Below are 115343 nucleotides of genomic sequence, written 5' to 3'. Positions count from 1 at the left end.
TCACACCTCCTGATCATGCTGTTCCACTGGATGATGTATCTCAGTGGTGGTCCTTTGTACAGGGAGCCAACTGGCGTCATCCTGACGGGCCGGGAAGTGATCTGAAAGGTAAATCACAATATCCTGTAGTGCATATCTCCTGGCTGGATGCACAGGCATATGCCAAATGGGCCGGTAAACGCCTGCCTACTGAAGCGGAATGGGAATATGCTGCCCGTGGCGGATTAAAAGACCAGCTTTTCCCCTGGGGAAATGAAGCCCTTACTACGGGTAAGGTTAAAGCCAATACCTGGAACGGGCATTTCCCTTATCAGAATACTAAAACAGATGGCTTCCCGGGCGCTGCCCCTGTAAAGTCTTTTGCACCTAACGGATACGGACTGTATGATATGTCCGGCAATGTATGGGAATGGTGCGAAGACCTGTACAACAATACTTACTATAAGCAGTCTGTAGATGCACATAATCCACGGGGACCTGAAACAGGTTATGACCCTGAAGATCCCGCCTCTCCTAAAAGAGTGATCAGGGGAGGGTCTTATATGTGTACGGATGAATATTGTTCGGGATATCGTGTAACGGCAAGGATGAAAACAACAGCAGAATCAGGATTGCAGAATTTAGGATTCCGTTGTGTAAAAAGTATTAAATAAAAATCCCGGGGAATACCCCGGGATTTTTTATATCAGGTTATTTTGATTTGAGTTTTATTTCTATAACGCCATTGGCGCCGTCCTTACCATATTTGCTGGTGGCTGCATCATCTTTCAGAACAGACATAGATTCTATCTCGTTGGCAGAATATTTTTTAAGCTCTTTATTATCGCTGATAATTTTTCCATCAACAACATATAACGGATTACCGTTAGGAACTATAACGCTATTGGTACCCACATTGATCTTACGCACCTGATTATTAGTCATGGATTCTTTGGTATCGATAAAAACCATACCGTGTTTACCTTCCTCTCCATATGGTGCAGCATCCGGACCGTTCAATACAGTGACCGTCCGAATATCCTCACTCTTAATACCCGGGTTATTATACCCAACTGATACACCATTCACATAATATACCGGAGTACCCGGGCCAGGAGATGCGCTGATGGCCGCTGTACGATAACCTGTTACAGTTATTGTTTCTGGCTGTGGAGATGGCGTTCCGGCCGGATCAGGAACTATAGTAATTGTTCTTACTCCCGGCGCTGGTGGTGGTGGCGGAACCGGAGCTACTGGCGGTACTGATGGTACCGGAGCTGGTGGTGGCGGTGGTGGAACTGGCGGCACAGGAGGAACAACGTTCTTTCCTTTCTTCTTAGATGAAGGATGAGTTGTATCTGCATTGGCTAATCTGTCAGAAAATATTACAGAATGTCTTACAGAACTTTTTGCAGACATAAAATAAACAGTGTCCTTTTTGAGAGTGTCCCTAGAGAGAACAGTAATAGTATCCGCTGTGAGAACCAGTTCATCTGTAGGATTAACGCCTGTTGTATCAGTTGTTGATTTACTTTTATTACCCGCCCTGCTGATATTCAGTGAAAGCAATGCAATACCTACCAGGCTACCCAATACTAAATAACGCAGCAAATGATACTGAGATGATTTCTTTTTGTTCATCATCATGATCCGATTTTTTAAATGTGAGAAATTGAAATTATTTGCGATGGCCGTCGCATATGGGATCCCACTTACTTTTATAAGACTGTATTGATATGTTTTTGCATCCATTCCCTGTTGCAGGATACACCTGTCGGTAATGAATTCCAGGTTTTCACGGATGGCTGTACTCATTAACCAGGCACCGGGATTAAACCAGTAAAAGATCTTGTTTAATTCTCCCAGCATCACGTCCAGTGTATGCCATTGTTTTACATGCACTTTCTCATGACGTACTATAGCGAGTAACTCCACAGGCGTATGCAGGGAAGGATTTATATAGATATTATTGATGAAAGAAAAAGGTGTGATCTTTTTTGCAGATACTCTTATATCTCCTTCTCTGACAGTGCTTCTGTGCAGTTTCCAGAGAGATAATAATTGTATGATCAAACGTATTCCCATTACCACAACACCCGTCCAGAAAATATACAACAGCACTATATTTATCAGTGGTGTGGACGGACGCGCATTCAAGGTTGTAAGGTCTGGTACGTAGGTCAGCGCAACATTATTTACTGGCTTCTTTTCACTGATCATAATAAGCGGGAATACCGCTGAAAACACGATCCCTGCCAGCAGGAAAAAACGGTTGAGAATGTAGAATGTCAGTCTACGTAATCCAAAACGGTATGCCAGGTAAAATAAGGTAAGCGCGATGTTGGCTTTTAACAGATAGATAAGCATAAGGCTATCAGTTTTTTTCGATCATCTTTAATATTTCCTTTAATTCATCCGGTGTGATCTTCTTCTCCTTTGCGAAGAAAGTCACCAGACTTTTATAGGAATCGTCGAAATAATCTTTTACAAATCCGTTCATGAATTTCTGCTTGTACTCATTTTCCGCTATGATAGGTGTATACTCATATACATTGCCCATTTTACGGCTTTGCAGATATCCTTTCTTTTCCAGATTCTTGATGGTTGAAGCCAGCGTTGTATAAGGCGGTTGCGGAGCTGTATGTGCTTCCAGAAAATCTTTCACAAAACCAGACCCGGTTTTCCATACCGCCAGCATTGCTATCTCTTCCTGCTGTGTAAGCTTTTCCATGTTAATTACGATTGTTTCGTAAATCTACGAATAGTTCGTAGTAAAACAAATTTATTTTAGGATTTTAACAATTAAATAGGGGGGGATGCATGGTCATGCATCATTCATATAGGGTTCATGCTTAAACCATGAAGGAGGTACGACGCAGACATGAAGGAGACATGAAGGAGGTATGGATGAAGAAAGGCCCCTTTCGGAGCCTTCTATATATAAACGTAGTTAGGAGTCGGGTTATTTAATCATCTCTTCCAGCTTCTTCTCTAATGCATCTCCGCGTAAATTCCTGGCTATTATCATCCCCTGCGGATCTACCAGCAGGTTCTGAGGAATTGCCCGGATACCATACAATTCAGCCGCCGCATTTTTCCAGCCTTTGAGATCAGATACGTTGGTCCAGGGGAGGTTATCTGCCTGCACAGCTGCCTGCCATTTCTCTTTTTTATCATCCAAAGAAACAGCTAAAACATCAAACCCCTTATCTTTAAACTTACTATATGCCCTGATCACGTTCGGGTTCTCTGCTCGACAAGGCCCGCACCAGCTGGCCCAGAAATCTACCAGCACATATTTACCATTGAAAGAAGTCAGGCTTATATTTTTACCTTCAGCATCCGGCTGGATAAAATCCATCACTGGTTTACCCACCGCTGTTTTCCAGGCAACAGTCAGCCAGTTGGCAAATTCTTTTCCTGTAGGTGTATTACGAAGGCTCTTACTGAGCTTGTTATAAATAGGTTCAATTTCAACAGGATTGATATCATAACCGGCATACTGACCTAATACAAATAAAGCAATGGGAGAACCTGTGTTATTTTTAAGATAATCCCCCATGATCTTACTCTTAGCAGCTTCCAGCTCATCAAAGCGGGGTTCCAGCTTCTTTATCCCCTCTTCATCCTTGGCCATGTATAACTGACGATTCAGCTGTTGCAACTCATTTAACTGACTGGTTACATCCTTTAAAAGTTCATTCAGCTTTATATAGTCATCATTGGCAACAGAACCTGTTACGGTTGCTTTACTGATAGAATCCTGTGTAGTAACGGTTAATGTCCCTTTTTCTATAAAAACAGCCAGCAAATCACGTTTCTTAGGGCCTGTATTCTCCGTGTTAGGGTCCTGTACCTTCAACATCAGGTAGGCCATAGTTGGCTCATCTACTGTGCCATTCAGCACAAATTTCCCTTCCTTCACCTCCGCACTATCAACTTTATTAGAGCCGTGGCTCTTCATACATATATATACTTTCGCCGGCTTTTGAAGCTGCTCCACCGCCCCTTTTATTGTAAAAGGCTTATCCTGCGCAAACAAGACCGCATGCCCGAACAATGCCGCGATCATCAATACTGACTTCATTGACTCTAATTTAAACTACAAAAATCCCACATCCGGAGAGGAAAGTCAAACTGATTGTGATAAACGGTGTAACAACCTAATCAGGTCCAATGAGATATTTGACCAAAGAGCAATTTTTTTGCGATGGTGTTTCGCAGCATCGCAAAAAATTAAAGAGATTTTGCAGGGCTTCGCCCTGCACCCAAAAAAAAGGGGCTGACCTCTTGGTCAGCCCCGGATTATAAAGAATAATATGTAATCCTTACTTCAATACCTCTTTCAGTTTCGCTTCCAATGCCGCTCCACGTAAATTGTGGCCGATAATCCGGCCCTTTGGATCTATCAGAAAGTTGGCAGGGATAGAATTAACACGGTACAGCTGTGCTACCTGGTTGCTCCACCCTTTCAGGTCGGATACATGTGTCCAGGAAAGCCCGTCCTGTTTAACCGCTCCTACCCAGCGTTCTTTATTATTATCAAGGGAAACACCCAGGATCGTAAAGTTCTTGTCTTTATAACGTTCAAAAGCCTTTACCACATTCGGGTTTTCTGCACGACACGGACCGCACCAGCTGGCCCAGAAGTCTACCAGTACATACTTACCACGGAAAGAAGACAGTTTCACCGCTACCCCGTTCATATCCTCCTGTGTAAAATCAGGCGCTAAACCAGATGCTCCTGCCTCTTCCCCCTGCGTACTGGCCAGGTATTTAGCTGCCGCATTACCATACTTGGTGTCTTTCAGCGATTTATCCAGTGAATTATAGATCTGTGCAAACTCCTGCTGATCCAGGCGGTTGCGCAGCTCATTCTGCAATACCCACATACTGGCTAATTGCTTAGGATGTTCTTTGATAAACTTCTTACCTGCAGTTAACACATCCTGGTTAAAAACACCAGCCTTCGTCCTGAAAGCAGTTTTAGCTGCTTCATCATCTTCAGCAATGCCGGCCGCTTCTGCGTTCAACCCCTGTGCACGCTGTATCAGCGGACGAAAAGCCTGCTGGTAAGCCTGCATAGCAGCATTCTCTTCCCCACCTTTTATAGATTCCGCTACAGGGAAGTCACTCACATTAAACACCACCTTTACCGGCTCTTTAGCTGGTACAAACAGGTAAGGATAATCCTTCCCCTGCAGGATAAGGGCATGAATAGACGGAGTGGCAGCCGTCGTTACATTAAAGGAGAATTTACCGTCTTTGAGGACAGCTGAATCCTTTGGGTTATTGTCTTCATCACTGTACAGGAACAAGGTTTTACCATCAGCACCCTTAAGGGTACCTGATATCATCTGCTGTGCAGAGACTGTCCATGAGAAAAGCGCACCAATAGTGCATAAAGCAAGTTGTTTCACACCTCTAATATAAGAAATAAGTACTATTTATTGTGCCTTTGCTGTAGTATGGTAAGTACATCGGCCAGTTGGTAGCCTTTGGCACTCAGCAGTACGAGATAATGGAAAAGCAGGTCAGCAGACTCATTGAGGAACAGCTCCTCATTATCATCTTTTGCCTCTATCACCACTTCCACTGCCTCTTCTCCTACTTTCTGGGCTATCTTATTAATCCCTTTGGCAAAAAGTGTTGATGTATACGAGTTATCGGAAGGGTTATTCTTACGGTCGTTGATAATGCTTTCCAGTTTGCAAAGGAAGTCATTGCTCACATTGGCTTCTTCCCAGCAGGTATCAGCACCGGTATGGCATACCACCCCGACCGGATTCACCTTAATCAGCAGTGTATCGCTGTCGCAATCCACCCTGATATCCTGTAAGTGAAGGAAATTACCGCTTTCTTCGCCTTTGGTCCACAGTCTTTGTTTAGAACGGCTGAAAAACGTCACTTTCCCTTCTGCCAGTGTTTTATCCAGGGATTCCTGGTTCATATACCCCAGCATCAGCACCTTTAAAGTAGCCGCATCCTGTACGATGGCAGGCACCAGGCCGTCTGCTGATTTCTGAAAGTCTACCTGTTTATTATTGTACATGCGGTTTAAAGATTTTGCTCAAAATTAGTGTTTTATCAGAACCGGATATTAACCCCGTCCTGATATAAATAAGTTTTTAATGCCTGAATTTCAATTTCTTTATAATGGAAGATGGTAGCAGCCAGTGCCGCATCTGCCTGGGCAATCTCAAATACATCCTTGAAATGTGCCATGGTACCGGCTCCGCCAGAGGCAATCACCGGAACATTCAGGTTTTGGGACAGTAAAGCAGTGATATCCAGGGCAAAACCCTGTTTAGTACCGTCATTATTCATGGAAGTGAGCAGAATTTCCCCTGCACCACGATTTACCGCTTCTTTGGCCCAGTCGTATGCCCTGATCTCCGTTTTTACCCGGCCACCATTCAGGTACACGTACCAGTCGCCATTCTCAAAACGGGTATCGATGGCCAGCACCACACACTGGCTTCCAAATTCACGCGACAACTCATCTACCAGTTCCGGTCTTTTGAAAGCAGACGTGTTTACAGAGATCTTATCAGCTCCTGAGTTTAACAGCACACTTACATCATCCACAGAAGAAATTCCTCCACCTACAGTAAAAGGAATGTTTACATTCCTGGCGATACGGGTCACCAGTTCTGATAATGTTTTGCGCCGCTCATTGGTTGCTGTGATGTCCAGGAATACCAGTTCATCCGCTCCCTGTTCTGCGTAAAAGGCACCTAATTCAATAGGATCACCGGCATCGCGTATATTTTCAAAGTTCACACCCTTTACCGTACGACCATCTTTAATGTCCAGGCATGGAATGATACGTTTTGTTAACATGATCCTTATTTTTTTAAGTATGCTTCCAGTTCTTTCATGGTAATCTTATCTTCATAGATCGCCTTACCTACTATAACTCCACTACATCCGGCTTCTTCCAGTGCATGCACATCTGCCATTTCACTTACGCCGCCACTTGCTATAAATGTGATCTGCGGAAAACGTTCCAGGATCTTTTTATAGAGAGGGATAGATGGTCCCTGCAACAGGCCGTCTTTGGCGATATCTGTACAGAAAATGTTCTGTACACCCTGCTGAATATTCGATTCCAGGAAATCAAACACAGAAAGTTCTGTTGTTTCCAGCCATCCGCCAACGGCGATCTTTTCTTCTTTTACATCTGCACCCAGGAAAATCTTCTCTGCACCATATTTCTTTACCCAGCCAAAGAACAACTCAGGGTCTTTCACCGCAATACTGCCGATAGTAGCCAGTGCTGCACCATTCTCATATACAATTTTCAGGTCCTCTTCTTTCTTGATGCCACCGCCAAAATCTACTACCAGGTTCGTTTTCCCGGCAATCGCTTCCAGCACTTTCCAGTTCACGACCTCTCCCTTTTTAGCTCCATCCAGATCTACCAGGTGAAGGCGGGTTACCCCAATGCTTTCAAAGGCTTTCGCCACTTCCAGCGGATGTTCGTTGTATACTTTTTTCTGTGCGTAATCGCCCTGTGTAAGGCGCACACATTTACCATCTATGATATCTATCGCGGGGATGATCGAGAATCCCGTTGTATTATTTTTATCCAGTTGTAATTCCATCCTGCAAAAACTAATATTCCCTTTTGTAAAATATTCGCCTACTTGTGTGAAGCCGAACTGTGTGTAAAAAGTAGCTGCTGTATCGCGCGCATGACACCATAACAGTGACACATGATCTTTACGGCATAATTCAATCAGATGATTGATGAGCATACGGCCGTACCCTTTACCCTGACAGGCAGGATGTACTGCCAGCTTGCGAAACTGTGCATCCTTACGACGCAGGAATAAGGATACTACTCCTACCAGTTGTGCTTCCTCAAACAAACCGAAATGTAATCCGTCTTCGTCTCCCGGTACTTTTACTGCTTCCAGTGTTTCCCCCGGATACAGCACATCCCGGCGTAATTCCAATGTATCTTCCGTCGCTATTTTTCTGATATTCATTGCTTATAACTTCAGGAAATTTTCCAGGATTTTCGCGCCTTCTGTAGCGGATTTTTCCGGGTGAAACTGCACTGCATAAAAATTATCTTTCTGCAGGGCAGCACTGTAGTTAATCACGTAATTGGTAGTCGCTACCGTGTCAGCGCCAAGCGCTACATAGTAACTATGTACAAAGTACATGTAGGAATTCTCAGGTACATGCTCGAACATGGTGCTGTACAAACCTGTAATATTGTTCCAGCCAATCTGCGGAATTTTCAGCAGGTTATCTACCGGTGAAGTAAACTTCTTTACATCTACATCAAAAATACCCATACATGGAGTATCATTTTCTTCGGAATACTTACACATCAGCTGCATACCCAGGCAAATACCCAGGACCGGTTGTTCCAGACTGGTAATCAGCTGATCCAGTTTCCTTTCTTTCAGGTAACGCATGGCAGTGCTTGCCTCACCTACTCCGGGAAAGATCACCTTATCTGCTCCGCGGATCTCTTCAGGATCATCTGTAACTACTCCTTCCACACCGAGGCGGTCCAGCGCAAATAATACAGAGCGGATATTACCGGCATTGTATTTTATGATGACTGTTTTCATATACTTTTATTTCACACCTGCTATAAAACTCTTGATAGCAGCGTCGAGGTTAGTGGTATTTTCAATAGCGCGGATAAAGGCAGTACCTATGATAGCTCCGTTGCTATATGCGCAGGCAGCCTCAAAGGTAGCTTTATCTTTGATACCAAAGCCTATCAGCACAGGGTTCTTCAGCTGCAGTTGTTTCAGCTTTTCAAAGTAGGCCTGCTGATTACCCATATCTTTATCCTTACCAGTGGTAGAAGAAGAAGACACAGCATATACAAATCCTTTACTCAGACTATCGATCTTTCTTATTCTTTCTTCACTTGTTTCCGGTGTTACCAGGAATATCAAATGCAGTCCGTATTGTTCAAAGATGGATTTGTAATCTGATTCGTATTCATCCATTGGCAGATCCGGCAAGATCACGCCATCTACGCCTACTTCCGCACATTTCTTACAAAAGTTCTCAATACCGTATAGTAATACGGGATTCAGATATCCCATCAGGATAACGGGTACGTGTATAGTTTTACGGAAATCTTTCAGTTGTTCAAACAGCTGACGGATACTCATTCCGTTTTTGATAGCACGGGTGCTGCTTTCCTGGATCACAGGACCATCGGCCAGCGGATCAGAGAAAGGCATACCTAATTCGATAAGGTCTGCCCCATATTGCTGCAGGCTGGTCATCACCGGCAGGGTATCATTCAGTTCAGGAAACCCTGCGGTGCAGTATATGTTGAGGATGCCCGTTTTCTTCGTGGCAAATAACTGATCTATACGGTTGCTCATGATAATTTATTGGGCAGATTACGAATGTATGTTTCCATATCCTTATCTCCACGGCCGCTGAGGCAGAGTACCACTACATCACTGGGATTGAAAGACATGTCTTTTAATTTGGCCAGTGCATGGGATGATTCCAGGGCGGGGATGATACCTTCCAGGCGTGTCAGCTCATAGGCTGCCTGTAAGGCTTCATCATCGGTGGCGTTCAGGAAAGTAGCACGGCCGGTTTCAAACAGATGTGCATGTAAAGGGCCGATACCAGGGTAATCAAGTCCTGCTGAAATAGAGTGCGGTTCGGTAATCTGACCGTCTTCTGTTTGCATCAGCAGTGTTTTACTGGCATGGATGATACCCAGTTTACCCAACTGCGTCGTTGCAGCGGAGAACCCGGAATTCACCCCCTTACCACCTGCTTCTACAGCCACCAGCTTTACATCCGGTTCATTCAGGAAATGGTAGTAAGCACCGGCGGCATTGCTGCCTCCGCCTATACAAGCCATTACGTAATCAGGATTTGCCTTGCCTGTTTTTTCCAATAATTGTGCTTTAATCTCTTCACTGATCACTGACTGGAAACGGGCTACCATATCAGGATAAGGATGTGGCCCTGCTGCTGTACCCAGGATATAATGCGTATCTACAGGATTGTTGATCCAGTCGCGGATGGCTTCATTGGTGGCATCTTTCAATGTCTGACTACCACTGGTGGCAGCTACCACGGTAGCGCCCAGCATCTTCATACGCGCTACGTTTGGCGCCTGCCGCTGAATATCTATGCTACCCATGTAGATCACACATTCCATATTCATCAGGGCGCATACGGTGGCGGTGGCTACACCATGCTGTCCGGCACCGGTTTCTGCAATGATGCGGCTTTTGCCGAGTCGCTGTGCCAGCAGGATTTGTCCTACGGTATTGTTCACTTTATGTGCACCGGTATGGTTCAGGTCTTCCCTTTTCAGGTAGATGTTTGCTCCATATTTCTCAGACAGGCGTTTTGCGAGGTACAGAGGAGAAGGACGGCCTACATAATCGCGCAGCAGTTGATCGAACTGTTGTTGAAAAGCAGGGTCACGGAGGATTTGCAGGTAATTATCCTGCAGTTCTTTTACGTTGGGATACAACATCTCTGGTACGTAAGCACCGCCAAACCTGCCATAAAAGCCTTTCTCATCTACATGATACTTAGAGCCGAACGTATTTTCCGCAATCTTCATGCTATGACTATTTTAAAAAAGTTGATTGAATCTGTTCTGTAAAGGGCTTTACCTTTTCCATGTCTTTTACACCCGGATGTGTTTCGAATTTGCTGTTTACATCTACTGCGAATAAAGCAGGATGTTTGAATTCCAGTAATTCATTTAACTGTTCCGGACCAATTCCACCACTGAGGAAAAAGGGATGTTCGTAAGGATAATTGTTCAGCAGTTCCCAGTTGAATTTAATGCCTGTACCACCATAAGCATTACCGGCATCGGTATCAAACAGGAAATAATCTGTGACAGCGATATATGGCTGTATGGAATCCCAACTGATATTTGTTCTTACACGGAATGCCTTGACTACGGGAATATCTATGGATGCACAATAACCTGGTGTTTCATCACCATGTAACTGTACCATATCCAGACCATAATCTGTGATGGTGCGTCTTACCTGTTCCAGTGGAGCGTCAACGAACACACCTACTTTTTTGATCTCTTTTGTTTCCCGTATGGTACGCGGGTCCAGTTTACTGCCTGCGAAACGGGGAGATTTCTCATAGAAGATAAAGCCGGCATAGTCCACCTGGTATTCTACCAGCTTGAGCAGGTCTTCTCTCCTGGTGATACCGCATACTTTTATTTTCATTTCGCTAGTTTATCTGCCAGTTCCGTCACAAAGTTTTCAAATGCCCTGGGCGGATTTTCCTGTTTCATAAAAAGCTCCCCTATCAGGAAGCCGTTAAAGCCAGCCTGCTTTAGAGTAACGATAGCGTCGGTATTGCTGATACCGCTTTCTGCTACTTTACACTTGCCGTCCGGTATATGGGCCGCCAGCTCGCAGGAGCGGTTAAAATCCACCTTGAAGGTGGTCAGGTCCCTGTTGTTCACCCCTACCAGTTGAATATGATCTGTGACCTTATCGAGCTGATCACCGCTATGTACTTCCAGCAGGACTTCCAGTCCCTGGTTATTTGCAAAAGCGGCCAGGTGTTTCACTTCTTCTTTGCTGAGGCATTCTGCTATCAGCAGGATAACGTCTGCACCGATGGCTTTTGCTTCCAGGATCTGGTATTCGTCAATAATAAAATCCTTTCTGAGGATAGGTGTGTTATTATTCACGGCACGTGCCTGTTGCAGATCGTCGGAAGAGCCGCCGAAGAATTTTTCATCTGTGAGTACGGACAGTCCGGAAGCGCCATAGCGGGTATAAGCCATGGTTACATCCTGTACTGTTACGTCTCCGTTGATGATACCCTTAGAAGGAGAGCGTCGTTTAAACTCTGCAATGATCCCTGTTTTAACCGGGTCCTGCAGGAAGTGGGCAAGCGAAAGGGGCGTACGTTTGAACCAGGAAACCTGTTCCAGTTCTGCCACACTCCGCTGTTGTTTGCGGGCCGCCACTTCCGTGTGTTTATGAGCGACAATTTCTGTGAGTATATTTTTCATTTGTTCTTGTTTCCTGTACTATTGCAAACTTATCAACTTCTTAAAAGAATTGTAAGCTGCTCCTGATTCCAGGGAAGCGACTGCTGCCTGGAAACAATCTGCGTAATTACTATATTTTCCCATACAATGCAAGCCCATCGCTGCATTTGCCATTACCACAGAGTTCTGGGCCCAGCTACCTTCTCCTTTCAATATCTTGATAAATATTTTAGAAGCGGCTTCTACAGAGTTTCCTCCGGAGATATCTTCAGGATACACTTTACGTTTACCCAGTTGTTCCGGAGTCCAGTCTTTTTCTCCCTGGTTGGTGATAACACGGGTGTCTGCTGTCAGGGAGATTTCATCATATCCATCCAGGCTGTGAACGATCACATATTTCTTATCAGTCTGCTGGAACAGGTAGTTGTAAACCCTTGCCAGTTCCAGGCTATACACGCCTATCAGCTGATGTTGTGCAAATGCCGGGTTCACTAAGGGGCCCAACATGTTAAAGAATGTACGGATCCCCAGCTGTCTGCGGATGCCTGCTACATTTTTTAATGCGGGGTGGAACAGCGGTGCGTGCAGGAAACAAACGCCTGCTTCTTCCAGTTCCTGGCGCAGTTTAGCATCGTCGTTTTTGAACTTGTAGCCTGCTGATTCCATCAGATTGGATGCTCCGCTGATGGAAGATACGCCGTAGTTACCATGTTTGGCCACTTTTCCACCTGCGCCCGCTACAATAAAGCAGGATAGGGTAGAAATGTTGAACGTATTCTTTTCATCGCCGCCGGTGCCAACGATATCCAGTACATCATAACCATTCAGGTTTACTGGTATACAGAGCTCCAGCAGGGCATCGCGGAAGCCCAGCAGTTCATCTACGGTGATGCTGCGCATGAGGAATACTGTCATAAAAGCAGCGAGTTCGCTCTCGTTGTACATTCCTTTGGAAATGCTGATCAGTATATCTTTTGCCGCGTTGCGGGTAAAGGTTTTATGTTCGAAGAGGTAGTTTAGTATCTTTTTCATAGTTTATGCATTCAACCAGTTACGCATGATCTTTTCTCCTTCCGGCGTTAATACGCTTTCCGGGTGGAATTGTACACCGCTCACATCATATTGCTGATGTTGCAGTGCCATGATATATCCATTATCATCTCTGGCAGTGATAGTCAGGGATGACGGTAATGTTTTTTCATCAACTACCCATGAGTGGTAACGGCCCACTTCCAGCTGATCTGGTAAGCCGTTAAAGATCCTCCCCTCTCTTGAGATTATATTTACGTTAGTGGCTACGCCATGGTATACATCTTTGAGATTTGTAAGGCTTGCTCCGAATGCTTCGCCTATTGCCTGCTGACCAAGACACACGCCGAATATAGATTTGGTAGCGGCATATTCTTTTATCAGCGGCAGTAATAAACCTGCTTCTTCCGGAATACCCGGCCCTGGTGAAAGGATGATCTTATCATATGCCTTTACTTTTTCCAGGGGAATTTCATCATTACGGACTACTGTCACTTTTCCGTGAATAATCTTTTCTACCAGGTGTACCAGGTTATAGGTAAAAGAGTCGTAATTATCAAACACCAGAATGTTCATGTCAGATATTTTGTGCCAGCACAATGGCTTGCTTTAATGCGTTCAGTTTATTGTTCACTTCTTCCAGTTCTGAGGAGGCCACTGATTTAGCAACTACTCCGGCACCTGCCTGGTAGTACAGCGTATTTGATTTACTCAGGATAGAGCGGATCATAATAGCATGATTGAAATCTCCGTTGAAGCTTACGGCGCCTATACATCCGCCGTAGAATCCCCTTGCAGTAGGTTCGTACTGATCGATGATCTGCATGGCCCTGTACTTCGGTGCACCGGATAATGTTCCTGCGGGGAAAGTAGCTGCCAATAGTGAGAAAGGATTTAACCCTGACTGAATTTTACCAGTTACTTCGCTCACTAAATGAATGACATGTGAGTAGTACTGTATCTTTCTGTAAGACTCCACTTCCACATCTGTTGCCAACCTGCTAAGATCGTTCCTGGCAAGGTCTACCAGCATTACGTGTTCTGCGTTTTCTTTGGGATCTTCCAGTAGCTGTGCTGCCAGTTGTCTGTCCTGTTCATCGTTGCCGGTACGGCGGAAAGTGCCTGCTATCGGGTGGATGGTAGCCTTTCCTTCTTTGATAATAAGCTGTGCTTCAGGGGAAGAACCCATCAGTTTATAATCGCCATAATCGAAGAAGAAAAGATAAGGGGAAGGGTTGATGGAGCGGAGGGCACGATATACATTGAATTCATCACCTTTAAACTGCTGGTGGAAAGCTCTTGATAACACTACCTGGAAGACATCTCCGCGGAAGCAGTGTTGCTTTCCTTTTTCGACCATTTCGATATATTGTTCGTTGGTCATATTGCTTTGTTCCTCTCCTTCGGCGCTGAACTTATAGTTCGGTACATCTTTTTGCCGGATGAGGGATTCTATCAGTTCAAACTCGCTATCAAGGCCTTCTACCTGGTTTTCACAGAGATAGAGTTCATCTTTGAAGTGATTGATAGCGATCACGTATTGGTAGAAACGGTAACGCATCAGCGGGATGGTGTTACCATTTTGTTTATTCTGATTAAACTCAATCGTTTCGAAGAACTGTACGGAATCGAAAGTACTGTATCCGAAGAGGCTTTGTACAACGGGCAATACCGGCTTATTGACAAAGTTGAAGTGACTCAGGAACTTCTGTAGTTCATCCAGTACGTTCTGGGGGCTTTTCAGCTGTTTCCTTTCTGGCGGAAGGTTCGGATATTTAAATTCGAAGTCCTTGGTACTGGTAACTTCCATGCCGGCGATCGGCTTGATACAAATAAAAGAAAAGCTGTTTTCACTGGCGCGATAATCAGTACTTTCCAGCAATACGGAACCGGGGAACCGGTCGCGGAGCCGCAGGTAGATGCCGACAGGGGTGAATATGTCTGCCAGCATTTGCTTTGATCTTGATTTTACTTGAATACTACCCATTGGTTTGTTAATTGATTTGATTGGGTGACCGTCAAAAACGAAGAAGGCCCGCTGTGTAACAGCGAGCCTTCCAATTATATTTCACTACGAAACATGGCACTGTAACACGTTATCAGGAACTGATAGTATGCCAACGCCAATGTTTGTATGTCATGTTTATATTCATTGCGGAACAAATATCTGGTGTTTTTTGAAAAAATGCAAATTTTTGTTTTATAAATTTATTTTTTTTTGGGGGTAGGGTTATAATCAATGTTATGCTACAGTAAATCTTTCATCTGTTAAAGCAAGTCTTCTGAGCATCTCATTTGCTCTTGCTACCTGTTCCGGGAAAAGTTCCCTATCTCCTAATTTCTCAGCAATTGCCCGAAGTCTTTTCCTGGAAGCTGCTTCTTTACAAGCTTTCGCTTCTGTTTTAAATCTTGTTATGAAAGTTAAATTTTTCATGTTCTGGAAATATTATGCGGCAACATACTCGTTATCCGCTGGAAAATACTCATCAATACTTCTATAAAAAGCATCTACATAATAATCTTTCAATTGATTATCAGATCTTATAAAGAAGGATGCATATAGTCCTTCTTTAGCTTGTGCTTCTCTGCAATCGAATTTCTCGATTGGAACATCTACTTCTTTGTACCATTTATTAAATGTTATCCTTCTATGACGGCCATAGCCATCACTGGTGCTACAAATATATATGGTACTCATTTCTTTGTTATTTTCAAAGAAATCAGTGATTATTTGAAGAATGGTATTTTTCACCTTCGGATCATATTTTCTATTCTCAACAATAAGAGGTTCGTGGTAAAATCCTAATGACATTACCACAACATCTTCACCATTACTATTTTTCAAATAGTAACCAGTAAAGTATAGAAAATATGTTAGTCCGAAATCTGTAGTGAAAGAATTATAACCTTCTTCAGTAGTGCTAATACTGTACTGGTTTAACAAAATTTATACCTTTAAGAGAGGATAGTGGAACTCCTTTTTCAATAGCTTCCTGAATCCGTTTTTTATCCTCCAATATATGGCGGATCAGATTATATGGCTTTTCTGAATTTGGAGCAATATGTATCTTTTCGTTTTTCATATCTCTACAAATCTATTGAAAAAATACACAAGTAGAAAAATATTTTTAAATCTTCACAGAACCCTCACCATAGCAGTTATAACGTCAATATCATTATGAAAAATTTGCTAAGTAAAAAGTAATATATATTACTAAAAAAGCGGAATGTGCAACACATTCCGCTCTCAAAAACTATTAAAAAAATATTATAGAACCCCTTTAGTACTTGGCAATTGCATATTAGAAGGATTGCGTTTTACTGCCATCTTAATTGCTTTTGCAAATACTTTGAAGATCGCTTCTATTTTATGATGTTCGTTTTCGCCTTCTGCTTTGATGTTGAGATTACATTTAGCAGCATCGGAGAATGATTTGAAGAAGTGGAAGAACATCTCTGTTGGCATCTCTCCTATCTTCTCGCGGTTAAACTTCGCATCCCACACAATCCAGTTACGGCCACCGAAGTCTATGGCCGCCTGCGCCAGGCAGTCATCCATCGGTAAGCAGAAGCCGTAGCGCTCTATACCACGCTTGTCTGCAAGACCCATCGCCATCGCTTCACCGAGTGCAAGACCAACGTCTTCTATGGTATGGTGTTCATCTATGTGAAGGTCCCCTTTGGCTTTGACAGTGAGGTCTATGCTGCCATGACGCGCTATCTGATCGAGCATATGGTCGAAGAAACCTAGGCCGGTGTGGATGTCTGCTTTACCGGTACCATCCAGGTTGAGAGAGATAGTGATATCCGTTTCTTTGGTAGTACGGGTATGTGTAACTGTGCGTAAGCCGAGTTTTAAAAACTCGTAGATCTTCTCCCAGTCAGTAGATTCGAGGGCGATAGTAGATTGTAATGCCTGGAGATCATCACTTATTTCCGCACTACCCAGGCCAGTACCTTCGTTTAAAAAGATAGCCTTAGCGCCAAGGTTTTTTGCCAGTTGAACATCTGTAATACGGTCGCCAATAACAAAAGAATTAACAAGGTCGTAGTCAGCAGAGAAGAATTTGGTAAGCATGCCGGTACCCGGTTTCCTCGTAGGCGCATTTTCATGCGGGAAAGAGCGGTCTATGAATGCTTCCTTAAAGATGACACCTTCATTGGCAAAAGCACGCGTAATGAAGTTCTGAGCGGGCCAGAAATCGGTTTCCGGGAAACTGGCCGTACCCAGGCCATCCTGGTTCGTTACCATCACCAATTCGAAATCAAGTTCCGCAGCAATCTTAGCCAGGTAAGTAAATACCTTTGGATAAAATTCTACTTTATCCAGACTATCTATTTGATACGTAGGAGGAACTTCTTTGATGATAGTGCCATCCCTGTCTATGAAGAGTACTCTTTTCATAATTGAACTGATTTAATCGCGTTTACCACGGTGATGTTTTCTTCAGGCGTACCTACAGTGATACGCAGACAACCATTACACAGCTCTACTTTAGAACGGTCGCGGACGATGATCCCCTGTTCTACCAGGTAATTATAAATACCTTTCGCATCTGTTGTTTTCGCCAGTACGAAGTTGGAATCACTTGGATATACTTCCAGTACTTGCGGTAATGATTCCAGTGCTGCAGATAATTTATCCCTCTCAATCACCGTATCCCTGATCCACTCATTCACCTGTTCAATATTATCCAATGCCTGCAAAACGAGATCCTGCGCTGCCTGATTGATATTATAAGGAGGTTTTACCTTGTTGAGAACATTGATGATCTCTTCACCTGCAAAAGCCATTCCCACACGCAAAGCTGCCAGTCCCCATGCTTTAGACAACGTCTGCATGATAACGAGATTAGGATACTCTGTTAACTCAGGAATAAATGTTTTCTGACGGGCAAAGTTGATATACGCTTCGTCTATCACGACAATACCATCAAAGTTATTCAGGATCATTTCTATATCCGTACGATTGATAGAATTACCTGTAGGATTATTGGGAGAGCAGATAAAAATGAGCTTCGTATTCTCATCCACCGCCTGCTGCAATGCGGCCATATCTATCTGATAGGTATCAGGAGTCAACGATACTTTACGCACGATTACATCGTTGATATTAGCACTCACTTCGTACATCCCATAAGTAGGCGGAAACAATACCACATTGTCTATCCCCGGGCGGCAAAAAGAACGGTACAACACATCAATCACTTCATCACTGCCATTTCCCAGGAAAATATTCTGAGGAGGAACACCTTTGATATCCGCCAGTTTGTACTTTACTTTCCACTGCATCGGATCTGGATAACGGTTGTATTTCACCGGTAACGGAGAACCATAACTATTCTCGTTTGCATCGAGGAAGATAGCCGCTTCTCCCTTGAACTCATCCCTTGCTGTTGAGTAAGGTACCAGTCTTTTAATATTATCGCGTAATAAGCTAGTAAGATCAAACATAACTTTGTTATTTGTATTTTAACCTGATTGTCACCGCATTCTTATGCGCATCCAATCCTTCTGCTGCTGCCATTATTTCGATGGTAGCACCTATCTGCTGTAAGCCTTCTCTGGTCAGCCGCTGGAAGGTGATCTTCTTCACAAAGCTGTCTAAAGACACCCCGCTGTAAGCAGTCGCATACCCATTGGTAGGCAATGTATGATTAGTACCGGAAGCATAATCACCTGCACTCTCCGGAGAATAGTTACCCAGGAAGACAGAACCCGCATTGATCACTGCATCTGCAATACCAATATCATCTTTACAAGCTACGATCAGATGCTCAGGTGCATATGCATTCAACAACTCCATCGCTTCTTCCGTATCCTTTACTAAAATGATACGACTGTTTTCCAGTGCCAATGCTGCGATATCTTTACGTGGTAACAACGCCAGCTGCGCAGTTACTTCCTTCTGCACTTCTTCAATAATCTCCTCAGCAGTGGTGACTAACAACACCTGGCTATCAGGACCATGTTCCGCCTGAGACAACAAGTCTGCTGCCACAAAAGCAGGGATACATGTTTCATCCGCCAGCACAGCCACTTCAGAAGGACCAGCAGGCATATCTATCGCCACACCGCTCTTATTAACAAGCTGCTTGGCACAGGTGACATACTGGTTACCCGGACCAAAGATCTTATGCACTTTAGGTACACTCTCCGTTCCATACGCCATCGCCGCAATAGCCTGCACACCGCCTATTTTGAATACACGTTCTATTCCTACCTGTTCAGCAGCATATAAAACGGCAGGATGCATAGAAGGCGTACAAAGAACGATCTCCTTACAACCCGCTATCATTGCCGGTATACCCAACATTAATATGGTGGAAAACAAAGGCGCAGAACCACCAGGAATATACAATCCCACCTTTTCGATGGCTACCGGCTTGCGCCAGCATTGTACACCAGGCATAGTTTCGATAATCTTACCGGCTTCCTGTTGTGCTTTATGAAAGAGTTCTATGTTCTGCTTTGCCTGTAAAATGGCTTTTTTCAGATCTGCATCCAGCACAGCAGAAGCATGTATAAATTCAGCAGACGTTACTTCCAGCGTTTGCAGCTCTACCTTATCAAACTGCTGCGCATATTTGCGTACAGCGGCATCCCCATTTTGCTTTACATCTGCCAGGATATTCCCGACATTCGTTTCCAGCGCTGCCGTATCCATTACAGGACGTTGCAGTAATGATGGCCAGGAAGTTCTCTCAGGGTATTTATATACTAACATATTAAATGATCATCTTTTCTATGGGAACTACCAGGATACCTTGTGCACCGGCAGCTTTCAGGCTTTCGATGATATCCCAGAAATCATTTTCATTCAGAACGGAATGTACAGAACTCCATCCTGCTTCTGCCAGCGGCAATACGGTAGGACTCTTCATACCCGGTAACAGGCTGATGATCTTTTGCAGATTATCATTCGGGGCATTCAGCAATACGTACTTATTGTTTTTGGCTTTCTTCACAGCCTGGATACGGAATAACAGCTTTTCAAGTAATTGCTGCTGTTCAGCATTCAGGTTATTATTAGTGATAAGCACTGATTCTGATTTCAGGATCACCTCTACTTCTTTCAGACCATTCATGAACAGGGTGGAACCACTGCTTACAAGGTCACAGATAGCATCTGCCAAACCAATACCAGGAGCGATCTCCACAGATCCGCTGATCTCATGGATATCTGCTGTGATACCATTTTCTTTCAGGAACTTTTCAAGAATTACCGGATAACTGGTAGCAATACGCAGTTTGTCCATATCCTTTACACCATTGTATTCTACGGACCTTGGTACGGCCAGAGACAAACGGCATTTACCAAAACCCAGTTTGGTAGCCACCTTTACAGAGCGGTTCTTTTCCAGCACCACATTCTCTCCCACCATTCCGATGTCCGCTACGCCGTCTTCAACGTACTGTGGAATATCATCGTCGCGCAGGAAAAACACTTCCAGGGGAAAGTTACTGGCTTCTGTCTTCAACTTGTTTACGCCGTTGTTAATATCGATTCCACACTCTTTTAAGAGCTTGATAGAATCTTCGTGTAAACGTCCTGATTTCTGAATGGCAATTCTCAGTTTCATATTGTTACTAATGTTCCGTGAAAAACAAAAAAGGGGCTTACCGTTTGGTAAGCCCCTGATGATGTTCTAATATCTTATATAGTACATAATCATCCCAGCCTACCTGTTTGGTAAGAAATGATGGTGATGATGTGTATGTACGTTTATGTTCATAATTTGAATAACGGTGCGAAGTTAATAACTATTTTTAAAAACAAAAGGAATTTTTTTGTTACTAAATATTAAAAAAGCCTTTAATGCACCACCGTCAACTCCGTCCTTCTATTCTCCTGATGCTGGCTTTCCGTACAAGGAACACCATCACTACAAGGATTTATAGGGTCTTTTTCTCCCATATTCTGATAGGAGAAGCGCTTAGGAGAAATGCCTTTATTAGTCAGATAGGCGATGACTGCATAACAACGCTGGGCGGTAAGATTCAGGTTGTAACTGTCAGAACCACGGCTATCAGCATAAGATTTGATGATCAGCCTCCAGTTGGGACGTTCCTTTAATACAGCAGCTACGTTATCCAGCACTCTTTTCGACTCATCCAGCAGCACCGCACTATTGTAGTCGTAGAGGAAGCGGAGCTTCTCCAGGCGACCTACAACCGCTTTATCCGGGTTGGTAAGGGTATCAGGCGCCGGTGGCTTAACGGCGACAATTTCCGGTTTGATGGTAGGTTTAGTCACAGTCTCCGGTGTAACAACCGCCAGTTTAGCAGTATCCGGTTGCTTCAGCTTCTCCGTAAGATGTGCATCCATAAAATGATAGACATCATCTCCTCCCATCCCACCAAGGCGGTTAGAAGAGAAAAAACCTTCAAGGTCATTCCCCCTTAGAATAAAGCCCATATCATCCCCTCCGGAATTTACCGGAGAACGCAAGTTTTGTAATCCATCCCAGGTAGCCCGGTCACCTGCCACACGGAAAATATCATATCCGCCCATTCCAGGATGCCCCTTACTGGAAAAATATAAATATCCGTACTCATTGATAGTAGGACAAGCCTCATCCTCAGACGTATTGATCACTGGTCCGCAGTTCTTAGGGGTACCCCAGCTATGGTCTGCCTGACGCTCACTATACCAGATATCCGATTTTCCTGATCCACCTGGTCTGTCGGAAACAAAATATAACACATTGCCTTCCCGGTTGATCACTGCATGACTGGATGAACTTCCTTTATAATTTAACTCCCGCACAAACTCCAGTTTCTTCCATTTATATCCATCTTTATCCTTTACAGTACGGAATATTAATAAATTAAATGTCTGCTTCAGTCCACGCGTTTCCACCAGCTGGTTAATGGTAACATATGCTGTATCCTCCCTGGCATTAAAACATACCGGACCAATGTTATAAGGCAGTCTCCCAAGCACTGATGGTATTACTTCATCCAGCACATTATTGGCATTACCACGTATATACTGTTTCAGCATATACGATTTAAAATAAGGCTGACCAATACGTTCATCAACATTGGGATGCGACTCTGACTTCCCGCTTATACCCATTTTACGATAACCATTCCCTTCTATCAGCAAGCCCTGTTTGGTAACTCCACTAATCCATTCATCATTCTGTGTACACAGGTCTTTAATGTTTTCCAGTGCATAATCCGGTAGTAATGATTTCCAGGCAACAGCGCTATCACAACCAGCTAATAACATAGCCTTCCTTTTATCTGATAAAAGTGCAATCTGCTCTTTCGCCTTCTTATAATCCTCTGTGCGTTTCAGCATCTCGATAAAGATAAGACGGATACTATCTCCACTTTCAGGACGTTTCAGCATATTCTCATACCAGTAAGTGGCAGCAGGAATAGTTCCCATTTTAAGATAGGAGTTAGCCAGTTTACCCATTATCTCTAATGGAGGGTTTTTAGATTTGGAAACGAGATCATTGTAAAGATTAACAGCCCTTGGATATTGTTGAAATTCATAGGCCTCATCCGCAAGCTCCCGGGTACTCTTTTGCTCCTGAGCCTGTACGATATGCGGAAATAAAAACATTACACATAACACTAAAACAAAAAAACGTATCATCATATTTAAAAGTATCGGGGATTAATTACCTGTGATTTTTTAGATGGAAAAGACAGACCAATAGAGATCTCATGAGAGCCTCCCTGGTAGCCTGCCAGTTTGTTAATATTTAAATCATACGAATAACCAATCCTTAATTTTTCAGAGGCATAGTATTCTACAATCGCACTGGCCGCATTGCTTATCTGCAGGTCATTGGGTAACTGATTCTTCCATAATCTCGGATTCATACGGTAAGACCCTCCTATCCATATCAGGTTATCAATCTGCAAAAAAGTATTGATATCTATTCCTGTTGGCCCTTTAAAATCTTCTTTAACCAATATGGAAGGTTTTAACCGGAGATGCTCAGACAAATACAACATGCAACCCGTAGTGAGGTATACATGCTGGGTTTTTCGTATGGTCCCGAAATTATATCCTTTCCAAAAATATCCTTTTTCTGTATATAACGAAAAAAGATCCATTACTGATACACCCAGATAAAAAGAGGATGTATAATAATAAATCCCGAACCGCGCATCAGGCGCTAATGTATTCACTTTACCCGTAGGTACGGTAGGGTCATCATTCTCCCTTGGCACCAGCGCCTTCCCATCCAGGGAATATTGTGTAACACCAATGCCTAAACCAAGGCATAAGCGTTTGGTGCCTTCTTCATCCAGAGGGATACGGTATGCATAAGAGCCGTATAAAGAAAACGCCTGTTGCGGTCCCATAAAATCTGCCATCAGTTGCACCCCCAGTCCTACCCTGTTCTCCCTCGTAGGACCATCAACAGAGATCCCCCCGGTACGTGGGGCACCAGGAATGCCCGTCCACTGATGCCGGTAAGTGGCGCTCACATACATCTGTTCTTTATAACCCGCATAAGCAGGGTTCACACTCAGCCCATTAAATACATACTGACTGAATTGTACCGTCTGCTGTGCTTGTGCTTGTCCCACCGTCATGAACAGGAGAAGGATCACCTTGCGCATGCTTGCATATTTTAAGCTCATTTATCTTAGTATTTCCACCCACCCTTTGTAAATCCTTACGCCATCGGCTTTATGTACTTCCAGTGTGTAGAAGTAACTGCCGGCATTTAGTCCCGAGCCGTTCCAGTTATTCTTATAATCTTTAGATTGATATACCATTGCCCCCCATCTGTTATATACATACAAACTGGAAGAAGGATATTTATCCAGTCCGCCAATATCAAATTTCTCATTCTTCCCATCACCGTTAGGTGTAAATACATTAGGAATGATGAGCGCATCTCCATCTACCGTAATCGTAGATGTACCTCTGCCACCGGTAGGATCGTCCTTTGTTTCTTTAGAGATAGCGCTGGCGGCATTGGTAATGGTACCACCATCTGTGGCCTTACATACCAGCAGCATTTCTGCTGTTTCCTCAAGGGCCAGATCACCAACGGCCCAGGATATGATCCTGCCATTCTGAGATACCGTACCTTTTGCTGTAGTGGCAATAGGGTTGATGTCCAGCGTGAGTGGCAGAGAATCTGTCACTACCACTTCAGTAGCTGTTATATTTCCTTTATTCGTGACTGTTATACGGTAAGTAATATCCTGCCCTATACTATAAGGGCCTGGCTGAACAACTGTTTTAGTCACTACCAGGTCTACCTTTGGTATATCATCATCTATAATATCCAGAGAACCAGTGTTCCCTATACCTGTAAAAGGCAATGTGCTACTCACACCAGTGATGGTGATGACCACGTTTTCAGTTCCTTCTATCAGCTTATCGTCTATTACATTGATGGGCACATTTGCAATGTCACCACCAGCAGGAATAACTACCTGCAACGACGGTATTTCATAATCATCACCACCGGTAGCTGTACCGGAAAGCGTATAAGTAATTGTAATTGGTACACTGGTTTTCTTACCCGGAGCAACAGTAATCGTAAACCCGCCATTCGTAGCCGGTTCAGCGGCATTAATACCATTAATGCCATTGGTGGCATCTCCATCATTATCCCCTACACCTACATTCATATCATCGTCATCATCTCCGATAATGATCCCTGCATTATCCTGTGGCCCTTTTATAAACGGTAATGTACTGGTGATACTGGTAATGGTAATAGTCACGGTTTCATCTCCTTCAATCAGGTTATCATCAATCACATTAACAGGGATATTCATCCCATTGCTAAGCGCAGGAATAATCACTGTTCCGGAAACAGGAGCATAATCAGTACCATTGATAGCGGTACCGGCAATAGTATAAGCCACTGTAATTGGTACACTGGTTCTCTTACCCGGAGCAACGCTCACCGTAAACCCGCCATTGGTAGAAGGTTCTGCGGCATTTACACCATTGATACCATTCGTAGGATCTCCGTCATTATCACCGATACCCACATTCATATCATTGTCATCATCTTTTATGATTAGAGTGGCTGATCTCTGTGTGCCGATGGTAACAGGTAATGTAGTAGTGATATTAGTGATTGTCAGAACAACTGTCTCATCTCCTTCTATCAGATCATCGTCAATAACGTTAACAAAAACATCTGCGGTGTTACCGTTAGCAGGGATAGTAGCTGTTAATGGCAATGAAGTATAATCAGTACCACCAGCCGCCGTTCCGGTGATAGTATAGGTAATAATTATTGGAGAAGATGTTACCTTACCTGTTCCGATGCTTAATGTAAAATGACCATTCGTAGAAGGCTCTGCTGCATCCACTCCATTGATACCGTTAGAAGCATTCCCATCATTATCGCTGATGTCTACTGTAATAATATCATCGTCTTTTATAATAACAGTACCTGTATTAGCAATACCTACATACGGTAGTGTTGTATTAAAACCGGTAAATGTAAGGATCACCGTTTCATCTCCTTCTATCAGGTTATCATCCAGTACAGGAACAGTTAATTTTACACTATTACTTCCCGCAGGAATGGTATCCGTTAATTGTATAGTAGTGTAGTCTGTTCCATTAGTAGCAGTACCGGTGATGGTATAATTAACTATAACAGGTACGCTGGTAACTTTCCCCGGAGCTACACTGAAAGTGAACTCCCCGTTGTCGGCAGGTTCCGCCGCTGTTGCATCACTGACGGTCACTGTTACATTCATGTCTGCATTATCATCATCAGTGATGTTGATAATGGTTGTTTTAGTCGCCGCATCAAATGTAAAAGGCGCAGGGGTAAGGATGGGGGATGAACTAACACCTGTAACCGTTAACGCCACTGTCTCCGTCCCTTCAATTATATTATCATCAATAACAGATACAGGCATTGTATAACGGTTACTATCGGCAGGGATAACAGCTGTTAAAGGCAGAGAAGTATAATCAGTACCATCAGATGCTGTTCCGGAGATAGTATATGTAATAGTAACGGGCACGCCTGTCAGTTTACCGGGCGCCACGCTGAAAGTAAATGATCCGTTAGTGGCAGGTTCTGCCCCATCAGTGCCGATTACCTGTACATTCATATCACTATTGTCATCATCAGCAATAATGATCCCTGCATTATCCTGTGGCCCTTTTATAAATGGTAATGTACTGGTGATACTGGTAATGGTAATAGTCACAGTCTCATCTCCTTCGATCAGGATATCATCAATCACATTAACAGGAATAGCCTGCCCATTAGCAAGCGCAGGAATAGTCACTGTTCCGGAAACAGTGGCATAATCTGTACCATTGATAGCAGTCCCTGAAATGGTATAAGCCACCGTAATTGGTACGCTGGTCCTCTTTCCAGGAGCAACGCTCACCGTAAATGCACCATTGGTAGAAGGTTCCGCTGCATTTACACCGTTGATACCATTGGTAGGATCTCCATCATTATCCCCTATACCTACATTCATATCATCGTCATCATCTTTTATGATTACAGTCGCTGATCTCTGTGTGCCGATGGTAACAGGTAATGTAGCATTGATGTTAGTGATCGTCAGAATAACTGTTTCATCGCCTTCTATCAGATCATCGTCGATAACAGTAACCGGAACATCTGCATGGTCCCCGTTAACAGGGATAGTAGCAGTCAATGGACCCGTAGTATAATCAGTACCATTGGCAGCCGTTCCGCTAATAGTATAAGTAATAACTATTGGAACAGTAGTTGTTTTACCCGCTCCTATACCTAATGTAAAGCTACCATTCGTAGAAGGTTCTGCGGCATTTACGCCGTTGATTCCATTGGAAGGATCCCCATCATTATCTCCGATATCTACTGTAATAATATCATCATCTTTTATAATAACAGTACCGGTATTAGCAATACCTACATACGGCAACGTTGTATTAAAACCGGTAAATGTAAGGATCACCGTTTCATCTCCTTCTATCAGGTTGTCATCCAGTACAGGAACAGTTAATTTGACACTATTACTTCCCGCAGGAATGGTGTCCGTTAATTGTATAGTAGTATAATCTGTTCCATTAATAGCAGTACCGGTGATGGTATAATTAACTATAACAGGTACGCTGGTGACCTTCCCTGGCGCTACACTGAAAGTGAACTCCCCATTGTCGCCAGGTTCCGCCGCTGTTGCATCACTGACGGTTACCGTTACATTCATGTCTGCATTATCATCATCAGTAATGTTGATACTGGTTGTTTTGGTCGCATCAAATGTAAAAGGTGCAGGTGTAAGCACAGGTGATGAACTAACACCTGTAACCGTTAACACCACTGTCTCCGTCCCTTCAATAATATTATCATCAATAACAGATACAGGCATTGTATAACCGTTACTGTTAGCAGGGATAATAGCTGTTAAAGGGAGAGAAGTATAATCAATACCACCAGATGCTGTTCCGGAGATAGTATACGTAATAGTAACCGGTACACCGGTCTTTTTACCGGGCGCTACACTGAAAGTGAATGATCCGTTAGTGGCGGGTTCTGCCCCATCAGTGCCGGTCACCCGTACATTCATATCACTATTGTCATCATCACTGATAATGATCCCTGCATTATCCTGTGGCCCTTTTATAAATGGTAATGTACTGGTGATACTGGTAATGGTAATAGTCACGGTTTCATCACCCTCGATCAGGTTATCATCAATTACATTAACAGGAATACTTTGCCCATTAGCAAGCGCAGGAATAGTTACTGTTCCGGAAACAGTGGCATAATCAGTACCGTTGATAGCGGTACCGGTAATAGTATAAGCCACTGTAATTGGTACACTGGTTCTCTTACCAGGAGCAACACTCACTGTAAATGCACCATTGGTAGAAGGTTCTGCTGCATTTACACCGTTGATACCATTGGAAGGGTCTCCGTCATTATCACCTATACCTACATTCATATCCAAATCATCATCCTTTATTAATACAGTGGCTGATTTCTGTGTACCAATGGTAACAGGTAATGTAGTACTGATGTTAGTGATCGTCAGAACAACTGTTTCATCTCCTTCTATCAGATCATCGTCGATAACAGTAACCGGAACATCTGCATGGTCGCCGTTAGCAGGGATAGTAGCAGTCAATGGACCCGTAGTATAATCAGTACCATTGGCAGCCGTTCCGCTAATAGTATAAGTAATAACTATTGGAACAGTAGTTGTTTTGCCAGTCCCGAGACTTAGTGTAAAACTTCCATTTGTAGAAGGCTCTGCGGCATTTACACCATTGATACCATTAGTAGGGTCTCCATCATTATCCCTAATATCTATTGTAGTATTATCATCGTCTTTTATAATAACAGTACCAGTATTAGCAATACCTACATAGGGCAGTGTTGTATTAAAACCGCTAAATGTAAGGGTCACCGTTTCATCTCCTTCTATCAGGTTATCATCAATTACAGGAACCGTAAGTTTGACACTATTACTTCCCGCAGGAATGGTGTCCGTTAATTGTATAGTAGTGTAGTCTGTTCCATTAGTAGCAGTACCGGTGATGGTATAATTAACTATAACAGGTACGCTGGTAACTTTCCCCGGAGCTACACTGAAAGTGAACTCCCCATTGTCGCCAGGTTCCGCCGCAGTTGCATCACTGACGATTACCGTTACATTCATGTCTGCATTATCATCATCAGTAATGTTGATACTGGTTGTTTTAGTCGCATCAAATGTAAAAGGCGCAGGTGTAAGCACAGGTGATGAACTAACACCTGTAACCGTTAACACCACTGTTTCTGTACCTTCAATAATATTATCATCAATAACAGATACAGGCATTGTATAACCGTTACTGTTAGCAGGGATAATAGCTGTTAAAGGCAGGGTAGTATAATCAATTCCACCAGATGCTGTTCCGGAGATAGTATACGTAACAGTAATCGGTACAGCGGTCTTTTTGCCAGGTGCCACACTGAAAGTGAATGATCCGTTAGTGGCGGGTTCTGCCCCATCAGTGCCGGTTACCCGTACATTCATATCAGTATTGTCATCATCAGCAATAGTAACAGTAGCAACATTGCTCGTACCGGGTATAAATCCCGAAGGACTTGTAATCGTTGAAACAGCACCCGTAACTGTTAAGATCACCGTTTCATCTCCTTCTATCAGGTTATCATCAATCACATTAACAGGAATAGTCTGCCCATTAGCAAGCGCAGGAATAGTCACTGTTCCGGAAATAGTGGCATAATCTGTACCATTGATTGCTGTTCCCGTAATGGTATAGTTAACTGTAACAGGTACGCTGGCGGTCAATCCATTCGAAAACCCAACAGTAAATAACCCATTAACAGCAGGTTCTGCGGCATTAGGAGTAGTAGCTGTGACGTTAATACCCATATCCGCATTATCATTATCCGCAATAGTTACAGTATTAAAGGCAGGAGTACCGGCAGTAAATATAGCACCGGAAGGAGATGCTGTTCCGGATGTAACGGTGATGACCACCGTTTCATCTCCTTCAATAATCAGATCATCCAATACTTTTACCGGTATCGGTGCAGTGGTATGTTCTCCTGCTACTAATACCGTATTACCGGTTAACTTTGTATAATCTACATTGGCCGTAGCCGAACCGGAAATAGTATAACGAACGATCATTGTTTCCGAGCATGTATAGTTGCCCGGTAAACTAAACACAAAGCTGCCGTTTACATTAGGCTCTGCAGCATTCACAATGGAAGTGACCGTCAGCACACGATTGGCAGCCGTATTATCGTTATCTGTAATGGTAGCAATATTTGCTGATGAGATGATTGTAAAATCTATACCACTGGATACACCCTCACCGCTGGCCAGCCCAAGGATCACATCTTCCGTAGTTTCTATCACCTCATCATCTGTTACCAGCACGTCCAGTAATATTCCCGGTTGTCCGGCAGGTATTACAATTGTTCCGGTTAAAGTAGTATAATCAGCTCCGTTCGTAGCAGCGCCAGTAAGTGTATAGTTAACGCTAATAGCTTCGGTACTGGTGATACCCGCAGGCAGACTAATATAAAAACCCGCATTAGCGCCACCCTCTGTACCATTGGTAACATTGGAAATAGTAAGCTGGCTATCGTTATCGATAATGGATATAGTAGTGCCAAGACTACCATATCCGGCAGTAGAACCAACGTTATAAGCAAGCGTACCGGTAGCGCTGGTCAACTCTACATTTATTGTTTCTTCATTTTCTATTTCTGTATCATCAACAATACTTATAGATACCGGAACACTATTCCAACCTGCCTTAATAACAGCAGTGAGCGGGAAAGCAATATAGTCCGACGTACTTGCCGTACTGGCCCCCATAAGGCTGTAATGTACTGTGATATCCTCTCCTGCAATATATCCTGCCGGAAGGGCTATCGTCATGCTACCACTGCTTCCCCCCTCTTCTCCATTCACCGTCAGGGCATCTACAAAAACCAGGGTACGGTTAGTGGGAGTATAATCATCATCTGTGATAATCAGCGAAGAACTGCCTGACACTACAAGGTTACCCCCGGAAGCAGTCGTAGCTCCTGTTAAGGTAACCGTCACCGTTTCTCCAGATTCCAGGATCATATCATCCAGCACATGTACCGGCAGCGGCCCGGTCGTTGCCCCCGCAGGGATCACCACATTTACCGGTATGGTAAAATCCGTTCCGTTTGCAGCTGTACCGGATACAGAATAGGTAACGGTAACATTTTCTGCTTCCACACTACTAAGAGAAATAGTGAAAGAGCCATCGGCAGGAGTTGTACTTTCCGCACCGTTAACCGGCGATCCGATAGTGACAGTAGCGGCTCCGGCAAATTGCATCAACTCCTGCAGGAAATTACAGGACGCAAAGTTCCAGTGGAAAAGTGTGTTTGCCGACAATGGCAGGTATGATAATAACATTCCTGCAAGCAGGGTAATTTTGAGAATCGATTTCATAGGGAACAGGACTACATAAACTTATGAAAGACTGTCTCAACAACAAGAATTAAGGTCATTTTACGAGCATAGGGACTTAGTTATCAGCTTGTATCATAGCTAATTTATGGGTTCTTGCTGAAAAATAAATAGCTCTACTCAGTGAGTAGACGGTCAAATCTTCAGCCGGATTACATAACTTATTAAAAATGATTTGAATACGTTTCAGGTAATACTCAATCACGTTAAGGAGAAGGAGGCTGATTGAGGGTTTTTAAACGAATGTTGGGTAAACATAAAAAAGCTCCGGAGCAATCCCCGGAGCTATTATCTTACATCGTTGGCAAATTCATCGTTATACGGGCAAAGTAAAAGGAACCCAGTGTTCCCATCTGTACGGAAGCGTATTTAAACACGCCAAAATAACTGTTGCCATATACCTGTTTATCGGGAAATACATCCAGCAGGTTATTGGCACCAATGGTAAATGTAAATGGCTTCACGTTATAACTGAGAGAAAGGTCAGTCACCACTTTTCCTTTGTGTACCTGTACTTCTCCATAAGGGAAGCTGTTACGTGCTACTTCTCCGAAGTATACATTACGCAGTAATACACTGAATTTTTTGAAGGTATAAGTAAGGGAGAGATTTGCTTTCACCCTGGGTGTACCTTCTGTAATCAGGGTACTGTCGTTCGGAGAAAAGAAGATCTGTTCCTGTCCTTTCAGCGACGCAGGTACATGAGTACCGGTGATCTTGTTCTTATTGATGTTTAATCCCAGTGAAGCAGTAAATGCTTTCAACGTATAATCAGCTACTACATCTATTCCCATCGTCCTGGTATCTACCCCGTTACTGAAGAATCGGGCAGAGCTGGCTCCCAGCGGATTGATAATATTCTGTATAGACTCTACCGCATCTCCGTTAGGATCAAATCCGAAACTACCGGTTAATACAATCCTGTTTTTAATCTCTGTTAAATATCCATCTACAGAAACATTAAAATTGCTGACAGGCTGTGCGGTGAAACCCAGGCTATAGTTCAAAGAAGTTTCCTGTTTCAGCGTTGGTATACCTAATGCTTTTGCAACCGGACTTTCATTCGTAAAGAATCCGGATTGTCCCAGCGTATTATTGGGTAATATATCTGTACTGATATAACTGAAATACTGCTGATGCAGCGAAGGTGCTCTGAAACCATTACTGAAAGCACCTCTTACATTAAATACAGAAGAGAGCTTGTAACGGGTAGCCAGTTTACCACTGAAAGCAGTTCCGAAATCGCTGTAGTGTTCCAGGCGGGCAGCACCGCTGAGTAACCATTTGGAAGTAACATCATATTCAGCATCTGCATATACACCTGTGTTACTTCTGCTTTTATGAATCGCATTATCAGGAGAAAAACCAGGGAACGACTGTGAACCACCTGCTAAACCAGAAGGATTAGAGACGGTACCATCAGGATTAGTTACCAGTGCATAGTTCTTCCAGGAAGCCTCTTCACCTGCGCGGATACGATAATCATCTACTCTGAATTCTGCGCCAAAAGCCAGGTTTAAGTTCCTGAAACGGCGGCTGATATCGAAGTTGGTCGTGTTCTGCAAAAACTCATGACCACCTGCTTTAAAGCTGGTAGGAGAAGCATCCTGCAAAGAAGCGTTGACGGTATGGTCTACTTCATAATCGAAACGGTTATCACCTAAGGTATTGCTCAAATCTGCATGCCATTGGCCCAGCTGCTGTCTTAATCCTACAGCAACAGATCTGTCCTGGATCTTCGAATCTGTTGTAGGCTGGAAGCCATCAGGATAAATGCTATACACATTTACAGTAGCATCGCTGGGCAAACGGCGGAAACCGAATCCTTGCCCTCTCCTGTAGTTATATCCGCCAAAAGCATAAAATTCACTTTTACCAAAAGGTAAAGACAGGTTAAAGAAAGCACCCCCGTTTTTGATTTTCGCATCTCCTATCTGGAAATTAAAATCATCCCTTTTCAACCCTTTTGATTTTAACATGTCATCATCATACTTCCTTGAAGCTGCCGGATCATCTGTAAAATCATAGGCGAAATAGTTATTCAGAGAAGACTGATCGAAGATGATCAGGTTATTGTTCTGCGCCCGGGTAGTCTTATCACGATAAGATCCTTCTGCGGTAAGATTGATAAATCCACCGTTCTTACCCAGACCAGTACCATAATTCAGGTTCAGTTGCCCCAGTCCTCCATCTCCACGGGAAGTAATACCCCCTGTGGCAGAAGCGAACAACTGATGCGTGTTTTGTTTCAGCACGATATTCACCACACCTGCAATGGCATCAGAGCCATATTGTGCGGAAGCGCCATCTCTCAATACTTCTATCCTTTCTATGGCAGATGCAGGAATGGCGTTCAGGTCGGTCCCCACAGAACCGTTACCCACGGTACCCTGGTTATTGACCAGTGAAGTGGTATGCCGGCGTTTCCCATTGATCAGTACCAATAACTGATCAGGGCCTAAGCCCCTGATACTGGCCGGGTCTATATGCTCACTTCCATCGGAAGAAGACTGCCTGTTAGAGTTGAACGAAGGAGAGACATATTGCAATATCTGATTAAGGTCGTTTTGAGGCGATTGTGTCTGCAATTTTGAAATATTGAACACATCTACCGGCGCTACGGTATTCAGCCTTGTACGGCCGCTGCTACGCGTTCCTACCAGCACCACTTCGTTGAGGTTATGAAGGGATGACTGAAGGATGATAGTGTAATTACCCGCTGTTGTCAGCACCTGTGTATAGGTATCATAACCTACAGAGCTAACGGTAAAGTGTTTATCCTTACTGGTAAGCGTAATGGCAAAAGAACCATCCTCTTTGGTGGTAGTACCACTGCTGAATCCAATGATACTGGCACCTGCTATGGGTTTGTTATTTGTATCCAGCACTTTACCGGTAATGCTCTGGGCATTCACGGCACCTGCTATCAATAAAAAAACGGGGATTAAATATTTTATCATCGATGATTATTTTTTAGGTTTCAGGGTTACTTCTACACTCCATTCACTGCCACTGCCAATATGGTAAGTATTGGCGAAACTACCCTGGTTTAAGGCAAAGGACAACTGTAACAGGCTATTCAGGTAGCTGAGAGGTTTACCCTTTGCTACAGCTCCGAAAGTCTGACTGTAAGGGGCATCCCCTTCATAGACTTTTTTCCCGCTATGGAAGATAGAGACATGCAAGATATCCCCGTACTGAGGGTGCAGCTGGTTCACCAGGTCTCCGCTGATGTTGGTCCAGATATTGCCGTATTGCACGTCCAGAATGGAGATATTCCCTTTCAGCTTACCTGCCGACAGGGTAGCCTGCTGATAAGGGATTTTTACCACCTCTTTTGGCAGTACAGGGCCTACCTGTTCGTAAGTGATAGCACCCGCTGCCAGTCTTGCGCCGGTATAGGCATATACATCCCTGCCATGGAAAGTGTAGGACTTCTGGGAGTCTTTACGCCTGTTCACAGCTTCGTCTATTTCCCGCACTTCTGCTATACCCAGGGATTCCGCTATCAGGGTCAATGTGCCATTATCCGGGGTAACGATGAACTGCCCGGTGTTTGTTTTCAGCACTACCGATTTACGGGTGGTACCTACTCCGGGGTCTACTACGGATACGAATACCGTTCCGGCAGGCCAGTAGGGAACTGTTTGCTGCAGGCGATAAGCTGCTTCCCAGATGTTATAAGCCGGGATCTCGTGGGTAAGGTCGTATAGTTTAAGATCAGGGGAAACACCGGATGCCACGCCTTTCATGGCCGAAACGGCACCGTCTTTTAATCCGAAATCTGATTGGAACACGACAATCTTGTTCTGAGAGAAGGAATGGCTGGATACCAGCAGGAATAAAATAATACCTAGAACTCTTTGCATCTTCTTTAAATATTAGTCTACAAATTTAGTGGGATTGAAGCAATTATATGCAAAATTATAACAAAACAAGGCAGATAAGGTTGTATAAACCCTAGTAAAACAGGGCTAAAACACCGACTGGTACCGACATTCTACCATCATTCCTATATCGATCCTATAGCACTCCTATATCATTCTACCGGCATTCCTATATCCAAACGATATAGGAATGATGTAAGAGTGCCGAAGGAATGAGCTTTCCATGACGAAGGGATATAGGATTTACATCTTTATCGACACCCTTCTTAATCAGGACCAAATCCCCGATCTTTGGCCTATTATGGTAGAACTGGTTAAAGTAACATCCTCTGATATTATAGCCTTACAGGCTCTCTCCCGCCAAACCTTCTTTGAAACGTTTGCCGCGGAAAATACTCCTGCCAATATGCAATCCTTCCTGAATAAGGCTTTTCAGGAAGAAGGACTCCTGGAGGAAATCAATAACCCTCATTCGGTTTTTTATTTTGCAAAAGCCGGGGATAACATCATCGGGTATTTAAAAATCAATACCGGACCAGCACAAACGGAATTACAGGAAGAAGATGGGCTAGAGGTAGAACGGATTTATGTGCTGAAAGAATTTCAGGGGCAGAAAGCCGGTAAGCTAATGCTTGATAAAGCCTTGCAGATAGGCCGGGAAAGGAACGCTGCTTACATATGGCTGGGGGTCTGGGAAAAGAATATCAAAGCGATCTCATTTTACAGCAAGAACGGATTTATTGCCTTTAGTTCACATATCTTCCGGTTTGGGGATGAGGATCAAACGGATATTATGATGAAACTAGAACTATAAGCCTATACAGAAAGTCTTCAGAATTGCGTGATAAGTTTGCTCATCATGTATAAACAATTTCTTATCAGTGTTTTTCTTTTACTGCTGATGGGTACTGCTACAGCACAAAAGAAAACACTGGATTATTTTATAGATCAGGCTCTCAATAATAGTCCGCTGTTACTGGATTACCAGAACCAGGTACTGTCTAATAAAATAGACAGTCAAAAGATCCTGGCTACCTACAAACCACAGGTGGCGGGAACCAGCGTTAATACATACGCGCCCGTTATAAAAGGTTATGGGTATGATAATGCGATCACTAACGGAGCTGGTGTGAATGCCCTTGTAGGTGTGAATAAGAAATTTGTGGGAAAGAAAAACCTGGAGGCTCAGTTTGAAGGCATCAATCTCTTAAGCCGGGGAATAGAGAATACAGCGAAGATTTCCGTGCAAGACCTCAAAAGGACGCTGATAGCACAATATATTACTACGTATGGCGATCTGCAACAACTCAACTTCTCCAAAACAATTCATTCCCTATTAGCTAAAGAAGATACTGTTTTGAAAAAGCTGACGGGGAGTAATGTATATCGTCAGGCTGATTATCTTACCTTTCTCGTTACCTTACAGCAACAGGAACTCACCGTTAAACAAAACACCATCCAGTTCCAGAACGATTACGCTACCCTGAATTATTTAAGTGGCATCGTTGATACTGCCACTGTAGAGCTGGAAGAACCGGATATAAAAATCCAGGCTTTACCTCAACCCGAAAACTCTGTATTCTTTCATCAATATACCTTAGACAGCCTGAAACTCCGTAACGACCGGGCTAACCTGGATTACAGCTATAAACCTACTGTCAGTGCGTTTGCAGATGCCGGGTATAATTCATCATTGGCTTATACTCCCTATAAAAATTTCGGCACCAGCTTTGGCTTTAGTCTTAATATCCCCATCTATGATGGTAAACAGCGCAAACTGCAATATCAGAAATTAGATATCTCAGAGCAAACAAGACAGCATTATAAGGAGTTCTTTACGAAACAATATAGTCAGCAGGTGTTACAGCTCATGCAACAATTGAAAGGTACACAGGAACTGATAGACCAGATCAATTACCAGATAAAATATTCTGAAGGACTAATACAGGTGAATACCCGATTACTGGTAACCGGCGATGTACGTATAGCCGACCTGATAATAGCGCTCAATAATTATTTAAATGCTAAGAACCTGCTCACACAAAATACTGTGAGCCGTCTTCAGATCATTAATCAAATCAACTACTGGAACAGATGATACAACGGGTAATGATATTATTACTGTTAATAACGTCCTGTAAACAGGCCGCGACTGAAGATGCCACTACCGATATACAGACACCGGTATCAGTCATTAATATCAGCAGAGGACCGATGCAGGAATATATTGAGCTGAACGCTACATCCACATTCCTGTTAAAAAGTTTCATCAAAGCCAATGCTACCGGTTATCTGCAATCTACCAATATACACCTGGGACAACTGGTACACCGCGGCCAATTACTCTTTACCGTTAAAACAAAAGAAGCGGTAAGTATTGGTAACGCGGTGAATGCACTCGACAGTAGTTTTAAATTCTCCGGCACCAACAGTATTAAAGCAAGTGTTGACGGATATATTACTTCGCTTGATCATCAACCGGGAGACTATGTGCAGGATGGAGAACAACTGGCGACCATCAGTAATAATTTTGTATTCCTGATGAACATGCCTTATGAACTCCATAATGCAGTTATCATTCATCATACTGTTGATCTCATTTTACCAGGTGGAGAAAAGATCACCGGTACCATTTCTGCAGCTATGCCTACTGTTGATTCTGTGGCGCAAACACAAAGCATTATTATCACCATGGATGGTAATAAGACCATACCGGAGAACCTGGTGGTGAAAGTAAACATCCCTACTGTTTCTAAAACAGATGTGATCACCTTACCCAAATCAGCTGTGTTGGCGGATGAAACACAAACTGAATTCTGGGTAATGAAACTCATGAATGATAGTACCGCTATTAAAGTACCGGTAAAAAAAGGTATTGAGACGAAAGACAAGATAGAGATCATCTCACCAGTATTCTCAGATAATGATAAAATCCTTGTTACGGGAAATTATGGTTTGGAAGATACAGCGAAAGTTAAAATCATTAACCCGTGAAAAATTTCTTTATCTCCCATAAACATCCCATTACGGCTATCCTCTTTCTTATTATAGCAGGAGGCATTTTCGCCTATAGCAGAATACAGATATCGCTGTTTCCGGAAATTACTTTCCCTAAGATAAAGATCATTGCGGATGCCGGATTACAGCCGGTGGATAAGATGATGGTAACCGTAACAAAGCCATTGGAGAATGCGATCAAGCAGGTACCTGCTATGCATATGGTACGTAGCAGTACCAGTAAAGGCAGCTGTGAGATTTCTGCTTTTATGGACTGGGATGCAGATATAGACCTGAGTCAGCAGCGGATAGAATCGAAGATCAGTCAGATCAGAAACCAGTTACCACCGGAGGTACAGATTACGGTGGAGAAGATGAATCCTTCTATTCTGCCGGTGATGGGGTATACTATTGAAAGTCATACCAAGAGTCCGATTGAATTAAAAATGCTGGCTAATTATACCATCAAACCGTTTTTGTCTCAGGTGGATGGTGTATCGGAAGTGCGGGTGATAGGCGGTAAAACAAAGGAGTACTGGTTACAGCTGGATGCGAATAAAATGAGTACGTTGTCTGTAACACCGGATATGGTGAGTAATGTGTTATCCCAGACAAACTTCATCAAATCGAATGGTTATTTATCAGATTATAAATTCTTATACCTTACTGTTACAGATGCTACTGTACATTCAGTAGACGATCTGAAAAATATTATCATCAGGAATGATGGCAAAAGAATTACGCGTTTACAGGACATTGGTGCGGTAGATATAAAGGAAGCCATAGAATATACCAAGATCAATGCAAATGGCAGGGAAGGTATCCTGATAGCTATTATAAAACAGCCGAACGCGAATCTTACAGACATGTCTCTTGCCATGGAGAAAAAGGTACAGCAGCTTGATTTGCCTGATGGAGTAACTATCAAACCGTATTATATCCAGTCGGACTTTGTGCAGGATGCAGTGAGAAGTGTAACGGATAGTTTGTGGATAGGGTTATTACTGGCCATCGTGGTAGCTATTATATTTCTTCGTTCTTTAAAAGCCAGTGCTACGATATTAGTCACGATACCGGTTACGCTTTGCTTAACATTATTATTTCTATACGCTATCGGGTATACGTTTAATATCATGACCCTGGGTGCTATTGCAGCAGCAACGGGTTTAATTATAGATGATGCCATTGTAGTAGTGGAGCAGATTCACCGTACGCATGAGGAACATCCTGATGAATCTACTGTTACACTGTTACAGGAAGCGGTCCGTTATCTCTTCCCGGCCATGCTGGGGTCTTCTATCAGTACGATAGTCATCTTCCTTCCTTTCGTTTTAATGACAGGTGTGGCAGGTGCTTACTTTAAAGTATTGACCAATACCATGATCATCACATTGGTATGTTCCTTCTTTGTTACATGGATTGGTTTACCGGTTATTTATCTCTTGTTTTCCAGGAAAGATACACCGGTGAAGGTGCATGCCGTGAGGCAACGAGGTTGGGTATCGTTTTTTATCCATCGCCCTGTTATCAGCTTTGTGATGGTCATTTGCCTGGGTTTATTGATATATCTGATCCTGCCTAAACTGCAAACCGGTTTTTTACCGGAGATGGATGAAGGTAGTATAGTGCTGGATTACAGTTCTCCACCTGGTACTTCTCTTGAAGAAACAGACAAGATGTTACGGGAAGCGGAAAAGCTGATTATGGCTATTCCGGAAGTACAGGCTTATTCCAGAAGAACGGGGACGCAGATGGGGTTCTTTATCACAGAACCTAATACCGGCGATTATCTGATACAACTTAAAAAACAGCGTGACAGGAGTACTGATGAAGTGATCAGCGATATCAGGCAACGTATTGAATCTACGCAGCCGGCCCTGCGTATAGATTTCGGGCAGGTGATTGGTGATATGCTCGGCGATTTAATGACTTCTGTTCAGCCAATAGAAATAAAAATATTCGGGGATAATCCTCAGAAAATTGCGAAAGAAGTAGCAGAACAGGTATCTCAGATACATGGTACGGCAGATGTCTTTGACGGGATTGTTATTGCCGGGCCTTCTGTAAGTATCGTTCCGGATTACAGCAGGATGGCACAGTTTGGGATTACTCCTGCTAACCTGCAGATGCAGTTGCAGAATGCACTGGAAGGTAATGTCATTGGCAGTATTCCTGAAAAGGAGCAGTTATCTGCGGTAAGGATGATTTATCCCCGCAGTCGTAGTATAACAGACCTTCAGCAGCTGGAGATATTTTCTCCTGACGGGCGTTTGCATCCTATTTCTTCACTGGCTACTGTCAGGCTGAATGCAGGAGATGCGGAGATTCAACGGCAGAATTTGCAAACGATGGGGGTTGTTACTGCCCGTCTTGAAAATAGTGATCTGGGAACAGTGATGAATGAGATCCGTAAAATCAAAGTGCCTGCCGGATATCATGTGGAATATGGTGGAGCGTATGCAGATCAGCAGCAATCTTTCAATGAGTTATTAATCATTCTTATTACTGCCAGTCTGCTGGTGTTTATCGTTATTCTCTTTTTATTCCGTGATTTTAAAATTGCATTGCTCATTATTATTCTTGCAGTACTTGGTATCTCTGGTAGCTATTTAGCATTATATCTTACCAATACTCCTTTGAATGTAGGTAGTTATACGGGATTAATTATGATCGTGGGGATTATTGGAGAGAATGCTATTTTCACCTTCTTACAGTTTAAGGATTCCCTTTGTAAACATCGTGTGGATGATGCCATTATTTATTCCATCTCCACCCGTTTACGGCCCAAACTTATGACAGCCTTAGGTGCTATCATCGCTTTAATGCCACTGGCGTTAGGCATTGGCGCAGGAGCGCAACTACATCAGCCATTAGCCATAGCGGTAATAGGCGGGTTTATAGTAGCGCTTCCTTTGCTGCTTATTGTATTGCCTTCTATGTTGCGTATCTTGTACAAGGATAAAAGTCCTTTCCCTGTAATTGATGCGATTTTGTAATAATTTACTTTCGTATATTTACATACGATGAAACCAACAAACAAACATAAAACACACAAACCTTCCAAGGGAGAAAGGTTAGGTTGGACACCTTTAGATGATCAATCTTCTCAAAGAGTAACAGATCAAATGGTGAAAGGTCGTAGTATTTCTGAAAAGGAAATAAAAAGCAGGCAGGCATTACACAACGTTAAAAATAATCTGTTAGTCCCTTGAATTTTGATTACCCAGGATATGATCTTCGATTCATCCAGCGGAGCAAATGTACTGACGGTTCCGCTCATCAGTATACTTATATTTATAAGTTTTACTCTCCTGTAACTGCTTACCACTATATCGTAAGAGCAGAATATCATCGGGGTAATGTATTTGCAATAAAATTCTATTGTAAAAAAGATCGGAAAAGTGAGTTCAAATATTCTAAAATTGTAAACAGGGGAGATCTTGGCAATGTCATAATGAGTTGCGCAAAAGTAATACCACTACTACTTAAAAAACACCCAAGAGCTTCGTTTTGTTTTGCGGCATCCCGTTCCATTGATAAAAACAATAATACTATTGAGGATTATGCACAAACGCAACGTTTTCGTTTGTATCAATATATGATTCCCATAAAATTTGGTGTATTAACATTTGAGCATTTTGCTTACGATGTAGTTAGCAGCTATCTGCTTTATAATAAGAAGACATCAATTCCCAAATCTTATATAGAGGAAACCCTGAAAGATACCTACCAAACTTTAGCAGAAGTAAACCTGTAAGCGATACTATATAAGGCGGACTATATATGAACATACTGAAAGCAATAAAAGCGCTGTTTAAAACAGAAGATGGTGTAAAACGGACTTATCCTTCTGAGGAGGCGTTACGTATACTACGTCAGATGCAGGAAACAGAGAAGCAGGCAGCAGTATTAAAAGAGAGGCATGGGGTTGATTTTAATGCATTCTTCTATAGTCAAATACCTTATACAGATGGTAGTCATTGGGATGAAAAACATGTATTAAACTTTCCGGGTCCTATTTACACAGGAGTAACAGATAACTGTGGCACCGGAATAGAGGCACCGGAAAATGTAATGTTTGATCATGAAGGCCGTGAATTTATTTACTGCCAGCCAAAGAATTATAATCAACTGGCAGCAGTAGATACTGCCGGAGCTGTAGCCCCCTTTCAGGCATATGGCTTCGATGGCAATAAATGTTGGAATTATGAACTGGTTAAAAGCTGGTGGCAGAACAGAGCTGAATGGATCAGTCAGTTAATGGATCCGCTTCTTATCAAACATAACGGCGCCGACATAGTACAATTGTATATCGATTATCTTAATTCTGATATTGCGGAGCTAGACTTAAGAAGATATTGTTTTTTCTTATTGAATAATTATTATCCTGCTGAGGATAATATGGACTTACCTATAATTTCGTGATGACATGCTTTAACTGATCTCCATGATAGATTTGTTTATCATCAGCGAAAATGTATAACCCTTTTCCTTTCTTGTATTTCCTCCCTGTTTTATCCCAACGGATAGTAAGCAGATGCCCGTGATAAGGAACCTTGTCAAGTAAGAACCAATCCCATTTCCCGGCAGGGATTAAGGGGTTTAGCTCTATAGTATTGCCGGTGTTGGGTTTAAGGCCTATCAGGTCGCTGATGACCAGATCGCAGAAGCCGGAGTGATTGTAGTAGCTGCTGCGGGGATCATCTCCTTTCAGCCAGTAACCGGTACGTTCATCCTGGTATTCGCCTAAGTAGGGGATACCGTTTTTCTGATGAGAATTGGCGTAAGTGTGTAAAGCCTTATAGTAGACAGCTGGATCTATATGATGCTGGTAATTGGTGAGCAGGTTAGCCAGCCCTTTTAATGTCTGGGTAGTGGCAAACGGCCAGATAGCACCGTCCCACTCGCAGCCCCCACTACCATGAGAACGGAAAGCAGGATGCCTTCTTTCTGCGGTTGTAATGCCCCAGGGGGCGTTGAATCCTGATGTATCAACCAGTTGCTCCCATGCTTTGGCATAAGTGGCTTTATCGGCTGGTATATTGAAATACCAGGGGATGAAGCCTAACTCTTCCCGCGCATCAGATAAAGGGCCCTTTGCTAACTTTACTTTGTAGAAATGGGCTTTATCATCCCACAGCTGGGATATGAATGACTTTAAAGTTTCTGCTTCTTTATCGTATTGCTGTTTTAAGGTATCATTGCCTGCCATTGCAGCTATCTTTGCTATCGCGCTGGCATTACCATACATATAACTGTTAATGGTAGGGCGGATGTTCTTCTCCTTCCTGGAACCACTGATAGATTCTTCCATTCCATCTTTTACATCAAACTGCCAGAAGCCCTCTCCTACACCTTTTTCTTTTTTCCAGAGGCGATAATCTGCATCCATGTTTTGCAATAAACTGATGATAAAACTGCTGTCTCCATCTACTAAAAAACGATTATACACCGCATCTTCTGCCCAGCTGCTGAACTGATGGAAACGGGGAGCCGGTTGTTGTGCATCTTTGATAAACCAGTAACGAATGTATTGATTGATATACTGTGTATCTCTTAACCAGCGGCCTTCGTATACATGATGTCCGAAGGCACAGCTTAAAGCATTATATCTCCCCGCATGTTTTACAGGTGTGATGAATTCAGTGAAGATGTACCCGTCCGGTGTTTGTTTAAGATGCTTGCGGAAAGTCCACCAGCGATAGTAATAAGTTTTTTCGATGACGGAGTCCGGGCATTCCAATACAGGGACGTTCTCCGCCAGCCAGTTATAAGCGTTCCTGTTGTCTATAAGGTTCTTTACATATTCACTGTCCTGCCTGTTGAAGCGTTCAACATAGCGGAATAGTGTAGTATATGGCTTTTGCTGAGCAACAGCATTCAAAGACAATAGCAAACAAACTAGTAATTTTGTTTTGAAGGATCCCATCCTTTAAATACTTTAGTAATCGTGATAGATTTAGCATCTTTATCCGTCAGCTGATGTGACCATGCTACACGTTTGTCAATAGCTGCACCCGGACCGGTATTCTTATATTCTGCATATCTTGCCGTCTCTTCGTTTTTCTCTTTCTCCCAATAATACCAGCCTTCAGGTAATATATGAGCACCCAGTGTACAATACATAAACAGCGTAGCAGCATAAGGGCGCCACGGCCGCCCCAGGTAAACCTTCGTAACGGCGGTATCAGTCGTTAGTTTACAATGCATGAAAACAAGTCCGTATTCCTGATTCTTAGTCGTCGAAGCAGCAGTGACAAAAGAATTTTTCTTGCTGTAAATAGTACAACCTTCAAAAATAGCAGTAGCAGCGCCGAAGATAAAATCAGTAGTACCTTCTATATAACAATTCTGAAAATACTGACGACCCTTATTGGCATATAATGTATCCTGATTACCTAACAGACGACAGTTACGGATAATACAGCGATCTCCTTCCACATGCAGCGCCACAGCCTGACCAACATTCCCGGCCGTATTCTCGAAAGTGAGGTTTATTGCAGTGATATCATCTCCTGCTATTAATACCGTGTAAGAGGTGAATGTGCTGAACTTATCCTTTCCAAACATATCCTTTTTCTCACCCGGAATTAATCCACCTGAGAAATCAGCATTGGTAATAATGGTGCTATCCCTGCTCTCTCCTTCTAAAATAATACCTGTTTTCCAGGTTGGGATTACCAGTTTCTCCCGGTAGATCCCTTTCCTGATAAAGATCTTACAGGGAAAATAGGAGAAGTCGCGGACAGCATTCACCGCTTCCTGGATAGTATGAAAATCGCCGGTACTGTCTTTGGCAACAACAATGTATTTAGGGTCTTTTGCCCTTGCTATCTGTGTAATGAACAGAAAAAATAATAATAAGTATTTCATAATAAAGAGTTATAAAATTTATCTCACTACATAATGATACTCTCCTGATCCTGTTTTAATAATAGCTCTGTCATCTTCATATCCTACCGGTATAACCATCTTATCGTTTTCTTTAATTATTTGTGTATTCGATGCAGGAATGTATATCGTAGCAGTAGTATTGGCAGGAATCTGTACATATAGATTAAACACCTCTCCTTCCTTTTCCCACTCACTGCGAATAGTTCCATACTGAGAATTATAAGATCCTTTTACATAAGTAATATCTCCTACTACTTCAGGGCGGATGATAATGTCTTTATAGGCTACAGATTTTTCTGATTGATTAATCCCCGCTAATCCATTATAGAACCATTCCATGATGTGCCCCAGCATCAAGTGATTGTTAGAGACCTCTGCCAGTGCAGCCCATGATTCTGTGAGTGCAGTCGCTCCTTTTGCCAGTTGAAAGCCATAACCGGGAACATCACTGCGATAGTTCATATCGTAAATCAACTGGGAAGCTCCTCCTTGTTGTAACGCCTGTACGAGAAAGTGAAAACCGATATCTCCGGCCGTGAGCTTTTTACCCTCATGTGTAATAGAATCTACCATGTTTTTGAATACCTGTTTCCTGTCTTTTTCATTTACCAGTCCAGTGCAAAGCGGCATAGCCATCGCTGTCTGACTACCAGTGGCGTAGACATCTGCATGCAGGAATTTCTTATTAAAAGATTGTTTTACAGCAGCTGCTAATTGTGTCCATTTAGCCACATCATTATTACCCAGTAAAGTGGACATTTTAGATAAGAGGCTGATATCGTAATAATAAATAGCCGTAGCAGTAAGGCTTTTAGGTGTAAGTTGAGCAACACCTGGCCGGGCAGGGCCATAATCATACCAGTCTCCCAATCCATAAGACAGGATGTTGCTGTCCGATCTGCTTTTCAGATACTCTACATATCTTTTCATCATCGGGTAAGCAGCCCGCATCACATCCTTATCACCATACCATTTATAAATTAACCAGGGAAGGATGACAGAAGCGCTACCCCATTCCGGAGAATCACGGAAACCAAATCCACCATCATTGAAGACAACAAATTCAGGTGCGATGTCTGGCACTAAACCTTCTTTGGTTTGCGCATCTATCATATCGTATACTAACTTTTTATACAACTGGTAGATATCAAAGTTATGTTGAATAGATGTGCCCATCAGGTAATCCTGTTCCAGCCAGCTGAGTTTTTCCCTGTGCGGACAATCAGTGACTACACTCTGCATATTGCTTTTAATCGCCCAGAGGATGAGGGTATTGATCTTGTTAAACAAAGTATTGGAACATTCAAAGGTCCCTGATGATGGTGTTGAATTACGGGTATGTAAAAAGCTGAGTGCTTTTATCTTTGGGAGATCGTTTTGTTTCGCAGTATCAGGTGTAGCGCCTTCTACCTGCACATAACGGAAGCCGTAATAGGTGAAACGGGGACGCCAGGTTTCTACTCCTTCTCCTTTTAATGTATAGGAGTAATAATATTGTTTGCCGGTAGCTTTCTGGTTAGCTAATTTTTTATCATTGATCAGTTCAGCAGGAGTGAGTTTGATAATTTGTCCTTTATGACCTTGTACTTTTAGCTCTATAATACCAGATGCATTTTGTCCGAAATCATACATATAGATACTATCTACCGGTTTTGAGATTGATTGTACGGGTAAGATATCTGTTACTTTTACGGGATAATCTTTTTCTGCTTCCAGTAATCCCTGAGGAGGTTTTACCAGTAATGCGTTCTTCCATGTTTCATCATGGAATGAAGGTTGGTCCCAGTCTTTCTGTTCCAGGTTAGCGTTATAATCTTCACCACCATATATGCTGGCGAAGGTAATGGGTGATGGGGCTGTCTTCCAGTCGTTCCCGGAGACGATGGTATTTGTAGTACCATCCTCATAAGTAATGAATAATTTGCAGATCATCTTCGGCATACCAAAAGCGATCGACAATTTACGGTAACGTTCTTTGTTGATGTTGTAAAATCCGTTACCTACTATTACACCGATGGCATTGTTACCGCTGTTTAGTAATCCGGTAATATCATAGGTGTTGTATAAGACACGCTTATCGTAGTATGTCCAGCCGGGAGCAAGGAAATTATCTCCTACTTTTTTTCCGTTGATATTTAGTTCATATTGACCTAATCCGCTGATAAATACTAATGCGCTTTTTATGTTATTTTTAGTGGTGAATGTTTTACGGAACAAAGGGACGACAGATCTTTGTTTTGCCTTGTTTTTATTGTTGATCTTTTCTTCTCCTGAATGTACTCCTGGTACCAGCAACATGGAATCAGGGAGCTCTTCGTAGCCTATCCATTTAGCGTTGCTCCAGTCTGTGATACCTGTGGTAAAAGTAGAGATGTTACTCCAACCAGAGGGTTGCTTATGCTGGTCCCATACTTTTACACGCCAATAGTAGCGGTGTGCGGGCAGTAGCTTTTTTCCTTTGTATATAGACAGATTGCTTTTGATGATGTTGGCAGGCTGCTTTTGCAGGGTTGTACTATCATCTGCTATCTGGATCTGATAAGCGGATTGCAGGTAGTTTCTTTGTGTAGCACTTATCTGCCAGCAGAATGAAGGCGCATTAGCATCTACACCATCAGGGGATGGTTTATGTTCACATAGCAGATTCGTCACTTTTACCTGGGCTGAACAATAACAGGTAAACAGAACGAATAACGTGGAAAGGTAAATTCTGATCATCGATAAAGAATTGCGAATAAGCTATGTAATTTTCTACGTTTAACTGTCTTATGCTTACCTATTGATTGTCATTATTGCTGTGGGTAACCCTTCCGTTTTAGCTGTGAGGGTAATAGGACCACTTCCCTCTACCTTTATTATTACCAGGCATCTCCCCTGCCATGCTTTGCGTTGAGGCAACTGGTAGCTTTCAAGACTTTGTGGGTTTGCATTGCCTACACCAGCAATAATACCCGGACCGCTTATCTCAAACTTCACCAGGTTCTCTGCCAAAGGATTCCGGATGCCATTGGCATCTGTAAGATTTACAGTGATGTAAGACAGGTCCTTTGTTGTTGTTTTATCTGCTGTAAGAGTTATTTGTGTTGGTTCAGCAGCGGTAGTAAGTGTAGCTGTATTATTCTTGCTAACAGCTTTTAAAGTACCTGCTTCATAAGGAACTTCCCACTCAGCCGTACAGCTATCTACTTTCTTTTTACCTAAAGACCGTCCGTTTAGAAATAACTCCACCTGCTTATCAGAAGTATACACCACTACTTTCAGTGGTTTATTCTCATACCCTTTCCAGTTCCAGTTATCAGTAACATCCTGCCATTCCCAACGGCTCCAGTCTATTTTATCAGGATTGGTTTTGAAAGAAGGCTGAGGAGGGCGTACGAATACAGAGAGCTGTTTTTCTTTCCAGAGCGCATCTCTGAAATATGATTGTGGGCGTTTCCATCCGCAGATATCAATATCTCCGCAATAAGCAAGGTTCCAGGGATAGAAACTCTGTTTCTGCATATAACCCAGCCAACCTATGCTGGCTTCACCGATATAGTCAAAGGCTGTCCATACAAAGTCCCCTATTACCCAGGGATGATCTTCCACTGCTTTCCAGTATTTATAAGCATCCAGCGGAAAAGATTCTGTAGCCATTATAATCCTTTGTGGCATACGCTGATGATCTGTTTCATATTTATCAGGTGCATAATTATATCCGGCTATATCAAGGGCAGCAAGGAAAGGATCTTTATCCTCTGCAATCCCATTTACGCCACAGGTAACAGGACGGGTAGTATCTATACCTTTTATAAAATCACGTAGGGTAACTGCCATTGCAGCTACTTCCGGTTTCTCCCTGTGAGGGATTTCATTGCCGATGCTCCACATGATAATGGAAGGGTGGTTACGATCCCTGTATACCATGCTTTCTATATCCCGCTGCCACCAGTCTTTAAAATACAGGTGATAATCTTCGGGGTTCTTGCCATTCTGCCAGGTATCGAAGGCTTCATCTATCACTAACATACCCAGGCGGTCACAGGCGTCCAGAAAGGCAGGAGAAGGCGGGTTATGGGCGCAGCGGACAGCATTATATCCACTGGCCTTTAAAAGCTCCACTTTGCGCTCTTCTGCCCTGTCGTAAGCCTTGGCACCAAGCGGGCCATTATCATGGTGTACACAGCCTCCTTTTAGCTTTAATGACTGCCCATTCAACTGGAAACCTTTTACTGCATCAAAAGCGATAGTACGGATACCGAAGGTGGTAGTAAGGCTGTCAGTTGGACGGCCATTAGCGAAGACGGTCATTTCTGCAGTATATAGTACAGGAGAGGTAACAGACCATAAGACGGGGTTTTTAATCTCCATTTCGTGAGTAGTGTTTGCTGTGGCAGGAGCGTGTCTTATAGCTACCTCTTTACCATTTGCATCCAGTATACGAATGATCATTGTTATCTGCCTGAAATTCGTTTGTAGTTTGGTTTGGATGTTGATAGTAGCACTACTGGCAGTTATTTTTGGCGTGGTGATATTAACGCCCCATTGATCGAAATGTACAGGGTCTAATGAATGGAGCCATACGTGCCGGTAAATCCCGGAACCGGAGTACCAGCGGCTGTTCTCTCCCTCATTTCTTACTTTTACGGCGACTACGTTATCTTTAGAAGGAAGGACATAGGCAGAGATATCATACCAGAAAGATGTATATCCATAGGGATGTTTACCGAGCTTTTTTCCATTCACCCATACTTCTGCATTCATGTATACACCATCAAACTGAATGACAGTATTTTTCCCTTCTTCTGTTTTGAAATGTTTGCGGTACCAGCCGGTGCCACCGGTGGTAAATCCACCACTTACCTGGTTCAAAGCACCGGGGTTAAATGGAGAAGTAGTACCGGGAAGGTCTTCTATGCTCCAGTCGTGGGGAAGGTTGACCGTTCTCCATGCGGAGTCATTGAAATTGATATCTTCTGCCCCCTGCGCAGCACCGCGGTAGAACCGCCAGTTTTCATCAAATAAATATCGTTGTGCGTGTGCAGTACTCATGATACAACAAAAAAAGATAATCAATATTCTCATAACTTGCTGAATGTAATTTTACTTTTTCCCATGTCTTTAGATGTGGCTACGGCAATCCCTCTCTGGTCAGCTTTGTTAACGGCACAGTAAAAATGATATACAACTCCATTGTAGTAAATTACAAAAGATTTGTGAGCAAATCGTTCATCATACTTTTCTGAAGAGGTAATGAGATCTTCTCCCTGCCAGTCCTGCCAGTGGACCAAGTCATATGAGCAGGCGAAACGGTTGAAAGCATTGGGCCTGTTTTTCCAGAATGCACCGAAGTAGAACATCACCCATATGTTGTTTATTTTCTGGATAACGGCGTCTCCGGTGATACCGGTAAAATGGTCTAATACAGGTTCTTTACCGTACCTTATCCAGTGTTCCATATCGTTGGATACGGCCATGCCTATGCGTTCTTTTCCTCTTTTAGGTTTGAGGCTGTCTCCTTTCGCATTGTAATACATCACAAAAGGATATCCGGTGATTTTATCTTTATCATGGATGATAGAACTTTTGTAGATCGTGTTATTCTCCCACCATCTTACATCTTTATCTGTAGCTTTCAATACAGGCTTGTCTAAGCGCTGCCATTCATGCGGAGTGGTAATGTCTTTATTAGTGTGAGCGATACCGATGGATAATAATCCCTGTTCATAACCATGTTCCGCTCCTCCTATGTAAGACATCCAGTGTTGTCCGTTGTATTCGTTCCATTTGTAACTACCTCCCCATTGATAATCCTGTAAGGCGATGTATCCTGCTTTTTGTGTGGCATCCCAGTTGGTACTGTCTGAGAATGACATCATCTTACCCAGTGTTTTCCAGTGGAGTAAATCGTTGCTTTTTGCCAGCCAGGTTTCATATCCTTTACCGTCGAAGACGATGTATACCATGTACCATTTATCATCTTTTCTGAAGATACTGGGACAGTCCATCTTTTTGGAGTTGTCTGATGGGGTCATTACTAACCCGTATTTATATGGTGTTTTTATTTTTGAGTAGATAGCTTTCATGGTATTGCTATCCGGGAGATTTGTTTTTAGTTCTACCGGGCCGAGTAGCCCTGCTTTTAGCAGTGTTTTTTTAAAGTGATTGGCCCAGGTATTCGTAACTGCTATTTCAATATTGTTTTCTCCTTGTTTTAAGGCGTGTGTAATATCTACACTATATGGGGCTGTCCATACTATCCCGCAGGGGATGTTGTTTACTTTTATCTCTGCGAGATTTGCTACTTCACCGAGAGATAGTTGTACCTGTGTTTTGCCATGCCATGAGAAAGTTTGTGTATAATTAGCTGTACCGGAGAAGTATCTGATACTGTCAGATAGGTTTTTGCTCCAGTCGGTTAGTTTTTCGAAGGTGCTAGTGTCTTTGTTAAAAACTACTTTCCAGGGGCCTTTTAATTCCTGTACAGTAGTGAATGTTTCCCAGTTCTTACCGTTTGCTTCTTTTGCTGTAGCTGGTTTACGGAAGATGACAAAAACGGAACCATTGGCTGGTAGTTGCAAAGGCAATGTAGTACGTCCGTTAACGATATGCCAGTTACCGGCGGTATGCTGTTCTCCATTCACGGGATTCCATAATTCCGGAATACGGCCCGAAATACGGAAAGAGGCGTTGATGATACGTTCGCTGCTATCCTGGTTGGAGATGAAGTAAAGATCAAAACCCGGGGCTGTACGATGAGTCCAGGCTATGTTTGATGGGACTTCTATATCAGGAGATAGTCCAAGTGATGAAAAGGAAGATTTTTGCCAGGGGATTTTATCATTGCTTAATACTGTTGCCCCTTCTTTTACAAGTTGGTCTAAACGTTTACGTATTTCCTGTGAAGGAGTAACTGGTACTATCAACAGTTTATAAGAGGCCCCACCCGGTAACTCTATACGTCCATTACGCACTGTTGCTAACCGCATCAACGCATCAGGATTGAAAGAATCGTAGGCATATCCATGCAGCGGATCTACCCAATCTGCGGGATCGCTGACATTTGCACTGGAAGTAACGCCGGAAGGTATTTCTCTTACAGGTGTTCCTTTATTGGCCAAACGTGTTTGCTCTTTCTTCACAATGCTATCTCCGAAAATGCCTGGTAATATTGGTACTAATTTCTCCGGCAGTACGGCACGTCTTGGAATCTCGGTTCCTGTAAATACAGCTATATCTGCCACAGGGCGGCCCTGCTGTAACAAAGCCTGGCAGCGTTGTGCATAGGTTACCCAGGCACTACCGGGCTTCCACCATGTCTGATCCCTTTGGAAATAAAGGCCAATACCGTTTAATGTCATGCCGGGTTGACGGTCCATCCAGGGGTTATGCATGAATACATGGTATACCATACGGTTGATGCCCAATGCATAGTTCCTGTCCTGTAAGGTTTTGAGCATGCCCGGATATTCATCCCACTGGATACGTAATGACGTGAATGCTTCTGCCTGGATAATCTTTTTACCATAGATATGTGCGCCGGAGATCGCATCCAGCATATCATTGGGTTTGTCGTGGGTTGGACTGCGTAACCAGAACTCTCCCATGGGGATGTCTACGGCGCTGTAGTGGAGCATCCCGTCGCTGGTCATAGTGGGTGCTACACTTTCTGCGCTGAAGGTGCTGCCTTTTGCATGAGCAAGAACAGCCAGTGTATCGTAGAAGTTCTGTTGTACCAGTTCTGTGATGGTCTCCCGTATGTCATGAAGGAATTGTTCTGACTTTGCCGCACTTTGCACAGGGATGCCTGCCATCGCTGGCAGGTATTTCAATAAATCATATCCGCGTTTTTTATGAAAAGCCTCTCTGAATACCGGTGACCAGTTCTGACTCCCGCATTCCCAGCTATCTACATGGAACATTTTCAATGCCGGATTAGATCTGCGCAAGGCTTCGCCGTACCAGTGATCGAATTGTGTTCTTACAGCAACAGGGTTAAACTTATCGCATTCCAGTCCTTTTCCTGCACCACCGGTAGCGTTAGTATGGCCGGTAGAAGTATGACCTATTCTGATAACAGTCCAGTTACCGGCAGGGGCTTTCCAGTGTAAAGCTCCGTTGGTATCCATCTTGTCTGTGATATCAATGATTTTATCCAGAGGGATACATAATGAATCTGGTAATGCAGCAGGCTGACTAATACGCCATACTGCTCCTGTTTTCCCTTCATACTGATGAATACGAGGTAAAGGAGATAACGTGATACCTGCAACCTTCAAACTCTGTTTCCATTTAGCAGCATCAAGGTCTTCTGCTCCTGGTTCTGAACCATCGTTATCATATAGAAAACGGAAATAAGGGGCAGTAGTGGCAGGGATTGAATACGTCACATCTGCATCTGTATCCTGCCAGCCATGACGGGGGGATTCCATTTTCCCGGCAGGACGGAAATTTATACCATCATCACTGATAGCTATTCCTAATCTATGTGCCTGGTAATTATTTCCGTTTGTATGGATGATAATAGAGCGGCAGGTAAAAGGTTTATCATATGCATATTGTATCCAGCAGGGTGTTGTGCTTTTGAATGTTTCTTTGTTCCCGGGAGCAGCAAGGTAATGAGCATCCCCATTACTACTGGTAACTACAGGTGTGGCATCTGTATATAACGGAGAAGGATATGCCAGCACGGCAATATCCCTGTAATATCCTTCATTTGTTTCCGGTTGTGGCAAAGTATCTTTTGGAGAAGATATCGTCCATACTACTTTTTGCATGGAGAGCTCCGGTGTAATCCAGGGCCCTCCGGCCAGTGCAAAACCGTCACTTACATGCATACCTATTTGTAGGCCCAGGCTATCTGCTTCCTTCATCGCATAATGCACTATATCCCACCATTGAGGAGTCAGTTGTTCTATGGGCGGATCTATTAAAGGTGGATCAGTTTTCCCCTTGATGGTCATCAGGTAGGCACCGCCTATACCGGCGTCTTTCATCGCCTGTAAATCTGCTTTAATACCTTCACGGGATACCGCAGCATTCAGCCAGTACCAAAAGACCCATGGCCTGGCTGATGGCGGAGGATGGAGAAAGAGAGAATCTAAGGATTGCCCAACAAGCTGTGTTGTGCAAAGAAGGATTACTGCTATGGAAATAATTTTTTTCATGACGAAGAAAGAGACCTGGATTGTTTATTGGAAGATAGATTTCAGATAAGCTGCATTGGCGCTGAAGTTTCCTTTCACATTCTTTGCATCATTTGCATCGCGGGAACGTTCTATTACCAACCAGCCACGCCAGCCCATTTTATCCAGCGTATGTTTTACTTTGTGCATATTGATATGTGGGTCGTTCTGTAACCACACCCCATCTGTATCTGTACAATGGATCTGACAGATACGGTGTTTACCCAGTGTTCTTAACTCTTCCTGTAAATCTCTACCTCCCTGTATAGCATTGGAAAAGTTGAAATAACTTTTGATAGCAGGAGAGTTGATCTCATCTAATAACTTTACTTCTGCTGCTGCTGATAAGGCTGTTTCAATACCGATGACTACTCCTGCTTTTGCAGCTTGCAGGCCAGCAGCTTTTAAACGGGTGATAATGGCAGGGCGTAGCTCAGGATGTTTTATCAGATCCCCTTCTACACCTAATGGCAGGAAGGCTACTTTTACGTTTAATTGCAGCATGGTATTGATACAGTCCTGTATCATAGTATCTACACCAGGTCTTTCAGCAAATGACTGCGCATAAAAACCGGACATTGCAACAGAGCTGATAGCAATATTTAACTCTTTGGATTTATCAAGAAACTGCTGACGGATAACAGGATCCGTTAGTTTGTTATCAAAAGTTGGTCTATTACCCAAGCCTCCCATATCTACTTCTACTCCATCTGCACCTATGTCTTTAGTTAACTGGAATGCACCCAGCTTCTGTCTTTTCAGGATCATCCAGTCGCAGACGGCTATTCTGTAACGGGGTTCTTTATCTGCCTTCGGCAATGCACCTGCCAGTAATTGCATTGGCAATAGCACTCCTGCACTACCTATAACTGCTCTGCCTATAAATTGACGTCTGTCCATTGCTCGTTTTTTATCAGTTTTAAAGTAAGCTGACGCGGGTCTATCTTCACATATTTAATCTTCTGCCTGCGCCAGGTATATACAATATGCACATACCCATCAGCCGACTGTATCACAGAAGGATAAGAGTACTGGCCTATGGGAGAATCCTCCAATACCAGCGCCGCATACCAGGTAATCCCATCTTTAGAGATAGCTATATTCAAAGGAGTTCTGGCTCCCTTGGATGCACCTTCGGGAGTTTTAACATGGTTGTATACCAATAGCTGACGCCCGTCTGACAGTGTTACTGCATCTGTACCAGAGTTATTATTGGGCAAAGAAGTAGCTGTTATCGGGGACCAGGTACGCCCGTTATCTGTAGACCAGGATTGCTCTATTACCCGTTCTTTACTTCTGCAAAGGATCTGCAATTTCCCATTGCCATAACTAAGGATACTGGGCTGGATAGCATTGCTGGTTTTACCATCGTTAATGGGGCCTGTCATACTCCATGTTTTGCCATTGTCTTTTGTAGCTTCAAAATGCACTTTCCAGCCCCCTCCTTCTGTGCTGGAAGGGCATAGTAATGTACTATCCAGTAATACCGGTTTGTTCTTTACAGGGCCTAAAAAGCCTTGCGGAAGGGCCTGCGGAGCTGACCAGCTAATACCTCCATCAGCAGATGTTTTCATCCAGCCTTTCCACCCTGCCACATTAGGGCCTGTTTTGTAGAATAACAACAGGTCTCCACCGGGAACCTGATATAATACCGGGTTCCAGCAGGCGTATCGAACACTATCTGAAACAATGCCATTGGCTACTTCCACAGGCATTGTCCAGGTATTATTTACCTGTCTGCTTACCCATATCCCCACATCCGGGTTTCTCTCCTTTGTTCCCCCAAACCAGGCGGTGATCAACCCCTTCGGTGTTTCTGCAATAGTGGCCGCATGGCTCTCCGGGAAAGGCGCCTTATCGAATACAAATTCATCAGTAATAACTGCTTTTTTCTTCGCTTGCTCAGAGATAAATCTATAATTCCCGGAACCTACTTTATAAACTGCCCTCTCTTGTTCCATACGCAAAAAAGTCCCATGGCCTTTTACATCCTTAACAGACTTAGCAGGGATATATATTGTAGCAGTTGTATTTGCAGGTATAGAAATATCCCATGTAAAACTACCCGGCGTCTTTTTCCAATGACTACGAATATCTCCATACATACAATGAAACGAAGCATTTACCTCATCCAGTCCATTTAAAAGAACAGGTTTCATGATAATATCTTTAAAAGCATCATGACTTTTAATCCCTGCCAGGTTTTCATAATACCATACCAGTAAATCCCCCAGTAACATCACATGGTTGTGAGAGTTCATACTGGGATTAGCTGTATTACCATTCCATAATTCCCAGATAGTAGTAGCTCCGTTTGCCACCATATATCCCCAACCGGGATAATCCCTGCTGGCAGCTATCTCATAAGCAAGATCGGGCCTGCCATTACCAGTAAGACCACGCATCAGCCACTGTGTACCTATCATACCAGTGCTGATATTCCCCTCAGACTTGCGTACTATTTGCTCAAATATTTCTTTACGATCAGCAGCAGGCACCATATCAAAAGACAAAGGCAGAAGATTAGCCGTTACAGTATTGTTATCATAATGTTTGTTATTCAAAAACCGCTGATTAAAGGCAGTTTTTACTTTAACGGATAAATCCGCAAATGTCTTCGCATCTTTATCCTCATGCACTAATCCCGCAAAATGCTGCATTAAAGTAAGCAGATGATAGTAATAAGCAGTAGCGATGAGCGTACCACTTGTTATACGGGAAGAATCTTTTGCATGAATCAACTCCTTAGATTCAGGAGGAACACACCAGTCGCCATATTTATCTTTCGTCATGATATTATTGACAAGATATTTACCCCGCATATATTCCATCCATTTTTTCATAGAAGGGTAATGCTTACGGATAGACTCAACATCCCCAAACTGCTCATACAAAGTATTTGCGATTAATAAATAACTCCCCGGCCAGGTCATATTATCCGAGTAATAATTCCAATAAGCAGGCGCTACATCAGGAATAGCCCCTTCCGCTGTTTGAGCATATTCAATATCATCCAGCCACTTAGCATACAGCTTTACGTTATCAAAAAGAAAACTTTCTCCATAAGCACCCGTAGCCCTGTCACCCAGCCATGGCATACGTTCATTACGTTGAGGACAGTCTATAGGCATGCCTTTGTAATTTCCTCTTATCCCCCAGTAAGCATTTTTATAAATCTGGTTTAAAGTAGGATCTGATGTTTCAAACTGACCAGTCGTTGTAAGATTATCATATACAACCTCTCCTACGAAATCATCCAATGCAGGTGTACAGCCGGTAATTTCTACATAACGAAAACCATGATATACAAAAGAAGGTGCCCATATTTCTTTTCCACCACCTTTTAAGGTATATCTGTCCGTTACCTTAGCATCGCGCAGATTATCCGTATATAATGTACCATTGGATTGTAAGGTTTCTGCGTAGCGCAAAGTAACCTGTTGTCCACGTTGTCCGGTCACTTTCATACGCAACCATCCCACCATATTCTGCCCCATATCCATGATATACACACCGGGAGTAACAGCACGGATAGAGACAGCCTTTATCTTCTCCATTACTTTTACCGGCTCATTCATCTGTGCTTCTAAACGTCCGCCAGGAGCTTGTACGAGTGCAGCTTTTAACCAATGCTCATCATTAAAAGCAATATTATCCCATCCCGGCATTTCTTTCGTTGCATCATATTCCTCTCCATCGTATTCATTATTTGTTCGGATAGGACCATCGGCTGTTATCTTCCAGGAGTCATCCGTGACGATACTTTTTTTCTCACCGTTAGTATATTCGATATTCAGTTGGAGTAATAACTTAGGATAACCAAATGTTTTGATCTTATAAGGCTTGTATGCCTGTCGCATAGTGAAGAAACGTCCGTTACCCAATATAGTACCAATCACATTTTCTCCTCGTTTAATAATGTTCGTTACATCATATGTATTGTATAAAATATTTTTAGAGTAATCTGTAGGCGCTTGCGCTAATACTACATTACGCTGTTGTTTCCCATTGATATATAATTCATAATGGCCTACACCGGCCATGTACACAGTTGCCTTTTTAATATCAGATTTTACATCAAATGATTTACGGCAGTAACGTGCTGATAAGCGCGAGAATTTACTCTGAGCGCTATCCCATGCAAAAGCGCTGTCCAATCCTATCCAATGTGCCTGCCAGTTAAACAGACCCATACTCCAATGTGTAGGGGTACTCCAGTCGCTGACACCTGCCGTAGTCCAGACCTTTACTTTCCAGTAACAATCAGTACCGCTTTTCAACGGCTTCCCGGCATAGGTAATATGAATAGACTGATCAGATGATACTTTCCCGGAATTCCACAGATCACCTTCGTTTAACTTTTCTATAGAAGATGCAACAATGACCTGGTAAGCTGTTTGTTTAATATTATTACCAGCACCATTTATCTCCCAGCTAAGACGGGGCGTAAGAACATCAATACCTTCGGGGTTTGTTAACATCTCACAACGGAGATGATTAACAGATACCGGGCTGCTCACAAATAATAATAAAAGAAGGTATCTCATCATAAAGCAGCAGTTTTAAAAGAACGGATATAATACACAGCCTTTTGCACATCTGCCTTCGGCAGATCATACGTCTGATCTGCAGGTGTATCTGCATCCGGGAAATGTCTTGTCTCACCTGTTCTGAACACCACTCTTTCTACGGCTTCCAAAGGGGCATAGAGAAGACTGGTAAGTATCTCTTTCCCGTTTATATTAATATTGTAAAAACGGGTGAATGTGTTTAATGTAATACGGATAGCATAAGTACTATCTGCTTTATAATGGAAGAAGTTTTTATACCTGGCCCCGGCTTTTGCTTTTAATATACTATCTGCATCAAAAATAAGTCTGAGGCCAGGAGAGCCTTTCCCATCCTGTAATTCTATCTGTAACTGACCCTGATTATCCTGTTGAGGAGTGATAGTAAACGCTACCTCCAACTTTTTAGCAGCGGGTATGATCCTTTCAGCTTTGGCATAATCATATGGGTCTTTATCTTCCAACGTAATTTTATCAGATGTGATAGTTACAGGGGCTAAAAGCGGACTATAAGTATTCCATTCATCCCCCTCATCTTTTATAGGCACCGGTATCATGGCCACCCATATATCTTCCTTGTTCATACTATAAGTAACCCATAGATTGCCGCCTTTTGGTATACCATTACCTTCTTCTATACCTCTTACATATTGCGGCCCGTAAGACTTATAATTTCCACCATAACGCATAGGTGGCACTTCCCCATTCACCAGTAATAAGTTGGTATATTCAAGCCCGTTATTACTTACAGACAATGCCAGCGGCCACCTGTATTCAGAAGGGTTATATACCGTAGCGTAACGTCCATCCGAAGTTCTCTGTCCCCATATCTTTGCATTACTATTTACAAAACCGGGAGCCCGTCCAACAGCAGACCATGTTTTCCCTTCATCATTACTTGTGCCTGTTAGTGCATTCTTCCATAATCCTACCACCTTACCATCAGGCAAATGATAATAACAAAAAGCCTTGTATTGTTTTTGTAAAGGGATCAAAGGATCATCTCTGTCAGATTCTTCATTCCACTGCATCATCATCAGCGGTGTGGATAACAACTCATTACAGGCAGCTACAAATTCTTTATTCTTACTGCTGGTATAAAAAGGATAAGATGTATTACTTATATTCCATGCCTTGTTATAGTGTATAAAATAAATGGGGCCATATTTACCGTCAGGTAAGATCTCTCTTACTACACGACCAATACCTTTCCCATCATTCGGATCATCTTTTGCATTCAGACAAATACCATAATAACCCAATGCCAGCAGATGATTACTCCCGGATACATAGAATCCCATACGCTGGTGCATTACTGCATACAGATTATGTGCGATGCCATCTTTTACAGGTCCGTCGGGAATTTTATAAGGAGGGAAAATGACATCAGGCGAAGACCAGGTAACACCATCCGGAGAAGTAAGTAATAATGTTTGCCCCGGTGGTACGCTCTCTCCTATCTCATCACTCAGGTATTCAAGATAGAACCTGTTACGCCAGTATGCCAGCATGGGCGCATGGTTGTAAGTCCAGCCATGGTTAATATTTCTATCGGCCCGCATTACCTGTATATTACGCACACCCACAACAGGACGTAATTGTCCATGATGATAATCTACGTTTACCAGCGTATTACCGGTATAATGTACCTGTGCAGCAGCAGATGTTGCCAGTAATAAGAATAAACTAATTATACCCTTCATTTTGTCCGAATTGCTGACCATTAGTTAATGCATCCAGTTCTACCTGCGGCACCGGCCGCAGCATATGAAAAGGTTGCACCTGTGTGATATCTAAATTATATTGATGAATCCTGTCTATCAGTTTACCGGTGCGTTTCAGATCAAACCAACGCAGATGTTCTCCTGCCAGTTCACGCGCTCTTTCATCCAGTATAAAATCCAGATTGATATCATTTGCTGTAATCTGCATATCTGTAGTATGATCTACAGGTGTTTTGATGGCAGCCCTTGTTCTTAATACATTGATATACGCAGCCGCTGCACTATTATTCTGCTGCTGAAAAGCCGCTTCCGCTGCTATCAGGTACATCTCTGCCAGGCGAATAACCAGGATATCCAGGTAACCGGGATAGGAATTTGCAGTAGCACGGGTAATAGGGTCCATGTATTTCTTCAGTTGCACATAATCATTTGCCCCATAGATGGAACCATTCGCACGATAAGTACTATCCCTGTCTATTACTAAATAAGGACGTGTAGCCTTATCTGCTATACTTTGCTTGGTAACATATAATGCCGTATCCTTTCCCGGTATCATCTGTTTCCCGACTATAGAAGGATCTTTTTTATAAGTAGCCACATCTGCTGCCGTCCAGGTATAAGCCTTGTTACAAATCCATACTTCCTGGAAAGCACCTGCGTAACGACGATCTTTACTCTCATCATAAAAATCCAGCAAAGCACGGGTAGGCATAAATCTCCGGTTGTTATCCCTTCCATATTCCATGCTTATCTGCATACCGGGTTTGGAACTATAAGTAGTCAGAAACCAAAGGTGCAAACGATTCGCATTACCATCATAATTCAATGAAGTATTAGTAGAATTACTGATGGTATACAAAGCCTCTTTGTTTTGTTTATTATTCTGAGGTTTCCAGAGATCCGCATAATCAGCCCAAAGGTCTACGCCAAATTCTGCTTTCTTGTTAATCATCTCATCAGCAGTTTCCTGTGCTTTTTTAAACCATGCCTGCGCTTCTGCACCAGTATAATAATAAGCACCGGAGAGATATACACGGGCTAATAGCCCCAGCGCAGACTTCTTCGTAGCACGACTATATTCAGCGCCATAACTAACAGGTAAGTATTTCACTGCCAGCGTGAGATCTTCCACCATTAACTGATAGAAAGCCTTTACAGGGCTTCTTGTGGCTGTCAATACCACTCCGGACGATTCCTGTGTCAGCAACATCACACCACCATATGTTTCCACTACATGCCAGTAATAAAAGGCCCGGAGGAAGCGTAATTCCCCTTCCCTGTTGTTACGTTGTACACTATCTGTGAACCCGGCCTGACTGATCCTGTTAATACCCGCATTGCAAAGGTTGATAGCTTTATACAAAGACCTCCACACGTTTTTATTATAATTAGCTGTGGAAGGTGTGAAGTTCTCATAACGGGTAAGTTCAATCGCATAATTATCCTTATTGGAATTGAACCAAAGGTCGGTCCCTGCTTCCGACATAAATATCCCATCTTCTTTTCCATACCAGTAACGTTGTTCTGCATAAGCAGAATTTACCAGTGTAAGAAATCCCTGAGGGTTTGACCACACTGCATCTGCAGTTGCTCCGGAAGGATTGTATTCATCTATATTACAGGAGAAAAGTAAAATTATCAGACATATCTTTTTCATAACATACCGGTTTAAAAATCCACGTTTACACCAAATACAAACTGACGGCTCAGCGGAGTAGATTCCGCTCCACCTCTTTCAGGATCATAATACTTTACCAGGTGATTACGGGCTTTAGTGAAGATATTAGACCCAGTAGCATATAACCGTAAACGTTGTATCGTTAAACGTTCTGCCAATCTTGCCGGTAAGGTATACCCAAGTGTAATGTTCTTAATCTTAAAATAAGATCCATCTATAAAATTAAGCGCCTCATAACCGGCATATTTAGTGATACCAGCTCCTTTTAAAGGACGGGGAAAATCGTTGGTAGGATTTTCAGGTGTCCAGTAATTGATCATGGCAGGCCCACCTCCTTCTCCGGAAGGATTATATCTCCCTAAGAACTGTGCATTCAACATTTGTCCCCAGCGGGCAAAGATGAAGATGCCAAGGTCTAAAGCCCGATAGCTGAAATTGTTTTGAAACCCGGCTGTCCAGCGGGGAACGGCAGCACCCAGGTACATCCTGTCACCATCTCCGGTAATTTTAAAATCCCCGTTTTTGTCCTGTAGTTTTATATCTCCGGGTTTAAACGGTGTACCACCGAAGGTGTACTGTGCAGCAGTAGCAGCTTCTGAGGTTTGCCAGATACCCTGTTTTTTGTAAGTATAAAAGGATTTCACAGGATGATTTAATAATAAAGAGTTCGTTTCAGGAGCACTGGCAGCAATAACATCCTTTCCATCAATCAGTGAAGTAATCTTTTCACGGTTGCTGGTGAATGTAAGCGTTGATGTCCATTTGAAATCATTCTGCTGAACATTCACCGTGTTTAATGCGATCTCAATCCCTCTGTTATTGGTAGCTCCTATATTCTGGTATACTTTCACAACACCGGAGGATTGTGGTAATGTTCTTATCTGTAAGAGATCTGTTGTTTTTGTATTGTATACATCAATGGTAGCGCTTAGTCTGCCCTTAAAGAAATCAAGATCCAATCCTGCATTGGTAGTAGCAGACAACTCCCATCCCAGGTCCTTGTTACCAACGAGCTCATTGAAGACATACCCCGGTGCTGCCACATTTCCGAATGACATATTGGGATAAGCAGATACCCCTGTTTGTGTTCCATATTCATCGATCCCGGAATTACCGGCTATACCGTAACTGGCCCTTAGCTTCACAGCATCTGTGATACGCCATCCTGCAGCTACTGACGGGAAACCAGCGTACTTATGTCCGGCAGCTAATCTCGAAGCTCCGTCTATACGTTCCGAGAGGGTTAATAAATATTTTCCCTTGTAGTTATAGTTCACCCTTGCAGCATAAGACATAGATTTTGAACCTATGTACGAAGATGTTATTACCCTGCTGGTTACATCTGTTGCTCCCAGGTTATAGAACAACTGGGATGCCAGTGCCTGGTTATATCCACCTGCATATGAATCATCATAATCTTTGTGCGTATAACTTGTTAGCAGCATAACAGTGAATGAATGATCCTGTAGCTGCCGGGTGTAAGTCATGATATTATCCCAGTTGTAAAACCTGTTATTCTTGTTGGTGATATTGGATAAAGAGGTACGCACATCTTTTTGTTGCAGAGAGGTACCATCATAATACACTCCCTCCCGTTGAAAAGTAAGTGTAGCTCCCAGGTTAGAACGGAATGTCCATCCTTCTGCCAGTTTTATTTCCGCATATCCATTGAGTGTAGTGATGTTAGCGATGAGCTGATCTTTGGCAATATAGTCTCCGCGATCATCCGTTAACGGGCTGATAGTGGTAGTATTACCTGCTACAGGATATAGATTGATATTACCATTGGCATCATAAGGAACACCTAATGGTGTAGTGGCAAGTGCTACGGGAAAAACATCTTTCCGTTTATTGTATCTGTAATAATTCAGCTGACTCTGGATACCTGCTTTGATCCTGTTATTGATTTTCTGATCAATGCTTAATCTTACGGTATATCTTGTCATGTCATTATTCTTCAGTACACCTTCTTCTTTGAAATACCCTCCGGAGAAGTAAGCCTTTGTTTTTTCTGTTCCACCACTTACTGATATACTGTGTTGCTGTTCTATACCATTGTTGGTGAGCAGGTCAACCCAGTTTACCCATTGTCCTTTCTGAATAGCATCATATTCTCCTGCATTGGCAAATATGGTGGCATCATCAGGCATAGGATCTCCGGGGTTTAAGGATGCCCGGTAAGCTTCTCTTCTCAGCTTCAGATAATCTTCTCCTAGTCTTGGTTTTGGATATTGTGTAAATCCATTGATACCATAGTAGCCGTTATAGGAGACTTTCGTTTTGCCTTCTGTTCCTTTCTTAGTGGTAACGATTACTACTCCATTAGCCCCCTGAGAGCCATAGATAGCAGTAGCGGAAGCATCTTTCAGGATTTCTATGGAAGCGATATCACCAGGGTTCAAATCGCTGGGATTACTACCCTGCATACCGTCTATAATGTACAGCGGTGTGTTGCTGCCACTAATTGACCTTGTTCCGCGGATCAGTATATCTGCACCGTCACCAGGGCTACCGGATTTTCGTGTGATATCCACACCTGGCACTCTTCCCTGCAATGCTTCCAGCGGGTTATGCGTGGGTGTTTGCATGATGACATCAGGTTTAACGGAATAAACAGCGCCTGTGAGGTCTCTCTTTTTCACTACGCCATAACCGATTACAACGGTTTCATTGAGGGCGCGGACCTTCATTGTATCCTGTGCATAGGCAGTGAAACAGGATAGGGTTAGGAGGATGGTTGTTCTTTTAACCATAGCATTAGTTTATGTAGGTTTTTACCGGATGTTTTAAAAATGGTTCCATGTTTATGTCCGGACGGGATAACTATTTCCTGTGTTGTGAACTGTTTAAAATCTTTTGTTTTTAATGCGTTGTATTTTTTCTCTCCATAGTTATCGTAATAAATGATCCATTCATTACCGATTTTTACCGTTGCCGGACCTTCTGTAAGATGCCCTGTGATAGCTACGGAGCAGTTCGTGTAAGGGCCTGTGGGTTTGGTGGCAAAAGCTATTTTCAAATCTCTTTCCGGTCTTGTATTATCTTTTAATACAAGGGCGTATTTATCTTTCTCCATTTTTACGATGACGGCGTCTATTATGCTGAAACCGGGATCGTAGAATAGTTTTTCTTTAGAGAAGGTTATAAAGTCTTTTGTGGTGGTATAATACATCCGGTGATTGTTATCTTCTGCTTCTATTCCTTTTGGGAATCGCTGTGGGATAGTAGATGCCCAGATGATGATATATTGTTGTTCTTCTTCATCATAAAAGATTTCCGGCGCCCATATGTTTACGGTGGTCGGTTCATCTTCCATGATGTTGATCGTTTTTTGTTTTGACCAGTGGATGAGGTCTTTTGATTCGGCATAGCCGAATCCTGTGTTACCTTTCCAGCTGTTTGTCCATACTAAATGGTAGCTGTTGTCCGGGCCTTTTACGATGGATGGATCTCTGAGGATACTGTTTTCTGGTTTCAGTATTACTCCTTTGAGATCTGTCCATTTGATACCGTCGTAGCTGTATAACAGGTGAAGCCCGTCTGTGGCGGGCTCTCTGAAGGAAGAGAACATGTATACTTCCTTTGCCGGCCGGCAGGAGAATAATAAGAGGATGTACAGTAAATGTTTTTTCATACATCAGATCTTATCTATTATTAGTACCCAGTCATTTCCTTCCTGTATATCACCAGGAGGATCGAATACCATCACACCTCTGTTAGGATATATACCTATCTCTTTTGTACTTCCGTCTTTTGGACTATACCAACTGGCTCTTACATTTTTCCCTTTTGTGTGGCCCATGTTTACAGAGATATTCCGACCGTTATATGTATAGATAAAAGCATAGTCTTTCCCTCTTGTAGCAATTAACCGCTGGTATTTATCTCCTGTTTCACCTGCTATGATTGACTGATCAGGAACTCTGTCAAAATAAGCATGTGAGAGCATGAGTTTTTTAAGATACCCCATCTGTACAGCGCCGGTTGCATTGATAGCATCTGTCCAGTATTCCTTTACACCATATGCACCGCCATCCTGAGGGCGATGGAACTGCATCACAGCATTATGCCCGTAAGTATGGCCGAAAGCGCCTGCAAACACGGCCCAGTAGGCGTATCTGCGCACATCATCGGCTGTCCAGCGGGTAGTGCGGGGATCATGTAAGCCATGTGGCATAGCTTCATAAGATGGTTCTCCGTCTATAACAGGTTTTGCCGGTGTACGCTGATAATCTGCTGTTACATATTTCCAGTTGTCTTCTCCGTACGCTTTGCCTGTAGTATCCTGGGAATAACTCTGATGGCCTGACTGGAACATGTTAAAGTCCAACCAGGATTCATTATGGAACCACTCTGAGGATTGCTGGCGGCCACGGGGATGGAAGGTAATCAGATGATGAGGGTCTTGCTCACGCAGGGTATTACCGATTACGTTCCATGTATTTGTTGAATCGTTCCCTTTAGTATCTCCGCCGTTTAACCAGATGATGTTAGGTTTATCTGCATATCTTTTGGCGAGGAAAGTACTGAATGTCCTGGCTTCTGATATACTTACCAATCCATCTTTCACATTGTTTCCCCATATAGGTACTAATGCCATGTATAAGCCCTTTGCAGCAGCTTTATCTATTACAGAATCTACATGGTCCCAATATCCTGAGAGTTTAGGGTGTGCCACGTTTTTGTTGATTAAAGCGCTGTCTCCATGGGCGTTTGTTGCTGCCAGAGAAGGTAATATCATTACCTGTATTACGTTAAATCCTTTTTGCTGACGATCAGAGAAGTATAGATCGGTTTGTTCGTTATTGAGTTTTGTAAACAACAACCAGCCGGTATCTCCAAGCCAGAAGAAAGGTTCACCGTCTTTTGTTTGCAGGTATCTGTGGTTTTTAGAAACGCGTAATTCAGGCAGTTTATGCTGACTGTAAGTATTTATTGAGAAAAATAACAGGAGGATAGTGAGTATTCTGTTCAGCATATAGATCTTGTTTATTACATCCGGGTTAGCCATAGTACTACCGTATCTTCTACGGGGCTTTTCAACGTCTTTATGTTTTTTTCTGTTTTTAATACATGGCCGTCTTTGGGATCTATCCAGCAGGCTTTGTAAGATCCTTTCAGATCTAAGTGGATGGCAGATGTGCTGTATACGATGTATTCGTTATTGCTATTGCTTAATGTTAACTGGCCGTCTGTATTATCTGCCGGTTGCATAGAGGCTGCTGCTGATAAAAATCCATCTGCCTGAATAACAGGGATATTGGCCAGTGAACCACCTGCCATAAATACTGCCCAGCCAAAGGCATCATATCCATCTGCGGAATACAGTACTGCCTTGCCAGGGTATTTACTGCGATACTCTCTTACAGCCCGGTAAACCTGCTCCGCACTGGTTTTCTTTGGCTTTAACAACCTTGCATGCTGGCGAGGGGCCAGATTCTGTCCACCCTGTGGTGCGTAGGCAGTTCCATTCTGCTGGTAATACCAGTAGCGGATATCGATCAGGTCTATAGCAGACAAACGCGTTTTATCTTCCAAAATAGCATCCTGCACATCTTTGGTAGTACTTAGTCCGATGATAGCCGGCTTGCCGGTTTCTCTTTTCCAGGCAGCTATTTCGTCTGTCCAGAATTGCACGAAGTGCAATGGCCCGGTGAACTCCGCGCCTAATAACTGAATGACACTGCTGGTACCATCGAAGTTGTTCAGGCACTGACGGATGTAAGCCTTGTGCAGATTACGCCTTACTGCGTTTGTAGTATCATAGAACTGCTCTGCCATAAAAATGCGTTTACCACCTGCGTAGGGAGGTGGTTCAGGGAAGCCTGTTGCATTGATATTATTAGCTGGCCGCCAGGGGAAATCTGCATAATGCGCTCCGGCTTCTATGATGTTGTGCTGGAAATATTGCTGGTGGATGAGGATCAGTCCTTTCTTATCCGCCAGTGTGGCGAATGCTTTTAAACGATCCCAGTACCAGCGGTTATATTTTGTAAGATCGTATTTGCTGAGCCCATCCCAGGCAGTTCCTTTGCCACTACGTGCAAAAGGGAGTTCATAAAATGGAGGCCATACATCTCCGTCTATGCGCATCACACGTTCATGATCATCGCGACGGCGATCATACCATAAGCCGTAGTTATGTTCTATAGCAGCGATATGCTTGCGTACCATCTGGTTAGTGACAGTATCCAGGTTATCTGTGAGACCTGTGCCGGTGCGCCCTGGTACAAAACGGGTGATGTGCGGCCCAGCGCCTTTAAGGTCGTAAGGTTTAGGGCTGCCTCTCCACCAGGAAACGTCTCTGCGTTCACCGGTGATGACTGCGCCATTACGAACTAACCAGCCGTTGGAAATCTGCAGGGGATTTGTCTGCTTATTAACAGCAGGCTCCTTGTATGCGATAGTAATAGCGCCTGTTCCATCAACAGGAATGGGATTCCTTTTCCCTGCCTGTAGAATCCAGTCGTGTAAAGTCAATGCAGGTTGCTCTGATTGTTTAATCAGTGCAGCCGTTTGCTCTACGGTAGGGCTACTGGATGCTTCTGATGTTACCGGTAATAACTGCGCTCTTGTCTGATCTCCTGTGCGGTCAAATAACTGAGCGTAGTAGAGACTGCGGGGCTGGACGTATTCATTGGAACTCTCCCAGTACCCGTCTCCTGCAAATTGCGCCCAGGAGCCAAAGGCCCAGTTATTAGCTCCTGGCGGACGGTAACAATCTATCCTTGCCGCAGCGCATTGCCATAACATGCTGTTAGCAGCACTCCATCCTGCTCCCTGGCCATCCTGTCCGCGGTTAGGGAATCCTAATGCCTGCCCATCTACCTGTACGATATCCATTAACAAACCGGAAGCCCAGCTGTCAATAGCTCCGCTATAACTGAAGGGGAGGTAAGATTCACATTGTACAAAGGCATTAGGGCCAGCAACACAAAAGCCGGTAGCAAAATCATGATAGCCGTATTCAGCGTAGTTGCGCTGGAAGAGTGTTTGTTGTCCGGAAGTAAAGAAAGTATTTCTCCTTTGCCCACCAATCTCAGAAATAGGCGCCAGAGAAATACAATCTTCAACTGTTATTCGCCGGGCAGTTTCCAATACAGCTACTGCTGATCCGGCGAAATGTTCAAAGCTTACCTGTCTTACCCAGGCATCTGTTGTATTTTCAATAGTGATGGCCATCCAGCGATGGTCTTCATCTTTTATGTTACCCGTATGAAATACAGAGCTGCAACGTAAATTCTCTACTCCTGACTGAGAGATACAACCCGGCCACTGATATACCTGTATATATCCGCCACCATAAGTAGTATCCAGTGCTGTTGTGAGAGGCGCATCTAATGTTATTGTATCTCCGGCGATAGCCGTAATCTTTCTATCCCAGTGAATCTCTCTTTCTCCAGGCTTCCAGCCTAAGGAAGTAATCCCTCCACCGAAATGTTCTGTACCTAATAATTCTATCCAGCCTTTTGTACAGGGGCGTGTAATGCGGATATTATCTCCTGTATGCATTTGTGTCGCTACCCTGATCTTGCGGGCATTTACAGGTACATAGGGATCAATGATCTTTATTGCCGGAGAGAATGTCCTATTATCCTGTCCTTCAATAGTGATCAGTGTTTCTCTACTTGTACCCGTTGCCAGCAACAAAGTATTATTACCTCTGAGTACTACTCCCGAAGCATTAATATGCAAAGAACCGGATACTTCGTATGTACCAGGATCCAGCAATACTGCACCCCGGGAAGGCAACCCCGCTACATAATCCAATGCAGCCTGTATCCGCGCCGTAGCATCCCCTTTAACAAGAGGGACCCGTACACGTACCGGTACATCAGGAATAGGTTTATCCCCACCCATATATCCGCAATAAGAGAAATCGGGTATCCGGTTAGCTAGTGAATCAGGCGTATATATTAAATGACTATCCTGCCCCACCATTACAGGCAGGGCAGGCTTCTTTTGTGCATCAACACTAGCAGATAAGCAGGCAAATAATATAAAAAGTAAGTTATTTTTCATTCTGTCGTTTCTTCCAGTCGGCTTCCGCCTTTTTCATATCTATACCATTAGCAGATAAATAATTATTTATCCTGCCTTTGTATTTACCAAACCAGGCATGCTTCTTCTCAGAAGTACCTGCATCCATCGCATATTCCCTTGCTTCTACCAGCCATGCCATAATCTGCTGTTGCTGCTGAGGTGTCAGCTGAGGCAGCATTTCCAGGTAAGCATGATAAGTAGTAGGTAAGATGCCGTAAGTCATTCCGTCTTTTACTTTCGTTACCTGCTCTGTAGTTAATACAGATGATAATTTAGAAAGATAACGTACATGCAACTGATGCAAAGCTGCCGTATCCTTCTCCGTATTATTGATATCAATATATTGCTGCGCAATAATATCTCTTACAGTAGCAGACTGACCCGCATTTTTAATATCTAATGCAGCAACTATTTTATCTGCACGTTCAGTTACCACAACGGTATAACTTTTCTTCTCAGGTTTAATATCATTCAGAAAATTTTCAATATTGGTATATCCATCTCCGTTACCTATCTTATTTGCATCAGAAGCATCTTTAGGATTTAAGTTATGACGGGTTTCCCAATCATCCGGCATACCATCTCCATCAGTATCTTTATATGGTTTGCCTTTATATTCCGGGTAACCACCAACCTGACTGATATCATAAATAATCCCTTGTTTATAAGAATCTTCTCCTAAACGGCGGGTGATATATTCATGTCCGATCTTAGAAGATGTATTATCCTTATAAAGAATTTTACCTGTTCTCACCTGTTCTACCACACGCGTATCCACCGGATCTCTTACCGGTAAAGTAGCGCCTGCATTATCCAATACATACTGATACGCATCTTTAGCAGACATAATAGTGAAATGAGGCATTGGCATTGGCTTATCTGCACGCATATCCTCTTTATACTGACCAGCATCCGGCAAGTCTTCTACCTGTATACCACCATCCCAGTTATCTTTAGTCACCTTGTCATTTCCTTCCATAATATTTCCACTGGCATACACCCTTCCAAACTGCTGATATTTCAATTTACTACGGCCAGATTCCGGTTTCAGTAAACGATGCCCTACAGGATCATCCACAGGTGTAACAGGACCAGGTTTGAAATAATTATTGATGATATTGAACTGAGAACGGTAATCACCACCATCCACTGTACGGTGCTTCCAGTTAAACACTACATTATTCACAAAATTGAATACACTGAACCATCCTACAGAAGGATTACGACCAGCATTACAAGCCCAGAGGTTACGGATAAAAGAACAGTTCTCACCACCCATCGTACTACCAAAAGCATGGTTGTAAGTATCCAGCGCTTCTGAAGAAATACAGTTCTGTACAGTGATATTTACAGTAGGTAATTTCTCTTCAGGATAACCTTCTCCGGGGTTATACATATGCCTGTAGAGAGAGATGTTTTCATCCAGTCCCCAGCTGGCGGAGCAATGGTCTATAATCAGGTTACCGATAGGATTTCCACCCAGCGCATCATCTCTGCGACCAACATTGGTTTCTCCCCTGCGGAAGCGTAAATAGCGGATAACAACGTCGTGTGTGTCTATCCAGAAACTCTCACCGGCAATACAGATACCACTACCGGGAGCAGTCTGCCCTGCGATAGTTACATATGGCGCCCGCAACATGACAGGCGTTTTCAGATGGATGATACCAGCTACGTTAAAGACGATGGTACGTGCACCACCAGCTTCGCAAGCCTCTCTTAACGTACCCGGACCGCTATCCTCCAGACTGGTAATCACATATATTTTACCACCACGGCCACCGAAGGTGTAAGCACCGCCGCCTTCTGCTCCCGGGAAAGCCAGGATATCTGCCTGTGGAAGGTCCGTAGGACGGGCAGCAAAGGGAATGTAAGGTTTGCCATTCTTTGCTTCTTTCTGAACAATAGGTAATGCTTTCTGCCATGCCTCATCAGCATGTTTTTTAGCGCTGTCAAGGAGTTTATCACTTACTTCCTGTACATCTTTAGGAATCTTTGGATATTGAGCCTGTGCCTGCTGCATGATAAAAAGAGCAGCTAATAAAAAAGGTATTTTCATCTTGATTAAATTACGCATGATTCTATATATTACTCAATCGGATTAAACGTACCGCTACCCCATCCTGCTGTTTGTTCCAATGCAGGGTTTCTGAGAATATTTGATGTTGGGATAGCATAGAAATAATAATTAGATAAAAAGTTGATCGAATTCTGTGTATCAAGTACATCTACAAACGGACTGAAATAAGTGATATAATCCGGGCCATTAATATCTATACGATCCCTCAGCATCACCCCCTCTCCGTCTACTTTCTCCAGGTCTTTTACAGTAAAAGGCGCTTTGAGAGCTATTTTAAGCACATGTCTTTTCGTTCCGTTCAACTGATCAAATAACTTATTACGACGCAGATCATCGTATCTCTTGCCTTCGAAGGCCAGCTCTACCCTGCGCTCTGATAAAATAGCATTCCACATCTCTGTTTGTGTCATAGCTGCCTTTAATCCATATAACCCTGCTACCCCGGCATCAATACCTGCTCTTTTACGGATAGCGATCAGCATATCATATGCTTCCTGTGTACGCCCCGTAGCATTTGCACATTCCGCAAGGTTCAGCATCACTTCCGCTAAACGTAATTCAATCCAGTCGGTTTTGCCCAGTTTGGAATTATCTTTTATAGTCGCTGTATTGATCAGTTTACGACAGTAGAAACCTGTTACACAGGGTTTGTTTTTATCATCAGTAACACCCGCATAATTCCATTGCTTACGATTGGTTTTATTACTCAGCGGCCAGGTACAGCCGTTATAAGCAATAGTTGCATCAAAGCGGGGATCACGGTTTTTCCAGTAATACACAGAGTCGTAACCGGAAGTAGCATCTGTTATAGGTAACCCGTTTTTCATAGGAAAGGTCCTCACCAGTTCCAGCGTAGGCTGGTAAGCCCCACCGCCACCATTAGACTCAGAATAAGGCCGGGCAACATCTTCAAATGTACTGGCTTTTGTAGCTCCGTCAAATGATCTTAACATGATCACTTCCTTATTACCACTACCCTCATCCAGCCATACATTGGCGAAATTGGAAAATAACGCATACCCATCTATCAGCAGTGTATCATATGCCGCCCTGTTGGCTTTATAAGCCCTTTCCCAACGCGCAGCATCATTGCCGGGGTTAAACTGCGGACTGGCCCAATACAACAGCATACGGCCCTTTATACCCAATGCAGCGCCTCTTGTAATACGTCCACGGTCGGTACTGCCCCAGGAAGCCGGTAAAGAAGTAGCCATGTCAAAATCGCGGGCGATAGAGTCTATACAGTCAGAGGTTTTATTACGCTTTACCTGCAGGTTTTCTGTTACCCAGTCCTGCGGATGATTGAGGTATGGTACTCCTCCATATAATTTCACCAGCTGGAAATAAACCCATCCTCTTAAGAAATAAGCCTGCGCTTTAATTTTCGTTTTAACATCCAAAGGCAATGTGCCCTGGTCTATCTGTGTAAGCAGGATATTAATTTTACGGATGTATGCCCAGGCATTACTGGCTGCATTTCCCCCGAAGAAATCTGTTATATTATCTGCAGATAATTGTCCGTACCAGATCTTCGCTTCTCCTCCGTTATAATCATCAGCCAGATCGTGAATACCGGTAGGTAAGGTAGCTGAACTGCTCATATTAGGCCATGTAGGCATGGATACATCGTAGAGTCTGTTCAGGAAGAGTGTAGCAGTAGACTCCGTATCCCAGGTACGTTCATCTATCCCTGTAAGGTCCGTTTTATCAAGGATCTTGGAACAGGATGTGAGGCAAAATATAAATATCAATAACTTTTTCATGAGATCTTTTTTACAGGCTCAGATTTAAACCGAACGTATACGTGCGGAGAGCAGGATAATCTACTGCCAGGTTGGTAGCAGGATCTTTGTAAGGCTGATTATTAATGATTGACCATAAATTTGTGCCGGTAACAAATACCCGCAGATCCGGAATCTTCCATCTTGCAGATAATGCCTGAGGCAATCCATATGATAACATCATATTATTCACACGCATGGTTGTTCCGCTACGGATCCAGAAATCTGATACTTCCTTGATCAATGGAGAGTTGATAAGCGGATACTTTGCATTCGGGTTCTCCGTTGACCATGAATCTTTCCAGATAGCTAATGAGCGCTGGTTCTCTGTAGCAGGTGTTCTGGCAGTTTTATCATATGCTTCATATCCACCTACCTGTAAACCGATGTTAGCACTCAGCTTCAGCGTTTTCCAGGAAGCACCCAGAATAAACCCTACACCAAATAAACTTCCACCTCTTGATGCAATACGTGTTTTATCATTTTCATCGATCTTACCGTCTTTATTGATATCAGCATAGTTCATGTAACCAGGAACCAATGGCTGCCCGTCAATAGTCCAGCCCGGGTTCTTTGCCATGAAAGCATCTACTTCCTGCTGTGTGCGTAATATGCCGGTAGATTTATACCCTTCCAGTCCGTTATCCGTTCTGCGGCCAATAGGATTTTTCCAGGCAGTATCCCCAGCTCCGTAATATTTGCGGATGACTTTGTTATCACTGATAGAGAAGTTGATACCCGTTGTGAATTTCAGATCGTTTGTAATGGAACCGTTATAGTTTAACATGGCTTCCAGGCCCCATGATTTCAACCTTCCATAATTCTGATCTGAGATACCACCGCCGAAAGTAGTAGGAACAGTGCTGGTTGGCTGCATCAGCATATCATAATTATAACGATGGTAGAGATCGATAGCAAAGTTGAAACGACGGTTGAACATTGTTCCATCAAAACCAAGGTTTTTATACAATGCTCTTTCCCAGGTGATACTGGGGTTAGGAATATCATTATTATTTAAGCCACTGGTGAGCGTACTGCCAAACAGCATCCCCGTAGTTTGTGTGTATCTCTCTTTATACTGATAATTCCTTACCGCATCATTACCTGTTAACCCTACCTGGAAACGGATTTTAAAGTCATTTATAGCCCTTACATGTTCCTTAAAGAAAGGCTCTTCGGATAACTTCCAGCCTACAGCTACAGAAGGGAAATATCCCCACTGGGATGTTTTAGGAAAGTTCGGGGAAGCATCTGCACGGAAAGTTGCCTCTAATAAGAACTTATCCTTGAATGCGTAATTCAGACGACCGAGGTAACTCATCCTGCCACCTTCTCCTGAAGAACCAGAGTTATCGTATAATGTTTTATCCTGACTAAAAGCAAACAACTGATCGATACCAGGTATTACTACAGTTTCTCTTCTCGTATCAAAATTATCTGTCTGACTTTCACTCTGTTCTGCTACTAATATCAGGTTCACCGCATGTTTCCCGAAAGTACGGTCATAACTTACGGACTCATTCAACTGGTAACTGGAAGTACCTCCATACGATTCCGTCATTAAATTACCATTCTTGATAAGCGTACTTGGATTGGTAGTCGTCAGCTGATTAGTGAAAATCACATTCTGAGAGGTGTTGTGCGTACCTTCCCTTACAAAGTTGTACAGGGAATAAGGCAGGTAATATTCCTTGCCGAAGTTAGTACGTGCATTACGCCCATATTGTACACGGAAAGTTAATCCCTTGACAGCCGGCAGCTTATAATCCAGGCTGGCATTAATCGTTTGCCCCTGTGATTTCAGCTTGCTGTAACTACCTGTTTTAATCAGTTCCTGCGGATGCCAGCCTGGTACAGAAGAATATACCGGTCTGCCATTTATATACATAGGCACCCATCCCGGTGTAAGCAGCAACGCACTTACCGTAGCGCTCATCTGATCCGACTGCTCAGTTAAACCAGACTGCACCGTTTTAGGAGCCGGTCTGTTTGTAAGGGCATTATCTGTAGAAAAGGAAATACTGGTAGTAAGGTTATCAATGATCTTAGCATTAATCCCCATTCTCAAACCATATTTTGTTACATATAAATCACCCACATTACCATTCTCTTTATAATAATTTCCGCCGGCAAAAAAGGTGATCCTGTCTGTACCGCCACTCACACTGATAGTATGCCTGGTAAGGTGAGAGCTTTTCCACACATCATCTATCCAGTTGTTATTATGTGTTTTGAGATATGCCAGTTCATCGGGTGTGTAATATTTATTAGCATCCGCATCTTTCAGACTGGTATACTTATTATTCAGCTGAATAGCCTGATCATATCCTGATAACATTTCCGGGATATAAGTAGCCGAAGAAATACCATAAGAACCGGCATAACTGATACGCGGTTTCCCTGGTTTTCCCATTTTCGTTTTCACGAGGATAACACCGTTGGCACCTCTTGCACCATAGATAGATGCAGCAGCATCTTTAAGAAAAGTAACACTCTCTATCAGTGTAGCATCGAGGTTATCGAAGTCCTGCTTAGTCAGCTGGAAGCCATCTATCACAAACAGCGGATCTGTGGTAGAACCGGTAGAGGCCCAGGTAACAGGGTTCCTGATAGTGAGTGAGGTAGTAGCTCCTGGTTTACCGGATGTTTGTGAAATAGATACGCCCGGTACTTTATTCTGCAGGGCAGTACCGAGGTTAGCTACCGGCAGGTCTTCAATTTCAGCGGCATTGACAGCCGTTACAGCACCCAGTACATTTGCTCTTTTCTGCGAGCCATAACCGATGATCACTGTTTCATTGAGCGACTTCACATCTTTCTCCAGGTATACATCTATTGATGTACGTCCATTCACAGGGATCTGCTGGGAGATGTATCCCATCTGGGAGAAAATAACGGTAGAGTTCTCATGTACTTTCAGGGAGTAAGAACCATCCACTAAAGTGGTGGTGCCTTTGTTACCTACTTTTACTCTTGCAGTAACGCCGGGCATACCGGTACGTTCATCACCCGAAAATACTTTTCCTTTGAGTATAATTTCTTTTGCCGGTACCAGGGAGTCTGTGGCAGCCATTGGTTTTTGATAAGCGAGCTGTTGTTGACCTGTAGCGGTCATATTCCATAACAACAATCCCCACAGAGGGAATAAAATTTTAATCATTACCTGAATGATTTAAAGCATGTAAAATGAAGAATACATTACATGCAGATGTGTGCATGTTAGTAATTGGGTTGCAACGATTTTTTATTTGGATTTCACAAAGCGGGTAGGGAAATCATCAGCTACAACGTGGTGGAATTCATACTTTTTCATACGTGAATTTTTTTCATAAAAAGAACGCGGTCATTACATGCCAAGCTACTGCAGAAGGCCTTTTAACGGTGGAATTATCTATTACTAACAGTGTCCCCTTGACACTAATTTTTTTCAAGCTACAGAATAATTTAATTATGGAAATAATTATTTACGCAATCGTTGCCGGAAAATAAATGGGGTAACAATAAAAAAGCCCGTTTCGAAAGAAACGGGCTTTTTATATAGAATTAGTCTTCTTTTATTCGCTTCTCCAGCTCTTCTTTTGAAACAGTAAACTGGTCTCCTATTTTCTGACCGTTCCTGTAGGTAACGACATTCAGCTTGTCTGCACCGGGAGGGAACGTTAACGCCTCTCCGCTGTAGTGCGGATAAAAAGTATCGGGGTTAGTATTGTCAAAAGTATAATAGATATCGAGTCCTTTTATTTCAGTAGATAACTTTACAGATAATACACCATTACTGATAGCAGGTTTTACAATAGCATTATACGCACTTCTTGCATACTTAACATGTGCAGTATCAAAACGTGGGAACTGAAATTCCATTCTGCTGATAAAATCATCCCAGTTGCGTTTGCTTTTAGGACTCCAGTAAACTTCAGAGAGCGCCAGTGCACGCGGCCATGTCATATATTGAATATGGCGGTAATTAGCTACGGACTCTGTCCAGAGGTTCCCCTGTCCACCCAGGATGTATTTCTCATCTACGCTATCTGGTACGGGATCGTAGTTGTAGGAATCGCTTAAACGGCACATACCGTAGGTAGGTGGTTCAGCAGATGATTCTCCCTGGTAGAGATCCAGGTAGCAGAATGCCCAGGGGCTCATTACTACGTGGTGATTCATTTTAGCTGCCTGTATGCCGCCCTGCATACCCCGCCAGCTCATGACAGTTGCTTCAGGTGCCAGTCCGCCTTCCAGGATTTCATCCCAGCCGATCAGCTTTTTGCCTTTGCTCTGTAACATCTTTTCCACACGTTTTACGAAATAGCTTTGCAGTTCGTCTACATTGGTCAGGTGTTCCTTCTTCATCCGCGCGATACATTTAGGATCTTTCTCCCAGAAACCTTTGTAGGCTTCATCACCACCGATGTGAATATATTTGCAGGGGAATAACGCCGCCATCTCTGTGAATACTTTATCAAGTACCAGGAAAACGGAGTCATTACCTATACAGAGTGCATTGTCATCTTTTTTATAGAAATCACTACCTGGATTTACACTGTACTGTTTCTGTGTACAGGATAAGTTAGGATATGCTGCAATCATAGCCAGGCTATGTGCCGGTACATCTATTTCCGGCAGGATAGTGATATAACGCTGCTGGGCATAAGCGATGATCTCACGGACATCATCCTGGGTATAGAAACCACCATCCGGAGTTGGTTCTCCTGGTTTAGGTGCCTCAAACTTACCCCATCTTCCGGTACGTGCCACGCGCCATGCACCTACTTTGGTCAGCTCCGGTAAACTTTTGATCTCAATACGCCAGCCATTGTCATCACTCAGGTGCCAGTGGAAAACGTTGTACTTATACTTAGACATTTCATCGATGTAACGTTTCACTTCCTCTTTGGTAAAGAAGTGACGGCTAACATCGAGCATCAGTCCGCGCCATCCAAAACGGGGATAATCTGCGATCTCTGCGCAGGGCAATGTCCAGTTGCGGTTGATCTGCGAAGCGCTTTCAATGTCCGCTGGTAACAGTTGTAATAAAGACTGCAAACCGTAAAAGATACCGGCAGGAGTCGCTGCTGATAAAGAGATGCCGGTTGGTGTCACAGATAATGTGTACCCTTCCTGGTTGGTTTCGCTTTTCTTTAATTCAATACGGATAGCTTTTCCGCTGCTTTCCTTTTGCTGCTTCAGGTAAAATCCGGTGGATACGGAAATCCTGTCCAGAAACCATTTGATAGTTCCCTGCAATTGCTGATCGGTTGAATTCACAACCAGTGATACGTTGTTGTCCAGCGTGAATTCTCCCGGCTGTTCTCTGATGCTTACCGGCTCTGGTATAATATGGACCCGATCCTGGGCTTTTACCTGCGAAATGAGACCTGTACATAGTGCGAGGTAAAGTAATACGACATTCTTCATGACCTAAGTGTGTGGATGTTAGCTAGTAATATACAAAAAACAAGGGTGTATCAAAAGTATGATACACCCCTCTCAATAGTTTTTATTTTAACGGTTACTTCTTTTTATAAAAGGACTGTTTAAGATGAACACCGGCTTTAGGTGCTACTACCAATGGGATCTTTTCTACCAGGGTTTGACTGATATCCAGCCCAAATGCCTTACTATCTGACGTTGCCAGTTTATTGATCGCAAAATAACTGTTGAGAATAAATCCTTCTCTGACAGAGAATTCATTATCATATGATAACGTGTTTTCAAAGATCACAAACTTGTAGTTGTTCAGTTCTTCAAATGCCATAGCAGGGAAACGCTTCAGGATATCCAGTTCTTCATTCTGTAACATGTCTTTTATTACATTACGGAACATTAATCCAATACGGGGCTGCACACGGAAGCCCAGCATAAAGTCTACACGAATCACATTTTCACTCATTTCCTCCACTCCATATTCCATTGTAAATGGTTCATCCGTACGTTCAATATGTATCAGCCAGTAAATATCCGCCCGTTTGGAACAATGCTGATAAATAGAGGTGAGTACCCGTTTCTCAATCTGGTGGGTATTATCAGCTTTCGTCAGGTAAATAAGATGTGAGGTGACTTTTGGTAAAGTCTCATTATGACTAAGCACTGCCAGTTCTCCTAAATGTTTATCTAAATTGATAAAGCTCAGGAAGCGATTAGTGATTTTACGGGCATTAAACCAGATATACATGGTAGAGATAAGGCCAATTTCAAACACCAGGAAGAACAATCTTTTTACAATCTTCACTGCATTGGCTACAAAAAAAGAAGATTCCACCGCTATGAACAATAACATGATGATCGATACAATCCATAAAGGGTAATGCTTTACATAGCGCAGGAAATAGAACATCAGTATGGTGGTCATCAGCATGGCAATGGTAATGGAAAAGCCATATGCTGCTGTCATTGATTCACTGGTACGGAAGTATAATACCACCAGGAAACAGCCTGCACAAAGAATCCAGTTGATACTGGGTATATAGATTTGTCCACGGATATTAGTAGGGAACTTCACTGTCACCTTTGGCCAGAAATTCAGACTGATTGCCTCACTGATAAGCGTGAAAGATCCGCTGATCAATGCCTGACTGGCAATAATTGAAGCACAGGTAGCAATGAGAATAGAAGGCAACAGGAACCAATGTGGTACTATTGCGAAAAAAGGATTTGCACCGCCCAGGGAACTCTTATTTTGTAAGAGCGTCCAGGCGCCTTGTCCAAGATAATTAAGGATCAGGGTAGCTTTCACAAAGATCCAGCTCACCTGGATATTCTTTTTACCGCAATGACCAAGATCCGAATACAGGGCTTCTGCTCCGGTCGTACACAGGAATACCGCTCCCAGTAACCAGAATCCCTTGGGATGCTCTGTAAGCAATGCCAGGCCGTATTTAGGATTGAGGGCATTGAAAATATGCGGATAATGAATAATCTGGCTTATACCCAGTACTCCCAGCATCAGGAACCATAAGAACATGATTGGACCAAATGCAGCGCCTACTACCTTGGTACCAAAACGCTGGAAAATAAAGAGGAGCAGGATAATCACCAGTACTATTTCTACCACCAGGCTGTTTCCCGGTACTATCAGGTTCTCCATACCTTTCACCATACTCAGTCCTTCTATCGCAGAGGTCACTGTAATCGGAGGAGTAATAATACCGTCGGCCAGCAGGGTACCTGCACCTATAATAGCGGGGAATACCAGTTTAGGACCAAATCTCCTTACCAGCGCATAGAGTGAAAAGACGCCACCCTCACCTTTATTATCGGCATTCAGGGTGATAATCACATATTTAAATGTTGTTTGCAGTGTGAGCGTCCAGAAAATACAGGAGATAGCGCCAAAAACCAGGTGTTCATCAATAAAGCCTCCATCATTCATAATAGTCTGGAAGGTATATAGAGGAGAAGTACCTATATCACCATATATAATTCCCAGTGCAATCAATAATCCGGCGGTAGTAACCCGTTTGAAATGATGATGATGTGAGTCCATGTTGTAGTTGTAAGTATAGAATATGAGGCGCGCTCTACTGCAAAATTACAACATGATAACTTCCCTTTTCCCGTTTTAAGCACATTTTAAGCTAAAGAGGCTGTATCTGGTACAGCCTCTTTAAGGTATTGTTTCAGTTTGAATGTTATGACAGCGTAGATTGCCAGATGTAATTGCTCATAAATACACTGCATCTGACTGTTTAGTTCTCTGATTTAGTTTTGGAATATAGGTTCAGGATTTGTTTTTCAATTTAACTTCACCTAATGTTCACGTCAGATAAGGTGTATTTATAAGCAATAACATCGGCACGAAGATTACGTAATCAAACGGAGACACTACCCTCTTTAAGGGTGTTTATGCCTGTCCTACCAGACCCGCAGTATTATACCTGGACGTATCCTGTAAACTCCAGTCGATGTTCCCTCTTACGATCATTGCCAAGCAAAAAGCATATTTATATACTTCTTCATCCATCTCATCACTAAATGAAGGCAGCGAATGAAAGATTCTTTCGAACTGGATCATCTCCTGGTTATGCAGTCTTACTGTTTCGTTGATAGCGTTTTCAATGTTCAGCTTTTTCTCCTCCCGCATTACCAGTACCAGGTTATGTGTATCTCCATGTTCTATCTCTTTCGCGAGTGAATAGAGATCATTTGCCCAGCAGCCTAAATGACCGCAAAGCATTGTTAAAGCAGAGATTTTTTTATGGTTGATGATGTTGGCAGGAAGATGTACCTGTTCTGTGAGTTCTATCAGGGTAGCCGCAATATGTGCTCCGCCAATCAGCGGACGGCTTTCGATATAATCCGCTACAGAAGGGATACGTGAAGCATTTACATTTTTGTTTTGCCAGTCAACGGCACTGAATAATTTTAGCATGTCCTGCACAAATGTCTGCTGATATTCCGGGGAAGTGCAGTCTTTCATACGCTTCCATACATCGGTCAGCGCCGCCAGAATATTACCACCGGATTGTAAGGTATAAGTCCGGTCGTTCTTTAATATTTCAAGACAGGAATACAGGAGCTTTTTAAGATTATCCGGGTTCTGCGCCTCTTCATCTTTATTATCAAAAACATCATCCAATAAAAATAATAAGACAAGCAGGTCATTGGCTAAACAGAGCCTTGAATATTCTGCTGTAGGATAAAACCGGGAAGTCATATAAGCGAATCTTGATTCCGTGTACCCCCTGATATCATCTCTGATCCCGAACTTTTCCACCCATTGGGAAGTATGAGATTCCACTGCGGAGGCATAGGGACTGATCTGAGAATTAAAAGGACAATACAAGGCAGGAATGCTGATAGAAGAATAATACATGACAAGTGATTTTGAAGGTTAAAAAAGATCATTATCACTTGAAATATAGAAAAAATGCCATCCAAATAAATGCAGTGGGGTTATAACATGGAAGGGTTATTATATATAAATATTTCGTCTAATTTATTAACTTAATGTAAGATGATTAAACTTGATGATTTCATTATATAACTGGCTGAATGAAGATATAGGTTTCACAATATAACCATTTGCTCCCAGCAACTTGATCTCAGTAATTGTTTCTTCATAGGCATCGCTGGAGCAGATAATCACGGGTACTTCGGATAGTGAGGCATGGGATTTTATCTTGTGCAACATCTCTTTTCCACTAAGACCAGGCATGTTTAAGTCGAGCAGAATAACGTTCGGTGGCTTCTCCTCAGATAACCATAATCCTTTATCCAATGTATCGGCTATCATCACTTCATCTACCATTTTAAACAACATTCTTTCTGCTATCATCCGGCACATCGGATCATCATCTATTACCAGTACATTCATCGGTAATAGTTTATTAATATCTTTCTCCGGAGGTGTAATAATTCTTGCGGAAGCACCTTTTTCCATTGGAATGGAAAGTGTGAAAGTACTGCCTGTACCTGGCTTACTTTTCACGGTAATACTACCACCCAGGATGTCTGCAAAATATTTTGAAATGGTAAGTCCCAGGCCGGTAGCTTCTGTGTTCTGATGTGCCTGTGAAACATATGGGTTAAAAATATTTTCGATATTGGCCTCTTCAATTCCATCTCCTTCATCAGTTATATCCACAATCAATCTCATACCTGGTCCCGCATATGCATATATTTTTACGATGGTATTATCACGCGTGAATTTGATGGCATTTGTGAGCAGGTTAATGATAATCCTGTGTAGTTTGGCAGCATCTGTGACAATATACTCCGGAACATCATCAGAAATCCTGCACTCAATTTTAACAGATCTACTATCGCCCAGTGTCTGGTATGCAGAAGCACGTTTCTCAAACCATTCTCTTATTTCTACAGGAGATCTGGTGATCTCATCATATAATCCTGATTCCATTTTCCGCAGGCTCAGCACATCATTCATCACCAGTTTAGCATCCTGCAAAGCAAAATACATATTTGACAGATGCTTGTATTGCACCATTACTTCTCCCTGGTTATTATTCTCCGGATTAAAACATTCATTCAGAATACTTTCTATAACGTTGATGGATCCCCGGAGGTCATGACTTGTTTTAGTAATGAAGTCGCTCTTGGAATCATTCTTTTTCTCTACCCTGCTGATCCATTCGAGAAAATCAGTACTATAGAAATTCATGACTAATACATTGAGGATGATCACTGCAAAAAAGATCATTGCAGAGATAATCCTGGACTGACTCGCAGAATAAGCCACATGGTCTACGATACCATAGTAATAATTAATTTCCAGGGATGCGGTGATGAGGAGTAAAGCTGTGATACCAAAAATATGATAGAGCCTCCTGGAGAATATCAGAAAGCTGAGACTTACCAGGAATATGGAGATACCTTCAATACATGCAGCCGGGCCAATCAGCAGCCCGAAAAAGAACATCCCGCAACTATGTGTATAGAATACGAGTAAGCCGGCAGAATTGAACTTGTGTCTCTTATTCAGGATAACTACCATCGACAATATCACCACCTCTATCCATGGATATACCCACATTTCCCATTTGTGTGTAACCACATACAGGATGGGCCCCATGATAAATGCAAGCAGTAATGGTATGATAGCCATTACATTAACGATAATTACTACTGTCCGCTTCCCGCTTTCCTCCAATACATCTGTACCTGCTCTGAACAGGTCAATTATAGCATTCTTATTTTGAGGTTTTTTCATGGTGTAACGCTTCGCTAGATGGAGTATCCCCCCTTCGCTAAGTTAATGAAAATAAAACGCTGCTCTGATAAAAATCAGGCAGCGTTGATTATGCTATGGATGGATTAAATTTTAACAGACCTGTACCACTTCAATTTCCAGTAAGGCACCCAGCTTTTTCAGCTTAGCGGCAATATGACTTACCCCTACGGCACAATGATGTGCAGGGCCGTGGCTGTTCCATTCTTCTACGAACTTCCTGGCGCCTATGGAAAATTTATAACGGCTATTGGTATTGCCGATCTCAAGAATGGGTCCGCTTATACTTTCCCCCTCTGCAAACAGCAGCATTAGCCTGCCATCCTGTTTTTCTACCACTGATAAAAGTGTAACAGGGCCATGTTGTACACTCATCTCTACCGACAGTCCATTGCCAACTTTGCCGTGATAAACTTCCAGCGGACGCACTTTCGTTTTACTGGCAGCAATAGCAATGTGCCCCGGGCCATCATGCCCCATCAATACCACATCATCATTATAATCCATGGCGTAATACTCTGTGAATGAACCACCTACCCCAAAGCTATCCATGATCTTCATCGCCTGTGCGTTCTTTACTTCGTATTCTCCTGCAACCGGAATATTACGGGCAGTGAGCAGGGAATTACCCAGTATCACTGAACTCATAGCGTCTTCATTAGCCAGGTTGCCGGTACCTTTATGGTAATAAGCCAGGGAGCCCAGGTCATGCTTCTCCACCAACTGATCAAGTGCCAGGGATGTGCGGGCGGCCCTTCTCAATTCAAAAATGGAGCAGTCTTCCTGTACATCAAATACTTCGTGGAAGTACTCGACCCTTGTATCAATGGCTATATCTGAGATAGTCTGGCAGATAGCGGACAGCTCATCTACTTCTATAATCTCCATATGACCACCGAAAGTGGCACAATGCAGGGTAAGGTTGGAATAGATATCCAGCATACCGCCATAGTAGTTCCCCATGAGTCCCAGTCGGTTATGATACATGATATGCGCTACCTTCGCAGCCGCTACCCATTCACGGATCTCTTTCCAGGCGATATCATCATTGTGCAGCATGCCGGTAACCTGGTAAAAAGGGATACCGGAACGTTTAAACACACTGGCTATTTCAGGGACCGGACAGGCGGCACAGTAAGCCAGCCATTCTCCGGTCATTTTAGTACGGTCATTTAATTTGTTGAACCAGGCGTAGTTGATGGCAGGTTCTGGTGTAAGGTTGAGAATGATTACCGGCACTTTTGCTCTTTTCACAACCGGAAGTACTGTTGAGGATAGTGCATAGGTGGTAACGTATAAAAAGATAATATCTACATCTTCCTGCCGGAAACGATGTCCTGCTTCCAGTGCTTTTTCGGGGGTATCTATAAGACCGAGATTTACGACTCCGGGAGAGAGCGCTTCCAGTTTATCAGCCACTTCTCCGAGATATCCTTTTAACCGGGATTCCAGTCCTTCAAATTGTGACCAATATGCCTCTAATCCAATACCGAACAATCCTATTCTCAGGGGGAAATTTTTCATGTGGAATCTAGTACTTAAGTATTGCGAATTACGACAATTCTATCAGGTAACTATCCTATGCTATCGCTGTCAATGGATTTCCAGATGTTATTGATCATAAATACACTGCATCTGACTGTTTAGTTCTCTGATTTAGCTTTGGGATATGGGTGCAGGATTTGTTTTTCAATTTAACTTCACCTAATATTCACGTCAGATAAGGTGTATTTATCGATCAACAACATCTGGTGCGAGGATTATGTAATCAATAAATATTCATAATTTTGCGACACATATGGCAAACAAGGTTATACTTTTGGTAGATGACGATAGGGATGATCAGGAGCTTTTTGAAGAGGCAATGGCGATTGTTGACAGCTCTGTCGTTTGTCATTTTGCATCTGACGGAGAAGAAGGCCTGCACATACTTAAGGATAATCTTCTGGACTGCCATATTATCTTCCTGGACCTTAATATGCCAAAGATAAATGGCAAGCAATTCCTTGCCGAAATCAAACAGAATAAGGTTTTGAGTAAAATCCCCATTGTAATCTTTACTACTTCCCAGAGAGAAAAAGATCGCGAAGAAACAGCCCGTCTGGGAGCTGCCCATTTTCTTACCAAGCCTTCCAGTTTTGGTGAATTATGTAAACAACTGGAGGATATTCTTTCAATAGGATTAAGTTAACGGTACAGTTAGCTTTTAAATATGGAATTTAATAGCTCCGTATTCTACCAATACGGAGCTATCATCATTACAATATCTTCTTATCTCCTTCTACAGAGTAAATATCCATTGAACGTTTCATACTCTTTCCGTCAGCACTGATCTCTTTATTATATATGGAATAATCAAGGTCATGGTCATTGTTGTAATCACCTAGCTTTTTGCTGTTCATCTTCTCATTGGATTCAATTACATATTCCTTGATCACCTTATGTTTCTTATCCATTTTCAGTAAAATATTGCTCCAGAATTCTCCGGCAACTACTGAAAAAAGCTGCATATTTATCATGATATACTCGTCATCATAAAACTTAAAATATGCGATAGATACTGGTATAAGACTACCGGCATTCCGGATGCTGAGACTGGACATGAACAGTGAATTATTCACTGAGATAGCGGGTTTATCCTGTGTCCATCTTTTGAATCCGGGGATTCTTTTCGGTGTTCCTACTTTATTCACCACTTCCACTTCCGACATTAAATAAGCTGTACACTCAATTCCTTTAATGGTATCTTCAAAAAAGATCACTTTCTGTTCTTTCTTCAGGTAAAAAGAAGAAACGGTTACATCATGCCATACGAAATTCTTTACCGGCTCTTTAAATACTGAGGGCTTGGATTTAGGAGGCATCACCGCCTTCTCTTTCTGTTTAGTAGTAGTTGTTGTACTTTTCTTTTTAATGGACTTTTGAGCGTAAGCTGTAAGACTTAAAATAGATAAACTAAACAGGAATAGTAACTTGGTAAACTTCAAAATCATTTTAAAAAATTTAATCAGAAACAATTTTTATCATTATCAATCGATGATATTTTCAATGTGAAAAGATCACCTGTAACGGGTTTTCTAAAAAAGAAACGGTTTCTGGATAAAGAATGGCTGGTTGATGTGCACGAGTGGGATAATCTGTTGCCGGGATGGCAAAGGGAGAGGGAGACACTTTCGTATTAGGTTTCATAGTTTTCATAGGTATCAGGACTAAATATTCATAGCTGCCTCGATAATTAATACCAGATCAACCCTTTAGAAAAGAGGGTCATTTACCGGTATTGGGCTTCCAAATTTAATCACCTATTTCCATAAAACACAAAAAATCATAATAAATATTGTTAATCAATCGATTATAATTTCCATTTTAGCCGATTTTGTGGAAAATCTGTGGATAAGGGGAAGGGACTGACCTAAAAGTCCAGTGAACACTAAACCTATATCGGGATGTGACATCGGAGAGAGTTCGGGGAGTCTCTGTATCTGCGTCACACATAGACCATACGTTGAACATACATAGAACAGAATAATGTGCTCTAAGTATGTTCAACGTATGACCAAGGTGTGCTCAACGTGTGTTCAATGTATAGAGACTCCCCGATGTCTAGTCCTTAAATAGATTTACACTGGAGGTTTAGTAGTTTCAACTTGATCTATTTTTAGTCTTTTCGTTGCAAAATCTCTGTTCTTTCGGTGTGTTCCTTTAATTCTTCGGTATAAAACCAGGGGTCCCTGAGTTTCTTTTCCGAGAATAATTTCAACTGGTCTCCATTGTGAGGAGAACCTGTTTCTGAGGAATTACCATAGCTCAATAATACTCTTGCATTGATCTTCTTGCCAAATTCGACCACTCCTACCCATGAATCTCCTGCTCCTACGGTCCATTCCTTTCCTGATGCTACACCGGGAGAAGCTACACGAAATATGCCCAGGGAGCCATCAGCGCCATTGGCTGGCAGGTTGATATCATGCCATTTCAGGCGGTAAAACTGTCCCCAGGGTACATCCAGTGTACCGAAGGCGGCTTTTACTTCTGTGGCTGCATCTTTCAGTAATGCTATGGCTTTTGCAGGGTCTGCGAGGCCATAAGGGGTAGTTGTGGGGCTTTTAGTATCCCAGTGATGTACATAGTTAGCTTCATTGCCCGGCTGGAATTTAGAGGCCCATATAAAGAACAGGAGCATTCCTTTACTGTCTGTATTGGCAGACCTATCCCATTTTGCCAGTACGTTCTTTGCTTCTTTTACAATGGCAGAAGTATCAGGAGCTTTTAACAGCTCGTCGAGTATGCGATCTGCCAGTCCGGAGCGGGTGGATAGTTTATAACTTATCAGTTCATCGAAAGTGATGGAACTGTCGTGTAATAACATGTTAGCTGAACGCTGCGAACGCATAGACATGAAATCGGGCGACATATACGCCGGGTAATCCGACTGATGCAGTACCTGAGGCACGGTGCAGGTCCATGGTGGATCATTGGCGTTTTGCAGCCATCCGGTAACAGGGTCTTTTACTTTAGGGAGTTTATCGTAAGGTAATGCCGTTGTCCAGATGTCTTTGGATTCGGTACTGGGAATGATTTTGTTCCAGTAGTACCAGTCGCCATAAAGGCGGTTGGGTACCAGGCCATTGAATATGTAGAAGATGTCCCCATGTACATCTGCATACAGCACGTTCCAGAAAGGGATCTGCGCCATTTTTAAAGCGGATTCAAACTCGTTGAGATTATGGCAGTTTGCCATTTTCCACCACTGCAGCAGGGCGTTGGGATGATCTGTTCCTGCTATATGGATAGCCAGCGCTTTGTGTGCGCTTTTCCTGATGACAGGGCCGTATGCACTACCCAGTATTTCTAACTGCTGTTCTGAGAAAGAACCATCTTTGTTCTTTATCTTAAGTGTCTTTATCTTTTTGCTGAAATCTCTTCTTTGTCTGTCCAGCACGTAACCGCTGTCCTGTAAAGTAAGTTCATAAGTATCTGCGTTATCCAGGGTGTTGTTGGTATGTGTCCAGCCAAGGTCTTTGTTGAACGCGATGCCAAAACCGGGGAATCCCAGCAGGTGAGCGCCGTGAATGCTTTTATCGCCGATGTTCAGTTGAGATTCGAACCAGGTGAATTCTTTCTGCCAGGGTAAGTGTGGGTTCTGCACCAGCATCGCATGACCGGAAGCCGATCTTTTAGGCGCTATTGCGTATCCGTTGGAACCCATATCCTTCCACTGTGCCGTCCTTCCCAGATCTCCGCCACCTACGAAGCGGGTGAAGAACACGTACATGGCATGCTGGTTGATATCATCATAAGTGACGGGTAGTACTACTTTATTTGCGGGTTTTACTACTCCCGGATGAGCCTTTATGTAATCGTTCATACCGGCAACGAAAGCATCTATCATCCCTTTCAGTTCAGGGTCCTGTTGCTGTTTCCAGGCTTTAGCCATTTCAGGGAATCCCAGGGCATTGATCAGCTTATCATCCTGCAAGTGTTCTATACCCCAGTATTCAGCTCCGCGTCCCCTGGATTGCCCGTATAATTCCAGCAGCAGGTTAGCGTGTGACTGCATCTCTGCCCAGCCCTGCGCATAGAATAAGTCTTTTTCGGTACCAGCATAAATATGAGGTACTCCCCAGGTGTCCCATATAATTTTGATTGGCCCGGCTTTGGTATTATGGAGAAAGAGGAGGAAGCATACCGTGATCAGGCAATGCAACGATTTAGTTTTCATAATCTTGTTTTCTCAGTGGGTTGAAGTTGGGTTACATTAATTTATATAAATATCATGATTTTCTTCATTCATGGATTATAGTTATTGGAAAGATCCCAAAGTCGAAAATATCTTAGTCTGTCTTACTTAATCAAATATATGAGTTTAATCATCCGGAATTAAGTGAAAGTATATACAGAGATTCTAAAGAAGAAGACCAGGAACGTAAGCAGTCCTATTGAAATATATATTAATTAATATATTTGTAGCAATCCTGCCATGCCATGAAATCCATCTTTACTCTCATTTTCATTATATTATCTCTTTCCTCTTTTGCACAATATTTTAAGAATCCTTCCCTGGAAGGAGCACCTGGAGTTGGAACTATGCCTGAGGATTGGTATATAGATCGTGAAGGCGGTGTTATACCGGTTGTCGTAGGGCCATGGCCATTTTTTCCGCCACCTTTTGAGATTAAAAGGCATGCTTACAGTGGAAATACTTATGTGGTAATCAGTAGAAGGAGTGCGGCCAATATGGGAATCTTTGGACAGGAACTGGCAGTTCCACTTGATTCAGGTAAAACGTATACTTTTACTTTTCAGATAGCCGCCGATGAATATGAGTCCAAAGCAGTAGGTATAATGGGGAAGAATACAACAGACCCGAATGAACAGGGAGAAGTACTCTGGACCTCTATAACTTATTACGACACCGACTGGAGAAGAGTCAGAGCTTATATTACCCCTTCCAGAAAAACAAAAGTACTTACATTCTTTCCTTACCGGCCAGAAAGTGAAAAGACTGCCAGAATGATCTTATCAGTCGATAATTTCTCCGAGATAAGAAAAACATTCAAGTTAGATATGACCGCAGATTATCTATGCTCCCCATCAGACACCGGTTCGGCAACAGCACTTGCCTCTGGTAGCCAGGCCTTTACCTACTATTGGGAACCAGGCGGTTATACCACACCCACTATCAGTGGATTATCTGCCGGCAGATATAAAGTAACCGTTACAGACGGTAATGGAATAGAACGAAATGACTCCGTTGATGTGAAAATGGCAAATGTAACAACAGGAATATCAACATATCCGATCAGTTGTTATGGAAAGAACGATGGCTATATTCAAATTTTAGCAGATGGAGGACAATCACCATATACATTTACGCTGAATAATACCATCATACAGGACTCCAGTATTTTCTACCATCTCTCTCCGGGAGATTATACAATAAATATTAAAGATAGAAATGGTTGTGATGGCGCAGAGAAATATACCACAATAGAAAACATTGATTCCCTTATACTGGAAAGTATCGAGGTAAATCCCATATCCTGTAACAGTGCAATAGACGGGCAGATTATCTTAAACGTAACTGGCGGCACTCCGCCTTATCTCTATAGTATTCTCAATAATACACCTCAGGTAGAGAATATCTTTCAGGATCTTGATCAGGGCTCTTATAATTATAAGATCGATGACCGACATCATTGTATAATCGAGGGAAATGCGACCATTACTAAAGAATACAGGACATGTGCTGTGTATGTACCCTCGGCTTTTAGTCCGAATGGGGATGGTTTAAACGATGTGTTCCGGATACGATTACAGGAAAGAGTTACCGCTTACAGAATGGCAGTTTACGGACGATGGGGAGAGATATTATTTGAAAGTAATGACCCTTACGCCGGCTGGGATGGAAAACTAAAAGGGGTTGCTATACCAACGGGGAATTATACCTGGATGGCTACTTATACAGATATCAAAAAACAGCTGATTAAACAACAGGGTAGTCTTACACTCATTAAATAGCTTCTATTTCTTCTCTTAAGAAGGGCCAGCTAATATTAGCTGACCCTAACCGTTAAGGGTTATGTTGGAGGGAGCGGGTAAATATTTAAGGACGTTTCAGCAGACGCCATTCGGCTTGCTGCCACAGGGTACCACTTACAACAGAAGTAACCGTATAACGGTAAAACTTATAGGCATCCTGGTTGGAGAACGTGTATTTCACTGTGAGGAAACGGGAGCCGAAACTCTGGTCCAGACGTGTATCGAGTAAGGTCCAGTCTACACCATTATTAGAGCCTTCCATTTTCCAGCTTTTAGGATCACGACCGGGTGCATCATTGGCGGAAGTAATGGTGTAGGCCCCAGTGGTTTGTGGTGTTGCAAATTCCAGCTGAAACCATGCAGAAGTGAAACTGCCGAGCAGGAATTTGGTGTTTATGTTGTTGTCTATAAGTTTAGGAGAGTTTTCGTTTCCATTACCATTCTCATATTGTGTAGTATAGCGAATGTTTGTATTGGTGATGTCTGTTTCAATTAATTTAGCAGGATCGAGAAGCATTACCAGCGTACGCTTTGCAGAGTCTAATAAGTGTTTGGAAGGATCACTGAGCGTAACAGCCAACACAGGTTTATTTAGTACATATTTGGTTAATGAAGCGGTTTTAACCGTGATGTTAAACTTAGCCACATTACTGTTGGCTGGAAAATTCATGGTAGCAGGCAATGAATAATCATCCCCTTCTTTCAGTAATACAGAACCCGCCAGTGTACCATTATCAATCAATGCCTGCGCCGTATCCGGAGCTGCACTCACACTGATAATAAAGGTCCCTCCTGCTACGCCACCTAAAGAAACACTTACCGGCAGGATGACATTCGTTGTACCTAATGTGTGATCTGTACCTGAAGGTTCTCCCAGCACTTTACCTGCATCCGTAAAAGAGATATAGTGAATATCTTCCTGAAGGATGATATCCATAGTATTGATAACTACAATAGCCGTTTTACTGCCAAGTGTATTTCCTTTACCGGGATTATCCAATGTGACAGCCAGTGCCAGCTTATTGCCATAATACTTTTCAATAGCCTGCATACTTACCTGCAAAGGAATCGCAAATGTATCCAGACCAAAACGGATCTCCGCTGTTTTAGGTAACTGGTAATAAGCAGGATCAAGTAATATAGCTCCTTCAAGAGAATGATTGCCGATCAGTTCATTGATAGTATCGTTATTTACCCCGATGCCTACAGTAAAGATCTTAGGCGCGGAAGAAGACAGGACAATGTTTACGGGCACAGTTATATTATCCACAGATTTTGTAAATGTATGTGTAGCCCTGAGAGATACATTCACAACACCCAGCTGCTCATCTTTAAATTTACTATCCTTCTTACAGGAGCAAATGAGTAATACAAGAAGTAAGTAACGCATATGAATTATTTTGTGATAGTAACATAAGAAGTAACCCATACCCTGCCATCAAGATCCCACTTAGTATCAGCAGAGATCTGCAGCCAGTTCAGAATCTGACGGGCGACATCTACAGGCTGAGGGACCAGCTGCGATAGGTTCCCCGCAGAAGTGGGACACATCAGGTCACTGAAATCATCCCATTGATAAGCACCATGAATCTGGAAATCATGGTCCCACTCACTCTGGTCATTGAACAAGCCGCCAAAGCCGTCTTTACAAGGCCAGTAGCCTACCAGGTAATCTTTATAAGGATGAGAGGATGGCAGGTCAGGTACACATACATAACGGCTGATAACAGTATCCGGTAAGGCAGCCTTCCAGAACTTTACTTCTGTGATATAGGCATTCAGCCAGCGATTGTTATCAGTTACGTTACCAGGCATAAAGCCTAACGTTAACGGTGCATCGGTATCAAAGCTTCCATAAGTGGTGACATCAGCTTCTGTGTTAAAAAGACCGTCTGTGAATAACCGCAGGTAACGTCTGTTGTTCCTGTTCACAAACACAGCGGCGATATCATGCCATTTGCCATCACTGATACTTCCGGCAGTAGCCATGTTAAAACCCGCCCCCGTTTGTCCGAAGTGTAATCCCCAGCCATTTGTTTCCAGGGAGATAGCCCAGCCGGTATTATTCCACCAGTCGAGCGACATATTATTACCTATCACTGAAGGATAAGTGTAAGAGTAATCGCCATAAGACGTTTTGTTCTTTTTAATCTTTAGTTCTATCGTTGCTTCACTATTGTTCCCCAGATTGTAATCTGTCTTACCACTGTCTATGGTCGCATATACCGCTGTAGCAGCATTATTGCCATACAATCTTACAGATTTTCCGGAATAACGGTTACCCGTATAAGGACGGTCTATAAAAGCAGGTGCATAACGCGGAGAATAAAAGAACGTAAAGGTATTTACCTTCGTATTACTGAGGATAGTGCCGTCATCATCTCCGGGGTCCAGTACAAAAGGGCCACCATTACCGGATGTAACTACTACCAGCCAGTCTTCCTTAGCATAATTACTACGTTGTTTTAAGGCTGTCAGTACATTACCGATATAAGTATCTGCCTGTAAGATAGCAGCCCGGTATTCGGGTATACCGGCATCATAACCATATGCTTTCCCGGCAGCTCCTACGTCCCCAAACTGTGCAAAGATCAATCCGACAGAATCTACTTTCAGTTCCTTTACTACAGCATCTGCAACAGCCGCATCGTTGTTAGCAAAAGTCTGGTTCACATCGGCATCAGTGATCAGCGTATTACCTAAAGAATCTGCAGCACTATAAGCAGCTATTCTGAAAGAAGGCATTCTTGTTTTGATATGTTTAAAGAATACAGGATAAGCAGAGAGATGATTGTTACTGAAATCTCCTGAGATGACCCCATGTTTTTCCTTGTGTACACCTGTGAGCAGGTCTGCCCAGGCAGTAGCATTCTGATACAATGTATCACTGATGCTGTTCCAGGAATAGATGGCATGATCAGACATCATCTGTAAATTAGGCGCCTGTGCCTTACGCACAGCTTCTCCACGGGCACCATCTATCACCAGGAATAACACCTTCGGTGTTTTAGCGACTACTCCTGTTGTATCCTCATAATTATTTTTATCCAGCAGGCGGTCGAAGCCTTTATTGCAGGAAAGAAAAATAATGGCGGCTGTTATTATAAATATGCTCTTGTTCATTATTCGTTTTATTTAAATAACAAGCGGGTAATGTTGCCCATATCAATCTGGTTGAAGCGGTAAAATCCTCCCAGTAATAATGCCTGCGTTTGCCCGGAACTGTTAATCGTTTCAAAGATCTTCAGCACATTGCCGGATAAGTCGCCGGTATTATTATATCCTGCGGCAAGTGCCCCTTTGCTGTCAAGTACCATCAGGCCACTACGATGTACCTCTCCGTAGCTTTTAAAATTACCCGTGACTACTATCAACCCGTTACTGAGTTGCTGCGCGCAGTTGAAACTTTCATTCGTACCCATTTTCAAAGAGGCAAAGTGTTCATCAGGCGTTCCATCTGCTTTTATCATCGCCAGCCCGTAGCGTGAAGCACCATCAAACTGAGTGAAGTTGCCTGCCAGCATAAACTTTTGTGTAGTTTCGTTGAAGCGGATACTACTGATACTATTATCTGCTCCTGCCCCACCGAAACCGGGGTCCAGGGTACCATCTGTATTGATGCGTGCGATATAAGGGGCAGGAAGGCCATCATAACGGGTAAAACGCCCTACAATGATCAACTTCCCATCAGTCTGCATATAAGCGTCGTAAATAGGGCCGTTAGCGCCATCATAGCTTTTGTGCAGCGACAGGTTATAATGGAAGGAAGAGTCCAGCGAACCATCGGGGTTGAAACGTGCCAGCTGACGGACCACAGTACTGTCTGTAATCAGCGAATCACGTTCATGCAGGAAATCTGATTGCCCATATACATATTGCAGGTAATAGTTGAAGTTGCCAATAGCTGTAACCTTGTTTTCATGCACGAATACTTTATAAATGGCTCCATCGGTACCACCATTAAAGGCAGGCACCGTATCCTTTTTCAGGAAGGTGTTGACCGTCATAGAATCTATAGAACCATTACTGTTCAACACTGTGATGTTGTGGATTTCTGCGAGGTGGATATCATAAGAACCAAAAGCCCCGGCTACCACCAGCTTACCACTGGGTAAAGCATCCATAGCCAGCAGAGAGCCATCCGCGCCTTTGCCGGAAAGCAGGGTACGGTCTATCTCTCCGTCTTTGGAAGTCATTACAATACGATTGATAGGTTTCACTACTCCTTTGTGCTCATAATCGGAAAACTGTCCTATCATCAACAGGCGACCATCTGAAAAGCGATGTATATCATATATCGCGTTGTTGGTACCTATCACTACTTTAAAGTTATTATCGATTTCCAGGTTACCTTTTACTTTGAATACAGGGCCGAAGAAGATCTGGTCACCAATGGTAACAGAGGTTACACCTGTGCTGGCAGCATCCGGTACTTTCACCTGTATGCCATTACTGTCTACAGACAGGATCTCTCCCGGCTGACCGTTGAAGTTAAAATGAATAGAGTCCTTATGCTGTAACAGACCAGTCCCTTTAAACAGAATAGTTGTTCCCGGTGCAGCTTCTGAAGGCGAGGGTAAGTCTGTACTCATGATCACTCCCAAAGGTTTCTTACCTCCTGCATAAGGATCATCATATACTTTATTGTCTTTTTTACAGGCAGTGAATACAAGTAAAAGGAAAAGTAATTTTTTCATCTGATTAGTTTAAAATTTCAACCACCGCTTTGCATCACGGCTTTCATATCTGCAGCAAACCTGTTCTGATCAAACCCGAAGAACAGGTGATTAACATCCAGCGTATGTACTACGCCGTTATCCGTAAGGATATTACTGGATGCCACATGTACCATGTACCAGTTATCACGTGGACGAGCAGGATCAGGAATATAGGCAAGTGTTAACTGACGATAGCCCACATACTTCACCCCATTATCATCATTGTAGATAACCCCTATATTCATAGGTGTGCCATTCCACGACAGATAGCCCTGTCCCGGATAAATAGCTATCAGACCATAATCTATCTGCGGATAATCCTTCAGTTGATTAGCACCATGGAACATGTACATCTCCAGGTAATTCTGCCATATGGCAGAAGGTACATCAGACAAAACTTTCACGGTATCATATCCCTGAGAATACAGGTTATAATTCAGGTCTTTTATCAACCTCAGAATACTTATATCCGTAGGTGCGAAAAAAGTAAGTGTATCACTCTTAAATACTTCTTCCATTCCTGCCAGGCGAACTACGGCTGCTACGCTATCGAAATAAAAAGGCGTAGCATCAAGATAATCCAGAGTACTGCCTTTGAAATGCGGATCATGAGCGCCGGAATCTTTGTAGTAATTATCCTTTTTACAGGATGCTACCAGGAGCAGTATACCTATCAGTACACATCTAATCTGCTGCATAAAAAATATTTTATCTTAACCAATAATTGTTCAGCTGCATGTAAGGGTTGTTATCCAAAGCAGCAGGGTTGATGGGCCATGTCCAGCCGCCATTGTCAAACTGCGCCTGTGTAAGCGGGTAGTAACACCATTGCTGGTTCATTACCCTGCCGGTACGTATGAGATCGAAGTAATAATGTCCTTCCATCATCAGCTCTTTAGCACGTTCTGTGAAAATGGCTTCTTTCAGGGCTGTACCTCCAGGGCCCTGGTAAAGGGTGGTTTTAGCACGATCGCGGATAATGTTCATCATCCTTATGGCTTCATCATCCTGCCCTATTTCTGCCAACGCTTCTGCACGTAATAAGATAGCTCCTGCATATCTGAGGACGATGAGGTTATTATCTACGTTCACATCAGCATTCCCCTGTTCGTATAAGCTGTTATATTTCAGAAAGAGGAAAGTGCCGTCGTTGGCGAACATCTGTGAATCGAACCACATTTCTGTACGGGCGTCGGGTACTCCGGAAGGATATAACCTGCGCAGGTATTCTGCTCTGAAATAAGTAAAGCTGTACTGATGGCCGTTGGCAGGACGCTTATAAGGATAATGCACTACCAGTTCGGACAAGTCGTTCCACTTCTGCGACAATGTTTCATTATAGTTAGAACTGATAACAATATCGAACAGACTTTCCATAGAGCGGCCTTTGAAAATGGTGAACGACTGATCTATAGGCAGTAATTGATATGCCCCGCTTTTAATCAGGTCATCTCCTAATTTGGCTGTTGATTCGTAGAGATGCTGTGCATTGCCTTTATCAAAACCCGCATTCCACATGTTCATTTCCATGAGCAGGGCGATAGCTGCTCCTTTGCTGGCACGGGCACCCCTAAAGGCAGGATCAGTGAATGTCCAGGGTAGTGCGTCTAATGCTGCCGACAGATCTGCTATGCAATTGTTTATCACGGTTACCATCTTTTCTCTTGGTAAGGGAGATTCGTGATATGCATCGGTGTAATAAGGAACATCTCCCCATAAGCGTACCATCATGAAATAAGACATGGCTCTCATGAATGATGCTTCTGCCTGGTATTTTTTCATTGCATCTGCGGAGAGATCCGGAATACTGCGGCGGCCAATCTCATATTGCAGGATATTACAGGCCTGGATAACACGGTAGAATGGTTTCCAGTCTGCCAGGTTGGCCAAAGCAAAGATGTTCCAGAAATCTTTCCCCGCAGGGGTGTATATAAGAGGGAGTAAATCGTTCTTTGCTGCATAGTCTACAAAGGAGCGGTCGTTACCGTCGTTCTTTTGCGGGGAAGAAGGCAGCATACCGGCCCTTACCTCTCCTGCCACAGCGAACATCGGACAGGAGCCGACAACATCCCTGAATAGTCCGTATATATCCCACATGTTGTCTTCCACATCTTTCGCGCTTTTGAAAAAAGCGTTACCGGAGAGTTTATCCAGGGGTTGTACGTTCAGGAATTTCCTGCACCCTGATTGGCTGATCAGTGCTAAGAGTGCGGTGATATAAATGATCCTGCGAAACATAATCGGATACTTTTAATGAATTAAAATTCGATGTTCACTCCAAAATTATACGTGCGTGGAATCGGGTAACCACTCGATTGATCACGTCCCAATGCTGATACATTCTCCGGGTTAGGACCACTGTAAGGGGAGAACGTAATCAGGTTATTACAGGACATATACAATCGCACAGAATTCACTCCATACCTGTTCGTCATTTTCCTGTTGAGCAGATAAGCCAGCGTCACTGTATTAATCTTGAAATAAGAACCATCTTCCTGTATCAGCGTCTGGTCATAGCGGTATGGCCTGATATCGTTATACCTGGTGTAATCAAAAGGATTGGGATATTTAGCTACACTGCCCGGACCTTTCCAGTAATCCACATCACTGAAATCTACTACTGCTTTTGTACTGTAAGGATCACCCAAGTACTGCATACGTTCGGCAAATGCATTATTCAGGATATCCCTGATCAGTGTAAAAGAAGCGCTGAAGTTCACAGAGAAATTCTTCCAGTTTACATAAGACTGTAACCCTCCTGTAATCAATGGCTGTGAATTCCCTGCTGCTATGTAATCATTCCCATCCAGGATATAATTATGATCTACATCCTTAAAGATGGGATCACCGGCTTTGAAGTATACACCATTACTGGTACGGAAACGCTGACCGGTAGCAGGATCCACAGGAACATCTGCATCAGTGGCATAGACCCCTTCTGTTTTTAACAGATAGTTGGTAAGACTGTTACGCCCTACCCTGTACAGAATATTCTGAGAGGTCTGCGAATCGTATTGCACCAGCTGCCTCGCACCATTGGGTAAACTGGTTAATACATCTTTGTTGATAGCCGCATTCAGGGAAAGCGTCCATTGTACAGCGCTGGTCTTTGGCAACGGACGGAAGGTAAGCGTCAGCTCATATCCATAGTTGATAAGAGAGGTTTCGTTTGTAGTGATGTTATTGAAGCCTGTCATGTTGGATACGTTCTTGGTACGCAACAGGTTCTTCACTGTTTTATAGTAAGCATCGAAGATCACTTCCACTCTGCTGTCGAACAATCCTGCTTCAAAGCCAACGTCATATTGTGTAGTGGTAGTAGGCTTCAGGTAAGTATTGGGAAGCTGATTGAAATTGATGCCCAGTCTGGGGTTAGCATTATACGTACCACGGGGATCATAAGTACCATAGATAGAGAAGATATCACCTGTAGGTACAATATTCTGCCCCCAGCTACCACGTAACGATCCATAGGATAACCACTTACTCTCGCTAAAGAAATTCTCTTTATTAAAGTTCCAGCGGACACCAAAAGCAGGGTTCTTCGAATAGGGATCTTCAAAGCCGCTGCTGGAAGTACCATCCATACGATAACTCGCGTCCAGTACGTATTTCTGTTTGTAATTGTAGGAGAAAGTACCGGCGAAAGAGGCAATATGCTGACGGGTATAATTATCTAATAATCCACCACCCAGAGAAGCATATCCGTCATATCCCAGAGGTCCCTGGTACTGGTTATTAGGTGTCTTCTCCTGTTGAATCACCTGCGCCTGGAATCCCTGGTTATAGAACTCGTTGAAAGCAGAGATAAAGAAGTTATGTTTATTATTGATGGAATAGAAATAGGATAACGTGTTACGGTTATATAACGTGTACTTACGATCGTTATAGGCATATACCTGTGAGAAGTCGTTATGGGCTTCCGCCGGAGTAAACCTGTCCTCTGTATTAGAAGCATATTCATAACTGACACTGGAACCCATGTTAAAACCTTTGAACAGCTGATAACTCACGTCGAGGCTTGTACGCAGATTAGCCGTTTTGTTATCATTCTTTGTTTCCAGAGAAGATAATACACCGGCAGTACTCTGATAAAAAGAAGGACCCGGTAATAAAGAAGATGCTGATGAATTGGTAGATACGCCACTTTGTATCAGCCCGTTTCCATCCCCCTTATTCCTTTTACCTACCTGCGTAGATAAAGTCGTCATCACCCTCAGTTTAGGATTGGGTTGATATTGCATATTGGTGTTGATGGAATAACGGTCGAAGCCTGTATTACGGATTACTCCATTCTCTTTGTAGTAACCAAGATCTACTTTGTAGTTGAACTTAGGATCACCGCCACTGATATTAACATTGTGCGACTGGTTAAAAGTAGCGCGATAGAATACACCCTGCCAGTTCGTAGAATTATTATAATAAGGATTCAGACTATCTGCCAGGAAAGGTGTGGTAGAGATCTTGTTGATATCATCCATGTTCCCACTACTGTAAATCTGGGCAATACGTAATCTCCTTTCTGCCACACCACCAATGGTGTTACGCAGCTTAGGCGGTGTATTCACAAAGAAGTTACCTGTATAACGCACCAGGGGGATTGGAGAACTACCCCTGCGGGTAGTGATCAGCATCACACCATAAGCGCCACGGGAACCATATAAGGCCGTAGCCTGGGAATCTTTCAGAGCTTCAATGCTTTCTATATCTTCAGGTGGAATCAGCGACAGCGGACTAACACCCGGCCCGGCCGACTGATACCCATATTCAAAGTTCGCATCTGCTTCTATAGGTACACCATCGATTACATACAAAGGAGAAGTAGGTGACAGGAAAGCATTGTTCCCGTTACCGGATACACTTACGTTTGATAGTCCGCGGATCTGCACGCTACCTCTTGCTCCCGGCGCACCGGTATTATTCTGAATATTGAGACCTGCTACACGTCCCTGTAACAATTGCTCCACATTAGACACAGGAATATCCTGTAACTCTTTACCGCTGATGATTACAGCAGAGCCGGTCGTTATTTCTCTTGTTTTCTTCTGATAACCGATGACTACTGTTTCATTCAGTTTATTCTCTGTTACTACCAGGCGAATAACCAGATCACGTTTATCTTTCAGTCTCATTCTATAGTCTGAGAAGCCGATATAACGGAACAATAAAGGAGCATCAGGTAATACAGATACAGAGAACATACCACTGGCATTGGTAACGCCTACCGCTCTTGGCGGACTACCAGCCATAATGCTCACACCAACCAGCGGTTCATTAGTCTGGGCATCTCTTACGGTCCCCTTTACCAGTACCTTATCCTGTGCGACAGCACCAAAAGCATAAAGCAAAAAGAAAAGTAAGCAGATTAATTTTTTATCGAATTGCATATAAGCAAGTATTAAATATTTTAATTTAACAGGGGACTCCTAACGAAGTCTATTGTATAGTAGATCATGTTTTGCTACAAACACGGGACTCCTAACGGAGCCTATTATGTTTGTTATGAACACAGAATCTAACGGAGCCTCACTGGTTCATTACTCATCCCTGAACCGGGGGTTATTCCTGAAATAAAAGATGATCTCCCAGTCTCCTTTCTTATAAATACTAAAGGTGAGATCCATCGTACCCGTCTCGCGGAAATTACCATAGCCTATGCGGGTGAAAGAGAATTTCACATATGCCTGGGAACCATCTCCGTTTGGGCTGGTATACCTTGTTCTGTATTTCATCAGAGGAATAGGATAAGCCACCTGATAGGATACTTCTGTACTGGTCATGACTTTATTAAACCCATGCAGTAAAGAATCCCAGGGGGTGAGGTTGAACTTTGCAGGATCTATAGGCAGGGAATCTTTATCCATAAATTTGAATGTAAGCGAACTGCCATCTCCTTTCTTATGGAACAATACTCTTACACTATCCGATTTAAGATCCAGGTTATTATCATCATTGGTGATATTATTAATACCGGGATGATTGTATTGTAAGATGAAAGAAGAAGAGTCTGCGGGATTAGGATATTGAGCCTTTTGTTTACCTGTTATCGGATCATATTCAGAAGGAATATAAGGCAGTTCCCGCAGCGGCATTAAAGACATGTCTTTGTAGACATTCGTACCACCGGAGTTAGTCGCTTCCACATCAAATAAATAACCCGAATCCGGCTGTTGGCGGAAGAAAGAACTATCTGCTTCAGCCCACAGGACAAAGTCCCCGGATTCCGGCCTTATTTCCCAGGCAGGATGTGTTTCAATTACCCGTTTGGCTGCTATCTCTTCCAAAGACTTTTCCAGACCGGTATAAGTGGTTTTCCATACCAGTACCTGCAATGGTTTATCCAGGTCTGTAGAAGGCTGTCCATTACTTTTATACCGCACATTAAACATCCGGAATTTAATAGGAGTGCTGGAGTTATCGGTATTAAAGACCTGGGAAAAGAGGGTAGTCCTGCCCAGCGTAGGTGCAAATATTTTCTGATTAAACACAGCACGTTTACTCAGGAAGTCCAGGTCATCCGGCGCCCATTTCCGGCAGGCGGCGATACCGATGATGAATAATAAGATGGCTATTTTTAGTTTCATTGGTCTCTTTTTAATTCAGTGGTTTGAAGGTGACAGACTTCACATCGTATCCACCGGTATCTTCAAAAAAGCGCATTACGTGAATACCTTTGGTGAGATATACCGTAGCAGTTACATACTGGCGTCTATGATAGTCCGAGGTGTTAGGTACATTTACAATCCCTGATACATTCTGCCCATCAAACTCTATATGGAATTTCCTATCATTATTAGGTGATCCCATTAATGTAGCCGCGGTATAAAACCCTGTTTCTTTTACATCTACTGTATAGTTCATCCATTCACCATCGTTTGTCCAACCCACCTGGTAACCGCCACCTTCATTACGGGAGTAGTCTATATCAACCCCTTCGGATGGCCGCCATCTGCCACCGGCATTATTGGCATCATTATCATGATAACCGACTCCTTCCCCACCCGTATCATAATCTTCCAGTGTAATTACTCCGGGAATAGGCATTGGCCGGTTAACAGGTACAAATTTGAGGAAGCGGAGATCAAAGTTTGCGAAATCATAGTACACCTTTAACAGGTGTTTACCTGCTGTTAGCTGTACGGTAGCCGTAACATCTTTATAAGTGGCATAACCGCCTGTAGCAGGCAATATCAACATACTGCCGATGACCACATTGTTATCCAGTTCTATATGCAAACGACCATTATCACCGCCACTGCCATAACGGAGCATCATCCCATAGTTGCCGGTTTCTGTTACATTCACAGTGTATAACATCCATTCACCGGTTTCTGTCCAGCCCACTTTAAAGCCTCCCTCATCAGCAGTAGTGACGTCTACCTCTTCAGCAGGGCGGTATTGACCACCATAGTTGCCACCTGAAAAATCCAGGTAAGCAACCCTGTTACCACCACGGTTGTACTGTTCCAGTCCTATGCTACCCGGAATAAAAAACGCATCTGCATTCCAGGGAGAAGAAGTGGTAGGATTCATTCGTGGAATGAATTCATCAAAGCCAAACATGTGATCTTTCTCCAGGATATTTACCAGTCCGTTGTTAGTGCTGATATCAATCGCTACCGTACTGGCATTGCTCCAACGGTTGGTATAGATCACTTCTTTGGTATCGCTGTATGTGATTACACCCGGACCACCTTTTACATTTCCTTCCGCATCCGTGCGATTAAGTTTACCATGCATCGTATATCCATATCGTATAGCAGGCAGGTTGATACCATCCTGTAACTGCATACTGTCGGATAATACTTTACCACGAACGATATACCGGCACACCAGGGAATCCAGTTGCTCATAAGGCACAGTACCAATATTCATTAAGGCACGACCTTGTATAGTACGCAGTGTATTCATATTATCGATAGCCTGTTTGAAACTTGCATCTGAAGGTGCAAACACGGTATAAGCACCGGACCTGATACTATCAGTCAACTGTACCCGGTCTATTGCCAGCAGAAAGGAATCATACTGCTGTTGCGTTTTCAGGAAATCGTAGGTATTACCATCATACTTTTTCAGCTGATTCTGGTAATCATAATATCCTCTATCCTTTTTACATCCTGCGTATAACAGGACGACTGCCAGCAGCGCTAGTCTTATCATTTTTATCATTGCCAGTAAGGATTTTGTTTGATCAATGGATTTTGTGTGATGATCTCATCTGCTACAGGCCAGTAGATACCCCCGCTTGCGATCAGCTGCAAAAAGGCAGGATCATTTTGTTTGATCTTATTATAACGAATGAGGTCGAACCAGCGCCAGCCTTCTCCCATCAGCTCTTTACGCCGTTCTCTGAAGATGGCATCTATCAGGTCTCCTTCACGGCCCTGGTCGTATCGTTTTATTCTGCGTAAGTCCCTGATGGTATTGAGGAGATCAATTGCTCTCTGTTGCTGCCCTATCACAGCCAGTGCTTCTGCCTGTAACAGTGTAATATTTTCCAGACGGGTGATGATGATGGTGCTGGAGAAGATCCTGAAAGTAGGGTCGGCAGTATTACCATCCTGAATCACTTTTACTTTATTGAAGATGGGTACCTGACTGTTGAAGTTCGCGAAATATCTTGTTGATGTAGGCGCGCCCGTTAGTGTATCTAAACTAAACCGTTCATCCAGTGGCTGATCAAATACGGAAAGAATAGTATCCTTAATCACATAGATATCCGGCAGGGCTTTATCTATCACGGGCTTTGCCAGGGTCATTTCTTCCAGGTGACCGGAAAAGGTAGCATCTACATGGCCCCAGTCGAAGTTGAATCCCAGTATATGATTATCCTGTTTCCATTTAAAGAAACCGTTGGAACGGGTAAGGTCTTCCGTACTGAGATAATAACTACCTGCTTTGGAGTAGTTGTCCAGCACAAACTGACCATATACAGAAGCATCCACGTATTTGCCTTCCCAGGCAGCTACATGCGCCAGTATAGCATAAGCGGTGAGCTTGCGCGCCAGTACCCCGGACCAGCGTGTACTTGTTTCATTATAGTAGCTACCGGATTGCTGAGGATCGTCGGTGCTGTATCTATAAGGCAGGTCAGCGGCAGACTGCAACATTTCTTTCTCTACAAAAGCCATGACTGTCTGCTGATTTTCCCGTGGTTTATTTTGAAATTCACCATCATGAGAAGTAGTGATTAATGGCACATCTCCCCATACAGATACCATGAAAAAATAAGCGTAAGCACGCATGAAACGCATCTGTGCGATGTCTACCCGCATATTCTGTTCAGAATATTTAGGGTCACGCGCTTTTACATCACTAACATGTTCAAGAAACATGTTAGCTGCATTGATAACGGCATAAAACCGGCGCCAGTTCGACAAGGATTGCAACAGCGGATAAGCAGCACGCAGATCACCACGAATGATAGCTTTCATATCCTGCCGTTGCAGGGCGGAGAAATCCCCATCCCGCAGCTCTCCATACATCCACCAGGCATTGTTATCTGCCATAGCAGCACGCATCAGACCATACACACCTATCAGCGCTGTGCGGGTATCTTCATGGGAGTTCCAGAAGTTAGCCTCTGATACTGCATGAGAGGAGTTGATATCCAGCAGTTTTTTACAGCTGGTAAAGAAGAGTAATGTAAATATCAGTAGGTGCTTCATTATAAATCCATTTTTAACCCGATGGTATATGTTTTAGGGATCGGTAATCCGTAGCCTGTATCAAAACCGTTGTAGTCTGTCAGTTCAGGATCACCACCGGTATACGGCGTGATGGTAAAGAGATTACTGGCTGTTGCGTATACAATGAACTTAGTCAGTGCGTATTTACGTTTCCACCATTTAGCCCGTGATAAATCATATTGCAGGGAGAGGTTACGCAGTTTCAGGAAAGAGCCGTTTTCCAGGAAGAGATCCTGATCGGTACGATAAGCATCTACTGTACTCCAGGGATTATATACAGGGTATTTATCGTAATTACCGGCTTTACTCCAGAAGGTAATTTCTTTCACGGCGCTCATATCTATCTTTCCTTCCCGGTTAATAAAATCAAAGTGGTTAGCCATTTCCGCATTCATGATTTTGCGGCCCAGTGCGTAGTAAAAAGAAACACCTAATGTGAAACCACGCCAGTAGATATCGTTGGAGAATCCACCGGATACAACGGGCATTACATGTCCTTTCAGGGTCTTATCCTTATCATCGATGATATTATCATTATTCAGGTCTTTCCACCTGGGATCTCCTGCCAGTATGGGAATACCTTTATAATTCAGTTGTTTTCCGGTAGTATGATTTACGGGGATATCGGAATCCCTGTTATAGATACCTTCGTTTTGCAATACCCAGTATTGATCTATAGAATGACCTACCTGTAAGAGTTTGTCCCCTACTACCAGTTGTTGTAATCCACCGGGTAATGCCAGTAAAGTGTTGCGGTTGTAATTTAGATTGATCCCGGGCACCCATTGCAATTTGCTGTTACGTGGTAACACAGATGCCTGTACAGACAAATCAATTCCCTGGTTACGTACTTTCATCCCGTTTTTAAACTGAGAGGTATAACCGTATTCTGCGGAGAAGGGTACACCTAAGATCATGTTGTTATCGATCTTATTGTACACATCCAATGACGCGTTTATACGGTTACTCAGAAAAGAAGCATCTGCACCAATATCCAGCTGGTCTGTATAAGGCCAGGTGATACCATAGCCAATATATCCGGATGAGTAGGCACGACTGATACCCGGAAACCCGTTGTAGGAAAAGCGTACGGGGTTATTACTGAATGAAAGGTCGGATGTGTATTGTGGCCCTTCCCCGAAGCGATCGTCAGGTAGCAGTCTGCCTACTCTTCCCCAGCTGGCATGCAGTCGCAGGTTATTGATATTGTTGTAATCCTTTAGCCAGGTGTTTTTAAGGTTGAGGCCCGCGGTAAAGGTGGGTGAATACATCCACCAGTTATCAGGTTGCGCGCTGGAAGAACCATCTGCACGCATTAATACGGAGAAGTCCAGCTTATCATTGTAGTTATAGGCCATGCGTCCGTAGAAGGATAACAGGCGATGCCGCTGTTTATCCATGAATGAAAAGATGAGCGCATGATTAAATGATTTAGGCGAGAGGTAATTACTTTGTGTGTTATCTGAATACAAAAGGTTGATGCGGATCAGGTCATTTGGACCTTTGTATGCGTAGGCATAGTTATAGCGGTTATAATCCGACTGGAACACTTCTCCGCCTTCTATTGTAAGACCTTTATGATGATAGGTGAGTGTATTGTTGAAGTATACGCGTTGATTATACCCGAAGTAATTAGACAAATAATTCACTGTTTCCAGTAGCGTGCTGGGGTAGAACACATCGCGTACACCTTCATTATAATCGAATCCGAAGTTCGAGTTAAAGTGAAAGTCGTCTGCTATCGTTACATTCAGCTTGAAATATCCGCTTACTTCATTGGTTTTATTATCATCAAATGATTTCGTGTATTCGTGCAGATATTGCCCGTACAATTGTTTGTTAGGTGCTAACGGATTGCTGAGATCCGGCAGGTATTGCATTTCAGCAAAGCGGTCGCGCAGCCAGGTATTACGTTTACGCTCCAGGCGGGAGGCGCTGATCATAGCAGAGACGGTGAAATTATGCAAGGGCACCATGTTGATTTCAAACATCGCATTGTAGCGGTCCATACGGGTATTGTCCGCTGAATTGGAAGAGCGTTGATTACCCGCAGCAAACATAAAGTTAGCGCGGTCTGTGCCGCTCGACAGGCTTGCATTTACACCATAGACAGGTTTATTTTTATAGTAGAGGTCTGTCCAGTTGGAAGGACCATAATAAGCAGAGTTGGTAGAGTCCCTCAGGTACAGCGGATAGGTCTGCTGTTGTTCTGTAGTAGCATATTTATCGTAGAATTTCTGACGAAAATCATTCTCAAACTTCGCGTTGGTAGTAAAGATACCGGGGCGTTGCACGATACCGAAGTAAGTGTTGAAACTGATCTTACGCCGGCCTGTTACCGGTGCTTTGGTAGTGATCAGTATCACGCCTCCATTTGCTGCACGTGGGCCATAGATGGCCGCCCGGCCAAAGTCTTTCACGACTTCTACAGTAGCAATATTATTCAGATCAATGGCTGATAAAAGATTGGTAGCAGGCCCCAGGTGGTTGTAATCAAATGACTGTATATCGAATGTAAACGGATGGTCCATGATGAGAGGAATACCATCCAGGATAACAGTAGGCTGAGCCTCATAAATATCTTTGCTGCTGAGGAAGGGAATAGCAGTACCGCGCAGGAAGATGCTGCCAACGCTACCTGGTTCCCCGCTGGGTTCCTGGATATATACGCCGGCAGCATTTCCTTTCAATAGTTGTTGCAGGGAGGCATAGGGATAAATATCTTCCCGTTGCAACGGTATAGAATCAGCTTTGAGCTGAACAGCGGCCGACCGGCTGGTATCCTGCCCCAATACAGGTATAGCAAGGCATAGCACTGTCAGGCACGGGATTATGATCCGTACAAATGAACGCATAGTGAAATATTTTAAACAGGGATTACATCAGTAATCGATTACATCAAAATCATAAAAAAGAGAATAGAAAGAACGCTGCCGTGCTTTGTAAAGGGAGAAAACAGCACTAACCTGACCCGTGGCTACAATAACGTGGACAATACGGAATGGCGTCTTATAAAACGATTTAGCGTAAACTTTTCATCAAGGTGTATATGTATGTTTAGGTTAAAAAATAAATTGTGTTGAAGTTACCGGTTAATTGTTCGTCTTAGATTTCAGCTACAGCAATTTTGATTGATATACTCTTTTTCCATTTGAGGGCTTATAACGGGAACACTTTTCGATTCAAATATAGTGACCCATGGCATAACTTTTTTGCCATTTTTCTTTTACAAAAGACATTCCCAAACTGATACTTTTTTCCGGATGAGCTGGTTTATAATTCATCTAATAAATTAATTATCAATCAATTAATCAAATCAAATACTATTAAAAACTAATACAATAATGATAATCTAAAGGAAAGAAGAAGATATAATGAATCAAGTCTGTTTTTATATTAGCGGTAAATTAAAAGCACAGATAGCATAAGACAGTCCTAATAAAAGTATCCGTTATTTTGACTTTATTTGTTTGATCACGTTATTGTAAACGAAGCCTATAATTGCCATTGCCCGTTGCGGAAATGACGCAGTAGAGTACATCAACCATAAATCGCAGACCCTATGGCCAAAGCTGATATGCTTAACCGGCTTATAAATACACTTACGAAAGCAGAGAAAAGATATTTTCGTTTATACACATCCTTACAACAAGGCAGTAAAGATTATGTACATCTCTTTGACCTGCTGGAAAAAAAATCATTCAAAAATACAGCTGCTATCAAAGAAGCATTTTTACAGCAACATGCAGGCAGCAGTTATGAAGTATGCAGTAAATACCTGTATAAAATACTGCTGGATTGCCTGCTGCATCTGCGTCTTCAGCGGGATCAGACGGCTATCATCACTACCGGTATTCTGAAATCTGATATTCTTTTTGAAAGATCCCTGCATGAAGAAGCGTTGAAACAATTACAAAAAATGCAGGGCCTTGCAATTGAACGGGAAAATGAACTACTACTATTATGGTCAAAACAACAGGAGGTCCGTCTGTTAAATCAACTGAATTTCCCGGACCTTCCAGAAGCTGCGCTGTTACAGAAACAGGCAGACATCAACCTATCTTTAAAAAAATTACAACATCATCATGAACAGACTTCGCTTTACGAAACACTCCGGCATCGCCTGCTGTATCAGGGTATGGCAAGAAGTGTGCGTCAACAGGAAGTATTAGACGGACTGGTAACGCAAGAGGAGATTCTCGCTGCATCTGCTACTCCTGCTGTAAGAAAAACACATCTGTTATTTAAAGCACATTATTTCCTTATCACAGGAGATTATACTGCCGCATTGCAACTCTTCCATGATCTTGAAATCCTCTTTGAAACACATCCTTATCTTTTTGATGATACACCGGCAGACCATCTGTTAGTGATAGAAGGTATCCTGGATAGTTTACGCGCGGCCAAACGTTATAAAGCGTTACACTCTTTTCTCGATAAAGTAAGACACTTTAAAAATGATGGCGCTTATTTTGAAGTAATGGTACAGCGCTTATTATTCATTTATGAATTGGGTAGTTATATTGATAGTGGTAACTTCTCAGCAGCCTTAACTTTACAAAAACAGTATGCGTCTACGTTACAGAAAAATATGTACCTGCTGGATATTGGTAAGCAGGCAGAGATATATCTGTATCAGGCATTGGTCCATCTGGGCAATGATGATATTAATCAGGCACATAACTGTATAGACCAGGTATTACAACAAAGTAGTTTATACAGCTCTCTTCCTATCTATCGTACCTTTCGTTTGGTACATCTGCTTATTCAATATGAGCTGGGTAATTATGAATATATCCGGTATGAAACACGTGCATTCCGGAGACATCTGCAACCGGATAGTAAACGCTCTTATTTACTGGAAAGAACGGTGATCAAATTCCTGAGTGGTGGAGAAGTTCCTGCTGTTACTACTATACGATTAGCATTGTGGAAGAAGATCAATACCAGTTTTGATAAAATCCGTACAGATAAATATGAACGGCAGCAATTGAAGCTGTTTGATTTTTCAGCATGGATAGAGGCCAAGCTAAAGAAGAAACCACTGGGAGAAATATTAAAGGAAAAGTATGAACGGGAGTACTAATGATAAGCCACGGCAGTATAGCTGCATTTAGTAAAGTGTTTTACCAGCCCATCAACAAAACACCTTCTGTTTTTACTCAATCAATACATTGACAGTCAATACATTGAAAGGTATTTCAGCGAGCCATTTTATTAAACCTACTTTTACATTGTAGCCAGGATGTAAGCCTCACCAGCCAAGTGTCAGTTAACCTGAAATATATGTTCACGATTACTTATCAGTTATCACCTCTTTTGCAGCAACAAACTGCTATATCGGCTCATTTACCCGCACAGTATAAACATATCAAATTACCTTTTGCCAATACTTCAGTTACTTATAGCAGTGGCCCATGGGGAGTGATGATCAACCAGCAGGTGGATATTTCCGGTCATATCTACGAAGAGCAATATTTTGAACCACAGTCGGACGTTGAAGTATTATTCGTAGCACCAAAGGCGTTACTGGCCCTGCAATGTGTGTTGCTGGGGGATATCAGGACAAGTTGTGGTATTCATCTGAAAGAAGGGAAACTGTGTTTGCATTATATGCCTGGTGGCAGTAAATATTCTATGACTTTACTGGCAGGTAAAAAATATCATTGTTTTTATATCATCCCTAAATTACACTTCCTTGAAGAGTTTACCGGTGATTATGCACCGCTGCATGTATTTATCGAAGCTACAAATTTACAGCCTCCCTTACACCAGATGTTACCTGTAAGACGTTTCAGTATGGCAGAACACAGCGAGCTGAATAAGATGAAAAACTCTTTACTGAGGGGGAAGGCGGGTATTATTTATTATGCTAACAGAATTACCGATATCATCCTGTTATACCTGGAACAGCTGGATATGCCGGTATCCAGGGAAATTTTCCTGGTAGATCTCTACGAAAAAGAAATTGAAGCATTAATAATAAGGATAGATGCTTCTCCTGAAGAAGTATTTCCCATCAATGAACTCGCCTTTAAAATAGGTATTAGTGAACATATTCTTGAAACTGCGTTTAAGCTAAAATGTGGTATGACCCTGTTGTTATATGTACAGCAACAGCGTTTAAAAATGGCTAAACATTTATTAAGTCTGCCAGATTACAGTGTAGCCTATATTGCACTCAGCGTCGGATACGCTGATCAGTCCTACTTCTCCAAGCTCTTTAAAAGAGAAATAGGTAGCACGCCCAGTGATTACAGGAAGTCTATTTTAGTACAAAAGGGTATACGAAATATTTAAAAAAAAACGTAATCGCCCTAATGTATTAGTACTACTAGCCCGATCTTTATCCTTTTAACTTTAACAATAAATAGTTGTTGGTTAAACTCAGCAACCAGACTAAATGTTTGATAAAAAGATAAGCATGCCAATGAATTTCCAGTTATCCAATTCATTAGCATACGAGGCAGAAACAATTGATCACATTCCAATAAAGCACAGAAGACTACAACTTCCCTTTGCTGGCACGCGTACTGTATATACAACCGGATCTTCCGGTACCTTTATTCATCAACAGGTAGAAATTGGAGATCATTTGTATGTCGAACAATATTTTGAGCCAACTGTAGATACAGAGATTTATATATCTGCCACTGAACCCATATTGGTACTGTATGGAATGGTATCGGGTAATATGAGTTTAAAATACCCGGATGGGAGAATATTTTCCCAATCAAAAAAACGTGCGCTACATTACCTCCCTGCAGACTTTTCTTATACAGCCAATATTATAGCGGGACAAAAATACCACGCTATCTATGTAATACCTTCTGTTCAGTTACTTACAGAACTGGCGGTTAGCTATCCACAATTAACAACACTTTTATCTTTTTGGGACAATAACAACCCTTCTCATCATGTATTGCCATACAGGAAATTTAATGGAGAAGCCCGTAATGAGCTTGAGAAAATGAAAAACTGGGCCTTGTCGGGTCAATCCAATTCTATCTATTATAATAGTCGCATCAGTGATTTTGTTATCAGCTACCTGGAAGATCTTCAGCAGGAAAACAGGCTGGTATCATCTATTACAAAGAAAATAGAAGATTTTATTACGCAGGTAGAGCTACATCCGGAAAAACCGGTAAATGTAAATCAACAGGCACAGCAGATAGGTTTATCTCCCCGTGCCCTGGAAAATGCTTTTAAAGCCAGAAAAGGTGCTACAGTGATCATGTATGTGCAGCAAAAGCGGTTGGAAAGGGCTAAAGAGCTAATATCCGGTACTACTAATTCTATTGCAGAGATCTCTTTTGAGGTAGGTTATACAGATCATTCTTATTTTTCCAGAATTTTTAAAAGAGCCACAGGCAAGACCCCAAATGAATATCGAAAAAATAGTCAATAATATTTACGATCATTAGGGCAAAAAGAACTAATTTCCCTAAACATTGGTGCGTAATCACCATAATGTTCTACTAGTTTGTATATGATCTGAGTATTGAAGATTAGCCCGTTTTAAATATCAGCAATCCATTTATTGCCTAAAAGCATTTTATGTTCCCAGATCCCATTTCTAATCCCATGTTACCTTTCACGGCAACAACAGAGATTCCCTTTTACTGGCAGCAATATCTGTTAGCCAACAGTAAATCAACATTATACAGTGCATCCCCCTGTAGTCTATTGATCCAGGAAATACATGTTGAGACACATGTATTATGGCACATCGTTTTCAACATTACCAAAGATGATCAGCTGATCAGGTTAGTACTACCCCCGGGTATCTTCCAGCTACTATTATATAATATACAGAACAACGGAGAGATTATCTTCCTGCACCAGGAGCTTGGTCTGGGCATCAGCGAAAAGGATTATTGCTACCTGGGAGGCGGGTTTAGTGACAGGGACCTTCGGGTACTGGTAAGTAAAGGTACTTATCAGACAGTAATGTTTCCTTTCTCCCGTCAGAATCAAAGATCAACGGTAACTGGAATGAAAAGTGATGAAACCTTTGCCTTCATTGAAAAAAACCTGATGGCAATCGGCATCCCTCTCATTAGTTAAGAGAATTTTATCTTATCCCATAGTTTGTTACTCACCACCTGCTGAATCACTTGTTCCCTGTAATTCCGGCTGATGGGTATCCTATAAGATTGTATAAAGATCTCATTCCCCTCAATTCCTTCTATCTTATTGATAGAGACGACGTAAGATTTATGTACGCGGATAAATGATTTATTATCCAAATTTTCTTCCATGTTTTTCAGGTACAGCAAGGTGACATATTTGCCTTTAGTAGTGTAAATATTCACATAGTTCTGCATGCCTTCTACATACAGGATATCATCAAACTGAATCTTCTCATATTTACTGCCACATTTTATAAAACAGTAATCACTGGGTTTTGTAAGAAGATGATGATAGTCTTTTGCCTTATTCACAGATTTTAAAAACCTGTCGAATGTGATAGGTTTTAAAAGATAATCCAGTACGTTTAACTGGAATCCTTCCAGTGCATAACTGGGGAAGGCAGTGGTGATGATCACCATAGGTGGATTCTTCGTTATCTTCAGGAAATCTATGCCACTCATTTTCGGCATCTGTATATCCAGGAAAATAAGATCTACCTGATGCTGGTCGAGCAATTTGATGAGTTCTACGGGGTTTTCACAGGTACCCGTAAGGTGTAAGAAATCCACCTCTTTTACATAACTGGCGATGCCTTCGCGGGCCAGCGGCTCATCATCTATGATCACGCAGTTTATCATATTGCAATTGTAAATTTACTTCAAAAGTGGTTGCATTGCTTTGTATATCCAGGCTGTACTGACCAGGGTAAATCAGGTCTAATCTTCTCTGTACATTTTTCAACCCTATACCACCATAATGCACTACATCCGTTACTTTATCTGACGTACTGTTTGAAACAGAGAAGTGTAATTTATCATCGATATGTA

At 42.8% G+C, this 115343-nt stretch carries 75 protein-coding genes (2 of these 75 running past the window's edge); 14 read left to right on the top strand and 61 right to left on the bottom strand.

The genetic code is table 11. From position 1 onward, the window contains the following. A protein-coding gene (locus BMW86_RS16420) for a formylglycine-generating enzyme family protein (protein WP_089782811.1) crosses the window boundary here: on the top strand, positions 1–653 show its 3' portion. It extends 385 nt beyond the left edge of the window; 653 of the gene's 1038 nt are visible here — the last part of the coding sequence; the start codon falls outside the window, past its left edge; its stop codon occupies positions 651–653. A 37-nt stretch (positions 654–690) separates the two neighbouring features. Here BMW86_RS16420 and BMW86_RS32840 read toward each other — a convergent pair whose 3' ends face one another. The 26 genes from BMW86_RS32840 to BMW86_RS16290 form a co-directional block, all read right to left on the bottom strand. Next, entirely contained in the window at positions 691–2346 is a 1656-nt protein-coding gene (locus BMW86_RS32840) for a M56 family metallopeptidase (RefSeq protein WP_089782810.1), read from the bottom strand. A gap of 7 nt (positions 2347–2353) precedes the next feature. After that, complete coding sequence (locus BMW86_RS16410; protein WP_089782809.1) at positions 2354–2710, bottom strand: BlaI/MecI/CopY family transcriptional regulator; 357 nt, start codon at positions 2708–2710, stop codon at positions 2354–2356. A 231-nt stretch (positions 2711–2941) separates the two neighbouring features. After that, on the bottom strand, positions 2942–4066 hold the full coding sequence (locus BMW86_RS16405) for a TlpA disulfide reductase family protein (protein WP_089782808.1): 1125 nt from the start codon (positions 4064–4066) through the stop codon (positions 2942–2944). 241 nt (positions 4067–4307) lie between these two features. Then, positions 4308–5399 (bottom strand): TlpA disulfide reductase family protein, encoded by a 1092-nt coding sequence (locus tag BMW86_RS16400; protein ID WP_143056597.1) that lies wholly within the window; start codon positions 5397–5399, stop codon positions 4308–4310. 23 nt (positions 5400–5422) lie between these two features. Next, complete coding sequence (gene hisIE, locus BMW86_RS16395; RefSeq protein WP_089782806.1) at positions 5423–6031, bottom strand: bifunctional phosphoribosyl-AMP cyclohydrolase/phosphoribosyl-ATP diphosphatase HisIE; 609 nt, start codon at positions 6029–6031, stop codon at positions 5423–5425. Positions 6032–6066: 35 nt separating this feature from the next. Next, a complete protein-coding gene (gene hisF / locus BMW86_RS16390) occupies positions 6067–6822 on the bottom strand; it encodes an imidazole glycerol phosphate synthase subunit HisF (protein WP_089782805.1) in 756 nt (251 codons plus the stop codon). A 5-nt stretch (positions 6823–6827) separates the two neighbouring features. Further along, entirely contained in the window at positions 6828–7973 is a 1146-nt protein-coding gene (gene hisA, locus BMW86_RS16385; RefSeq protein WP_089782804.1) for a 1-(5-phosphoribosyl)-5-[(5-phosphoribosylamino)methylideneamino]imidazole-4-carboxamide isomerase, read from the bottom strand. Between the two features lie 3 nt (positions 7974–7976). Further along, on the bottom strand, positions 7977–8570 hold the full coding sequence (gene hisH, locus BMW86_RS16380) for an imidazole glycerol phosphate synthase subunit HisH (RefSeq protein WP_089782803.1): 594 nt from the start codon (positions 8568–8570) through the stop codon (positions 7977–7979). 6 nt (positions 8571–8576) lie between these two features. Further along, positions 8577–9347: a tryptophan synthase subunit alpha gene (gene trpA, locus BMW86_RS16375; protein ID WP_089782802.1), complete on the bottom strand. Its 771-nt coding sequence runs from the start codon at positions 9345–9347 to the stop codon at positions 8577–8579. Continuing rightward, a complete protein-coding gene (trpB, locus tag BMW86_RS16370) occupies positions 9344–10561 on the bottom strand; it encodes a tryptophan synthase subunit beta (protein ID WP_089782801.1) in 1218 nt (405 codons plus the stop codon). Before trpB ends, trpA begins: the two co-directional genes overlap by 4 nt. A 7-nt stretch (positions 10562–10568) precedes the next feature. Next, positions 10569–11195 carry a phosphoribosylanthranilate isomerase gene (locus BMW86_RS16365; protein WP_089782800.1) on the bottom strand — a complete coding sequence of 209 codons (627 nt, stop codon included), beginning with the start codon at positions 11193–11195 and terminating at the stop codon, positions 10569–10571. Then, complete coding sequence (gene trpC / locus BMW86_RS16360) at positions 11192–11995, bottom strand: indole-3-glycerol phosphate synthase TrpC (protein ID WP_089782799.1); 804 nt, start codon at positions 11993–11995, stop codon at positions 11192–11194. Before trpC ends, BMW86_RS16365 begins: the two co-directional genes overlap by 4 nt. 18 nt (positions 11996–12013) lie before the next feature. Next, complete coding sequence (trpD, locus tag BMW86_RS16355; RefSeq protein WP_089782798.1) at positions 12014–13006, bottom strand: anthranilate phosphoribosyltransferase; 993 nt, start codon at positions 13004–13006, stop codon at positions 12014–12016. Between the two features lie 3 nt (positions 13007–13009). Then, positions 13010–13579, bottom strand: a complete 570-nt coding sequence (locus BMW86_RS16350) for an anthranilate synthase component II (RefSeq protein ID WP_089782797.1) — start codon at positions 13577–13579, stop codon at positions 13010–13012. Between the two features lies 1 nt (position 13580). After that, on the bottom strand, positions 13581–14990 hold the full coding sequence (locus BMW86_RS16345; RefSeq protein WP_089782796.1) for an anthranilate synthase component I family protein: 1410 nt from the start codon (positions 14988–14990) through the stop codon (positions 13581–13583). 255 nt (positions 14991–15245) lie between these two features. Then, on the bottom strand, positions 15246–15437 hold the full coding sequence (locus tag BMW86_RS16340) for a hypothetical protein (protein WP_089782795.1): 192 nt from the start codon (positions 15435–15437) through the stop codon (positions 15246–15248). Between the two features lie 12 nt (positions 15438–15449). Continuing rightward, positions 15450–15848, bottom strand: coding sequence for a DUF6169 family protein (locus tag BMW86_RS16335; RefSeq protein WP_143056596.1), 399 nt, complete (start codon positions 15846–15848; stop codon positions 15450–15452). Positions 15849–16271: 423 nt separating this feature from the next. Next, complete coding sequence (gene hisB / locus BMW86_RS16330) at positions 16272–17408, bottom strand: bifunctional histidinol-phosphatase/imidazoleglycerol-phosphate dehydratase HisB (protein WP_089782793.1); 1137 nt, start codon at positions 17406–17408, stop codon at positions 16272–16274. Beyond that, positions 17405–18457, bottom strand: a complete 1053-nt coding sequence (gene hisC, locus BMW86_RS16325) for a histidinol-phosphate transaminase (RefSeq protein WP_089782792.1) — start codon at positions 18455–18457, stop codon at positions 17405–17407. Before hisC ends, hisB begins: the two co-directional genes overlap by 4 nt. Before the next feature lie 7 nt (positions 18458–18464). Beyond that, a complete protein-coding gene (gene hisD / locus BMW86_RS16320; RefSeq protein ID WP_089782791.1) occupies positions 18465–19730 on the bottom strand; it encodes a histidinol dehydrogenase in 1266 nt (421 codons plus the stop codon). A gap of 1 nt (position 19731) precedes the next feature. Then, complete coding sequence (gene hisG / locus BMW86_RS16315; protein WP_089782790.1) at positions 19732–20586, bottom strand: ATP phosphoribosyltransferase; 855 nt, start codon at positions 20584–20586, stop codon at positions 19732–19734. A gap of 233 nt (positions 20587–20819) precedes the next feature. Further along, positions 20820–22619, bottom strand: a complete 1800-nt coding sequence (locus tag BMW86_RS16310) for an OmpA family protein (RefSeq protein ID WP_089782789.1) — start codon at positions 22617–22619, stop codon at positions 20820–20822. A 2-nt stretch (positions 22620–22621) separates the two neighbouring features. Continuing rightward, positions 22622–23596, bottom strand: a complete 975-nt coding sequence (locus BMW86_RS16305; RefSeq protein ID WP_177189282.1) for a PorP/SprF family type IX secretion system membrane protein — start codon at positions 23594–23596, stop codon at positions 22622–22624. Positions 23597–23617: 21 nt separating this feature from the next. Continuing rightward, positions 23618–30919 (bottom strand): Calx-beta domain-containing protein, encoded by a 7302-nt coding sequence (locus tag BMW86_RS16300; RefSeq protein ID WP_089782787.1) that lies wholly within the window; start codon positions 30917–30919, stop codon positions 23618–23620. A 311-nt stretch (positions 30920–31230) separates the two neighbouring features. Further along, positions 31231–33897, bottom strand: a complete 2667-nt coding sequence (locus BMW86_RS16295; RefSeq protein WP_218149154.1) for a TonB-dependent receptor — start codon at positions 33895–33897, stop codon at positions 31231–31233. 6 nt (positions 33898–33903) lie between these two features. Next, on the bottom strand, positions 33904–34806 hold the full coding sequence (locus BMW86_RS16290; RefSeq protein WP_089782786.1) for an SAM hydrolase/SAM-dependent halogenase family protein: 903 nt from the start codon (positions 34804–34806) through the stop codon (positions 33904–33906). Between the two features lie 319 nt (positions 34807–35125). Here BMW86_RS16290 and BMW86_RS16285 point away from each other — a divergent pair, with 319 nt between their 5' ends. Genes BMW86_RS16285 through BMW86_RS16255 form a run of 7 tightly spaced genes read left to right on the top strand, consistent with a single transcriptional unit; the run spans position 35126 to position 42246 of the window. Beyond that, positions 35126–35638 (top strand): GNAT family N-acetyltransferase, encoded by a 513-nt coding sequence (locus tag BMW86_RS16285; RefSeq protein ID WP_089782785.1) that lies wholly within the window; start codon positions 35126–35128, stop codon positions 35636–35638. A gap of 45 nt (positions 35639–35683) precedes the next feature. Continuing rightward, positions 35684–36922: a TolC family protein gene (locus BMW86_RS16280; protein WP_089782784.1), complete on the top strand. Its 1239-nt coding sequence runs from the start codon at positions 35684–35686 to the stop codon at positions 36920–36922. After that, the gene (locus tag BMW86_RS16275; protein ID WP_089782783.1) at positions 36919–37818 is read left to right on the top strand and encodes an efflux RND transporter periplasmic adaptor subunit; all 900 of its coding nucleotides are present in this window, start codon (positions 36919–36921) and stop codon (positions 37816–37818) included. The genes BMW86_RS16280 and BMW86_RS16275 overlap by 4 nt, the downstream gene beginning before the upstream one ends. Further along, the gene (locus BMW86_RS16270) at positions 37815–40817 is read left to right on the top strand and encodes an efflux RND transporter permease subunit (RefSeq protein ID WP_089782782.1); all 3003 of its coding nucleotides are present in this window, start codon (positions 37815–37817) and stop codon (positions 40815–40817) included. Before BMW86_RS16275 ends, BMW86_RS16270 begins: the two co-directional genes overlap by 4 nt. A 27-nt stretch (positions 40818–40844) precedes the next feature. Next, positions 40845–41033, top strand: a complete 189-nt coding sequence (locus BMW86_RS16265) for a hypothetical protein (protein WP_089782781.1) — start codon at positions 40845–40847, stop codon at positions 41031–41033. After that, entirely contained in the window at positions 41030–41578 is a 549-nt protein-coding gene (locus tag BMW86_RS16260; RefSeq protein WP_089782780.1) for a hypothetical protein, read from the top strand. The genes BMW86_RS16265 and BMW86_RS16260 overlap by 4 nt, the downstream gene beginning before the upstream one ends. A 26-nt stretch (positions 41579–41604) precedes the next feature. Continuing rightward, entirely contained in the window at positions 41605–42246 is a 642-nt protein-coding gene (locus tag BMW86_RS16255) for a hypothetical protein (RefSeq protein WP_089782779.1), read from the top strand. On the opposite strand, the gene BMW86_RS16250 is transcribed toward BMW86_RS16255, so the two are convergent. The 21 genes from BMW86_RS16250 to BMW86_RS16150 all read right to left on the bottom strand — a co-directional run bounded on the left by BMW86_RS16250 (position 42233) and on the right by BMW86_RS16150 (position 85958). Then, positions 42233–43750, bottom strand: coding sequence for an MGH1-like glycoside hydrolase domain-containing protein (locus BMW86_RS16250; RefSeq protein WP_089782778.1), 1518 nt, complete (start codon positions 43748–43750; stop codon positions 42233–42235). The two genes, BMW86_RS16255 and BMW86_RS16250, sit on opposite strands and share 14 nt — an antisense overlap. Further along, the gene (locus tag BMW86_RS16245) at positions 43723–44694 is read right to left on the bottom strand and encodes a pectinesterase family protein (protein ID WP_089782777.1); all 972 of its coding nucleotides are present in this window, start codon (positions 44692–44694) and stop codon (positions 43723–43725) included. The genes BMW86_RS16250 and BMW86_RS16245 overlap by 28 nt, the downstream gene beginning before the upstream one ends. Positions 44695–44712: 18 nt before the next feature. Beyond that, the gene (locus tag BMW86_RS16240) at positions 44713–47433 is read right to left on the bottom strand and encodes a family 78 glycoside hydrolase catalytic domain (protein ID WP_089782776.1); all 2721 of its coding nucleotides are present in this window, start codon (positions 47431–47433) and stop codon (positions 44713–44715) included. A 54-nt stretch (positions 47434–47487) separates the two neighbouring features. Further along, on the bottom strand, positions 47488–49746 hold the full coding sequence (locus BMW86_RS16235; protein ID WP_255372932.1) for a glycoside hydrolase family 2 TIM barrel-domain containing protein: 2259 nt from the start codon (positions 49744–49746) through the stop codon (positions 47488–47490). A gap of 29 nt (positions 49747–49775) precedes the next feature. Next, entirely contained in the window at positions 49776–53861 is a 4086-nt protein-coding gene (locus tag BMW86_RS16230) for a glycosyl hydrolase (protein WP_089782774.1), read from the bottom strand. 24 nt (positions 53862–53885) lie between these two features. After that, complete coding sequence (locus BMW86_RS16225; RefSeq protein ID WP_089782773.1) at positions 53886–54779, bottom strand: sugar phosphate isomerase/epimerase family protein; 894 nt, start codon at positions 54777–54779, stop codon at positions 53886–53888. After that, positions 54758–58429 (bottom strand): family 78 glycoside hydrolase catalytic domain, encoded by a 3672-nt coding sequence (locus tag BMW86_RS16220; RefSeq protein WP_089782772.1) that lies wholly within the window; start codon positions 58427–58429, stop codon positions 54758–54760. The genes BMW86_RS16225 and BMW86_RS16220 overlap by 22 nt, the downstream gene beginning before the upstream one ends. Beyond that, positions 58426–60150: an exo-alpha-sialidase gene (locus BMW86_RS16215; RefSeq protein ID WP_089783699.1), complete on the bottom strand. Its 1725-nt coding sequence runs from the start codon at positions 60148–60150 to the stop codon at positions 58426–58428. The genes BMW86_RS16220 and BMW86_RS16215 overlap by 4 nt, the downstream gene beginning before the upstream one ends. Continuing rightward, positions 60134–61828 (bottom strand): RagB/SusD family nutrient uptake outer membrane protein, encoded by a 1695-nt coding sequence (locus tag BMW86_RS16210; protein WP_089782771.1) that lies wholly within the window; start codon positions 61826–61828, stop codon positions 60134–60136. The genes BMW86_RS16215 and BMW86_RS16210 overlap by 17 nt, the downstream gene beginning before the upstream one ends. Positions 61829–61839: 11 nt before the next feature. After that, complete coding sequence (locus BMW86_RS16205) at positions 61840–64602, bottom strand: SusC/RagA family TonB-linked outer membrane protein (protein WP_089782770.1); 2763 nt, start codon at positions 64600–64602, stop codon at positions 61840–61842. Then, the gene (locus BMW86_RS16200) at positions 64575–65483 is read right to left on the bottom strand and encodes a glycoside hydrolase family 43 protein (protein ID WP_089782769.1); all 909 of its coding nucleotides are present in this window, start codon (positions 65481–65483) and stop codon (positions 64575–64577) included. The genes BMW86_RS16205 and BMW86_RS16200 overlap by 28 nt, the downstream gene beginning before the upstream one ends. 3 nt (positions 65484–65486) lie before the next feature. Further along, entirely contained in the window at positions 65487–66827 is a 1341-nt protein-coding gene (locus BMW86_RS16195; RefSeq protein ID WP_089783698.1) for a glycoside hydrolase family 140 protein, read from the bottom strand. A 14-nt stretch (positions 66828–66841) separates the two neighbouring features. Then, positions 66842–69871: a DUF6298 domain-containing protein gene (locus BMW86_RS16190; protein WP_089782768.1), complete on the bottom strand. Its 3030-nt coding sequence runs from the start codon at positions 69869–69871 to the stop codon at positions 66842–66844. After that, positions 69861–71969 (bottom strand): DUF3826 domain-containing protein, encoded by a 2109-nt coding sequence (locus tag BMW86_RS16185; RefSeq protein WP_089782767.1) that lies wholly within the window; start codon positions 71967–71969, stop codon positions 69861–69863. Before BMW86_RS16185 ends, BMW86_RS16190 begins: the two co-directional genes overlap by 11 nt. Positions 71970–71980: 11 nt before the next feature. Beyond that, positions 71981–73735 carry a RagB/SusD family nutrient uptake outer membrane protein gene (locus BMW86_RS16180; protein ID WP_089782766.1) on the bottom strand — a complete coding sequence of 585 codons (1755 nt, stop codon included), beginning with the start codon at positions 73733–73735 and terminating at the stop codon, positions 71981–71983. A gap of 10 nt (positions 73736–73745) precedes the next feature. Then, on the bottom strand, positions 73746–76913 hold the full coding sequence (locus BMW86_RS16175) for a SusC/RagA family TonB-linked outer membrane protein (RefSeq protein ID WP_089782765.1): 3168 nt from the start codon (positions 76911–76913) through the stop codon (positions 73746–73748). Positions 76914–77296: 383 nt separating this feature from the next. Further along, on the bottom strand, positions 77297–79165 hold the full coding sequence (locus BMW86_RS16170) for a family 20 glycosylhydrolase (RefSeq protein WP_089782764.1): 1869 nt from the start codon (positions 79163–79165) through the stop codon (positions 77297–77299). A gap of 94 nt (positions 79166–79259) precedes the next feature. Then, complete coding sequence (locus tag BMW86_RS16165; protein WP_089782763.1) at positions 79260–81233, bottom strand: KUP/HAK/KT family potassium transporter; 1974 nt, start codon at positions 81231–81233, stop codon at positions 79260–79262. 357 nt (positions 81234–81590) lie between these two features. Then, on the bottom strand, positions 81591–82562 hold the full coding sequence (locus BMW86_RS16160; RefSeq protein ID WP_089782762.1) for a terpene synthase family protein: 972 nt from the start codon (positions 82560–82562) through the stop codon (positions 81591–81593). 126 nt (positions 82563–82688) lie between these two features. After that, on the bottom strand, positions 82689–84416 hold the full coding sequence (locus tag BMW86_RS16155) for a hybrid sensor histidine kinase/response regulator (protein ID WP_089782761.1): 1728 nt from the start codon (positions 84414–84416) through the stop codon (positions 82689–82691). A 111-nt stretch (positions 84417–84527) separates the two neighbouring features. Further along, complete coding sequence (locus BMW86_RS16150; protein WP_089782760.1) at positions 84528–85958, bottom strand: arabinose isomerase; 1431 nt, start codon at positions 85956–85958, stop codon at positions 84528–84530. A 274-nt stretch (positions 85959–86232) separates the two neighbouring features. Here BMW86_RS16150 and BMW86_RS16145 point away from each other — a divergent pair, with 274 nt between their 5' ends. Further along, on the top strand, positions 86233–86625 hold the full coding sequence (locus BMW86_RS16145; protein ID WP_089782759.1) for a response regulator: 393 nt from the start codon (positions 86233–86235) through the stop codon (positions 86623–86625). Positions 86626–86692: 67 nt separating this feature from the next. On the opposite strand, the gene BMW86_RS16140 is transcribed toward BMW86_RS16145, so the two are convergent. Together BMW86_RS16140 and BMW86_RS16135 are read right to left on the bottom strand one after the other, a co-directional pair. Further along, the gene (locus BMW86_RS16140; protein ID WP_089782758.1) at positions 86693–87427 is read right to left on the bottom strand and encodes a hypothetical protein; all 735 of its coding nucleotides are present in this window, start codon (positions 87425–87427) and stop codon (positions 86693–86695) included. Positions 87428–88092: 665 nt separating this feature from the next. After that, positions 88093–90156: an acylase gene (locus BMW86_RS16135; RefSeq protein WP_089782757.1), complete on the bottom strand. Its 2064-nt coding sequence runs from the start codon at positions 90154–90156 to the stop codon at positions 88093–88095. Between the two features lie 263 nt (positions 90157–90419). Here BMW86_RS16135 and BMW86_RS16130 point away from each other — a divergent pair, with 263 nt between their 5' ends. Then, the gene (locus BMW86_RS16130) at positions 90420–91955 is read left to right on the top strand and encodes a T9SS type B sorting domain-containing protein (RefSeq protein WP_089782756.1); all 1536 of its coding nucleotides are present in this window, start codon (positions 90420–90422) and stop codon (positions 91953–91955) included. A gap of 85 nt (positions 91956–92040) precedes the next feature. On the opposite strand, the gene BMW86_RS16125 is transcribed toward BMW86_RS16130, so the two are convergent. The 10 genes from BMW86_RS16125 to BMW86_RS16080 all read right to left on the bottom strand — a co-directional run bounded on the left by BMW86_RS16125 (position 92041) and on the right by BMW86_RS16080 (position 109238). Then, the gene (locus BMW86_RS16125) at positions 92041–93366 is read right to left on the bottom strand and encodes a discoidin domain-containing protein (RefSeq protein ID WP_177189281.1); all 1326 of its coding nucleotides are present in this window, start codon (positions 93364–93366) and stop codon (positions 92041–92043) included. 5 nt (positions 93367–93371) lie between these two features. Continuing rightward, on the bottom strand, positions 93372–95099 hold the full coding sequence (locus BMW86_RS16120) for a LamG-like jellyroll fold domain-containing protein (RefSeq protein WP_089782754.1): 1728 nt from the start codon (positions 95097–95099) through the stop codon (positions 93372–93374). A gap of 8 nt (positions 95100–95107) precedes the next feature. Next, entirely contained in the window at positions 95108–96673 is a 1566-nt protein-coding gene (locus BMW86_RS16115) for a DUF5008 domain-containing protein (protein WP_089782753.1), read from the bottom strand. Positions 96674–96690: 17 nt separating this feature from the next. Beyond that, the gene (locus tag BMW86_RS16110; protein WP_089782752.1) at positions 96691–97392 is read right to left on the bottom strand and encodes a hypothetical protein; all 702 of its coding nucleotides are present in this window, start codon (positions 97390–97392) and stop codon (positions 96691–96693) included. A gap of 10 nt (positions 97393–97402) precedes the next feature. Beyond that, complete coding sequence (locus BMW86_RS16105) at positions 97403–98932, bottom strand: RagB/SusD family nutrient uptake outer membrane protein (RefSeq protein ID WP_089782751.1); 1530 nt, start codon at positions 98930–98932, stop codon at positions 97403–97405. Positions 98933–98952: 20 nt separating this feature from the next. Next, positions 98953–102081 carry a SusC/RagA family TonB-linked outer membrane protein gene (locus BMW86_RS16100; RefSeq protein WP_089782750.1) on the bottom strand — a complete coding sequence of 1043 codons (3129 nt, stop codon included), beginning with the start codon at positions 102079–102081 and terminating at the stop codon, positions 98953–98955. Positions 102082–102231: 150 nt separating this feature from the next. Beyond that, positions 102232–103278 carry a DUF5007 domain-containing protein gene (locus BMW86_RS16095; protein WP_089782749.1) on the bottom strand — a complete coding sequence of 349 codons (1047 nt, stop codon included), beginning with the start codon at positions 103276–103278 and terminating at the stop codon, positions 102232–102234. Positions 103279–103288: 10 nt separating this feature from the next. Further along, positions 103289–104854: a carbohydrate-binding protein gene (locus BMW86_RS16090; RefSeq protein WP_177189280.1), complete on the bottom strand. Its 1566-nt coding sequence runs from the start codon at positions 104852–104854 to the stop codon at positions 103289–103291. A 5-nt stretch (positions 104855–104859) separates the two neighbouring features. Next, positions 104860–106362: a RagB/SusD family nutrient uptake outer membrane protein gene (locus tag BMW86_RS16085; protein ID WP_089782747.1), complete on the bottom strand. Its 1503-nt coding sequence runs from the start codon at positions 106360–106362 to the stop codon at positions 104860–104862. Next, complete coding sequence (locus tag BMW86_RS16080) at positions 106362–109238, bottom strand: SusC/RagA family TonB-linked outer membrane protein (protein WP_089782746.1); 2877 nt, start codon at positions 109236–109238, stop codon at positions 106362–106364. Before BMW86_RS16080 ends, BMW86_RS16085 begins: the two co-directional genes overlap by 1 nt. A 707-nt stretch (positions 109239–109945) precedes the next feature. Between BMW86_RS16080 and BMW86_RS16075 the strand changes: the two genes are divergently transcribed. From BMW86_RS16075 to BMW86_RS16060, 4 genes are all read left to right on the top strand, one after another. Continuing rightward, entirely contained in the window at positions 109946–111469 is a 1524-nt protein-coding gene (locus BMW86_RS16075; protein ID WP_089782745.1) for a hypothetical protein, read from the top strand. 200 nt (positions 111470–111669) lie between these two features. Next, on the top strand, positions 111670–112683 hold the full coding sequence (locus tag BMW86_RS16070) for a helix-turn-helix transcriptional regulator (protein ID WP_089782744.1): 1014 nt from the start codon (positions 111670–111672) through the stop codon (positions 112681–112683). 124 nt (positions 112684–112807) lie between these two features. Then, a complete protein-coding gene (locus tag BMW86_RS16065; protein ID WP_177189278.1) occupies positions 112808–113791 on the top strand; it encodes a helix-turn-helix domain-containing protein in 984 nt (327 codons plus the stop codon). Between the two features lie 176 nt (positions 113792–113967). Beyond that, positions 113968–114450 carry a hypothetical protein gene (locus BMW86_RS16060; protein WP_143056595.1) on the top strand — a complete coding sequence of 161 codons (483 nt, stop codon included), beginning with the start codon at positions 113968–113970 and terminating at the stop codon, positions 114448–114450. Here BMW86_RS16060 and BMW86_RS16055 read toward each other — a convergent pair. Continuing rightward, on the bottom strand, positions 114447–115154 hold the full coding sequence (locus BMW86_RS16055; RefSeq protein ID WP_089782741.1) for a LytR/AlgR family response regulator transcription factor: 708 nt from the start codon (positions 115152–115154) through the stop codon (positions 114447–114449). The two genes, BMW86_RS16060 and BMW86_RS16055, sit on opposite strands and share 4 nt — an antisense overlap. Continuing rightward, a protein-coding gene (locus BMW86_RS16050; protein WP_089782740.1) for a sensor histidine kinase crosses the window boundary here: on the bottom strand, positions 115129–115343 show its 3' portion. The gene runs 865 nt beyond the window's last position; only the last 215 of its 1080 coding nucleotides appear in the window; its start codon lies off the right edge, out of view — the gene reads right to left on this strand; the stop codon is at positions 115129–115131. Before BMW86_RS16050 ends, BMW86_RS16055 begins: the two co-directional genes overlap by 26 nt.

This window comes from Chitinophaga sp. YR573 (assembly GCF_900110995.1).
Lineage (GTDB): Bacteria > Bacteroidota > Bacteroidia > Chitinophagales > Chitinophagaceae > Chitinophaga.
This window is presented reverse-complemented; position numbering and strand designations above follow the sequence as displayed.

Coding starts and splice junctions, on each gene's coding strand:
- BMW86_RS16215 (WP_089783699.1), bottom strand. CDS start 60,150: ATGAAGGGTATAATTAGTTTATTCTTATTACTGGCAACATCTGCTGCT.
- BMW86_RS16230 (WP_089782774.1), bottom strand. CDS start 53,861: ATGAAAAAAATTATTTCCATAGCAGTAATCCTTCTTTGCACAACACAG.
- trpB (WP_089782801.1), bottom strand. CDS start 10,561: ATGAAGATTGCGGAAAATACGTTCGGCTCTAAGTATCATGTAGATGAG.
- BMW86_RS16095 (WP_089782749.1), bottom strand. CDS start 103,278: ATGAAACTAAAAATAGCCATCTTATTATTCATCATCGGTATCGCCGCC.
- trpD (WP_089782798.1), bottom strand. CDS start 13,006: ATGAAAAAGATACTAAACTACCTCTTCGAACATAAAACCTTTACCCGC.
- hisG (WP_089782790.1), bottom strand. CDS start 20,586: ATGAAACTGAGAATTGCCATTCAGAAATCAGGACGTTTACACGAAGAT.
- BMW86_RS32840 (WP_089782810.1), bottom strand. CDS start 2,346: ATGCTTATCTATCTGTTAAAAGCCAACATCGCGCTTACCTTATTTTAC.
- BMW86_RS16110 (WP_089782752.1), bottom strand. CDS start 97,392: ATGCAGCAGATTAGATGTGTACTGATAGGTATACTGCTCCTGGTAGCA.
- BMW86_RS16150 (WP_089782760.1), bottom strand. CDS start 85,958: ATGAAAAATTTCCCCCTGAGAATAGGATTGTTCGGTATTGGATTAGAG.
- BMW86_RS16205 (WP_089782770.1), bottom strand. CDS start 64,602: ATGGTTAAAAGAACAACCATCCTCCTAACCCTATCCTGTTTCACTGCC.
- BMW86_RS16195 (WP_089783698.1), bottom strand. CDS start 66,827: ATGCTGAACAGAATACTCACTATCCTCCTGTTATTTTTCTCAATAAAT.
- BMW86_RS16145 (WP_089782759.1), top strand. CDS start 86,233: ATGGCAAACAAGGTTATACTTTTGGTAGATGACGATAGGGATGATCAG.
- BMW86_RS16350 (WP_089782797.1), bottom strand. CDS start 13,579: ATGAACATTCTGGTGTTTGATAATTACGACTCTTTTACCTATAACCTG.
- BMW86_RS16365 (WP_089782800.1), bottom strand. CDS start 11,195: ATGAAAATAAAAGTATGCGGTATCACCAGGAGAGAAGACCTGCTCAAG.
- BMW86_RS16155 (WP_089782761.1), bottom strand. CDS start 84,416: ATGAAAAAACCTCAAAATAAGAATGCTATAATTGACCTGTTCAGAGCA.
- BMW86_RS16250 (WP_089782778.1), bottom strand. CDS start 43,750: ATGGGATCCTTCAAAACAAAATTACTAGTTTGTTTGCTATTGTCTTTG.
- BMW86_RS16290 (WP_089782786.1), bottom strand. CDS start 34,806: ATGCAAAGAGTTCTAGGTATTATTTTATTCCTGCTGGTATCCAGCCAT.
- hisIE (WP_089782806.1), bottom strand. CDS start 6,031: ATGTACAATAATAAACAGGTAGACTTTCAGAAATCAGCAGACGGCCTG.
- BMW86_RS16165 (WP_089782763.1), bottom strand. CDS start 81,233: ATGGACTCACATCATCATCATTTCAAACGGGTTACTACCGCCGGATTA.
- hisD (WP_089782791.1), bottom strand. CDS start 19,730: ATGTTAGTATATAAATACCCTGAGAGAACTTCCTGGCCATCATTACTG.
- trpC (WP_089782799.1), bottom strand. CDS start 11,995: ATGAAAAATATACTCACAGAAATTGTCGCTCATAAACACACGGAAGTG.
- BMW86_RS16265 (WP_089782781.1), top strand. CDS start 40,845: ATGAAACCAACAAACAAACATAAAACACACAAACCTTCCAAGGGAGAA.
- BMW86_RS16240 (WP_089782776.1), bottom strand. CDS start 47,433: ATGATCAGAATTTACCTTTCCACGTTATTCGTTCTGTTTACCTGTTAT.
- BMW86_RS16410 (WP_089782809.1), bottom strand. CDS start 2,710: ATGGAAAAGCTTACACAGCAGGAAGAGATAGCAATGCTGGCGGTATGG.
- BMW86_RS16060 (WP_143056595.1), top strand. CDS start 113,968: ATGTTACCTTTCACGGCAACAACAGAGATTCCCTTTTACTGGCAGCAA.
- BMW86_RS16300 (WP_089782787.1), bottom strand. CDS start 30,919: ATGAAATCGATTCTCAAAATTACCCTGCTTGCAGGAATGTTATTATCA.
- BMW86_RS16285 (WP_089782785.1), top strand. CDS start 35,126: ATGGTAGAACTGGTTAAAGTAACATCCTCTGATATTATAGCCTTACAG.
- BMW86_RS16255 (WP_089782779.1), top strand. CDS start 41,605: ATGAACATACTGAAAGCAATAAAAGCGCTGTTTAAAACAGAAGATGGT.
- BMW86_RS16225 (WP_089782773.1), bottom strand. CDS start 54,779: ATGGACAGACGTCAATTTATAGGCAGAGCAGTTATAGGTAGTGCAGGA.
- BMW86_RS16210 (WP_089782771.1), bottom strand. CDS start 61,828: ATGAAAAAGATATGTCTGATAATTTTACTTTTCTCCTGTAATATAGAT.
- BMW86_RS16305 (WP_177189282.1), bottom strand. CDS start 23,596: ATGCGCAAGGTGATCCTTCTCCTGTTCATGACGGTGGGACAAGCACAA.
- hisA (WP_089782804.1), bottom strand. CDS start 7,973: ATGAATATCAGAAAAATAGCGACGGAAGATACATTGGAATTACGCCGG.
- BMW86_RS16340 (WP_089782795.1), bottom strand. CDS start 15,437: ATGAAAAATTTAACTTTCATAACAAGATTTAAAACAGAAGCGAAAGCT.
- BMW86_RS16345 (WP_089782796.1), bottom strand. CDS start 14,990: ATGGGTAGTATTCAAGTAAAATCAAGATCAAAGCAAATGCTGGCAGAC.
- BMW86_RS16065 (WP_177189278.1), top strand. CDS start 112,808: ATGCCAATGAATTTCCAGTTATCCAATTCATTAGCATACGAGGCAGAA.
- BMW86_RS16295 (WP_218149154.1), bottom strand. CDS start 33,897: ATGATAAAATATTTAATCCCCGTTTTTTTATTGATAGCAGGTGCCGTG.
- BMW86_RS16160 (WP_089782762.1), bottom strand. CDS start 82,562: ATGTATTATTCTTCTATCAGCATTCCTGCCTTGTATTGTCCTTTTAAT.
- BMW86_RS16085 (WP_089782747.1), bottom strand. CDS start 106,362: ATGAAGCACCTACTGATATTTACATTACTCTTCTTTACCAGCTGTAAA.
- BMW86_RS16130 (WP_089782756.1), top strand. CDS start 90,420: ATGAAATCCATCTTTACTCTCATTTTCATTATATTATCTCTTTCCTCT.
- BMW86_RS16125 (WP_177189281.1), bottom strand. CDS start 93,366: ATGCGTTACTTACTTCTTGTATTACTCATTTGCTCCTGTAAGAAGGAT.
- BMW86_RS16200 (WP_089782769.1), bottom strand. CDS start 65,483: ATGAAAAAACATTTACTGTACATCCTCTTATTATTCTCCTGCCGGCCG.
- BMW86_RS16310 (WP_089782789.1), bottom strand. CDS start 22,619: ATGATGATACGTTTTTTTGTTTTAGTGTTATGTGTAATGTTTTTATTT.
- BMW86_RS16090 (WP_177189280.1), bottom strand. CDS start 104,854: ATGATAAGACTAGCGCTGCTGGCAGTCGTCCTGTTATACGCAGGATGT.
- hisH (WP_089782803.1), bottom strand. CDS start 8,570: ATGAAAACAGTCATCATAAAATACAATGCCGGTAATATCCGCTCTGTA.
- BMW86_RS16235 (WP_255372932.1), bottom strand. CDS start 49,746: ATGAGTACTGCACACGCACAACGATATTTATTTGATGAAAACTGGCGG.
- BMW86_RS16140 (WP_089782758.1), bottom strand. CDS start 87,427: ATGATTTTGAAGTTTACCAAGTTACTATTCCTGTTTAGTTTATCTATT.
- BMW86_RS16115 (WP_089782753.1), bottom strand. CDS start 96,673: ATGAAAAAATTACTTTTCCTTTTACTTGTATTCACTGCCTGTAAAAAA.
- BMW86_RS16070 (WP_089782744.1), top strand. CDS start 111,670: ATGTTCACGATTACTTATCAGTTATCACCTCTTTTGCAGCAACAAACT.
- BMW86_RS16120 (WP_089782754.1), bottom strand. CDS start 95,099: ATGAACAAGAGCATATTTATAATAACAGCCGCCATTATTTTTCTTTCC.
- BMW86_RS16280 (WP_089782784.1), top strand. CDS start 35,684: ATGTATAAACAATTTCTTATCAGTGTTTTTCTTTTACTGCTGATGGGT.
- BMW86_RS16080 (WP_089782746.1), bottom strand. CDS start 109,238: ATGCGTTCATTTGTACGGATCATAATCCCGTGCCTGACAGTGCTATGC.
- BMW86_RS16220 (WP_089782772.1), bottom strand. CDS start 58,429: ATGATGAGATACCTTCTTTTATTATTATTTGTGAGCAGCCCGGTATCT.
- hisB (WP_089782793.1), bottom strand. CDS start 17,408: ATGAAAAGAGTACTCTTCATAGACAGGGATGGCACTATCATCAAAGAA.
- BMW86_RS16175 (WP_089782765.1), bottom strand. CDS start 76,913: ATGATTAAAATTTTATTCCCTCTGTGGGGATTGTTGTTATGGAATATG.
- BMW86_RS16275 (WP_089782783.1), top strand. CDS start 36,919: ATGATACAACGGGTAATGATATTATTACTGTTAATAACGTCCTGTAAA.
- BMW86_RS16185 (WP_089782767.1), bottom strand. CDS start 71,969: ATGCGTAATTTAATCAAGATGAAAATACCTTTTTTATTAGCTGCTCTT.
- BMW86_RS16105 (WP_089782751.1), bottom strand. CDS start 98,932: ATGTTTCGCAGGATCATTTATATCACCGCACTCTTAGCACTGATCAGC.
- BMW86_RS16190 (WP_089782768.1), bottom strand. CDS start 69,871: ATGAAAAATAACTTACTTTTTATATTATTTGCCTGCTTATCTGCTAGT.
- BMW86_RS16405 (WP_089782808.1), bottom strand. CDS start 4,066: ATGAAGTCAGTATTGATGATCGCGGCATTGTTCGGGCATGCGGTCTTG.
- BMW86_RS16055 (WP_089782741.1), bottom strand. CDS start 115,154: ATGATAAACTGCGTGATCATAGATGATGAGCCGCTGGCCCGCGAAGGC.
- BMW86_RS16180 (WP_089782766.1), bottom strand. CDS start 73,735: ATGAAAAAGTTATTGATATTTATATTTTGCCTCACATCCTGTTCCAAG.
- BMW86_RS16135 (WP_089782757.1), bottom strand. CDS start 90,156: ATGAAAACTAAATCGTTGCATTGCCTGATCACGGTATGCTTCCTCCTC.
- BMW86_RS16170 (WP_089782764.1), bottom strand. CDS start 79,165: ATGAAGAATGTCGTATTACTTTACCTCGCACTATGTACAGGTCTCATT.
- trpA (WP_089782802.1), bottom strand. CDS start 9,347: ATGAGCAACCGTATAGATCAGTTATTTGCCACGAAGAAAACGGGCATC.
- hisF (WP_089782805.1), bottom strand. CDS start 6,822: ATGTTAACAAAACGTATCATTCCATGCCTGGACATTAAAGATGGTCGT.
- BMW86_RS16245 (WP_089782777.1), bottom strand. CDS start 44,694: ATGAAATACTTATTATTATTTTTTCTGTTCATTACACAGATAGCAAGG.
- BMW86_RS16100 (WP_089782750.1), bottom strand. CDS start 102,081: ATGCAATTCGATAAAAAATTAATCTGCTTACTTTTCTTTTTGCTTTAT.
- hisC (WP_089782792.1), bottom strand. CDS start 18,457: ATGTTTGATCTTACTAGCTTATTACGCGATAATATTAAAAGACTGGTA.
- BMW86_RS16075 (WP_089782745.1), top strand. CDS start 109,946: ATGGCCAAAGCTGATATGCTTAACCGGCTTATAAATACACTTACGAAA.